The following is a 110,985-nucleotide window of genomic DNA, read 5'->3' as shown; positions in this document are numbered from 1 at the left end:
CGTGCCTGCCGGTATCATCTGCGGCCGTTTTTGCGGGCCGTGCGCGGCCCGTCCACCCATGCAGCTGCAGGACATCCTCTTTTCACAAGGCTTCGGCACGCGGCGCGTCTGCGCCGGGCTGGTTCAGCAGGGCCATGTGGCCGTGGCGGGCGCCGACGGCGTCTTCCTTCCCTGCACCGAATCGGCCGCGGACTTCGAACCCGAAGGCCTGCGCTTTCGCGTGCAGGGCCAGGACTGGGAGTACTTCGAGAAGGCCTACGTGCTGCTGCACAAGCCGGCCGGCACCGAGTGCTCGCACAAGCCCTCGTCGTACCCCAGCGTCTACACGCTGCTGCCCGCGCCGCTGCGCCAGCGCCCGCAGAAGAGTGCGCTGCAGGGCGTGCAGGCCGTCGGCCGGCTCGACCAGGACACCACCGGCATGCTGCTGCTCAGCGACGATGGCCAGTTCCTGCACCGCATGACCTCGCCCAAGAAGCTGGCGCCCAAGGTCTACGAGGTGCAGGCCAAGCACGCACTGGATGCCAAGCAAGTCGAGGCGCTGCTGCGCGGCGTGGTGCTGGACGACGACCCGCGCCCGGTGCAGGCCGCGGCGGCCGAGATCGTCGATGCCGACGGCGCCGCGCGCCACCTGCGCCTGACGCTCACCAGCGGCAAATACCACCAGGTCAAGCGCATGCTGGCCGCCGTGGGCAACCGCGTCGAAGGCCTGCACCGTTCGCGCATCGGCGCGCTGGAGCTGCCCGCCGACCTCGCGCCCGGCCAGTGGCGCTGGCTGCGTGCCGCGGACCTGGCCGCGCTGACGGCTGGCTGACAGGGCCGCAGCGCTACACTGCGCGCTCCGTGCAAAGGGTGTCGTGAAATTCTCGTTCCTGCTTCGGCTCGGCGCCGCGCTGCTCGCGCTGGCCGTGCTGTCCCCATTGGCGGCCCAGGCGCAGCGCGCCCCGGTCTTCGTGCTGAACTCCCTGGACGCTTCCGTCAGCGTGATCGACCCGGTCAGCTGGCAGGAAACGCGCCGCATCGCCACCGGCAAGGAGCCACACCACCTCTACATGACGCCGGACGAGAAATCGGTGATCGTCGCCAATGCGCTGAGCGACACGCTGACCTTCATCGACCCGCGCACGGCCGAGGTGCAGAAGGTGGTGCCGGGCATCGTCGACCCCTACCACCTGCGCTTCTCGCCCGACATGAAGTGGCTGGTCATCGCCGCCAACCGGCTCAACCATGTCGACCTGTACCGCTGGAACGGCCAGGACCTGCAGCTGGCGCGCCGGCTGCAGACGGGCAAGACGCCCAGCCACATCTGGATCGACGCGCGCAGCACCACGGCCTACGTGTCGGTGCAGGACAGCGACGAGCTGATCGCGGTGGACTTGGCCACGCAGCAGATCCGCTGGCAGGTGCCCACCGGCAAGATGCCGGCCGACGTGTTCGGCACGCCGGACGGCAAGAGCCTGCTGGTCGGCCTGACCGGCGCCGATGGCGTGCAGGTGTTCGACATCTCGGGCAAGGAACCCCGCGCCGCCAAACTGATCAAGACAGGCAACGGCGCCCATGCCTTTCGCAGTGCGGGCGACGGGCGCCATGTCTTCGTCAGCAACCGTGTCGCCAACACCATCAGCAAGATCGACCTGCACAGCCTGGAGGCCGTGGCCAGCTACGTCGCGCCCGGCGGGCCCGATTGCATGGACCTGTCGGCCGACGGCAGGCTGCTGTACTTCACCTCGCGCTGGGCGCGCAAGCTCAGCGTGCTCGACCTGCAGACCGGCAAGCTCGTGCAGCAGGTCAAGGTCGGCCGTTCGCCCCATGGCGTCTGGACCCTGGACCATGCCATGCGCTGAGCGTGGCCCCTGTTTGCGCAAGGCCATCGCGGCCGCCGTCGCGCTGGTGCTGACGGGCCAGGCCGCCGCCAACTGCACGCGGCCGGTCTACCTGACGCTGGACACCGGCCACATGGGCGTGGCCCCGCTGGTCGCCGAGGTGCTCAAGCGCCAGGATGTGCGCGTGACCTTCTTCGCCGCCAACGAGGCCACGCAGCAGGGCGACGGCAGCCTGGGCGACGATTGGGCCGCCTGGTGGCGCGCGCGTGCGCAGGAGGGCCATGCCTTCGCTTCGCACACCTACGACCATGTCTACTGGAGCGCCGACGTGCCGCCCGGCCGCGACGGCACGGCGCGCTTTCGCATCCGCGCCTCGGCCGGTCCCAACATCGGCCAGACCCGGCTGTTCACGGCCGCGCAGTACTGCGAGGAGATCGGCCGCGCCGCGCGCCGGCTGCAGGACATCACCGGCCAGCCGCCGCTGCCGCTGTTCCGCGCGCCGGGCGGGCGCACTTCGCCCACGCTGCTGTCGGTGGCGCGCGGTTGCGGCTACGCCCACGTGGGCTGGGCGCCGGCCGGCTTTCTGGGCGACGAGTTGCCCAGCGAGCGCTATCCCAACGCCGACCTGCTGGCCAAGGCGCTGCGCGACATCCGGCCCGGCCAGATCCTCGTGGCCCATCTGGGGATCTGGTCGCGCAAGGACCCCTGGGCGCCGGCCGTGCTGGAGCCGCTGATCGAGGGACTCAAGGCCAAGGGCATGTGCTTCGCCACGCTGCGCGACCACCCCGATTACCAGCGCTGGATCGCCGCGCACAGGGACGACCCGCCATGGAGTCGCTGACCGACCTGTTCGGCACGGCGCAGCAGTGGCTGTTCGAGTCGCTGGTGCAGCCGGTGGTGTTCGCCATGGGCCTGGGCGGCTGGCTGGAGGACGCCTTCACGGCCACCGGCTGGCTGCTGGTCGGCCTGCTGCAGATCGCCGCCATGCTGCTCGTGATCGGCCCGCTGCAGCGCTGGCGGCCCGTGGAGCCGGTGACCGACCGCGCCGCCATCCGCACCGACATCCTCTACACGCTGGTGCACCGGCTGGGCCTGTTCCGCTTGACGCTGTTCTTCACGCTGGAACCGTGGATGGACGATGTGTTCGGCTGGCTGCGCGTGCAGGGCCTGTCGACCTGGCACCTGGACGGGCTGTGGCCCGGCGTGACCGACGTGGCCTGGGTCAGCTTCGTGCTGTACCTCCTGGTGTTCGACTTCGCCGACTACTGCATCCACCGCGGCCAGCACCGCTTCCAGTGGTGGTGGAACCTGCACGCGCTGCACCATTCGCAGCGCCAGATGACGATGTGGAGCGACAACCGCAACCACCTGCTCGACGATGTGCTGCGCGACGCCATCCTGGTCGTGGTGGCGCAGCTGATCGGCGTGGGCCCGGGCCAGTTCGTCGCCATCGTGGCGCTGACGCAGCTGTCCGAAAACTTCCACCATGCCAACCTGCGGCTGTGGTTCGGCCGCGTCGGCGAGCGGCTGTGGGTGAGCCCGCGCTTCCACCGGCGGCACCACAGCATCGGCATCGGCCATGAGTCGCAGCAGCAGCCAAGTCGCCTGGGCGGTGTCAATTTCGGCGTGCTGCTGCCCTGGTGGGACATGCTGCTGCGCAGTGCCGACTTCACAGTGCGCTACGACCCCACCGGCATCCGCGACCAGGTCGAACCCGGCCCGGGCGGCCTGCGCGACTACGGCCACGGCTTCTGGCGCCAGCAATGGCTGGGTGTGCTGCGCCTGGTCGGGCGCGCCTGAACGCCGGGGTATCCTCAAGCCATGCGTCTGCTCATGGATTCCTTCTGGCGCGCGGCGGCGTACTGCCTGCATCCGCGCGTCATCGCCCTGTCGGTCCTGCCGCTGGTGCTGATGGCGGTGCTCTCGCTGGGCCTGGGTTACTTCTTCTGGGAGCCGGCCGTGGCCTGGATGCGGGCCTGGCTGCACGGCTGGCCGCTGTTCGGCACCGTCATGGGCTGGTTGCAGGGCCTGGGCTTCGGCGGCGTGCAGGCCGCCGTCGCACCGCTGCTGCTGGTCGCGCTGGTCACGCCGCTGGTGGTGGTGTTGTCGCTGCTGCTGGTGGCCGGGCTGGTCACGCCTTCGGTGGTGGCGCTGGTCGGCGACCGGCGCTTCCCGCAGCTGGACAAGCGCCATGGTGGCTCCTTCTTCGGCAGCCTGTTCGGCGCGCTGTGGGCAACCGTGGCCGCGCTGGTGGTGCTGGTGCTGTCGATCCCGCTGTGGCTGGTGCCGCCGCTGGTGCTGGTGCTGCCGCCGCTGATCTGGGGCTGGCTGACCTACCGCGTGATGTCCTACGACGTGCTGGCCGATCACGCCAGCAAGGCCGAGCGCACCGAGCTCATGCGCGAGCACCGCTTCACGCTGCTGACCCTTGGCGTGCTGACCGGCTACCTGGGCGCCGCGCCGGCGCTGGTCTGGGCCTGGGGTGCGCTGACCGTGGTGCTGGCTCCGGTGCTGGTGCCGGTCTCGGTCTGGCTCTACACACTGGTGTTCGCCTTCTCCGCCCTGTGGTTCACGCACTATGCGCTGGCCGCGCTGGAAGCCATGCGTGCCAAGGCCGCCAGCGTGCAGGTGGCACCGGCCGATGCCGCCTGGCCCGCCCCGAGCGCCGTGCTCGTGGAGCAGGGCGATGGCAGTTCTTCACCCTCCCGTCCCTATGCCCCCACGCCACTCCCCCCTCCCTGAGACCCTGCCGACGGCGGTCGGCCTGGTCATCGTCGGCGACGAGATCCTCTCGGGCAAGCGCGCCGACAAGCACATGGCCAAGGTCATCGAGCTGCTGTCCGCGCGCGGCATGCAGCTGGCCTATGCCGATTACGTGGGCGATGCGCCGGAGCGCATCACGGCCACGCTGGCGCGCGCCTTCGCCTCGGGCGACCTGGTGTTCTCCTGCGGCGGCATCGGCGCCACGCCGGACGACCACACGCGCCAGTGCGCCGGCGCGGCGCTGGGCCGCCCGCTGGTGCTGCACCCCGAGGCCGCGGCCCTGATCCGCGAGCGCATGCAGGACGTCGCGCGCGAGCAGGGACTGCCCTACGAGCCCGACCGGGCGGACAACCAGCACCGGCTCAACATGGGCGTGTTCCCCGAGGGCGCGGCCATCATCCCCAACCCCTACAACAAGATCGCCGGCTTCAGCCTGGGCCATGTGCACTTCGTGCCGGGTTTCCCGGTGATGGCCTGGCCGATGATCGAATGGGTGCTGGACACGCACTACGCGGCGCTGCAGCGGCGCGCGGCCTGGGTCGAGCGCTCGGTCATCGTCTATGGCGCCATGGAGTCGGCCCTGGTGCCGCTCATGGAACGCATCGAGCGCAACCATGCCGGGGTCAAGGTGTTCAGCCTGCCCAGCGTCGACCATCCCGAGCATGGCCGCCATATCGAGCTCGGCGTGAAGGGCGATCCCGCGGTCGCCACGCCAGCCTATGCCGAGCTGCTGCAGGACCTGCGTGCGCAGGCCCTGCCACTTGGGCCTGAATTGGTGCGTTCTGAGGCATCATTTTGGGGAATCCAAGAGATTGCACCAAAATAGTGCGAAAACGCCACTGTTTGCGCGCGTGCGCTGTAGGATGCAGGCCCGTCTACGCGGACCTTTCGCACATGGAACTGCGCGGATCGGCCGGTTTTGGTGCGCGCCCATTTGGCACGGAACCTGCGTCCGAATCCCCGTCTTTTCTGTAGACCCCAACCAACCCTCAGGAGCTTTTTGATGGCCAAGACCGTCGCAGACGTGATGAAAATGGTGAAGGAGAACGAAGTCAAGTTCGTCGACTTCCGCTTCACCGACACCCGTGGCAAGGAGCAGCACGTGACCGTGCCGGTGTCCCACTTCGACGAAGACAAGTTCACGTCGGGCCATGCATTCGACGGCTCCTCGGTCGCGGGTTGGAAGGGCATCGAAGCCTCGGACATGCAGCTCATGCCCGACCCGGCCACGGCCAACATCGACCCCTTCTTCGAAGAAACCACGCTGTTCCTGCAGTGCGACGTGATCGAGCCGGGCGACGGCAAGGCCTATGACCGCGACCCGCGTTCCATCGCCAAGCGCGCCGAGGCCTACCTGAAGGCCTCCGGCCTGGGCGACACGGCGTACTTCGGACCGGAACCCGAATTCTTCATCTTCGACGGCGTGCGCTGGAGCAACGAGCCCGGCCGCGTGTTCAGCGAGATCGAAGAGTACGAAGCCCCCTGGAACAGCGGTTCCAAGCTCGAAGGCGGCAACCGCGGCCACCGTCCCACCGTCAAGGGCGGCTACTTCCCGGTGCCCCCGGTCGACAGCACGCAGGACATGCGCGCCGAGATGTCGCTGATCCTCGAATCGCTGGGCATCCCGGTCGAAGTGTTCCACCACGAAGTGGCGGGCGCCGGCCAGAACGAGATCGGCACCAAGTTCTCCACGCTGGTCGAGCGTGCCGACTGGACCCAGGTCCTGAAGTACGTGGTCTGGAACGTGGCCAACAGCTATGGCAAGACGGCGACCTTCATGCCCAAGCCCTACGCCGGCGACAACGGCTCGGGCATGCACGTCCACCAGTCCATCTGGAAGGACGGCAAGAACCTGTTCGCCGGTGACGGCTACGCCGGCCTGTCGGACTTCGCGCTGTACTACATCGGCGGCATCATCAAGCACGCCCGCGCGCTGAACGCCATCACCAACCCCGGCACCAACAGCTACAAGCGCCTGGTGCCCGGCTTCGAAGCCCCGGTCAAGCTGGCCTACTCGGCCAAGAACCGCTCGGCCTCGATCCGCATCCCGTACGTGGCGAACCCCAAGGGCCGCCGCATCGAGGCGCGTTTCCCCGATCCGTCGGCCAACCCCTACCTGTGCTTCTCGGCCCTGATGATGGCCGGCCTGGACGGCGTGGAAAACAAGATCCACCCGGGCGAAGCCGCCACCAAGGACCTGTACCACCTGCCGCCGGAAGAGGACAAGCTGGTCCCCACCGTCTGCCACAGCCTGGACCAGGCCCTGGAGTACCTCGACAAGGGCCGCAGCTTCCTGACCAAGGGCGGCGTGTTCACCGACTCCATGATCGATGCCTACATCGAGCTCAAGATGACCGAAGTGACGCGCTTCCGCATGGCGCCGCACCCGGTCGAGTTCGACATGTACTACTCGCTGTAAGCCACATGCCGGTCCGCCGCAACTTGTGGCGGCTGGCGCGGTCTCAGCAAAGGACGGCTTCGGCCGTCCTTTTTTCATGGGGCACGCGGCCAGGGCCATCGGGGGCGCGCGCTACCATGCGCTGCGACCGTTCCGACAGGACCCCTCCCATTCGACGCATGAAGACTGCCATCGTTCTTGCCCTCTGTTCCGCGATGCTCGCGCCCGCTGCCTGGGCCCAGGTCTACCGCTGCGGCAACGAGTACACCAACAACATCCGCGATGCGCGCGATGCGCAGCAGCGCGGCTGCAAGCTGGTGGAAGGCGGCAACGTGACGGTCATCGAAGGCCCCAAGCCGCGCCCCGGCGCCACGAGCGGCCCGGTGCGCGCGCCGGCCGCGACCGCGCCGCGCAGCGACGACAGCGCGCAGCGCACGCGCGATGCCGAGTCGCGCCGCATCCTGGAGGCCGAGCTGAAGAAGGCCGAGGCGCGCCAGGCCGAGCTGCTCAAGGACTACAACAATGGCGAGCCCGACAAGGTGGGCGGCGAGGCGCGCAACCACCAGCGCTACCTGGACCGCGTGGCCGAGATGAAGGCCGCCATCGCCCGCAACGACAGCGACATCGCCGGCATCAAGCGCGAGATCGCACGCCTGCCGGCCGCCCCATGAGTCCGACCCGCCCGACCAACAAAACCCGGCCCGTGCGGCCCGTGTCGCCCGCCACGAGCGCGCGGTACCACACCTTCGACCTGCTGGCCACGCTGGTCACTGTGCTGCGTGCCGACGGCACGGTGCTGTTCGCCAACGCCGCGCTCGAGGACGCGCTGGGCTTCTCGCGCCGGACCATCGAAGGCTCGTCCTTCGCCGACTTCTTCACCGAGCCGCACCTGGTGCAGAACGCGCTCGACGGCGCGCAGAGCAACGAGTTCGCGGCACTGCGCTACGACGCCTTCCTCAAGCGCGCCACCTACGAGCCGCTGCCCGTGCACGTGATCGTGGCGCCGGCCGAAGAGCCCGGCGAAATCATCATCGAGCTGCTGCCGCTGGAGCAGCAGGCGCGCCAGGACCGCGAGGAGCGCCTGATCGACCAGGCCCAGGCCAACAAGGAGTTGATCCGCAACCTCGCGCACGAGATCAAGAACCCGCTGGGCGGCATCCGCGGCGCGGCGCAGCTGCTCGAGATGGAGATCGATTCGCGCGACCTGATCGAGTACACGCAGGTCATCATCCACGAGGCCGACCGGCTGCAGAGCCTGGTGGACCGGCTGCTGGCGCCGCACCGGCGTCCGCACGTGGTGGGCGACGTGAACATCCACGAGGTCTGCGAACGCGTGCGCTCGCTGATCGTGGCCGAGTTCCCGCGCGGCCTGAAAGTCGTGCGCGACTACGACACCTCCATCCCCGAGTTCCGCGGCGACCGCGAGCAGCTGATCCAGGCCCTGCTCAACATCACGCACAACGCGGCCCAGGCGCTGGCCGAACGCGTGGCTGCGGGCGATGCCGAGATCACCTTGCGCACGCGCGTGGCCCGGCAGGTTACCTTTGGTAAGCAGCGCTATCGACTGGCACTGGAATTGCATGTCATCGACAACGGACCAGGGGTCCCGGAGTCGATCAAGAGCCGCATCTTCTACCCGCTGGTGTCGGGTCGTGATGGGGGATCGGGACTGGGGCTCACGCTCGCGCAGACCTTCGTGCAACAGCACCATGGCCTGATCGAGTGTGAAAGCAGCCCTGGCCGAACCGATTTCAAGCTATTGATCCCGCTGCCCTGAGCGCGTCGCTCGTGGTATCCAAGGCGGGCCGACCCGAGGTGACGAGGACGATGAAGCCGATCTGGATAGTAGACGACGACCAATCCATCCGCTTCGTGCTGGAGAAAGCGCTGTTGCGCGAGAACCTGCCCACGCGCAGTTTCACGAATCCACGCGAAGTGCTGGCCGCCCTGGAGGGCGCCAGCGACGAGGACGGGCCGCAGATCCTGGTCAGCGACATCCGCATGCCGGGTGGCTCCGGCCTGGACCTGCTGGGCAAGGTCAAGGAGATGCACCCGGGCCTGCCGGTCATCATCATGACCGCCTTCTCCGACCTGGACAGCGCCGTCTCGGCCTTCCAGGGCGGCGCTTTCGAGTACCTGCCCAAGCCCTTCGACCTGCCCAAGGCGGTGGAGCTGATCCGCCGCGCCGTGGAGGAAAGCCAGCGCGAGGAAGTGTCCGAAGAGCGCATGGCCGCCGCGCCCGAGATGCTGGGCCAGGCCCCGGCCATGCAGGACGTGTTCCGCGCCATCGGCCGGCTCAGCCAGAGCAACGTCACGGTCATGATCACGGGCGAGTCCGGCTCGGGCAAGGAGCTCGTGGCGCGCGCGCTGCACAAGCATTCGCCGCGCGCCAACGGCCCCTTCGTGGCGATCAACACGGCCGCCATTCCCAAGGACCTGCTGGAGTCCGAGCTGTTCGGCCACGAGCGCGGCGCCTTCACGGGCGCGCAGACCATGCGGCGCGGGCGCTTCGAGCAGGCCGAGGGCGGCACGCTGTTCCTCGACGAGATCGGCGACATGCCATTCGACCTGCAGACGCGCCTGCTGCGCGTGCTGTCGGACGGCCACTTCTACCGCGTGGGCGGGCACAACGCCGTCAAGGCCCATGTGCGCGTGATCGCCGCGACGCACCAGGACCTGGAGCAGCGTGTGCGCGAAGGCGTGTTCCGCGAGGACTTGTTCCACCGCCTGAACGTGATCCGCCTGCGCCTGCCGGCGCTGCGCGAGCGCAAGGAAGACGTGCCCATGCTCACGCGGCATTTCCTGCAGCAAAGCGCCGCGCAGCTGGGCGTGGAGCCCAAGCGCATCTCGGACGCCGCGCTGGCCCAGCTGGGCCTGTTCAACTTCCCGGGCAATGTGCGCCAGCTCGAGAACGTGTGCCACTGGCTCACGGTGATGGCGCCTTCCCAGGTCATCGAGGCCAAGGACCTGCCGCCCGAGGTGCTGACGGCGGCCGCCGCGCCCGCCGCTGTGCCCGCGCAGGCACCGCGGCCCGTGGTCGGCTACGAGGCGCCGGAGCCCGTGGCGAGCAGCCCCCTGGTCGAGGCCCTGCCTGGCGAGCCGCTGTCCGTGTCCGACCCGCTGGCGCCGCCGGACGGCGCCGTCCCGACCTGGGAGCGCGGCCTGGAGGCCGAGGCCCTGGCCTTGCTGGCCGCCGACCGCCACGACGTGTGGGACGTGCTCACGCGCCGCTTCGAGTCCAAGCTGATCCTGACCGCGCTGAACAACACGCGCGGGCGCCGCATCGAGGCCGCGCAGAAGCTCGGCATCGGCCGCAACACCATCACGCGCAAGATCCAGGAACTGGGCCTGGAATAAGGCTTCGTGCAGCGCGGCAACGGCAGTCCTGGCGGACGGCCGCATGCCGCGGTGCCCAAGGCCGCGGAGCAGGCCAGGCCGCTGTCGGCGCCCCCTGGAAGGGGGTGGCGGAGCGCGAAGCGCGAAGACCGGGGGTGGTCAAATTTCCAGCACCACGGGCGCGTGGTCGCTGGGCTTCTCCCATTTGCGCGGCACGCGGTCGATCGTGCAGCTCTTCACCTGCGGCGTGACCGCCGCGCTCACGAGGATGTGGTCGATGCGCAGGCCGCGGTTCTTCTGGTAGCCCAGCATGCGGTAGTCCCACCAGCTGAAGCTCTTGGGCGGCTGCTCGAACATGCGGAAGCTGTCGGTCAGGCCCAGGTCCAGCAGTGCCTGGAAGTGGGCGCGCTCCTGCTCGCTGTGGTGGATGGTGCCGGCCAGGCCCACGGGGTCGTAGGTGTCGCGGTCGTCGGGCGTGATGTTGAAGTCGCCCAGCAGCACCAGCTGCGGGTGCGCCGCCAGTTCGGCGCGCAGGTAGGCCTGCAGGCCGGTCAGCCAGTTCATCTTGTAGACGAACTTGTCCGAGTCCAGCGCCTGGCCGTTGACGAAGTAGCCATTGACGACGCGGATCGGGCCGGTCGGTCCGTCCACCGTGCCAGCGATCACGCGCGCGTGTTCGTCGTCGAAGCCGACGATGTTCTTCACGACCTCGCGCACTGGCGTGCGCGAGAGGATGGCCACGCCGTTGTAGGTCTTCTGGCCGAAGATGGCGGATTCGTAGCCCACCTCGCGCAGCGCGTCGAGCGGGAACTTGTCGTCGGTCATCTTGAGTTCCTGCAGGCACAGCACGTCCACGGGATTGGCGGCCAGCCAGGCCAGGACATGGTTCAGGCGGGCGGTCAGGGAGTTGACGTTCCAGGTGGCAATGCGCATCGGTGTCCTCGTTCGGTGGAACACGCGATTTGAACTCCTTTTTGCGTCCTCTCCGCGGCGGCGGCGGCGCACCGCGCGCCATGCCGGCCTGCAGGCCGATGGCGGGTCGGCAAAGCGGTGCGAGTCGGGATGACGCCGGCGCTTTAGTCCGCCACGCAGCACGGCGCCCTTGTCGAGCTTGCTTCCCGGCATCCGGCCAGCTGGTGCCGCTGGCGCGGTGGTTCAGAGCTAGACCGCAGGCAGGCGCTGCGTTTCCACGGTCACGTGCGAGAGTTCGTGGATGGGCGCCAGCAACGCCTTGTAGGCCGGTGCGTCCTGTGGCGCGGCCGAGGCGATGGACACGATGGCCGCGAAGTGGCCAGGCCCGACCTGCCAGACATGCAGGTCCTCGATGCGATCGCCCGTGGATGCCAGCGCGTGGCGGATCTCCTCGCCCACCTGCGGCCCCTGCGCGGGCGCGTCCAGCAGCACGCTGCCCGCGTCGCGCACCAGCCCCCAGGACCAGCGCGCGATCACGAGCGCACCGACCACGCCCATGGCCGGATCGGCCCAGAGCCAGCCCTGGCTGCGGCCCAGCACCAGGGCCACGATGGCCAGCACCGAGGTCAGCGCGTCGGCCAGCACGTGCATGTAGGCAGCGCGCAGGTTGTTGTCGCGGGCGCCGGCCTCGTGCTCGTCGTGGTCGTGGCCGTGGTCGTGGCCGTGGTCGTGGTGGTGTCCATGCCCCTGGTGCCGGTGCCCGTGGTCCTCGCGCAGCAGCCAGGCGCAGGCCAGGTTCACGGCCAGACCGGCCGTGGCCACGGCGATGGCCTGCGTGAAATCGATTGGCACGGGCCGGGCCAGGCGCAGCAGGCTCTCCCAGCCGATCAGCAGCGCGATCAGGCCCAGCACCACGGCGCTGGCAAAGGCCGCGAGGTCGCCGAGCTTGCCCGTGCCGAACGCGAAGCGCGGGTTGCCCGCGTTGCGCCGCGCATAGCGGTAGGCCAGCGCGGTGATCAGCATGGCACCCGCGTGGGTGGACATGTGCCAGCCATCGGCCACCAGCGCCATGGAGCCGTAGACCGTGCCGGCGACGATCTCCACGCCCATCATGGCGGCCGTGAGCGCGATGACCCACCAGACCCGGCGCTCGTTGCGCCGGTGGTCGCGGCCCAGGTAGACGTGGGCGTGCGGGGCCTGGAAGGGTGTGCTCATTTCATGTAGCTCCGGATGACGTCCAGCATCTCCTGGCCGCCCGCGCGCCGGTCGGCCTCGGTCGCGGCCTCGACCACGTGTTCCTGCAGGTGGTCGGCCATCAGTTCGGCCGTGAGCCCGGCCATCGCGCCGCGGGCCGAGGCCAGTTGGCGCAGCACTTCGCCACAGGCCGAACCACCCTCCAGCGCGCGTTCGATGCCCTCCATCTGGCCCTTGATGCGGCGCACGCGGGCGAGCAGCTTGTCCTTCTGGCGCAGCGTGTGGGACATGGGTCGGTTCCAGAAAATAGTGTAGGGGACTATATTAACCAGGCGAGGCGCCCGGGGACGGCAGCCGTGCTGCGCACGCGGTCGTGGGCCGAGGGCACGGACAATCAGGCGCATGGACATGCACCCCGACGACCGCCGCCACCTGGCCCTGTTCGACCTGGATGGCACCTTGCTGCCGCTGGACACCAACCAGGCCTTCGGCCGCTTCCTGGCCCGCCTGGGCTGGGTCGATGCCGTGGCCTGGCAGGCCCGCAATGCCGCCTTCCTCGAAGACCACCACCTGGGCCGGCTCGACCTGCACCGCTTCATCGACTTCTCTACCGCCGCCTGGCGCGACCGGGCCGAGCACGAGCAGCTGGAGGTCCGGGCCGCCTTCGTGGCCGACGTCATCGTGCCTGCCATTCCCGATGCGGCGCGGCGCCTCGTGGCGCAGCACCAGGCGGCCGGCGACCTGGTGGCGCTGGTCACGGGCACGAACGAATTCCTGGCCGCCCCCATCGCGGAAGCCTTCGGCATAGCGCATGTGCTGGCCGTGCAGCTGGAGCGGGCCGACGCGGGGCGCGTCACGGGCCGCATCCTGGGCATCCCGTCCTTCCACGCGGGCAAGGTGGACCGCGTCCACGCCTGGCTGGCTGGGCAGGACCTGCGCCTGGACGATTTCGCGTCGGTCAGCTTCTACGGCGATTCGGTGAACGATCTGCCCTTGCTCGAAGCCGTGAGCCGGCCCGTGGCCGTGCGCCCCAGCGCCGCGCTGCGGCAGGTCGCCGACAGCCGGGGCTGGGCCATCATCGAATCGCTCAGCGCGTAGCGGCAACCGGTTCTGGCGCCCTGGCCGGCGCGGACATCGCCACCCGGTCCCTCACGCTGGGCCGCTGCTGCATGTCGGCCCACCACGCGCGCAGCGCCGCGCAGTCCGCGGGGATGGGCAGCTGCACCAGTTCCGCAAAGATCAGTCCGCCGATGACGGCGATGTCGGCCATCGAAAAGCGGTCGACGGCCACGAACGGCTGCTGGTGGAGCACCGTGTCGAAGTAGCGCATGCCCCGCACGGCCTTGTCGCGCTGGCGCAATCCCCATTCGGCGTTCTGGTACAGCTCGACATCGGGCCCGAGCCCTGGCGTGCCGTGGTGGAAGTACACGCTCACCGCGTCGAGCAGCTCGATCTCGGCGCGCTTGTTCATCATGTGGATGAAGCCCTGCTCGCGTGGCGTCGTGCCTGTCAGCGTGGGCGTGCCGTCCAGTGCATCCAGGTATTGCGTGATGGCGGTGCATTCGGCGATGCAGCTGCCGTCCTCGAGTTCGAGCACCGGCAGCGTGCCCGAGTAGTTCAAGGCCAGAAAGCCCGGCTGCTTGTGCTCGCCTTTCCAGAGATCGACCGAGACGAAGCGCACGCGTGACTGGAGGTTCTTTTCTGCCAGTGCGATCCGGACGCGGGCCGGATAGGGGCCGGTGTGCCAGTCGTGGACCTTCATGGTGCTTCGCGGCGCAGCATCCGCAGGGTTGGTCAAAGTGTTCATGTGTTTGCCTATCAATTGATAGGTAGATCCTAGATGGCGCACCTGGGCGCGTCAAGAACTATCTATCACTTGGTAGATAATTGAGGGAAAAGGAGTGCCGACATGGCTTCGAACGCGCGAGAGGACATCCTGGCCGCTGCCAAGCGGACGGCGCAGGCGCACGGCTACAGCGGGCTGAACTTCCGCGATCTCGCGCAGGACGTGGGCATCAAGAGTGCGAGCATCCACTACCACTTCCCGACCAAGGCCGACCTCGGCGCGGCCGTGGCCCAGCGCTACTGGGAAGACACCGCGGCCACGCTGGACGCCATGTGGGCCGATACGCCGGACCCGGCCCGGTGCCTGGCCCGCTATCCCGAGGTGTTCCGCAAGGCGCTCGAAACCGGCAACCGCATGTGCCTGTGCAGCTACATGGCCGCCGAATACGACGACCTGCCCGAGGCCGTGAGGACGCAGGTGCAGACCTTCACGGACGTCAACGTGGCGTGGCTGGCCAAGCTGCTCGTGGCCGGCGCGCTGGTCCGTCCGGAGGACGGCGAATCCCGGGCGCGCGCCATCTTCGCTGCCATCGCCGGCGCGCAGTTGGTCGCCAGGAGCCGCTCGGACCTCGCGTTGTACGACGCGCTGGTCGGCAGTTACCGCGCGGCCGGGCTGCTACCGGCGTGAGCGGCCGGTCGCGTGTGGAATGAAACCTGCATGGCCGCCGGCCCCGCGCACCAGGAGACCCGCTTGCTCATCGGTCAGATCTCGGACACGCACATCCGGCCGAAAGGCCAGCTCTACCACGGCGTCGCCGATTCCAACCGCATGCTGGCCCAGGCCATCGCCCACCTGCACGGGCTGGACCGGCGCCCCGACCTGGTCCTGCTGACCGGCGACCTCGTCGACAAAGGCCACCCCGACGAGTACGCGATGGCCCGCGAACTGCTCGCTGAGCTGACGATTCCGTACCTCGTGATTCCCGGCAACCACGACCACCGCGACGCGTTCAGGGCCGCCTTCGCAGACCATGCCTGGCTGCCCGCAGCCGGCCCGCTGCATTTCTGCGTGGACACGCATCCGGTGCGCATCGTGGCGCTCGATTCGACCGTGCCGGGCGCGCACCATGGCGCCATCGACGAGGCCGGCCTGGACTGGCTGCGCACCACGCTCGCCGCGGACCGGGCCAAGCCCACGCTGGTGGTGCTGCACCACCCACCGTTCGCCAGCGGCATTCCGTACATGGATGGCTACGCGCTGCGCGCGCCCGAGCGGCTCGCGCAGGTGATCGGCGCGGTCGACAACGTGGAGCGCGTGCTGTGCGGCCATGTGCACCGCCTGATGCTGCGGCGCTGGGCCGGCACCGTGGTCTGCAGCTGCCCCAGCACCACGACCGAGATCGCGCTGCGCCTGCGGCCCGATGCCCGGCCGGCATCGTTCATGGGGCCGCCGGCCTGCATGCTGCATCTCTGGAGCGCGGCCGAGGGCATGGCCAGCCACCTCAGCACCATCGGCGATTTCGAGGGGCCGTTCGACTTCGCGTGAGCAGGGCGCGGATCAGCTGAAGCCGAACAGCCGCCGCGGCGTTTCCCACAGCACCTGCCGGCGCGCGGCTGCGTCCGGCAGCTGGCGCTCCAGCAGCGCCAGCAGCGGCGCGTAGTCGATGCGCGCGGGCGCCCGCAGGAAGGGCCAGTCCGAGGCCCAGACCAGCTGCTGCGGCGTGAAGGCTTCGAGCAGCGCCTGCACGTAGGGCGTGCAGTCCGCATGCGGATAGGCCTGGGCCGAGACCTTGGCCAGACCCGAGAGCTTGACGGCTGCGCGCCCGCTACCGGCCAGCGCCAGCAGCGCGGCAAAGCCCGCCTGGCCGACTCCGGCCGCGGGCACGAAGCGGCCGACATGGTCGAACAGCAGTTGCGCGCCACTGCCCGTGAGCAACGGCGCCAGCGCGACCAGCTGGTCGCCCTCGACCTGCACGTCGGCCCACAGGCCCAGGTCGCGCAGGCGCTCCAGCAGCGGGCCGATGTCGCGGTAGAAGTCCACACCCAGCAGCGCGGCGTTGAAGGCCACGCCGACCACACCCTGGGCCTGCAGGTCCTGCAGCTCGCCGCGGCTGGCGTCGTTGCGCAGCACCGCGATGCCCTTGTAGCGGCCCTGGCCTTGGGCCAGCGTGTCCAGCAGCAGGCGGTTGTCCAGGCCATAGCCCGAGTTCGGGCCGACCACCAGTGCATGGCGCACGCCATGCGCGTTCAGCACATGGGCCAGCTGTGCGGGCGTGCCGGTTTCGGCCGCGGTGGGCCGGTACCAGGTGTCGGCTGCGTACGGAAAGCGCTCGGGGTCGAAGACGTGGACGTGGCAGTCCACGATCGGCAGGGCGGCGGGCTGGGACATGCCGCGATGCTACGCCGCCGCTTCAGAAGGGCCGGCTGCCCGACAGGCTGATGCGCTTGAGCAAACGCGTCTCGTCGGACGCGAAACCCGTGCGCGCGTGCAGCGTGGCCTGGTTGTCCCAATAGACGATGTCGCCCACCTGCCAACGGTGCGTGTAGGCGAAGCGCGGTTGCGCGAGGTGGGCGCGCAGGCGCTCGACCAGCGCGCGGCCGCGTGTGGCGTCCCAACCCACGACCTCGACTTCCGTGGCCGCGTCCAGGTACAAGAGGCGCAGCCCGGTGTCTGGATGCGTGCGCACCAGCGGATGCACCTCGAACGGCGACAAGGGTTCGATGTCGGGCGTGCGGTACAGCGGCCGCTCGCCCGAGGCCAACGGGTGCAGTCGGCGCAGGAAGGGGTTGTAGGTGATGAGTTGCAGGCCGTCGATCTCGGCACGCGTGGCCTCGTCCAGCGCCGCGTAGGCCGCGACCTCGTCGACCCAGGTGGTCGCGCCGCCGACCGTTGGCACCTGCAGGGCGTAGAGGAAGGAGCCCGAGGAGGGCTGCGGCGTCCAGTGGTGGTCCGAGTGCGCGGCCAACTCGTGGTTGCCGAGCACGCCGTCGTCCACGTTGCCCACCTTGACGATGGCAGGCAGGTTGCCGCCGTACGGGTCGGAGGCGAGCACCGGCACGTCGGCCGGCGCCTGGAAGACGCTGCCGAAGTAGCTGGCCAGGCGCAGGTACTGGGCGTCGTGGAGCTGCTGGCCGCGCAGCAGCACGATGCGGTGGCGCTGCAAGGCCAGGCGGATCGCGCGCACCTGGGCCGCGTCCAGCGGCTGGCGCGCGTCGATGCCCTGGGCCAGCGCGCCGAGCGCGGCGCCGGCGATGGGCTGGACCTGCCACGGCAAGGTGCCGCCGTGCTGGATGGGTGGGCGCTCGAGAACGGCGGACATCTGGAACTCCTTGTGTGGTCAAGCCTTGGCCCCATGCTAGGCAGCGCGGCCACGCATGTGAACGCAGCTTTGCGCATGTCGATATGCGCAATGCTGCGCAGGCTAAGCTCGGCCCGGTGCCGGCCTCCAAAGACCTCCTCGAAACGCGCCAACCCTGGATCTACTTCGGCGCCGTGCTGTTCGGCGCGGCACTCGCGTTCGCTGCGCCAGGCACGGCGGCCTGGCAGCCGGCCATCGAACCGGCCCTGGCGCTCATGCTGTTCCTGACCTTCCTGCAGCTGCCGCTGTCTGCGCTGGGCCCGGCGCTGCGGGCGCGGCGCTTCCTGGCCGTGCTGCTGGGCGTGAACTTCGTGGCCGTGCCGCTGCTCGTGGCGCTGTTGCTGCCGCTGCTGCCGGCCGACCCGCTGCTGCGCCTGGGCGTGCTGCTGGTGCTGCTGTGCCCCTGCATCGACTACGTGGTGACCTTTGCCCAACTGGGCCGGGCCGACGCGCGGCTGCTTCTGGCGGCCACGCCCTGGCTGCTGCTGCTCCAGATGGCGCTGCTGCCTTTGTTCCTCGCGCTGCTGCTCGGTGAGGCCGCGGCCGGCCTGGTGCGGCCCGGGCCCTTCGTGCAGGCCTTCGTCTGGCTGATCGCCGTGCCGCTGGGGCTGGCCCTGGCCTGCCAGCGCTGGGCCGGCGCGCGCGTGAACGCGGCACTCGCGCTGCTGCCGGTGCCGGCCACGGCGCTGGTGCTGCTGCTGGTCGTGGCGGCCGTGCTGCCGCAACTCGGCCAGGCCGGCACGGCCGCGCTGCGCGCCGTGCCGGTCTACGGCGTGTTCGCGCTGCTGGCGCCCCTGCTGGGCTGGTGGTTGGCGCGGCGCGCGCAGCTGCCGGCGCCGGCCGCCCGCGCCGTGGCCTTCAGCGCGGCCACGCGCAATTCGCTGGTGGTGCTGCCGCTGGCGCTGGCCGTGCCGGGCGCGCTGCCGCTGCTGCCGGCCGTGGTGGTGGCGCAGACGCTCGTGGAACTCGTGGCCGAACTGGTCTACGTCCGCTGGCTGGCGCGGCTGGGCGAGGCTTGCTAGCGGCGCGCGAACAGGGGCTGTTCGTAGTGCGCCACGCGCGTGGCGCGGCCGGCCAGGCAGACCTCGCGGAACTGGAACAGCAGCGCGGCCGTGGGTGCCGCGACCCAGCCGTCGCCGACCGGCATGCGCAGCACGGGGTGCGGGCTGTCGTCGATGGCTTCGAGCAGCGGCGCATCGGCGCGCTGCAACTCGGTCAGGCGCACGCGGTGGATGCTGGCCACCTCGGCGGGATTGGGCACGAGCGCGCTGCGTACGGCGCCGGCCCACACCACGACGGGCGTGATCGCGAAGCCCGAGCGCGTGGGGAAGTCGTCGAGCAGGCCCAGCACGGCCTCGGGGCCCAGTTCCAGGCCCACCTCTTCGTGCAGTTCGCGCAGCGCTGCGTCTGCAGCGGACTCGCCGGGCTCGACACGGCCACCAGGCAGGGCCCATTGGCCCGGGTGGTTGCGCAGGTGCATGGCGCGCCGCGTGAGCAGCACGGCGGCCTGAGCGCTCCAGTCCTCGGGACGGGGCAGGCCGGGAAACTCCGCGCCCCAGCCTTCCTCCACGAGGGCCAGCGCCACCGCGGCCCGGTGTCCGGCGGCCAGCGCGCCATGCAATTCGAAGGTGGCGAGGTGGCGGGCGATCTGGTCGCGAAGCGCTGCATCCAGCTGCATGGTGGGGCGGTGGTCCGGGTCGTGGGGCCGGGCCAGTATGCCCGCGCCTCAATGCGCCGGTGTCGCGCGCCGGACTGGGTGGCCCGGCGCGAACCAACGCAACGCGAGCGCCATGGCTGCCAGCAGGTAGCCGAGAGCGCCGAGCACCCACATCAGCAGCCCGGCCAACTGTTGGTCGTGCAGCGGCTCCATGCCCCAGGCCCGTGCGCCCGGCGCGGCGTAGAGCGGCTCGCTGGCGAAGGTCAGCAGTGCGCCCAGCAGCCCGGTGTGGGCCATCGTGGCCAACAGCGCGAGCAGGGCCGTGCCACGCCGGGGCTGGGGGGCCAGCAGCACGGCGCGCCAGAACCACCAGGCCGAGCCCAGCAGCAGCGCAATGGCGGTGACATGCAGGCTCGCATACGCCAGAACGGCCGCATACAGCGGTGGCCAGTGCCACAGCCACAGCAGCACACCGTGCACGGCTGCGGCCGGGCCGGGCTTGGGCATGTGGGCGCGCGGCAGCGAGCCCAGCGCGAGCAGCGCCATGCCCGCCAGCAGCAGCATCAGTTGCGCCATGTGGGCCGAGGCCAGGGTGGCCGCGAGGCGGCACAGAGGCGAGACCAGGGCCAGCGCGAGCAGGCCCCAGCCCGCGAATGCCAACGGCTTGCGGCGGTGCATGAGCAGCCAGGCCAGCAGCCCCAGCAGCGGCACCAGCGTGGCCGGGGCCAGGCTCCAGTGCAGCCACCAGTCCTGCGGCAGGGCCGGCGGCTTGCCGGCCAGGCACAGGGAGATCAGGTCTTCGAACATGTGGGGTCCTCCATGGTCGATGCCAGCATCTGGCCAGCGCAGGGGGGCAAGGCCAGCAGCGGCCAGCCGGTCCAGAGCGTGGCGGCTGCCGCCACGGCCGTCAGCACGCGTGCCATGTGGCGCAGCGCTCCGGTCCATGGGCCAAACCACCTCCACAGGGCGGCCAGCGCGAGCAGGTGCAAGAGCCAGGCCAGGGCCAAGGCGCCTGTCAGGAGGTTGATGCCGTAGAGCCGGCGTGCATGCCAGCCGGCTTCGCATCCCAACGTCAGACCGGCGTACAGCACGACGAAGCTGCTGGCCCAGACCAACAGGCCGGCGGTGGTGCCGAGCAACCAGCGGGCAGGGGAGCTGGCCGGCATGTTCAACGTCCCCACGCCGGAACATGCATGGCCAGCAGCAGCACGGCGCCCGTGGCAGCGGTGTAGTCCCACCACAGCCGCGCGTTGTGCAGCTCCACGCTGCGCTGGGCAGACAGATAGCCCGCCTGCCCGCGTGCCAGCGCATAGGCCACGAACACCGCGCCCAACGCGGTGTGCAGTACGGCATAGGCCAGGCAGAAGCCCAGCATCGCGCCGTAGGCGTGCTCGCGCGGCGTAGGCATGCCGGGCAGCACGCCGGCCGGCAGCAGCAGCGTGGCGGACAGCGCGGCGATCAGCGCGGCCAGCAGCGCCAGCTGCCGGCCGCGCACGTTGCCACCCGCGTTGGCCCACACGGCGTACCGCGTCGCGCCGCAGGCCAGGGCCAGCGCGGCCGCACCGGCCAGCGGCGTGACCAGGTCAGCCCGCAACCAGTGCGGCGGTGGCCAGCCCGGCGCCACGGTGGCCAGATAGGCGTGACCGAACAGCAGGGAGACGAAGAAGCTGCCGTTGGCCACCAGCGTCCACAGCAGGCCGGCGCGGCCCGGGGCGCGCTCCACCACGTCGTGCACGGGCAGGCGCAGGCCCGCGCCTGTCTCCACGGGTGCGGGGTCCTGCCGCAGGCCGATCGACCAGGCCCAACGCCAGAACAGCACCAGCGCGAGCAGCGCGGCCGGGGGCGCGAGCCAGTAGGCCTTGGTCAGCAGGCCCATGAACACGCTGCCCACGGCCAGCGCCGCCGCCAGCGGCAGCCAGCTCGGCCGCGGCAGCCGCACCACGTGCGTGGGCTCGCCGCTGACAGGATCGCAGCCCAGGCTGCGCTGCTCGTCCACCCCGGCGTCGGCCAGCAGGCCTTCGCCCGCCGCGGCACGCGCGCCCAGGTTCGGCTCCGTCCACAGCGGTTCGGGGCCCAGCACGCGCGGCTGGCTTGCGAAGTTGTAGAAGGCCGGTGGTGTCGGCATGGCCCACTCCAGCGTGGACGCGCGCCAGGGGTTCTGCGGGGCGATGCGGCCCAGATAGGCGCTCACGATCAGGTCGATCAAGAGCAGGAAGAAGCCGATCGCCATCACGAAGCTGCCGAGTGACGAGACGAGGTTGGGCAGGTCCCAGCCCAGGCCCGTCACGTAGCTGCCCACGCGCCGCGGCATGCCCAGCAGCCCGGTCAGGTGCATCACGAAGAAGGTGGTGTTGAAGCCCAGGAAGATGAGCCAGAACGCCCAGCTGCCCAGGCGCGGCAGCGTCTGGCGGCCGAACAGGTGTGGAAACCAGTAGTACACGCCCGCCAGGAACGGGAACAGGAAGCCGCCGACCAGCACATAGTGCAGGTGCGCGACGACGAAGTGCGTGTCGTGCGCCTGCCAGTTGAACGGCACCAGCGCCAGCATCACGCCCGTGAGCCCACCGCAGACGAAGACCACGAGAAAGCCCAGCAGCCACAGCAGGGGCAGCGCCAGCTTGGGCCGGCCGTGCCAGAGCGTGGCGATCCAGGCGAACAGCTGTACCGCCGTGGGGATGGCCACCAGCATGCTGGCGGCCGAGAAGAACACGAGCGCCAGGTGCGGGATGCCCACCGTGAACATGTGGTGCACCCAGAGCCCGAAGCTGATGAAGGCCATGGCCACCACGCTGGCCAGCACCCAGTTGCGACCGACCAGCGGGCGCTGTGCGAAGGTGGGGATGAGCGTGGAGACGATGCCGGCCGCGGGCAGGAAGATGATGTAGACCTCGGGGTGGCCGAACAGCCAGAACAGGTGCTGCCACAGCAGCGGATCGCCGCCGCGCGCGGCGTCGAAGAAGGGCCAGCCGGCCGCGCGTTCGAGCTCCAGGATCAGGCTGCCCAGGATCAGCGGCGGAAAGCCCACCAGCATCATGCCGGCCGTGACCAGCATGTACCAGGCGAACAGCGGCATGTCGACGAGTCGCATGCCCGGCGCGCGCATGGTCAGGATGGTGACGATGATCTCCACCGCGGCCGCCACGGCCGAGATCTCCACGAAGGTGATGCCCAGCAGCCAGACGTCGGCGTTCACCCCCGGCGTGTGCGTGGCGTTGGACAGCGGCGTGTACATGAACCAGCCGCCGTCGGGCGCGAGCCCGGCCGCCAGTGCGCCGAGCAGGATCAGCCCGCCCAGCAGGTAGCACCAGTAGCCGAACGCGCCCAGGCGCGGATAGGCCAGGTCGCGCGCGCCCAGCATCTTGGGCAGGAGGTAGATCGCGAAGCCCTCGATCAGCGGGATCGCGAACAGGAACATCATGATGGTCCCGTGCATCGTGAAGACCTGGGCGTACAGCGCATCGTCGAGGAAGGCCGATTGCGGCGTGGCCAACTGCGCGCGGATCAGCATGGCCAGCATGCCGCCGACGAAGAAGAACAGCAGCGCCGTGGCGATGAAGCGCCGGCCCACGATGTTGTGGTTGACGGCCGAGAGCGAACGCCAGCCCGCGGGGTTGTGCCAGACCTGTTGCAGCCGGCGGTGCAGGGCCACGGGGTGCGTCATGGCGTGGCCCCCTGCATGCGCGCCGCCAGCGCCGCGGGCGCATGCGCGTGCACCTCCATCGGCATGCGCGCGTGCCCCGTGCCGCAGTACTCGGCGCACACGCCGCGGTAGACGCCCGGTGCATCGGCCTGCAGCCGGACCACGTTGGTGCGGCCCGGGATCGTGTCGATCTTGCCACCCAGGCGCGGCACCCAGAAGCCGTGGATCACGTCGGCCGTGCGCACACGCACGTCCACGGGCTGTCCGGCCGGAATGTCGATGCGGTTGGGCTGCGCTGGCGCGAGCGGATGCGCGGGGTAGTGCACGTCCCACTGCCATTGGCGCGCCGTCACCTCGACCGTGAACACGGGCGCAGCGCCCGGCAGCGGCAGCAGCGCGTGGCCCGCGCGCAGGCCCCAGAACAGCAGCGCGCCGATGACCAGGCCCGGCAGCAGCAGACCGCCGGCGACCAGCCACGCCTGCCCCGCCCCGAGGTCTGCCGCAGCCTGCCGGCGGCGACGCAACACCGCCACCAGGCCCAGCGCCGTCATGCCCAGCGTGAGTGCCGTGCCGCCCCAGAACATCCACCACCAGACCTGGGCGATGGGCGCAGCGCCGGGGCCGGCCGGGTCCAGCGCGGAGAGCGGGCCGGCCGTGCTGCATCCGGCCAGCACGGCGGCGGCGCACAGGCACACGGCATGTGCGCCGGCAGCGCGCTGCGCGCGCCGCCTTCTACAGTAGCGCCCAGCATGAAGCACTACGCCGACCCCATCCCGCACGGCACGACGACCAGCGTGCACTTCTTCGGCCACCCCGCGCATGCGATGCTGGTGCCGTTCCCGATCGCCTTCCTGGTCAGCGTGTTCGCGAGCGACCTGGCCTGGTGGACATGGAGCGATCCGTTCTGGGCCCGCATGTCGCTGTGGCTGGCGGGCGGCGGCGCGCTGAGCGGCATCGTGGCCGGCGCGGTCGGCACGGCCGAGCTGCTGGCGGTGCGCGACATCCGGCGCCGCGCCGCGGCCTGGAGCCATTTCGTCGTGGCCGTGATGCTGCTGTCCGTGGGCATGGCGAACTGGGGCCTGCGGCTGGGCGATGCCGAGGCCGCCATCGTCCCCATGGGCCTGTACCTCTCGGGCCTCGGGGTGCTGCTCGTGGGGGTGGCCGGCTGGCTGGGCGGGACGCTGGTGTTCGAGCATCGGGTGGGCGTACTCAACGAAGACGAGGAAGACTGAGCGGCCCCAGCGCCGGCTGCGCCAGCACCAGCCACAGCACGCCGAGGATCAGCGCCACCGGCACCGCCGCCGTGGCCAGCAGCAGGCCCGGCGACCACACCCGCGGCCGCTCGCGCAGCACCAGGATCAGCTTGCCGCAGCCCGCGTGGAACAGCACCATCGCGGCCACCAGCGTGAGCTTGGCGAAGAACCAGGGCGCGTAGACGTTCATGAGGTGGATCAGCGCAGTGCCCGAGACCACGGCCAGCACCGCGGCCGGCGAGGCCAGCGCGATGTAGACGAAGCGCGTGGCCGCGCGCAGGCGGCGCCGGCTGACCCTGCCCTCGGTCCGCGGAAACAAGGCGAGCAGCGAGGGCAGTGCGAGCAGGCTGGCGCACCAGGCCAGCAGCGCGGCCAGGTGCACGAACTTGATCCAGGGCATCCAGGCGGCGAGCAGGTCCATGCGGCATTTCGGGGCGGTGCCGATGGTTGCTCGGCAAAGGGAGCCGGGCGCGCTTGTTGGTGTGGTTCTGGCGCGTGCCGATGGCGGGTGCTGCCAGTCTGGCCGGTGCAGGCCCACGCTGCCAGCGGCCCGTGCGCCGCTGCGGGGTCGGATGGGGCCTACGGCCCCATGGCTCAAGCCGCGGTGGCCGGAACCGCGGTGTTGCGGTAGTGCACGAAGCTGAAGGCCAGCCCCGTGGCCGAGACATGGCGCTCACGCGCGACTTCGGTCCACGCGCCGTCCAAGTGCGGCGCAAAGGCGTCGCCCTCGAACGTCGCCTCGATCTCGGTCACCACGGCCGTGCTGGCCTGCGGCAATGCCTGCGCATAGACATCGGCCCCGCCCGTGACCCAGACCTTGGCATCGGCCGGGCACAGGCCCAGGGCCTCTTCGAGCGACGCGGCGCGCAGCGCGCCATCGGCCTGCCAGTCGGGGTGACGCGTCAGCACGATGTTGATGCGGCCGGGCAGCGGCCGGAACTTGGGTGGCAGCGAATCCCAGGTCTTGCGGCCCATGACCACGGGGCAGCCCATGGTCGTGGCCTTGAAGTGCGCCATGTCCTCGGGCAAGCGCCAGGGCAGGGTGTTGTTGCGGCCGATGACGCCGTTCGCGGCCTGGGCCCAGATCAGGTGCAGCGTGGGCATCTCAATCCTTCACACCGCCACTGGCGCCTTGATGGCGGGATGCGGGTCGTAGCCTTCGATGGCGAAGTCCTCAAACTGGTAGTCGAAGATCGAGGCGGGCTTGCGCAGGATCTTCAGCAGCGGGTAGGGGCGCGGTTCACGCGAGAGCTGCAGCGCCACCTGCTCCACGTGGTTGCTGTAGATGTGGCAGTCGCCGCCGGTCCAGATGAAGTCGCCGACTTCCAGGTCGCACTGCTGCGCGAGCATGTGGGTGAGCAGCGCGTAGCTGGCGATGTTGAACGGGACGCCCAAAAAGATGTCCGCGCTGCGCTGGTACAGCTGGCAGCTGAGCTTGCCCTCGGCCACGTAGAACTGGAAGAACGCATGGCAGGGCATGAGGGCCATCTTCGAGAGGTCGGCCACGTTCCAGGCGCTCACGATGATGCGGCGCGAGTCGGGGCTGCTTTTGAGCTGCTTGACCACCTCGGCGATCTGGTCGATGTGGCCGCCCTCGGGCGTGGGCCAGGAGCGCCACTGCACGCCATAGACCGGGCCCAGGTCGCCGTCTTCCCTGGCCCACTCGTCCCAGATCGACACGCCGCGCTCCTTGAGCCAGTGGTTGTTGGACGAGCCGGTCAGGAACCACAGCAGTTCCACGATGATGGACTTCAGGTGCACCTTCTTGGTCGTCACCAGCGGAAAGCCCTCGGACAGGTCGAAGCGCATCTGGTGGCCGAACACGCTCTTGGTGCCCGTGCCCGTGCGGTCGCCCTTGGCCACGCCATGGGTGTGCACATGGCGCATGAAGTCTTCGTACTGGGAGCGGATGGGGCGCGCGTTGGTCATGGCCGGATTTTCGCAGCAGACGCGTGGGGGCGTCAGGCCTCCAGCACGCGGCCCGGGTTCATGCGGTTCTCGGGGTCCAGCGCGCCCTTGATCGCGCGCATGAGCTTCATTGCGACCGGCGATTTGTAGTGGGGCAGCTTGTGCTGCTTGAGGCTGCCCACGCCGTGCTCGGCCGAGATCGAGCCGTCGAAGGACTTGACGGAGTCGAACACCAGCGTGTTGACCTCCTCCTCGTGCGCGGCCAGGAAGGCCTTGGCGTCGCCGCCGGCCGGGGCCTGCACGTTGTAGTGCAGGTTGCCGTCGCCCAGGTGACCGAAGTCGACCATGCGCACGCCGGGGATCTTCTGCGCCAGCAGTGCATCGGTCACGCGCACGAACTCGGGGATGCGCGAGACCGGGATCGAGATGTCGTGCTTGATGTTCAGGCCCTCTTCGACCTGGGCCAGCGTGATGCTCTCGCGGACATGCCAGAGCGCGCGCGCCTGCGAGAGGTTCTCGGCGATCACGGCATCGCTGACGCAGCCGGCCTCGAAGGCCTGCTCCAGCAGCTTCTCGAAGCGGCTGCGCGCGTGCTCCTCCGATTCGTCGTCGGAGTTCTCCAGCAGCACGCACCAAGGCGTCTCTTCAGAGGATTCGGCCGCGGCGGTGACGAAGGGCACGCGCTGCTGTGGGAAGTGCTTGGCCACCAGGCTCAGCGCGAAGCGGCCCATGACCTCGAAGCCCGTGAGCCCCGCGCCCAGCGTGCGGTGCGCCAGGCCCAGCAGTTCCACGGCGTGTTCCATCGAGGGCACGGCGGCCCAGGCGGTCAGCTGCACGGCCGGCATCGGGTAGAGCTTCATGGTCGCGGCGGTGATGATGCCCAGCGTGCCCTCGGCGCCGACGAACAGGTCGCGCAGGTCGTAGCCCGTGTTGTCCTTGCGCAGGCCGGTGAGGCCGCTCCAGACCTCGCCCTCGGCCGTCACGACCTCCAGGCCCAGGCACAGCTCGCGCGTGTTGCCGTAGCGCACCACCTGCGTGCCGCCTGCGTTGGTGGAGAGGTTGCCGCCGATGGTGCAGCTGCCTTCGGCGCCCAGGCTCAGCGGGAACAGGAAGCCCTCTTTCTCGGCGATCTCCTGCAGCGATTGCAGCACGCAGCCGGCCTCCACCGTGACCGTGAGGTTGGCAGGATCGATCGCGCGCACGGCGTTCATGCGTCTGGTCGACAGCACGACCTGGCGGCCACTCGCATCGGGCGTGGAGCCGCAGACCAGGCCGGTGTTGCCGCCCTGCGGCACGATGCTGACGCCGGCCGCCGCGCAGGCCTTGACGACCGCTGCGACCTGCGCGGTGCTGGCGGGCCGGACCACGGCCAGCGCGCGGCCGCGCTCGCGCTTGCGCCAGTCCTGTTCCCAGGCCGAGAGGTCGCCGTCGGCCAGCACATGGGCGTCGCCGACGATGGCGCGCAGGGAGTCGAGCAGGGCAGCGGTCATGGGGTCGAGGTCCTCGTTCATTCGCCGGCGGCCGCAGCCAGCCGGGCATTGCGAAAGCGCAGCCGCACGTGCATCGCGCAGGCCGCGAACAGCAGCAGGCACAGCAGCAGCTGCGCGGCCGCGCACCAGCGGCCGGCCGGCAGCGGGTCGCTCCAGGCGCGCACCACGCCTTCGGTGAAGTACAGCCAGATCAGCAGGCTCAGCCAGCGGTAGGTGTACATGCGGTTCTTGAGCAGGCCGGCCAGCGGAATGCACAGCGGCAGCACCTTGAGCGCAAGCCAGCTGCCACCCGGGCGCAGCGGGGCGAGCCACAGCTCCCAGGCCAGGCCCAGGGCGATCATCGCGAGCAGGCTCGCGACGGCGATCCGGCGGGTCCAGGCGACGGTGGGTTCCAGGGGGGCGGCAGGCATGGGGCTGGCATGATAACGAGCATGTCTGCCGCACCCAGCCACATGCCCGAGCGCCTGCACGCGCTACTGGGCGATCTGGCGCACTTTCCCTGGCGCACCACCGCGCACACGCTGCGCGAGCGCTTCCGCGAAGACCAGCTCGCGCTGACCGCCAGCAGCCTGACCTTCACCACCATGCTGGCCCTGGTGCCGCTGTTCACGGTGGCGCTGGCCATCTTCACGGTGTTCCCGATGTTTGGCACGGTGCAGCAGGTGCTGCAGCGCTGGCTGGTGCAGAGCCTGGTGCCCGAGACCATCGCGCGCCAGGTGCTGGGCTACCTCACGCAGTTCGCCAGCCAGGCCAGCCGGCTCGGCAGCCTGGGACTGGCCGTGGTGCTGGTGACGGCGCTGGCGCTGGTGCTGACGATCGACCGCACGCTCAACCGCGTCTGGCGCGTGCCACGCCCGCGGCCGCTGGGCCAGCGCGTGCTCATCTACTGGGCGCTGATCACGCTGGGGCCGTTGCTGCTGGGCGCCAGCCTGGCGATGACCTCGTACGCGCTGTCGTCCTCGCGCGGCCTGGTGGACAGCCTGCCCGGCGGCGTGCGTGTGCTGCTGGACACCATCGAGTTCGGCCTGCTCGCGCTGGGCATGGCGGCGGTCTACCGCTACGTGCCCAACACCCATGTGAAGTGGGCCCACGCGCTGGCCGGTGGCATCTTCGTCTCGGTGGGCATCGAGCTGGCCAAGCGGCTGCTGTCGCTCTACATCGCTTCGGTACCGACCTATTCAGCCATGTACGGCACTTTCGCCACGGCCCCCATCCTCTTGCTGTGGATCTACCTGGCCTGGACCATCGTATTGCTGGGGGCTGTGATCGCGGCCTACCTGCCCAGCCTGCTGGCCGGCGTGGCGCGGCCCACCGCCACCTACGGCTGGCACTTCCACCTGGCCGTCGAAGTGCTGCAGCACCTGCACGGCGCGCGCAGCGGCGAGGCGCATGGCCTGTCGGCCGGCGAGCTCGGCCGCGCGCTGGGCACGACCAAGCTGCAGCTCGAGCCCGTGCTGCAGGCGCTGGTCGGGCTGGACTGGGTGGCGCGGCTGGACGAGGCCGAACATGGCGCAGGCGCCGATGCCGAGGCGCGCTACGTGCTGCTGGCCGACCCGGAGTGCACGCCGCTGGCGCCACTGTTCGAGCGGCTGCTGGTGGACCGCAGCCCACCGCTGGCCGGGCTGTGGGACAAGGGGCGCTGGGACGCGCTGCGGCTGCGCGACGCGCTGTAGCGCTCAGAGCTTGATTTTGCCCAGCCAGATGTCGCGGTACATGGCCCAGTCGCCCAGGAAGCTGTAGAGCGGGCGCTTGAAGCTCGCGGGCTTGTTCTTCTCGAAGCCGAAATGGCCGATCCAGGCGAACAGGTAGCCGCAACCCAGGCCGATCAAGAGCCAGCGCCACTGGCCGGTGAACAGCAGCATGGCCAGGCAGGCCAGCCCCAGCGTGCTGCCGACGAAATGCAGCCGCCGGCAGGTGCGGTCGCGGTGTTCGGAGAGGTAGAACGGGTAGAACTCGGCGAAGGTCTTGAAGCGGCGCGGATCGACCGGCGCCACCGACGGAAGCATGCTCATGCGCTGTCTCCTGGCCCTGTCATCGCAGGGCTCGGATTCATCGTAACGCCTGCAGCTCGGCGTCCGCCAGCCCCACGAGCAGCGCGCTGCCGTCCGGCGCGACACGGAACTCGCCGTAGCGGGCCTGTGCGAAGCGCTCGGCCTCGCCCTCGCGGAAGAACCAGGCGTCGGTGACCAGGGTCCAGCGGCCGTCCTTGGGCGTCAGCCGCAGCGCGAACTCGGGTGGTACCAGCGCTTCGCCGGGCGCAGCGAGGCGCAGCAGCGTGGCGACGCCGCGCGCATCGCGCTGCGCGACCACCATCGCCTGGCCGTCCCACGGGTCGGCGTCGTCGGCATGCGGGATGGCGAAGGCCAGCCGCATGTAGTCGCCCTGCAGCAGCGAGCGCGGATCGACGGGTGCCAGTGCCACGAAGACCGGTGCGCCGCGCGCGATCAGCTGCTCCTTGCGCCAGATGCCAAGGTTGGCGACCAGCAGCGTGGCCAGGCCGCCCAGCACCAGCGCCGCGGCGGCCCGCGGTGCGAAAGCGGCCGCGGTGCTGTGGCCGCGCTGCGCGCGCCAGGCCAGGGCCGCGAGCGCGGCACCGCAGGCCACCATCAGCACGGCCTTGTGCGCCAGCGGCCAGGCCAGCGCGTAGTAGAAGCTGCCCACGGTCCAGGCCGCGGCGAGCGCGGAGCACAGCGCCAGCCGGCGGTGGTTGCCGCTGGCGGCCAGCAGCGCGGCGAGCAGGATCCCGCCCAGCAGTGGCAGAAAGGCGCACAGCGCCGCGGCCACCAGTGCCAACCCGGCGCAGCCGGGCCGGCGCAGGGCGGGCCAATGCCTTGCGGCCAGCGCGAACGCAGCGAGCGCGAGCAGCACCGAGGCCGAGGCCATCCAGGGCGTGGACGCGATCAGGCCGCCCCCATCGCCGAACTGGCCCAGCGGCCCCAGCACGCCACCGACCAGGAAGGTCATGCCGGATGCAGCCGCGAACGCGGCCAGCGTCAGCGCGATCCAGCCCGTGGCCGTGGCGGCCAGCGGGGCACGCGGCATGGCGGCCAGGCCCAGCAGCAGCGTGCCGTGCAAGGCCAGCCAGGGCCGCAGACCGTCCGGATGCCAGTCGCTCTCGCCATGCAGCACGAAGGCGGTCGCGGCGGCCGCTGCTGCACCCAGCAGCCCCTGGAGACCGGCTTGCGCGCGGCCGGCCCACCAGGCCAGTGCCAGCAGCAGAACGGCCAGCAGGCCGGCTGCCAGTTGCAGCGGCAGGTCGCGCGCGAGGCCGTAGCCCAGCGTGCCCAGGCCGGCCAGCAGCAGCGGCAGGGCCAGTTGCTCGACGAACACCGTCGCATGGGGCCGGCGCAGCAGCGTGGCGGCCAGCGCGAGCAGCAGCGCGCCAACGGCATAGGGCCCGCTGCCGGCGTGGACCCAGTCGCCCAGCAGCAGCGCGACGGCACCCAGCAATGGCAGCGCAGCCAGCCAGGCACCCAGCGCGGTCAGCAGCACCACGGGCCAGGGGCGCTCGCCGGGTGCGGTGGCTGCGGTGCCTGCGGTCCAGGCGCCGCAGGCCTGGGCGCGGCGCTGCACCGCGCGCACGGACAGCGCGAGCAGCGCCGCGGCGGCCAGGCCCAGCAGCAACAGGTGGCCGATGGCGTCGAAGTCGCCATCGAGCAGCCAGCGTGCCGCGCCGGCCACGAGCAGCGCGTCCAGGGCCAGCGTGGCGAGGCTCAGCGCGAACAGGTCGAAGCCACGCTGGCGCGCGAAACCGGCCGTGGCCAGCGCGAGCAGCAGCACGCCGCCCGCGTACTGCGGCGCGGCAGGCTCGCGGAACAGGCCGCCCAACGCGGTCAGCGCCAGCAGCAGCGCGAACAGGGCCGCTGCCAGCCGGAACGACCAGGGGCCGGCGCCTGTGTAGCGGCGCGCCCATGGCGCCAAGCCCAGCAGCACGAGCGTGGCCATGGCGGCTGCGCTGGCGTGCACGCGCAGGTCCTGCGGCCGCACACGCCAGGCATGGCCGGTGTGGGCCTGCGCCCACAGCGACACCGCCGTCATGGCGACGAGGCACCAGGGCAGCCACAGCACATCGCTGCGCGCGGCCAGCGCGAGCGGCAGGGTGAGCAGCGCCCACAGCGCGAACAGCTGCCAGGGATCGGCGCCGGTCTGGTAGGTCTGGCCGTAGTAGGCGAACAGCGCGCCCGTGGCGAGCAGCACCGCTAAGGCGCCGGGCGCGCGCAGGGCTGGCCGCGCGGCGGCTGCGAGCGCGGCGATGGCCAGTGCGCCCTGCAGCACGGCGAAGCGGCCCATGCGGCCGAAGTCGTTCCAGTTGGCGGCGAGCCAGAGGATCAGGCCGAAGCCGATCAGCGCCGCCGCCAGCAGCGCCACCGCTTGCCACAAGCGCTGCAGGCCCGCCATCAGCGCGACAGGAAATCGCGGATCGCGAACAGCGTGTCGTCCGGCGTCTCGGTCATCTGGTGGTGGCCCACGGGCGGCTGCGCCACCTGCACATTCCTGCCGGCGGCCTTGGCTTTGGCGATGAGACCTTGCGCAGCCTTGGGCGGCGTCATCTGGTCCTGGGCGCCGAGCACGAACAGCACCGGGCAGGCGATCTGCGCGATGGCCTCTTCGCCATGGGTGTAGCGGTCGCAGGCCAGGAAGCCGCGGTGGAACACGTTGACGTCCTGGTTGCTGCGCAGCACGCGCCGGCCCAGCGCGAGGCTGGCGCCATAGACCCAGGTGCCCGGGCCCAGTGCCGAGGGCGGCGCGGCCAGCGTGGAGCGCGAGAACACGTTGACCATCTTCATCGCGGCCTCGGGGTCGTTCTGCGCGGCGTCGAGCAGGGCCTGCGAGACCTTCATCGGGAAGGCCGTGCCGACCAGCACCAGCTGCGTGACGCGTTCACCCAGCCGGGCCGCGGCTTCGAGCGCGATCAGCGAGCCCCAGCTGTGGCCGACCAGCGCGGCACGCTGCACGCCGGCCGCGTCCAGCAGCGCGGCGATGAAGTCCGCCGCCTGCTCGACGGAAGAGGGCGCTTCGCCCGCGCTGCGGCAGTGGCCGGGCAGATCCACCGCCAGCACGTTGAAGCCGTGGTGGGCGAGGTAGCGGCTCTGCAGGATCCAGACGCTGTGGTCGTTGAGCACGCCGTGGATGAAGACCACGGTGGGCTTGGCTGCATCGAAGGGCTTGCCGCCGGTGTAGCAGTAAGTGGGGGCGCCGTTGACGGTGACGATCATGCTGCTTTCTCCGCCGCCTTCAGGGCCCGCCTGAGGTCGTCGATGAGGTCGTCGGCATCCTCCAGCCCGATCGACAGCCGGATCGTGCCCTGGCCGATGCCTCCCGCCGCCAGCGCCTCGTCGCTCATGCGGAAGTGCGTGGTGCTGGCCGGATGGATGACCAGCGAGCGGCAGTCGCCCACGTTGGCCAGGTGGCTGAAGATCTTGAGCGTCTCGATGAACTTCTTGCCCTGCTCGCGGTTGCCCTTGAGGTCGAAGCTGAATACCGAGCCGGCGCCGCGCGGCAGCAGCTTGTTGGCCAGTGCGTGGCTGGGGTGGCTCTCCAGCAGCGGATGGCCGACGCGCGACACGAAGGGTTGGCCGGCCAGGAACTCGACCACCTTGCGCGTGTTGGCCATGTGGCGCTCCATGCGCAGCGGCAGCGTCTCGATGCCCTGCAGGATCAGCCAGGCCGTGTGCGGGCTCATGCAGGCGCCGAAGTCGCGCAGGCCTTCGCGGCGTGCGCGCAGCAGGAAGGCGCCGACCGTGCTCTCCTCGGTGAACACCATGTTGTGGAAGCCGTCGTACGCCTGGGCCAGTTCGGCGAAGCGGCCGCTCGTTGCGTGCGATGCGGCCCAGTCGAAGCTGCCGCCGTCGACCAGCACGCCGCCGATCACCGTGCCGTGGCCCGACAGGAACTTGGTGGCCGAGTGGTAGACGAGGTCCGCGCCAAGATCGAAAGGCTTGATGAGCCAGGGCGAGGTCAGCGTGGAGTCCACCAGCAGCGGCACGCCGGCCTCGTGCGCGATGGCCGAGACGGTGGGGATGTCCAGCACGTCCAGGCCGGGGTTGCCCACGGTCTCGCCGAACAGCAGGCGCGTCTCGGGCCGGATGGCCGCGCGCCAGCCGTCGATGTCGCCGGGCTTCACGAACGTGGTCTCGATGCCGAAGCGCCGCATCGTGTAGTGCAAGAGGTTTTGCGAGCCACCATACAGCGCGGTGCTGGCGACGATGTGGCTGCCAGCACCCATCAGCGTGGCCACGGCCAGGTGCAGCGCGGCCTGGCCGCTCGCGGTGGCGATGGCGCCGATGCCGCCTTCCAGCGCTGCCACGCGCTGCTCGAGCACCGCGTTGGTCGGGTTGCTGATGCGCGAGTAGACATGGCCGGCGCGTTCGAGGTTGAACAGCGCGGCCGCATGGTCGCTGGACTCGAACACGAAGGACGTGGACAGGTGGATGGGCACGGCACGCGCGCCCGTGGCCGGGTCGGGCGCGGCGCCGGCATGCAGCGCCAAGGTGTCGAAGCCGGGGTCCGAATAGCCGGGCATGCGCGGGTCTCCTCCAGGGGGAACAGGGTCAGTTTGGGCGCGATTGTGGGCTATATTCCCCAGGCAGTTCCGCGTCGCGGACGATCACCAGGAGGCCCCCATGAAAGTCAGCGACATTCTGCGTGTCAAAGGCAACACGCTCTTCACCGTCACGCCGGACGAAGAACTGGCGGGTGCCGTGAGCATCATGTCCGAGAAGGACATCGGCTCGCTGGTCGTCATGGACCATGGCGACCTGGTCGGCATGCTGACCTTCCGCGAAGTGATCCAGACCGTCGTGAAGAACGGTGGCGCGCTCGGCTCGACGCTGGTGCGCAGTGCCATGGACGATGCGCCCCTGACCTGCACGGCCGAGACCGAGCTCGACGAGGTGCGCCGCATGATGCTGGAGCGCCACGCGCGCTACATGCCCGTCATGGACAAGCGCATGCTGATGGGCGTGATCAGCTTCTACGACGTGGCCAAGGCCGTGGTGGACAGCCAGAACTTCGAGAACAAGATGCTCAAGGCCTACATCCGCGACTGGCCGGGTGGCGAGGACGAAGACAGCAAGGGCTGAGGCTCCCTTGGGAATCGCGCGGCAACAGCACAGACATAGCGTCGGCGCGCAAGCCACTGAACCGAAGGCCGCGGAGCAGGCCATGCCAGCGACATCCGCGGGGTCGGCTCTGCCAGACCGCTGGATGTGCCCCCCTTCGCGCAGCAGCAGGGGGAGCGGCGAAGCCGCCTGGGGGGATGTCACTCCATTGCATAGACCATGTCCCGCACGCGCGGGTAGATCTCCTGGTTCCAGCGCCGGCCGCTGAACACGCCGTAGTGGCCCACGCCGGTCTGCACGTGGTGGGTCTTGCGGTAGGGCCGCACGTTGGGGCACATGTCCTGCGCGGCCAGGGTCTGGCCGACCGAGCAGATGTCGTCGCGCTCGCCTTCCACCGTCATCAGCGCGGTGCGGCGGATGGCCTTGGTGTTGACGAGGCGACCGCGGTAGGTCAGCTTGCCCAGCGGCAGGTCGTAGGTCTGGAACACCTTCTCCACCGTCTCCAGGTAGAACTCGGCCGGCAGGTCGTTGACGGCCAGGTATTCGTCGTAGAACACGCGGATGGTCTCGGCCTTCTCGATGTCGCCTTCGAGCAGGTATTTGTACATGTCCTTGTACTGCTGCTTGTGGCGTTCGAGGTTCATGCTCATGAAGGCCGTGAGCTGCACGAAGCCCGGGTACACGCGGCGCATGAAGCCGGCATGCGGCAGCGGCACATGGCTGATCAAGTTTTGCTCGAACCATTCGATGGGTTTGCTGGTGGCCAGTTCGTTCACGCCGCTGGGGTTCACGCGGCAATCCACCGGCCCGGCCATCAGCGTCAGGCTGGCGGGCTGGGCCGGGTGGTCGTCCTCGGCCATGAGGGCCGTGGCGGCCAGCGCGGCCACGCAGGGCTGGCACACCGCCATCACATGCGTCCCCGGCCCCAGGGTGGCGATGAACTCGATCATGTAGGCGATGTAGTCGTCCAGCGCGAAGGCGCCGTGCTTGAGGCCCACATCGCGCGCGTTGTGCCAGTCGGTGATGTAGACGTCGTGGTCGCGCAGCAGCGTGCGCACGGTGTCGCGCAGCAGCGTGGCGAAGTGGCCCGACAGCGGTGCCACCAGCAGCATGCGCGGCTGGGCCGGCGTGTGCGGCTGCAGCGCGCGCTTGAAGTGCAGCAGGCTGCCGAACGGTTTCCTGAGCGTGACTTCTTCCGTGACAGGCACGGCCACGCCGTCGACGATGGCCTGGTCGATGCCGTAGGCTGGCCGGCTGTGCGTGAGCCGCATGCGCGAGAACACGGTGCCGGCGGCGGACCATGCGCGCAGCGGGCTGCGGTCGGTGTCCTCGAACCACAGCGCGTTCCCCAGCGATTGGGCCAGCAGCCGCATCGGCGACAGGAGGTCGGACTGGAGCTGGTAGGCCTGGTACAGCATGCGGTGTCTCGTGGAGTCGATCGGGTTTGTACCCAGGCAGGCAAGTTGCGGGCCATGCGCCGCCGACCGGCGCAATGCAGGGCCTGTCACATGTCTGGCACAGCGTTTGCTGAACATGCCGACACTGGAGGCGATCCCATGGCGACCAAGGCGGTATTGACGATCAGCAGCAAGAACTACGGAGCCTGGGCCTTGCGTGGCTGGCTCATGGCCCGGCTGGCGGGGCTGGAGTTCAACGAGAACGTGGTCTCGCCCGACGATCCGGCGATGAAGGCCGAGATGCTGCTGCTGTCGTCCTCCATGCGCGTGCCTGCGCTGCAGAACGGCAAGGTGCATGTGTGGGACACGCTGGCCATCGGCGAATACCTCAACGAGCTCAAGCCCAAGGCCGGCCTGCTGCCGGCCGACCAGGCCGCGCGCGCGCACTGCCGCGCGATCTGCGGCGAGATGCACTCGGGCTTCTCGGCGCTGCGCTCCTCGCTGCCGATGAACATCAAGGCGCACTTTCCTGGCTTCAAGATCTGGTCGCGTGCGCAGGCCGACGTGGACCGCATCCTGGAGATCTGGACCGAGTGCCTGCAAGCCTACGGCGGCCCGTACCTGTTCGGCGACAAGCCTTGCATCGCCGACGCCATGTACGCGCCGGTGGTCACGCGCTTCCTGACCTACGACGTGCCGCTGCCGCCAGCCTGCGTGGACTACTGCAAGCAGATGATGGCCTTGCCCGCACTCAAGGAGTGGATCGCCGAGGCCCGCAAGGAGCCCGACGAGATCGACGAACTCGACGCCGAGTTCTGACCGCAGCGGCCGTGGCCGCTGCCACGCTCACTTCCAGGGCGTGGGCGCCGGTACCTCGCACACCGGCTCCACGTCGACCGACTTGAAGTCGGCCGGCGAGACGATCTCCAGGTATTCCATGTCAGGCGAATAGTCGAACAGGTAGTGGCGGATGCCGGGGCGCTGGTGCACCACGTCGCCGGCCTCGACCAGGGTTTCCTTGTCCTCGTACATGAAGCGGGCCCAGCCCTTGACCATGATGACGATCTGGAAGTCCGCCTCATGGCGGTGCCAGCCGGTGCCCGTTTCTGGTGCCATGTTGGCCTTCACGAGGTGCGCGATCACCTTTCCGTGCGTGGCGTCGGCGATGCCGAGGTCGCGGTAGAGAAAGAAGTCGCGCAATCCGCCGCTCACGTACTGCGTATCGCCTTCCTTGACGTGGGAGAACTTGGTGCTTGTGCGGTCCAACATGGCTTGCCTTTCGCTGTGAAGGGGTTCCACACCGGCTAGGGGTGTCTTGCATGCGAAGCATGAACCGTTCCCAGGCTGTCCACCGGCCGTGGCGAGGGGCTGGTCGATAATCGCGCCATGAGCGGCAACACCTTCGGCACCCTTTTCGCAGTCACCAACTTCGGGGAATCGCACGGTCCGGCCATCGGCTGCGTGATCGACGGCTGCCCGCCCGGCATGGAACTGTCCGAGGCCGACATCCAGGTCGAGCTGGACCGCCGCCGCCCCGGCACCAGTCGCCACGTGACCCAGCGCGCCGAGCCCGACCGGGTCGAGATCCTGTCGGGCGTCTACGAAGGCCGCACCACGGGCACGCCGATCGCGCTGCTGATCCGCAACACCGACCAGCGCAGCAAGGACTACAGCGCGATCGCGCAGAGCTTTCGCCCCGGCCATGCCGACTACACCTACTGGCACAAGTTCGGCATCCGCGACCCGCGCGGCGGTGGCCGCTCCTCGGCCCGGCTCACGGCGCCCACGGTGGCGGCCGGTGCGGTGGCGCGCAAGTGGCTGCGCGAGCGCTATGGCGTGCAGTTCCGCGGCTGCATGACCCAGGTGGGCGAGATCGCGATCCCGTTCGAGAGCTGGGACCATGTGCAGAGCAATCCCTTCTTCGCACCCATTGCCGACGTGTCGCAGCTGGAGGCCTACATGGACCAGCTGCGCAAGGCTGGCGACTCCTGCGGCGCGCGCGTGCGCGTGACGGCCAGCGGCATGCCCGTGGGCCTGGGCGAGCCGCTGTTCGACAAGCTCGACGCCGACATCGCGTTCGCGATGATGGGCCTGAACGCCGTGAAGGGCGTGGAGATCGGCGCCGGCTTCGGCAGCGTGGCGCAGCGCGGCAGCACGCATGGCGATTCGCTGTCGCCGCAGGGATTCCTGTCCAACAACGCCGGCGGCGTGCTGGGCGGCATCAGCACGGGCCAGGACCTGGACGTGTCCATCGCGATCAAGCCGACCAGCTCCATCATCACACCGCGCGAATCCATCGACACCACCGGCCAGAGCGTGGAGGTGGTGACCAAGGGCCGGCACGACCCCTGCGTGGGCATCCGCGCCACGCCCATTGTCGAGGCACTGCTGGCGCTGGTGGTGATGGAGCACGCGCTGCGCCAGCGCGCCCAGTGCGGCGACGTGCGCCAGGCGGTGGGCCCCATCCCCGCAAGTGCCTGAAACTGCACCTGTCACAAGGGTTTGCACCCCTTGCGCGATAATCGCTGCCCGGCCTCATCCTCGCGTGCCGGCCTGCTATCTGTTTGGTAGCGCTTGAACCCTGGACTTGATGACCGACTCCGCAACCGCTCCCGAGGCAGGCGCAACGCCCGCCGACACCGCACCGCCGACCGCTTCCTTCTCTCAGCTGAACCTCGCCGAGCCGCTGGCGCGCGCCGTGGCCGAGATGGGCTACAGCAGCATGACGCCGATCCAGGCGCAGGCCATCCCGGTGGTGCTGACGGGCCGCGACGTGATGGGCGCCGCCCAGACCGGCACCGGCAAGACCGCGGCCTTCTCGCTGCCGCTGCTGCAACGCATGCTGCGCCACGAGAACGCCTCGACCTCGCCTGCGCGCCACCCCGTGCGCGCGCTGGTGCTGCTGCCCACGCGTGAACTGGCCGACCAGGTGGCGCAGCAGATCAAGCTGTACGCCAAGTACACGCAGCTGCGCAGCACGGTGGTGTTCGGCGGCATCGACATGAAGCCGCAGACCCTCGAACTCAAGAAGGGCGTCGAAGTTCTGGTGGCCACGCCGGGCCGTCTGCTCGACCACATCGAGGCCAAGAACGCGGTGCTCAACCAGGTCGAGTACGTGGTGCTCGACGAGGCCGACCGCATGCTGGACATCGGCTTCCTGCCCGACCTGCAGCGCATCCTGTCCTACCTGCCCAAGCAGCGCACCACGCTGTTGTTCTCGGCCACCTTCTCGCCCGAGATCAAGCGACTGGCCGGCAGCTACCTGCAGGATCCGACCACCATCGAGGTGGCGCGCTCCAATGCCACGGCGTCGACCGTGGAGCAGCATTTCTACAGCGTCACGGACGAGAACAAGCGCCGTGCGCTGCACCAGATGCTGCGCAAGCGCCAGCTGCGCCAGGCCTTCGTGTTCGTCAACAGCAAGCTGGGCTGCGCCCGGCTGGCCCGCGCGCTCGAGCGCGAAGGCCTCAAGACCAATGCGCTGCACGGCGACCGCAGCCAGGACGAGCGCCTGAAGGCACTCGATGCCTTCAAGAAGGGCGAAGTCGACCTGCTGGTCTGCACCGATGTGGCCGCGCGCGGCCTGGACATCAAGGACGTGCCGGCAGTGTTCAACTTCGACATTCCGTTCAACGCCGAGGACTACGTGCACCGCATCGGCCGCACGGGCCGCGCCGGCGCCTCGGGCCTGGCAGTCAGCTTCGCTGGCGGCGGCAACGATGCGCGCCTGGTGGCCGAGATCGAGAAGCTCATCAAGACCAAGATCGAGATCGAGGCCTTCGAGTACGACGAAGACGTGCCGCGCATCCGCGAGCAGGGCCGCTTCAACGAAGGCCGCCGCGCCTGGGGCGGCGACGATCCGCGCGACGTGATGGACGGCCCGCGTGGCCGGCCCGAACCCCGCGAACGCGCGCCGCGCCGTTCGGCCGCTCCGGCGCAGGATCCGTTCTTCAATCAGCCCTACGAGGCGAGTGCACCGGTTGCCGGCGCGCCCGGTTGGGAGAGCAAGCGCGAGACCGTGCGCAGCGGTGTCTCGGCCAACATCAAGCCCAGACGCAAGCTGGCCGCGCTGTTCAAGGCACCGGCGCCGGCACCGGCACCGGCACCGGCCGCCGCAGCGCAGCCGGAAACCTCGGTGGGCTGACCGGCCTCAGCCGGGTTGCTGTGCCTGCGGGCAGTCGACCTGCACCAATGCCTGCCGCGCGGCGCTGGCGCCCACGCGCAGCGCGCTGAGCGGGCCACCCCACACGCAGCCCGTGTCCAGGCAATAGAGGTCGTCACGGTCCAGCCAGCCCAGCGTGGACCAATGGCCGAAGGCCACCGCCACGTCGGCCGTGCGCCGGCCCGGCACCTCGAACCAGGGCATGAAGCCCTCGGGGGCCGCGCCCACCCCTTCCTTGGTCTCGAACTCCATCTGGCCCTCGGCGCTGCAAAAGCGCAGCCGCGTGAGCGCGTTGATGACCACGCGCAGGCGCGCGTTGCCGGTCAGCGCGTCGTCCCAGCGGTCGGGCTGGTTGCCGTACATCTCGTGCAGGAAGTCGCCGATGTGCGGACCGCTCAGCACGTCCTGCAGCTCGGCGGCCAGCGCGGCCGTGCGCTCGGCCGTCCATTGCGGCAGCGCGCCGGCATGCACCATGAGCAGTTCGCGGCCGGACACGTTCTCGTGGATTGCCAGCGGCTGGCAGCGCAGCCAGTCCAGCAGCGCCGCGCGGTCGGGCGCGGCCAGCAGGGCGTCCAGCGTGTCGCGCTTGTGCGGGCGGCGCACGCCCCAGGCGCAGGCCAGCAGGTGCATGTCGTGGTTGCCGAGCAGGCAGCGCGCGCTGCCCTCCAGCGCCATGAGCCGGCGCAGCACCTCGGCCGAGGCCGGGCCGCGGTTGACCAGGTCGCCCAGCACGTAGACGGTGTCGCGGCTGGGTGAGAAATCGATGGCCTGCAGCAGCCGGCCCAACGGCTCGTCGCAGCCCTGCACATCCCCGATCAGATAAGACGCCATGTGTTCTCCAACAACGACGCGCGACTCTACACGGCGCCGAATGCTGTAGATTGCGCAGCCATCAGGGAGGATTGCCATGGATTCGACTTCGGGTTTCGGAGAGCTGAGTGACATCGACCGCTCGGAGCTGCAGATGGCCTACGGCGCCTGCGTGGCCGACATCGAACTCTTCACGCGCCAACAGTGGTGGGCCGGTGCCTATGCGCTGGTGATCTACGCGCTGCTGCTGGCCGGCGTGCACCAGTTGGTCGATCCGATCACCGAAGGAGGCGTGCGGCACTGGGTGCTGGTGGTCATCACCTGGACCATCTGCCTGTACGGGCTGCTCGCGATCAAGCGCATGCAGATCTCCATCGTGGTCGGGCGGCGCCGGCTGGACCGCGTGCGCGCGCACTTCGGCCGCGCGTTCCAGGAGATCTGGTCGATCGCGCGGCCGCGCGAGGACATCCACCGCATGCTGTACGGCGTGATGGTGCTGGGTGCCGTGCTCGTGACCTGGATGGCGCTGGACAAGGCCTACGCCGTGGCCCTGCCGCTGCCCGGGTCGACGCCCCTGTCCTGATGGACTTCCTGCTGATCGCGCTGTTGACCGCGCTCAACGGCGTGTTCGCCATGTCGGAGATGGCACTGGCCACCAGCCGCAAGGCGCGCCTGGTGGCCATGGCCGAGAGTGGCGACAAGGGCGCTGCGGCGGCCCTGGCGCTGCTGGCCAACCCCACGCGCTTCCTCTCGTCGGTGCAGGTCGGCATCACCCTGATCGGCATGCTCAACGGCATTTTGGGCGAGGCCGCGTTCAGCAGCGTCGTCGCCAAGTGGCTGGAAGCACTGGGCCTGGGCCCCGGCGTGGCCGACGTCGTGGCCACGGCGCTGGTGGTCACGGCCATCACCTTCGTGACCATCGTGTTCGGCGAACTGGTGCCCAAGCGCATTGCGCAGTTGCATCCCGAAAAGGTGGCGCACCTCGTGAGCCGGCCCATGACCTGGGTGGCCATGGTGGCCAAACCCTTCGTGCGGCTGCTCTCGCTGAGCACGCAGGGTGTGTTGGCTGCGTTGCGCGTGGACACGGCCGGCAACCGCGCCGTGACCGAAGAGGAAATAGACGCCAGCCTGGAGGAGGGCGTGGACGCCGGCGTGATCGAGGCGCACGAACACCGCATGGTGCGCAACCTGTTCCGCCTGGACGAGCGCCCGCTGACTTCCATCATGGTGCCGCGCGACGAGGTGGGCTGGCTCGATGCCAGCCTGCCGGTGCTGGAGGCGCTGCGCCTGGCCGGCGGCGAGGCCGAGCACGCCGGCCACTCCTGGTATCCGGTGTGCCGCGGCTCGCTGGAGGATGTGGTCGGCATCGTCAGCGTGGCGCGCCTGCTGGCGCTGGCCGGCCAGGACCGCGAGGCGCTGATCGGCACGCACGCGCTGGCGGCCACCTTCGTGCCCGAGACGTTGTCGGGCCTGGAACTGCTGGAGCAGTTCCGCGCGCGCGCCGGGCGCATGGTCTTCGTGGTCGACGAATACGGCGTGGTGCAGGGCGTGCTGACGCCGCGCGACCTGCTGGAGGCCATCACCGGTGAGCTGCAGCCCGAGACCCAGACCGAGGCCTGGGCCACGGCGCGCGGCGATGGCTCCTGGCTGCTGGACGGGCTGATGCCGGTCGGCGAACTCAAGGCGCGCCTGGACATCGACGAATTGCCCGAGGAAGACCGCGGCCGCTACAACACCGTGGCCGGCCTGCTCATGGCGGTCTCGGGCCACATGCCGGCCACGGGCGAGCGCATCGAATGCGCGGGCTGGGTGTTCGAGGTGCTGGACCTGGACGGCCGGCGCATCGACAAGGTGCTGGCGCAGCCGCTGCGCGCGGAAGAGGGCAGCGCGGGCGGCTGATCAGCGGGTTTCCACCCCTGCGAAGCCGGCATCCGGGTAGCGCGCGCCCTGCACCGCACCCGGCGCGAACAGGGCATCGAGTTCGGCCAGCAGCGCTTCGGGCAACTGCAACGCGCAGGCCGCCAGGTTCTGGCGCAGATGGGCCTGGCGCCGCGTGCCCGGGATCGGCAGCACATGCGGCTGGCGCTGCAGCAGCCAGGCCAGGGCCAGGGCGGCCACCGGCTGGCCGACCTCGGCCGCGCGCGCGGCCAGGCGTTCGCGCAGCTGCAGGTTGGCCGCGCCGGCCGCGCCCTGCAGGCGCGGCAAGGCGCGCCTGAAGTCGTCTTCTGCCAGGCTCTGCTCCTCGGGCGGCCGGTCGGTCAGCACGGCACGGCCCAGCGGGCTGTAGGCGACGAAGGCCACGCCCAATTCGCGCGCGGTGGGCAGCACGGCCGCCTCGGCGCCGCGCTCCCAGAGCGAATACTCGCTCTGCACGGCCGCGACCGGATGCTGTGCGTGGGCCTGGCGCAAGCTGTCCGCGCTGATCTCCGAGAAGCCCAATGCGGCGACCTTGCCGGCCCGCACGAGATCGGCCATGGCGCCCACGACCTCGGCCAGCGGCACCTGCGGATCGCGCCGGTGGCAGTAGTACAGGCCGATGCGCTCCACGCCCAGGCGCTGGAGCGAGGCCTCGCAGGCTGCGCGGATGTAAGCCGGCGAGTTGTCGATCCGGCGTTCGTAGGTGCCCTTGGTGCGCACGATGCCGAACTTGGTGGCGACCACCAGACCGGCCCGCTCGGCCGGAGCCAGCGCGCGCAGGAAGCGGCCCAGCAGTTCCTCGTTGTGGCCCAGGCCGTAGGTGTCGGCCGTGTCGAAGTGCTGCACGCCCAGTTCGCGCGCGGCGCGCAGCGTGGCCAGCGACTCGGCCTCGTCGGACGGGCCGTAGAACTCGCTCATGCCCATGCAGCCCAGGCCGAGCGGGTGGATGGCGTGGCCGGCGAGCGGGCGGGGGGTGATGGGTGTGGTCATGGCAAGAAGCTTCCTGTGCGTTGAAGGCAGGATCATCCATCGCCAAGCTGCAGCGCACAATCCGCCATCGTGTTCACGCACTGTGCGGCCTGGCTGCACAATTGCCTGCCATGGCCACACCCGAACTCCTGCACTTGCGCGCGCTGGCCGCCGTGGCCGAATGGTCCAGCTACCGGCGGGCCGCCCAGGCCATGAACGTCTCGCCCTCGGCTCTGAGCCAGGCCGTGCGCACGCTCGAGCAGTCGTTGGGCGTGCCCCTGCTGCAGCGCACCACGCGCAGCGTGGCGCCCACCGAGGCCGGCCGCGCATTGCTGGCCGAGCTGCAGCCCCTGCTGGCCGGGTTGGACAGCGCGCTGGCCAACGTGGGCCAGTTCCAGGCCCTGGTGCGCGGCACGTTGCGGCTGAACCTGCCGCGCAGCGCTGCCAGCCTGTGGCTGGAACCTCTGCTGGGCGATTTCCTGCGCGCCCATCCCGGCATCCAGCTGGAGGTCAGCAGCCAGGACGCGATGGCCGACATCGTGCCGGGCGGCTTCGATGCCGGCGTGCGCTTTCCCGAAGCCCTGCCCCAGGGCATGGTGGCGGTGCCTGTGGGGCCCATGCAGCGCTTCTGCGTGGTGGCGCGGCCGGATCTGGCCCTAGCCCCGCCGCTGGTGCCAGAGGACCTGCTGGTGCGCCCCTGCGTGCGCCAGCGCTTCCCGAGCGGGGCGCTGTACCACTGGCAGTTCCGCAAGGGCGAGGTGGCGAAGGCTCTGGATGTGGCCGGCCCGCTGACCGTGGACGACCAGCGCCTGGCGCTGGGTGCCGCGCTGGGCGGCGTGGGCTGGGCCTACATCTACGAGGCCATGGCGGCGCCCGCATTGGCGGCCGGCCAGTTGGTCCAGGCGCTGGCCGACTGGTGTCCGCCCGAGCCGGGCTTTCACCTGTACTACCCGGGCCGGCGCCAGGTCAGCCCGGCGCTGCGGGCCTTCATGGACTGGGTGCAGGCCCGGCAGTCGGCCTAGTTCAGGCCACCACCACGGCAGCGCCGTCGCCGCGCGCCGCGATGGCGCCGATGGTGTGAACCGTCTCGCCGGCCGCGCGCAGCGTCGCTGCCGTGGCTTCGGCCGCGGCCGCCGGCACCACGACCACCATGCCGATGCCGTTGTTGAAGGTGCGGTTCATCTCGGTGTCGTCGATGCCGGCCGTGGCCTGCAGCCAGGCGAACAGCTCGGTCTGCGGCCAGCTGCCGGCCTTGAGGTGCGCGGCCAGGCCGTCGGGCAGCACGCGCGGGATGTTCTCCAGGAGGCCACCGCCCGTGATGTGGGCCAGCGCCTTGATCGGGTGCTGCGCCAGCGCCGCCAGCACGTTCTTGACGTACAACCGGGTTGGTTCCATCACGGCCTGCTTGAAGGGCTTGCCGTCCAGCTGGGCGGGCAAGCTGCCGGCCGCTTCTGCGCGCTCGATGCACTTGCGCACCAGGCTGAAGCCGTTGGAGTGCACGCCGGCCGAGGCCAGGCCCAGCACCACGTCGCCGGCGACCACGTCGCGGCCTGTGAGGATCTTGCTCTTCTCCACGGCGCCGACGGCGAAGCCGGCCAGGTCGTATTCGCCGGGCGGGTACATGCCGGGCATCTCGGCGGTCTCGCCGCCGATCAGCGCGCAGCCCGACAGCTCGCAGCCCTTGGCGATGCCGCCGACCACGGCCGCGGCGGTGTCCACATCCAGCTTGCCGCAGGCGAAGTAGTCCAGAAAGAACAGCGGCTCGGCGCCCTGCACCAGCACGTCGTTGACGCTCATGGCCACCAGGTCGATGCCCACGGTGTCGTGCATGTTCCATTCGAAGGCCAGGCGCAGCTTGGTGCCCACGCCATCGGTGCCCGAGACCAGCACGGGCTCCTGGTAGCGCTTGGGCACCTCGAACAGCGCGCCGAAGCCGCCGATGCCGGCCAGCACACCCTCGCGCATGGTTTTCCTGGCCAGCGGCTTGATGCGCTCGACCAGGGCGTCGCCAGCGTCGATGTCGACACCGGCATCCTTGTAGGACAGCGGGGAGGGGGAGGCGGGGGTGTTGCTCATGGGGGGCAGGGTGCCTGCGACGGCACAGGGGGCAATGGGTACGCGGAGAAGACTAAAATCCGCGCGAATTCTACGGGGGCTCCCCCCGCTACCTCGCTCCATCCCCTTGATGCAACAGTTGGCCCTCGACATCGGTCTGGCTTCCGGCCCTACGCTGGCGAACTTCTTCGCCGGACCGAACGAGGCTGCGCTGCAGCATCTGCAGCTGTGGTCCGGCAGCCCCACGCGCTCGCCGGTGCCCACCTACTTGTGGGGGCCCGAGGGCAGTGGCAAGAGCCATCTGCTGGAGGCCGTGCGCGCCGCACTGCGCGAGCAGGGCGGCAAGATCGGCTGGCTCGACCCGAGCGTGGCCGAGCCCCCGGAATTCGACGAGGACTGGGCCGCCGTGCTGCTGGACGACGTGCAGCACTACTCGGCCGTGCAGCAGCACGCGGCCTTCAACTGGTTCGTCAACGCCCAGGGTTTGCAGCGCTGGGTGCTGGGTGCCGGCACGCTGCCGCCGGCCGACCTGCCGCTGCGCGACGACCTGCGTTCGCGCCTGGGCTGGGGCCATGTGTTCCAGCTGCAGCTGCTGTCCGAGGCCGAGCGCCGCGCCGTGTTGCGCCAGCAGGCCGACGCGCGCGGCATCTTCCTGCCCGACGAGGTGATGGACTTCATGCTGCGGCGCTTCAGCCGCGACCTCGCCAGCCTGGTCCAACTGTTGGACCATCTGGACGGCTACGCGCTGCAGACGCAGCGCGCCATCACCATTCCGCTGATCAAGTCCATGCTGGAGCACACTTGAACCTGGCCTTGTTCGATCTGGACCACACGCTGCTGCAGATCGATTCCGACCACGCCTGGGGCGTCTACACCACCCGCATCGGCTGGACCGACCCTGAGGCCTTTGCCCGGCGCAACGACGCGTTCTACGCGCACTACAAAGCCGGCACGCTGGACATCCACGACTACGTGCGCTTCGCCACCGACGCCGTGCGCGAACGTGGCCCCCAGGCGGCGGCCGTCGCCCATGCCGACTTCATGCGCGAGATGGTGCTGCCGGCCCTGCTGCCGGCGGCGCGTGAACTCGTCGAGCTGCACCGCGCGCGCGGCGACACATTGCTGCTGGTCACGGCCACCAACGAGTTCGTCACCGCGCCGATCGCCCAGGCCCTGGGCATCGAGCACCTGATCGCCGTGCAACTGGAGCGTGCGCCCTTGCCCGACGGCGGCGACTGGATCACCGGTGCGATCCGCGGCGTGCCCTCGGCGCGCGAGGGCAAGGTCACGCGCATGCAGGCCTGGCTGGAGGAACGCGGCCTGACCTGGGACAGCGTGCACTGCACCTTCTACTCCGACTCCATCAACGATCTGCCGCTCCTGGAGAAGGTCCAGGTTCCGGTGGCCACCAATCCCGACGACCGCCTGCGGGCGGTCGCGCAGGCGCGCGGCTGGCGCATCCTGGACCTGTTCGAAAAACTCACATGATCAAGAAACTCATCGACAAGCTGCTGGGCAAGAGTTCCGCCGCCCCCGCCAGCCGTGCCCGCCCCAAGTTCGGCAAGCGCCAGGAGATTGCGGCCGAGGTCCACAAGATCGACCCGAACCTCGTGGACGAGCGCGCCGCCAACGTGGTCAGCACGCTGCAACAGGCCGGCTACGAGGCCTACATCGTCGGCGGCGCGGTGCGCGACCTGCTGGTGGGCCTCAAGCCCAAGGACTTCGACGTGGCCACCAACGCCACGCCCGAGCAGGTCAAGGGCCTGTTCCGCCGCGCCTTCATCATCGGCCGGCGCTTTCGCATCGTGCACGTGGTCTACGGCCGCGGGCGCGAGCACGAGGTCATCGAGGTCTCCACCTTCCGCGCCTACCTGGACAACGCCGCCGCCGAGCAGGTGGCCGGCAACGAGCGCACCAGCAAGAGCGAACTGGCCGGCATGCAGCATGCCGTGGACGCCACCGGCCGCGTGCTGCGCGACAACGTCTGGGGGCCGCAAGAAGAGGACGCCGCGCGGCGCGACTTCAGCATCAACGCGATGTACTACGACCCCAAGCGCCAGATCGTGGTGGACTACCACGATGGCCTGAAGGACGTGCAGAACCGCAGCATCCGCATGATCGGCGACGCCGCCACGCGCTACCGCGAAGACCCGGTGCGCATCATCCGTGCCGTGCGCTTCGCGGCCAAGCTCAACGCGCTGGGTTTCAAGATCGAGCCCAAGACCGCAGCACCCTTGGTCAAGTCGCAGCAGCTGCTGGCCGACGTGCCGCAAAGCCGCTTGTTCGACGAGATGCTCAAGCTGCTGCAGACCGGGCATTCCATCGCCACCGTCGACAAGCTCAAGGAATTGGGCCTGGCGACCGGCATCTACCCGCTGCTGGACCTCGTGGTCGAACGCGCCGACCAGCCCTTCGTGCGCGCCGCGCTGCAGGACACCGACCGCCGCGTTGGCGAGGGCAAGCCTGTGGCGCCCAGCTTCCTGTTGGCCTGCGTGCTGTGGGCCGATGTGCGCGACGGGTGGAAGACGCGCGTCGAGCACAAGCGCCAGCCGCCGTTCCCTGCGCTGCAGGACGCCATCGAGGACGTGTTCAGCGCGCGCATCGGCGACGTCTCGGGCCGCGGCAAGCTGGCCGGCGACATGCGCGAGACCTGGACCATGCAGCCGCGCTTTGACAAGCGCACCGGCAGCGCGCCCTGGAGCCTGGTCGAACAGCCGCGCTTCCGTGCCGCATTCGACTTCATGCGCCTGCGAGCCGACTGCGGCGAGATCGACGAGGCATTGGCCGAGTGGTGGCAGGAGTTCAGCCTGGCCAGCGACGAGCGCCGGCAGGATCTGCTGGACCAGGCGCGGGAGGAATCGGGCCGCGCGCGCGTGCGCGTCGTCAAAGGCCCCAAGCGCGAGGCCGATGCATCGGATGTTGCGGCAGCGCCCCAGGACGATGAGACCGCCGTGGCGCCCAAGAAACGGCGGCGCCGCCGCAAGCCGGCCGGCGAGCGCGTCGCGACCACACCCGCGCCGGACAACGGCGTCTGAGCTGTGGCCGCCGCCACCGCTTTCGTGGGCCTGGGCGGCAACCTGGGCGATGCGCGTGCGACCGTCTTGTGGGCGCTGGCAGAACTGGACCGGCTGCCAGGCACACGTCTCGTGCGCTCGTCGTCGCTGTACCGCAGTGCACCGGTCGATGCGGGCGGCCCGGACTACGTGAACGCCGTGGCGAGGCTGGCGACGCACCTGGCGCCGCTGGACCTGTTGGATGCCTTGCAGGCACTCGAACTGCAGGCCGGGCGGGAGCGCCCTTACGTCAACGCACCGCGAACGCTGGATCTCGATGTGCTGCTGTATGCCGACCGTGTGCTGGACCTGCCGCGGCTGAAGCTGCCGCACCCGCGCATGTGGCAGCGTGCCTTCGTGCTGCGGCCGCTGGCCGAGATCGAACCCGGCTTGGTGCCACCAGGGGCGCTGGAGGCGGTCTCTGACCAGCAGGTCACGCGATGTGAGAAATAGGCCCTCTGCGGGATGAGGGGCCGGCCAGCGGTGTGCGCTGACCGACGGGCGGGGTGGCGCTCAGTCGCGCTTGCCGGAGCGGCGCTTGATGATGACACCCATGACCAGCAAGCCTGCCAGCAGCATCGCCTGGCCGGTCTGCTCTTCGGCCTGCGGGACCGGCGCACCGGCCACCATGGTGCGGCTGCGGTTGCCGATGCTGCCTGCTTCGAAAGCCGTCTGGGTCTTCGGCGCGGCGGCCGGATTTCCCTGGACGAACTGGACCAATTGTTGCAAGCGGCTGCTGATCTGGTTCGTCACGGACGACACAGCGTCCGACTCGTTCGCTGCCTGTGCCATCCCGGCACACGAGAGGGCAAGCGCGCATGCTGCAATGGAAAAAGCTTTCCGCATGGTGGAGTCCTTATTGTGCAAAGTGGATTGGAGCCTCAGGGTTAGTATGTAGACTATTGTGCAGTGCAGCAATAGTCCAAAAGGACTAAGTGGCCTGAAAGTACTATCGAAGGCTGTGTCGAGGCCGACTGGCCCGAGAATCCCCGTCTTCAGGAGAGTCGTCGATGAGACTTGCGGAAATATTTGTGTTGCTGCGGGCCCGGTGGAGGCTGGCGGCGTTGGTATGGGTGGCTGTGGTGGCCTTGGTGGCCGCGGTGACGTTTCTCAAGGAGCCTAGGTACACGGCGTCGGCAACGGTAGTGCTCGACGTGAAGTCGCCCGATCCGATTGCCGGGATGATTTTGCCGGGAATGACCAACAGTAGCTACATGGGGACGCAACTCGGCGTAGTCCGCAGCGATCGTGTAGCACTGCGCGTGGCACAGGCGCTGGGCTGGGACAAGGACGAAGAGCGCCGCAGACGGTGGGTTGAGGCAAGCGAGGGGCGTGGTGACTACAACGCGGCCATGGCGGGCTCGCTCCTGCGCGACATGGAGGCCATACCCACGCGCGACTCGAACGTCATCACCGTCAACTACACCTCGACAGTGCCAGAGCGGGCGGCGGAGATAGCCAACGCGTGGGTCAACGCTTACGTCGAAACAACCTTGGAACTGCGCGTCGACCCGGCGAAGCAATATCGTGGCTTTTTCGACACATATGGCAAGCAACTGCGAGAGGATCTGGAGCGTGCCCAGGCCAGACTGTCTGCCTACCAGCGTCAGCATGGCCTGGTTGCGACCGATGAGCGGGTCGATGTGGAGACCCAGCGGCTGATGGAGCTGTCATCTCAACTCGTTGTGTTGCAGGGGGCAGCCAATGAGACCGGGGGACGCCAAAGTCAGGCGGCTGCCAGTCCGGACCGCATGCCGGAAGTGCTGACGAACCCCGTCATTGCCAACATGACGTCCGAACTTGCTCGCCAGGAGGCGCGTCAGAAGGAATTGGGCGAACGCCTCGGCGAACGGCATCCGGAGATGATTGAGCTCAAAGCCAAGACTGCAGAGCTGCGCGCAACGATCGCGGCAGAGACGCGGCGTGTGACCGGCAGCATTACCGTTAACAACAATGTCAATCAGACAAGGCTTGCGCAGGCCCGGGTGGCCGTGGACGAGCAGCGTGCCAAGCTGCTGGAGCTCAAGGTCCTGCGTGATGAAGCTGGCGTCTTGCAGCGCGACGTCGACAACGCGCGACGCGCCTACGACACCATCATGACGCGGGCAAGCCAGACTAATGTCGAAAGCGAGTCCACGCAGACCAACGTCAGCGTCCTGAAGCGAGCAACGCCCCCGACCAGCCCATCCGAGCCGCGTGTGGTTCTCAACCTTGCCGTCGGCGTGCTGGCCGCGACGCTGCTGGCGTTGGCTGCGGCGCTCGGAACCGAACTGCGGGACCGCCGCCTTCGGACGGAGGACGACGTGCTGCGGGGGCTGCAGCTGCCCTTGCTGGGCGTGCTGCCCGAACAGGCCGCGCAACCCAAGCGAAGCATCGGATGGACAGCGCAAATCGCTGGCGGTTCGGCGCCCCACGGCAAGCTCAACTGAACTGGAAGTTCCTACTCCAATGAATATGCAATCAGGCCGTCCGCAACGCAATGCCATGACTGTGCTGGAAGGAAGGCAGGAAACCCGCTCCGACGAGGCGTCTGCGCCAGAGGACGCCACGGGCCACGAACAAGGGCCGCCCGCGCAACTTGTGGATCGTTCGATTGGCGATCTGATCCGTGAGTTACGCAAGCTCGATGCCCGCCAAGTCGAGCTGATACTGCAGCATCAGCGGCAGCACGGCATGCGGTTCGGCGATGCGGCAATTGCGCTCAAGCTTGCCTCCCGCGACGATGTGCTCTGGGCGCTGTCGCAGCAGTTTCACTATCCCTACGCTGCAGAAGGTGGTCTTGGCGGCCTTGGAGGAGAACTGGTAACGGCCACCGACCCTTTCAGCGCGGCGGCGGAGGTGTTCCGGGATGTGCGCAGTCAACTGCTCATGGGGGTACTGGCCCCTGACCAACCCCGCCGTGCTCTTGCTGTCCTGAGTCCGAATGTGGGCGACGGGAAGAGCTACTTTGCGGCGAATCTGGCAGTCGTTTTCAGCCAATTGGGTGAAAGCACGTTACTGATCGATGGCGATATGCGCACGCCGCGCCAACACAAGATCTTTGGCGTAGAGCCTGCTAGCGGATTGAGCAACATTCTGGCCGGGCGCGCTGGGGTTGACGTCGAACAAGCCATCTCGGGCTTGCCCGGCATGCACTTGCTGACGGTCGGCACATTGCCACCTAACCCGCTCGAATTGATGCAACGTGCAAGTTTCAGCTTTCTGATGCAGGACGTCCTGAGCCGCTTCGACCACGTCATCGTCGATACGCCCGCCACTGTGCGGGGGGCTGACAGCCGCGTGCTCGCAGCCCGGTGTGGCGCTGCTCTGGTGATCGGTAGACGCAACCGGACGCGCATGGATGGATTGCACGATCTCGTGCAGCAGATCGCGCGTTCGCACGCCAAGATTGCCGGCGTGCTGCTCAACGAGCATTGAGATGGGTCTGTCGATTCTTGTCGTAGTTCCGACGCTCAACGAGCGCGCCCATATAGACGGGGTAGTTGACGCGTTGGCGATGGATTGGCCGCAGCAGCATCGCGTTCGCGTCGTTGTTGCGGATGGCGGCAGCACCGATGGCACTGTGCAGCGGGTCGCAGAGCTTGCACAGAGCCGGCCTTGGCTGAGCTTGCTTCCCAACCCTCGAAGAATTCAAAGTGCGGCCGTCAATCTTGCCGCCCGGGTCGATGGCGGATGGGCCGATGTGCTGATCCGGTGCGATGCGCATGCCGGCTACCCGGCTGGGTTTGTTCGCCGATTGATTGAGACGTTGGAACGGACGGGCGCTGACGCTGTGGTCGTCCCCATGGATTCCGGTGGCAGCAACTGTTTGCAGCGGGCCGTGGCATGGGTGTCGGACACGCCGCTGGGGTCGGGAGGCTCGGCCCACAGGGGAGGGCGCCGCAGCGGCTTCATCGACCACGGCCACCATGCAGCGTTCCGCATGGCCAGTTTCCTCCGCGCGGGCGGCTACGATGAATCCTTCACCCACAATGAAGATGCCGAACTCGATTGCCGCCAACGTGCATTGGGCAGCCGGATCTATCTGGATGCAGACATCCGCATTGGCTATAGCCCGCGCGGGACGCTTGCGGGCCTGTGGCGGCAATACTTCAACTACGGGCGGGGGCGTTCCCGCACGGTCAGGCGCCACCCATCGTCCTTGCGTGCGCGGCAGCTTGCGGTGCCGATGTATGTCGCCTCCTGTGTGGCAGCCGTCCTGCTTGCGTCGTGGTGGCCTGCGCTGCTGTTGTGGCCCGGCCTGTATGTGGCCGCTCTCGTGCTCGTTTCAGCGCAGTTGGCGCTGCGTTATCGCTCTGTCTGCGGCTTGCTGGCCGGGCCTGCCGCTGCTGCCATGCACTGGGCCTGGGCCTTGGGATTCTTCACCGGCATGATCACGACGCGCGAACAGATTTGGACGCCCGAGGCCGCCGTTCCTTTGACGATTCACGCTGTGGGCGTCGTGGAGCGCGGCTAAGCATGGACTCTTCAGCAGACGCATCCGTCGAGAAGGGCAAAGGGGGAAGGGCCGCTGACGAGCGTCTTTTGCGCTGGATCGGTGCAACGCCCATTCTAGGTGCGAGTGTTTTTTCCAAACTGTCGGTGCCGCCATTTGGTGGCATGGGCATTTCGATTGTGATTCCGCTCATCTCCGCCGCCTCTGCGTTGGGCTTGGTGGCTGGAAAGATGGTGGTCGATGTCCCGCGCTTCATCGCCTATGCCATTGCGATGTCTGTACTCTGGGGAACCCAGGCGTTGCGAGGGGAGAGCTTTTCGGTGCTCTCCTTGCTGATGTTGTCGGTGGTGCATTTCCCCTATGTCCTCCGACTCAATCCGCTGCCTGACTATGCCCGCCTGCTGGATTGGTTCGTGAAGTTGGCCTTGGTGGTCGGTATTCTTGGCCTTGTGCAGTTCTCGGCGCAATTCGTCGTCGGCCCCGGGCCTGCGTTTCCGATCGAAAGCTACATGCCGTCCCAGCTCAAGGTAGCCTTGTTCAATCCGTTCACACACTTGCAATACGGGTCTCCGTACTACAGAGCTAACGGCGTGGTCATGCTGGAGCCTTCGTTCTTCAGTCAGTTCCTGGCCGTGGCCATGGTGGTTGAGATGCTCACGCGGATGCGCTGGGCGGTTCTCGCGACATTGATTGCGGCCATCATCGTTTCTTATTCGGGGACCGGTTTGGTGCTGGTTGCTGTGGCCGTGCCGCTCATCCTCATGTCCAAGGGCCGCTGGGACGTTTTGATCGTCGGAGCGGCCGCGGTCATCCTTGTTCTCGTCGCTGCGAGCTTCGCCGATGTCGTCTTCGTTCGGGTGTTCTTTGCACGCGCTGGTGAATTCTCTGCCACCGGATCGAGCGGCTTTGCACGTTTTGTAGGTGGCTTTTATCTGTTTGAGCAGTTCTTGTGGCCAGACCCCCTGCGCACGCTGTTTGGCTTTGGAGCAGGCACTGTCGATGATTTCAAGGCGCTGGCCAATGTGCCTGTCTCTGGAACCAGCATCTTTTTCAAGATGGTGTTCGAGTTCGGACTTGTCGGTGCGACCGCTTATTTCGGCTTTCTTGCCTGTTGCTTTCACCGCAGCCGTGCCCCAGGTCTGCTCAAATTCGTTCTCGTCCTGACCTATGCTTTGGGCGGAATCTACATCCCGTTTTCGCATGCGCTGGTGTTCGGGCTTGTGCTGTGGCCGGTGTCGGCAGACCCCCGCGGCAGTGCCGCCCTTGCAGACGAGACGCCGCGGCGTCCGCCAAGCCCCGAGAAATTCGACAAGCGGTTGAGTGAGGTCAGCGCATGAGCTTGGGGACATCCACCGAGCGGGACAGCCGCATCGATTTCCTGCGAGGCTTCTTCATCCTGTCGATGTGTCTGGACCACCTGGGCTTTCTGCTGCAGGGGGTGGGCAACAATGCCTCGCTCAAGCTGTACACCTATCAGAGCCTCGGGTGGTCCAGCGCCGCGGAGTTCTTTGTGTTCTTCTCTGGCTATGTCATCGCGACCGTCTACAGCCGCTCGCTGGTGAGCAGAGGGTTCTGGAACACGCAGGTCCGGGGCCTCCACCGTGCATGGGAACTCTATGTACGCAACGGCTTCGTCTTCCTGGCCGTGCTTGCGGTGGTGCCCTGGATTTTTTCGCGCAGCAATGGGTTGATCGACATTTCGCGCCTGGATCTTGCTGCGAACTATGGTGAGCGGGTCATTCTGGCCTTCATGCGATTTGAGTACTTTCCGGCTTTTCTGGAGGTACTCCCGCTGTATATGGTCCTGATAGCGATGGCTCCTGGCTTTTTGTACCTGTATGCCCGTGTCAAATGGCTACCGATGCTGCTCTCAGCCTTCGTTTGGCTGGCTGTTCAACTGCACCCCTCGCTGAACTTCTATACGCCTGGCGGATGGCATTTCAATCCGCTGGCATGGCAGTTTGTGTTCTTTCTCGGTGTGTGGACCGCCAAGGAGTGGCCGCTCGGCGAGGTGGATCGGTCCAGTCGGGGGCGCAAGATCACAAGGGTGCTTGCAGTTCTTGCCCTGTGTACGGTGCTCAAGCTCATGGACAAGGCAGACGTTCGTCTTCCCCTGATCGGGGTGCTTGACATTCCGTGGCTGGACAAGACCAACATGCAGCCGATTCGCCTGCTGCACTTCCTGCTGGTGGTCCGACTTGTCGCCCTTCTCATGCCATCGAATGCATGGATCAAGCGCCATCTAATGATGCGTGGCGTGGCACGGGTGGGAACCCATTCACTCGACTGCTTCTCGACCAGCATTGTCTCGTGCTATGTGCTGGCGGGCCTGTTCTCCTGGAGCGAGCGCGGTTCACTTGAATATCTAAGCGTCCAGTTTGCCAACCTGCTACTCATCGTTCTGCTCGCGCTTTGGTTTCAATGGATCAAGACGCCGCCGTGGCGGGCACCTCCCGGTGGCTCCATCCGTATCCAGTTGGGGGCAGATGATCGGCAGCGAGACCGAACTTCAGCGTCCACGTTACAGGAGAGTGCACATGCATGAGATCGATGGTGGTCCTCCGGGAATGTCGCGACGGCGTGTGTTGGCGCTGCCGCTTGTGGGTGCATTGGGTGCGCACGGTGCCTCGAACGCCCGTGGCGCGACAATGACCAGACCGCCGCCGTCGGTCTCACATGCGCGGGCGACCCTGGGCACGTACCAGGGGCCGGGTTGTTCGGGAACGGCCCGGCTCGAAAAGCTTACGGGTTGGCTGGGACGGCGCCCGGAGCGGCATTCCGATTTTCTTTCTCAGGTTTCGTGGTTGGAGTTGGTCAAAGCCGCGCACCGCGGCTCGCGCTGCTGGCAGGCAGCGGGACTGCCGATGTCGATTGGCGTCCCTTTGTTGTCGCGCGAGGCTGACGTGTCCCTCGCGCGCGGAGCGCGTGGTGAGTATGACCATTATTTCGTACAGGTCGCGCAGGCCTTCGTGCAATACGGTCTGAGCAATGCCGTTGTGCGCTTGGGGTGGGAACTGAACCAGGACTGGTTTCCCTGGCGCGCTGACCGCGACCCTGCGGCCTGGGTCGACTTCTGGCGGCGTGTCGTCGTCGCCATGCGGTCAGTCGACGGCGCGGCTTTCTCCTTTGACTGGTGCACAGCCTGGAGTCGGGGCAAGGTGCCGCCGGATCAGGTCTATCCAGGTGACGAATTCGTCGACATCGTTGGCATGGACATCTACAACACCTCTTGGAATCCGACGACGCCGGAGCAGCGATGGCGTCTGAAGATGGGCGCGCCTTTCGGATTGGCTTGGCAACGCGCGTTCGCCGCGGAGCATGGCAAGCCGGTGTCTTTTCCGGAGTGGGGAACCGGCATGCGACCGGATGGGCGTGGTGGCGGTGACGACCCGTATTTCATGGAGAGAATGACCGAATGGCTGGCAACGTCGGACCTGGCGTACCACAACTATTGGGACTACAAAGCGCCGGACTTCAATGCACGCTTGTCGGACGGCACCAAACCCGAAGCGGAAGCCGTCTTCCTGCGATTCTTCGGAACGACATGAGTGATTGCAGTGTTTTCTTTGCAGAGGAATGCCGTTGATGCCGGTCCTGAGTTTGGAGCCTGTTTTGGTGTTCGGCTGCTCCAGGCTGGGCTCAGCCCTGACGCCGCTCGACCGTCAGGCAAGCATTGCCTTAGTCCGCCGCGCCTACGATCTGGGCGTACGGCATTTCGACACCGCCAGCATCTATGGACAGGGAGACAGCGAGCGGCTGCTGGGCGCTGCATTGGAGCCCGATCGCGCAAAGGTCAGCCTTGCCAGCAAGGCAGGTCAACTTTTGACCCCCAAGCAGGCGGCGCTTGCGCATTTGAAGCCGTTGGTTCGCTGGTTGGCCGCACGTCGCGGAGGCCTTCGTCAGCGCGTGGCGCAGACCCGCGCGCAAGGTGTTCCGCGCTGCTTCCAGCCGGACTTCATCGAACGCTCGTTGCGTGAGAGTCTTGCGCGTTTGCGCACCGACCACCTGGATATTTTCTATCTGCACAGTCCGTCTCCCGAGGTGCTGGGCGACGCTGCGCTGTTCACGCGCCTGGCGGCGCTGCAGCGGCAGGGCTTGTTCCTCAAGCTCGGTGTGTCCTGCGATGACTTGCAGCTCGCACAGCTGGCCGCTGCGCATGCTGCGATAGAGGTGGTGCAGTACGAATTCGATGGCAGCGCAGCAGCGGCTGATGTGATGCAGGCACTTACGCGTGAGGGCAAGTCCGGGTTGGTCCGTGGGTTCTCGCGGTTGGTGGGGCAGGCCTGGGAGGGTACATCGCACGCGTGGCCCCAGAAGTTGCGTGCACCTGCTTTCAGCGGATTGGTGATGGGAACGACCAGCATCACCCATCTGGAGCAGAACGTGGCCGCATTCCGCAGTGTGTTGAACATGGGACGTGACGTATGAAGGTTTTCGAGGTTTTTGGAGGGATGGGCATGCAGCGCAGCTCCGATGGCAGCATCGCGTCCACCGCGGGAGGCTTGGTGTGAAAGCACTTTGGATTGCCCGCGCCCAACCCTTCCCGCTGGACACCGGCGACCGCATCTACACCGCCCGTTTGCTGCGTGCCGCGGCACAGGCTGGTGCAAACATCACCTTCACCGGTTTCGCCTGTGAGCCGGCCGACGCCGTGCCCGCCGACTGGCCTGTGCAATGGCGGCTGGTTCCCGGCAAGCCGCGTGGCACGCTGCCGTCGCTGATGAGCACCATGCCACTGGTGGCCGCTTCGCATGCCACGCCGGCGTATCGGCAGCTGATCGACGAGTTGGCCCAGCAGCACTGGGACTTCGTCGTGTTCGATCAATACGGGCTGGGATGGGCCATGGCGCCATTTCTCAGGGCGCGCGGCGGCAAAGCGGCGCCGGTGTTGGTGCATGTCGCTCACGACCACGAGGCCTCCGTCTATGCCTCGCTGGTGCGCGGGTTCAAGGGCTCGGTGTTCAAGCATGCCGGCCTGTGGCAGAACTGGTTGAAAACGCGTGCCATCGAACGCCATATTGCGCGCACCGTCGATCTGGTCACTGCCATCACGCCAGAGGATGCCCAAAAGTTTCAGGTCGATGCGCCTCGCACGGCCAGCGTGGTCCTCACTCCCGGATACGATGGCATCGTCTCCGAGCGCACCCAAATGCCGGCGCAGACCCCGCGCAATGTCGTCATGGTGGGCAACTACCACTGGGTGGCCAAGTCCGAGAACTTGCGGCAGTTCGTGGAAGCTGCTGACGCGTTGTTTCAGCACAACGGCATCACACTGCATGTCATCGGCGGCATTCCCGATGAGTTGGCCGAACACCTGCGCAGAACCAGCAAGGCCACGGTGATCCATGGCTTCGTCGATGACATCGCGTCCCACTTTGCACAGGCACGTCTGGCGATCGTGCCCGAGGCCATCGGCGGTGGGTTCAAGCTGAAGTTTCTGGATTACATCTTCAACCGCGTGGCCGTGGCGACGCTGACCCACGCCGCCGCTGGGTTGCCGCCAGAAATCCGCGCCAGCATGGTGCAGGCGCAGGATCTGCAGGGTCTTGCCAGGGCGATCGTTGATGCCATCGGCGACGACGCGCGTCTGAACAGCCTGCAGGAGCGCGCATTCATCGCGGCCCAGTCGCGCTACCGTTGGATCGACCGAGGCAGCGACCTGCTTGCTGCGGTGCGCACGGCGCGCACGGCAGATGCCATAGCCTCGCAGGCGCGCGCATGACGCAGCGAGGCACCTGGCTGTTCGTCGATGCTTCCCCGTTCTTCGGGGGGCACGAGGTCATGTTGCTGCGCTGGATTGAAGAGCTGGCGCAAACCGATGATGTGCAGCCCAAGCTGCTGGCGCGCGCCGGCTCGCGGTTGTTGTCGCAGGCACCCGAGTCCACGCGCAGCCAGCCGTTCCCGCATGCAGCAGGTGGCGTGGGCCTCATTGGGGAGCTGCGCTGGCTGCGTCGCCGTGTGGCGGCCTTGCAGCCGGAATGCGTGGTCGTGGCCTCCGGCGCCATGGGGGCGCACATTCCCCATGTGCTGCTGCTGCGCGCGCTGGGTGTGCGCGTGCTGCTGTACGTGCCGATGTTGGGGACATTTGCCTCGATGGGCTACCGGCAAGGCATCTGGAAGGACCGCTTCGTGCGCTGGTTCTACGCCAAGGTGCCGCGCGGCTGGGTGGCCATCACCGAGGGCCAGGCCCGGGAGTTCCAGCACTGGGCGCGGCCCACAGGCCGGATCTTCGTGCTGCCTAACACCATCTCTGCCGAGCTGGAACATGCTCCGCGTGTGGCGATGCGCGGGCCTGCTGCGGGCCGCCCCCTGCGCGTGCTGGTGCTGGGACGGCTGGACGCACACCAGAAGGGGCTGGACATGCTGCTCGGCCATTTGATGCAGGCCGACCCGGCGCGCTTTGCCGGGCTGCATTTCTCCCTTGTCGGCGATGGCCCCTACCAGCCCGACATCGAGTCGGCGCTGGCTGCGCGCCCGGAGTTGGCCAGGCACGTGACGTTGCGGCCGTGGATGTCGGCGCAGACGGCGCTGGCAGAGAGCGATGTGCTGCTGCTGTGCTCGCGCTATGAAGGCGTGCCGCTGGTCATGCTGGAGGCCATGGCGCTGGGCGTGCCCGTGGTATGCCCGGATCTTCCGGGCACCCAGCCCTATGTACCAGCTTCGTGCCGGTTCGCCATCGGTGACATGGCGGCCGCATTGACGCTGTTGATCGCGTTGCGCCCTGCGGAGCGCCGCGCCGCGTTGGCCGATGCGGGCCGGACTGCCTTTGAACTCACGGCGTCGGGTCAAGCCTTTCGAGGCCATGTCCGGCGGTTGGTCCATGCGGTGCGCGAGCACTTTCACATCGTCGGCCAGGGAGCCGCGCAGGAGGGTCCTGCCCCGTTGCAACCCAAGCTACCCGAGAACTGAGCATGCTGGTCAGCGTCTACATTCCCACCAAGAACCGATTGGCTCTTTTGCAACGCGCCGTCGCTTCGGTGTTGGCACAGACCCACCAGGAGTTGGAAGTGATCGTGGCCGACGACGGCTCCACCGACGGCACGCTGGACTGGCTGGAAGAACTGAGCACGCGGGATGGCCGCGTGCGCTTCTTTCACCACACCCAGTCGCTCGGAGCCCCGGCCGCACGCAACAAGGCTATCCGCGCCGCAGGCGGAGAGTGGGTCACCGGGCTGGATGACGACGACAGCTTCACGCCGGAACGGCTCGCCTTGTTCCTTGAGCACGCGGCACGTTTGGATGCCGAGGGGCAGCGCTACAGTGGTCTGTACGCGACGGAGGTGATCGAAAGCGAGCACCGCAGCTACACGCTGGACAAGCCCGCTGTGACGGAGTTCCGGGACCTCTTTCGCTACAACACCATCGGCAACCAGATCTTCGCCCGGCGCCAGGCCTATCTCGATGCCGGCCTCTTCGACGAGGCCATGCCGGCATGGCAGGACCTGGATCTGTTCATGCGCATGCTCAACCGATGCGGCCCTGCGCACCTGGTTCCCAAAGCCACCTACGTGTTGGCCGACGACGACCGTTCCGACCGCATCTCCAAGAAGAAGAAGCCCAAGCTGGTCGACGCTTTCAGCCGCATCTGCGCCAAGTGGCCCGATGTGCCGTCGACCGACAAGCAGATGCTGTATCTGCAGCTGTTGGCGCCGTTCTACGGGTTCTCGGTCGAATGGGCGGATGTGCGGCGGTACTTTGGGCTGGGAGTGTCCCTCAAGGCTGCGATGCGGCTGGCGCGCAACCTGGGCAAAAGAGCGTTCGATCCGAACCGTGCTGCAACGGCCTGAGCCCGATGTTTGCCGTCGGTCCACTTGCCGTCGAGCACCCGGTGCTGTTGACTTAACCCCTTTCAAATGCCCATGAAAAGTGCTTTGCAGAAGACGCTGCGCCGCCTCGTCGCCGCCCCGCCTCCCCCCGCACCAGATTTTTCCGAAGTCGAAGTGTTCTCCTGGTCGCCGGCTTCAGGGCATCGCAACTTCGGCGACCATCTTGCGCGGGTGGTGGTCACCAAGATGCTTGCCGACCGTGGCCATGTGATCGAGGAGGCCGTGCTTCGGCCGCGGCGCCTGATGGCGATCGGCTCTGTCATTCATTTCGCGCGCACGGGTGACGTGGTCTGGGGGTCGGGCGTCAATGGCAAGGAAATGGACCCATCCGCTCACCGCTACAGTCAGCTCGACGTGCGTGCGGTCCGCGGCCCTCTCACCCGCGAATTTCTGCAGGCGCGCGGAATCAATGTGCCCGAGGTCTATGGGGACCCTGCGCTACTGTTGCCGCTGCTGTTCCCAGGGCGCTTTGTTCCGACAGCGCAACGTTCCCATGTTGTCGTTCCCAACCTGCACGACATGCAGATACTGCGGGACCAAGGCGTCGCAGACCTGGTGTCCCCTCTGGAAAGCTGGAACCGGTGCGTCGCCCGCATTCTGGAAGCCGAGCTTGTGGTCGCGAGCTCATTGCACGGCCTCATCATTGCCGAGGCGTACGGTATTCCGGCGCGGTATGTGCGCCTGTCCGACACCGAGAAATTGTTCAAGTACGACGACTACATGCGTGGAACCGGGCGGGGGGGCGTCGAGGCGGCGAGCAGCATCGCGCAGGCCTTGGAAATGGGCGGGCAATCAGCGCCCGTGTTTGACGCCCAGGCACTGCTCGATGCATTTCCGATTGACCTGTGGCGCGGAGGTGATCGCGTTGGCGACCCGGCGGCATGAGATGGTGGTGACGCGGGAGGGCTGGAAATGACTGCTTCGAAACGCAATCTGAACGTGGCGCTCATGCCGCGCACCCTGCCGCTGAACAAGTTCATTGATCTCTTTCGGACCTCGATTGAGTCGGCGGGCAATGCGACCTACGATTTCTCCTGGAGTTGGGCCAAGGTGTGGGCGGCAGATGCCATCATCCTTCATTGGCCAGACCAGTTCTTTCGCAAGAGCGATCTGCCCGGCTCGCTGAAGTTGTACGCCAAGATCACGATGTTGTGGGCTGCCAAGATCCTTGGCGGGCGGCGCGTCGTCTGGGTGGCGCACAACCTGACTCCGCACGACACGGCCGTTGTCGATGCCAAGCTGCGTGACCGATTTTTCGACACGCTGGACGGCATCATCTTTCTGTCGCGGCGGTCGCAGCAACTCGTGGAAGAGCAATACCCCCGTCTTCGAAGTAAGAGCAGCTTGGTCACGGTCCACGGCCATTACCGCGACGTGGCCTTGTCGCCGCCGCTGGTGTATCGACCGCCACAGGGCAACGTTCGTCTTGGCTACGTGGGCTTGATTCGCCCTTACAAGAATCTGGACACGCTAGTCTCTGCTGCTGCGGCGGTGCCTGCCATCCACATGCACGTCAGCGGGATGGCGCAGGATGCCAATGACTTGCTTGAGGATTTGCAGCGACGCGCGCAAGGTGCCCCGAACATCACGTTGGATGCGCGCACGACACCTTTGGACGATGCCGAGGTGGAACGCCTGATCGATGCCAGCGACGGCGTTGTGCTGCCCTACCGGAACATCTTGAACAGCGGCTCGGCCCTGCACGCCCTTTCGAGAAACCGGCCGGTCCTTGCGCCGAAGATCGGTAGTTTGCCCGAGCTGCAAGAGCATGTCGGCTCCGATTGGCTGTACTTGTACGAAGGCGACCTGACTCCCAAGGTGCTTGAAGACTTTGCCGACCGTCTGCGCAGCCGCCGGTTCGATGGAACGGCGCCGTTGGATGCCTACGATTGGCTACCCATCGGCCGTGCGATTGATGGTTTTTTACGCAAGATTCGTGGGGCCGTTGAATGATGGACACTTTTCTGCAGAGTCGGGTCAGCATGGGTGGTGAACCCTGTGTCTGTTCCTGCGGCGGTACTGTGCGCTGAAATTCCCGCAGAAAAGTTTCAAAACATTACCATTGCCCGTTATCACCTCTCTCGTTTTGGGTGAACCGAACTCATGACTCTAGACACTGCGGACGTGGCGCGCCATGAAGGCCAAAGTGTGCGGCCACCTTCGGAATCGCTGCCGGCTCCACGCAAGCCCTTGCATGTGCGTGCCTTTGGATTCCTGGGTTACCGCCTTGGAAGGGTGTGGCAGCGAATTGACCGTGTCTTGCTTCCTGCCGGTGCCGCGTGCCCTGCGTGTGCAAAGGTGTACTACCTGCTGTTCAACTCATCGTTCACCCGGGAGCAGCATGCCACCCTGGTCGGGCGTTGGCAGCACATTCGGCATGTGGCCTCGAGTGCCGTGGCCGCAGTTGTTGTCCGTCGCAACGTGCATCGCCTGGAAAAGGGGCTCTGCATGGTGCCGGCCCGGGAGCGATTCGCTCTCGACTACATCGACGAAACACTTACGGCGTTTGGTGACCTGCTCAAGTCGCCACAGGACTTTGAGTTGCCGTTGATTCGGTATGCGCACGATGTCCTTACCGCGTACTTTGCGGCGACGAAGTGGCCCGCGTCAGCACCACAGCCGGAGCGATTCCGGACATTGCGCCTGCGCGTGCCGCCGCAGGTGCACAGCAGTGCCGCTGCCGTGCCGCTGCCACAGCGATCACTGCCGCCAATGGACGTCAGCTACTCCCAGTTTCTGCGCTTGACGCAGCGCCGTGCATCGGTGCGGAATTTTCAGGCCGCCGACGTGCCGCGCGCTGCCGTCGAGCAAGCCATTGCAGCCGCGGCGCAGGCGCCGTCGGCCTGCAATCGGCAACCGTTGCGCTACATCGCCGTTGCGGACAACGCCACGAAGCTGAAGTTGGCGCGCTTGCCCATGGGGACGGCCGGTTATGCGGAAGGCATCCCTCTCATGCTGGCGGTCGTTGGCGACCTCAGCGCTTACCCGTTCGAGCGTGATCGCCACATCATCTATATCGACGCCAGCCTGGCGAACATGCAGTTCATGCTCGCGCTGGAGACCCTCGGGCTCGCATCGTGCTCCATCAACTGGCCAGATATGGAACAGCGCGAACGCAAGGCCGCTGCCCTGCTGATGTTGAAACCCTACGAGCGGATCGTGATGTTGATGGCGGTCGGGTACCCGGATCCGGCTGGGTTGGTGCCCCATTCGGAGAAGAAGAGCGTCGAGGAGATGCTGACTTGGATGTGATGCGCCGCAGACCACTTGGGGTGGAGATCCTTGGGATCTCTCCCTACAACAAGGGTGCCTTGCTGATGCTTGAGGCAATTCGGGCCAGATTCCGCGAGGAACTGCCTGCTGCACGCTTGGGGCTGCCATGGTCTTGGCCGGCCGAGCAACGGCTTGCGCTTGGCCTGTACAGCACCTATCCGCGAGAGCGAGGACGCGTCGATGTTGCCCGCCTGGCCGACCTGCTGCCGCGAACGTTTCGCGCGGGTGTGGGATTGCTGTCACCTGATGACATCGACGTGGTTCTGGACGCATCTGGCTTTGCCTACGGTGACTATTGGGGACTGGCGAAGCTTCAACGTCGGTTGGGCAGAACGGCCAGCCACTGGAAGACAGATCGAAGAACCCTGATCCTGTTGCCGCAGGCCCTGGGCCCGTTCGAAGCCGCCGGGATGGCGCACCAATGGCAGCGCGCCCAGCGTGGTGCCGACCTCGTTTTTGCGCGGGATCGCTCGTCCATGGCTTATGTCCAGGCTACCGGTGGCGGCGATCGCGCCCGTCTCAGCCCAGATTTCACCAATCTGCTGCACCCCGACCTTCCGGCGCGCCTGGCCCATGTCCGCGGTGCGCTTCTGCTCGTTCCCAACGAGAAGATGGTGATAGGTCAAAACGAGGGCCGGCGCGCGCTATACATGGAGTTCCTGCGGTTGTGCGCCGAGCGCTTTCTCGCCACCGGCCGCGACGTTCTGCTGCTGGTGCACGAAGGCCGTGGCGACCGCCAGCTTGCGGCAGAATTGAACACCCAGGTCAGCAAACCGATCACGCTCGTCGATGAGCCCTCTCCCCTGGTGACCAAAGCGGTCATCGCGGCGGCCCACGCCACGGTGTCGTCGCGGTTCCATGGACTGGTGAGCGCCTTGTCGGCTGCCGTGCCGTCGCTCGCATGCGGCTGGACGCACAAGTATGGCGAATTGATGGCCGACTATGGCTGTCCCGAGTTCAATGTTGATCTGGCGGACCGTGCGGCTTGGCCACACAAGTTGGACCACCTTGTACGAGCCGCCCAGGACGATGCCGTGCGCGCGAGCTTGCAACAGGCGGCCAGTGCGCAGCAGAAGCTGAGCGAAGAGATGTGGGCCGGCATCTTCTCGCTGGTCCGCCAGCGACACGGCGCGGTGGCGTGACGCGGCATGAGCTCCATCTCCGTCGTCATGCCGACGTACCGCGATTCGGCCCACGCCATTACAACTGCGGCGCGCCTGAGCAGGCAATTGGGCCCGCAGGATGAACTCCTCATCGTTGACAATGGCTCGGGCGGCGAGCATCTCAAGGCTTGCGAGGCGTACGCGGGTCAGCATTCGGGCGTGGCCATCAAGGTGTTGGTGTGTGGTACGCGGGGCAGTTATGCGGCCCGGAATCTCGGGGCGTCGCAGGCGCGTGGCGACATCCTCGCTTTCACCGATGCGGGCTGCGTGCCCAGCGAGGATTGGCTCGAAACCATCCGTCGACACTTTGAAGCCGGTTCGTCAGACCGCGTTGCAGGGCCGATCGTCATGACCTACACCAACTCACCTCCGTCCGTGGTGGAACTGGTCGACGCGCGCACACACCTGCACCAGGATTGGTACGTGGCCCATGGCTGGGCAGCGACCGCGAACACTGCCGTTCGGCGCGCGGTGTTCCAGATTGTGGGGGGGTTCAACCAGACGCTGCAGAGCGGTGGCGACTATGAGTTCGGCATTCGGGCGCACGCGCACGGCTATCGCATCGACTGGTGCCCAGCCATGGTGGTGGAGCATGGAGCGCGCAACACCGTGCGCGACCTGATGAAGAAGCGCCGCCGCATTCGCCTCGGGCAAGCCCAATTGGCCTCCCTCGCGGAGTTCTCCGCACTGTTGGAGCGGGCTGCGCAGGCCGGTCCCATCGACCGGCCGGCCGTGGCGCGGCGTGCCTATCCCGCGGTGGGGACGACGCGCTGGTTGTTGGTTCGGCTGGCTTGCCGACTGCTGTATCTTTATGAGCGACGATTGGCGCCCGCGAAGTGAGCTGTGTGTTCAAGTTCAGCCCCTGAAATGGCCACCAGCCCACCTGCGCGGGCAGCGTGCCCAAACCTGATGAGGCAAGCGCGATGAAGGCTGCACCGCACCCCAATCTGTCAGAGATCAAGAAACAGTCTGTCCGGGGGGCCGTCTCGACCGTGGGAGCTAGGGCGGTCATTGTGCTGTTCAGTCTGGCATCCACCGCTGTCTTGGCGCGCTTGCTGGCGCCTGGAGATTTTGGCGTGCTCGCCATGGTGATGTCCGTGGTTGGCTTTGTCGGCGTTTTCAAGGATTTCGGGCTGTCTGCTGCGGCGGTGCAGGCCGCCGGCACGTTGACGCCCGTGCAGGCGAGCAACCTCTTCTGGATGAATCTTGCAGTCGGCGCCGCATTGACCTTGGGAACCGCCGCCGCTGCGCCGTTGGTCGGCATGGTGTTCGGTGAGCCCGCACTGGTGCCGGTGACCATGTGCGTGGCCCTGTCCTTCGTGCTGATCAGTTTGGGAGGGCAGCACGCAGCAAGCCTGCAACGGGAGCTGAGGTTCAAGCGCAAAGCGTTCGCCGATGTCTCGGGCGCCCTGGTGGGCGCCGGCCTGTCGATCCTGCTTGCATGGAAGAACCTTTCGTACTGGTCTCTGGTTTGGGGGACGCTCGCATCCGCGGCAGTCACCAGCGTCCTCCTGGTCTGGCTGGCCCCTTTGCGCATTCAACGGCCCCAACGGGGCCACGGACTGCGGCGACTGATGGGCTTTGGCGGCAACGTCACCGCGTTCGAAACCATCAACTATTTCCACCGCAACTTGGACAATGTGCTCATCGGACGGGTGTGGGGCGCCGACGCTCTGGGGCTGTACAGCCGTGCATACCAGCTTCTGATGTTCCCCATCACCAACCTGCGTGCGCCGATTACTGCGGTGGCATTTCCTGCCATGAGCCGACTGCGTAACCAGCCTGAGCAATTTCGCGCCTACTACCGCAAAGTCAGTTTCCTGCTGGCGTTGGCATCCATGCCCTTGGTTGCATTTCTGGCCGTGGCAGCCGAAGAGGCCATTGGTCTGTTGCTTGGTCCGCATTGGCATGCAGCCGTGCCCATCTTCCAAGCCCTGGCCTTTGCCGCTTTCATCCAGCCGGTGGCCAGCCTGCGGGGCATTGTTACCCTTTCATCGGGCCGCTCGAGGGACTACCTGCTGCTCGGCACTGTCAACGCGGTCATTGTCTGCATTGCCTTCGTCGCCGGTTTGCGGTGGGGCCCGATCGGAGTAGCCATCGGTTACAGCGTGGCCATCTATCTTGCGTTGTATCCCACCTTCATACTTGCGTTTCGGACGACAAAAATTCGGGTCCTGGACTTCTGGGCTACGGTCGCACAGCCTGCTGTGACTTCGCTGATCGCAGCTGCGGCCGTTCAAATTGTGGTTCGTCCAGCCTTGCCTTCGGACCTCAACGCCATCGGCGCGTTGGGAGTTCTGGGCGTCTGTTTTGGAGCGATCTGGCTTTTGGGCAACGCCATCTGGCCTGGAGGATGGACGGCAATCCGCAACGTACGAGCCCTGTTCAGCACGTCACGACCCTAGAGGAGTTCCTCGCGATGCACCGCAACAGGAACATCGCCCGCGGCCCCATCCTCTAGCCCTCTCCCACTCGCGCACTCTGAGCGTGAAGGCGCCCACCTCACGCTGCTCTGTCGCAACCATATCGAGGGCTATCAATTCAGCGCGTCGGCAGCTCGCAGTTCCTCGACGGTTGGAAGGGTGATGCCATCGACATACTTCTGAATATCAATCGGCGACGTCGGCTTGGTAGAGCGCAATGCTGATTCAACCGATTCCGCTACCGCATAGGGCCTGTCAACGGACTGAAAATAGTCCTTGTACTTGTGCTCAGATTCGGCGGTCCGCGGTGCAACCAAGAGTGCAGGCCGCTTGAGTGCATGCGCCCAAATCAGGCCATGAAGCGACGAGGTGTACACGAACTCCGCCTGGCAAATTGCCTTCGCCACATCGAAAGGCGATGCATCGATCGAAATCACCTTGTACTGGCGGTTTGAGCGAAATTGAAAACGTTCTCGGTAATGTGGGATGAAGATCGTCTGTCCCGCAATGGGTCCAATATCATGCAGTTCAGGATAAATCTTTCCAATCAACAACCCGGGGTCACCCATAAACCTCAGGCTGGTCACATCATGACCGGCCCGCTTGAATGCATCGAGCGTCAAAGGGCCACGCACCCCTAGCAAATGAATGTGAGTGCCGGTCGCACTCGGCACTGAGTCATGCTTGCTTCCAATGCCGGCTACCACGTCTCCCTCGAGAACCCTGTGCGCGACCGATCCAATCAGAAGTACCCGTTTTCCGGCGTTCCCAACATTGGCAACCGCTTCATTGGGAAGTAACCAGTTCAGAACGTCGACATTGAATGAATCCCCGGCATTGCCATGGACGAAATTCCGCGGCCGCCTGATCAATGAAAAAAATCGGCTTTCCTTTGGCTGGTCGGCAATCGGATTCCAATAGAACGTCTTTACGGCCATATCTGGTCCAGCTTCAACTGTGAAAAAAAGAATTCCAGGTCATTCACACCGAAGCTTAGCGTCAGATTATCCCCCTCTGCCACCAAGCCGGAAAAATAGAATGCCCAAAGAATATTTGGGTTGTGACGTTTCCCGAAATGAAGCATCTTCAAAATCGAGTGAATCAGCCTTGTCTGTGCAACTCTGACGGAAATTCCGCCCTCTTGATCGAATTGCACCTGAGCCAATCTTCCTATGTAGCCGCGTTTGCCTAGAAACCTTGGCTTGTCGTGTACAACCATGTAAGCCATTTCCGGAGAGGCGAAAGAAAGCTGCGAGCCGATCGAGATCGACTGGGAGATTGTTCCTGAGTCGTCGACATTGCCGGCACGTTCAAAAAACAGCACGTCCTCAGATCCCAGCAGTCCGGAAGCAAGCTTCAGCTGCACGACCGGGGAGAGGGAGTAGAGGGCACACAGATTGCCATCTCTCTTGAAGAAAGCCCAGTTCTTCTCCACCGTCTGCCGGTCGGAAACTTCGCATTTTTGCGGAGAACCCATTGTGGGCCAAATTCTCATGAGGAAGATTGTATTGTTCACCTTTCCTAGGTTTCCCGTATTGAAGGTGAAGAACAATTCATCATCCAATTTGACCAACTTTGGGTCTGCGACCTGCGCCAAGCCGCGCTCGCGCAAAAAGTCAGTAAGATCGAGCGGGTCAGAAAAACGACCGTCGACAAGGTGTGTATAGAAGGCGCGGAAGGGCTTTTCTCCGGTAAACGATTCTGCCCTGAATGCCAAATGCCATGTGCCGCCCGCTAAGGAAAGGCTGGGATTAAAGACATTAGTAAACCCGTGGTCCTTCGAAAGCTGCACGAGCGCTTGCTGCAGCTGGGATTCCCCGTGTTGGGCAAGGCTGACAAACTTCATTTCGATCCACCCGTTTTAGCAGGCGCTTTGGAGAACCTGATCGTTCTGATGACGTCAAGCACCTGCACCACTTTGCTTCTCGCCATAAAGAATACGACAATGATGTACATGCCGAAGCAAAGCAGAAGTGCAGGAATAAAATAGACCGGCGACAGGGATGAGCTTTGAAACCATTCCATCGACTTCAATGCGTACGCGACTCCTAGGAAGAAAAGTGCTCCAACCGATGGAGGCATGAACTGAAGAAGATATTGGCGAATCGGCAGCGAAGCATGCTTCTTTAATGCTTGTATGCGTACGGGCCAGAAAGTGATCTGGCGAATAGATCGGGCCGCTGCCATGGCATGAATTCCGTAAGGAACAGCGATCACAAGCAAAATCGTGCCAAAGGCGAGTTGATAGCAAGCCAGTTTGATTGACGCCATGCCGCGTCCTCGTGCCAGTAGAAGATTTTTGTCGAAAACAGTTACGGACGCGAGCAGGGCCGACGGAACCATGAGCATAAGGAGTGGCACACTTTCTCTCCAGCGATCGCCAAAAAAGAGGTGCATCACTTCATTGCCAAATGCGCCAAGTGTCAAGAAGATTGGCGTCGCAACCGCACAGCCTGCAAATGTGAGGATGAGGAAATAACGCATCATTCGCGTGGGATCACCCTGAAGCCTGGAGAATGTTGTAAGTGAAACCTTAGCGAATGTCGTGGACAACATATCCATGACGATGGTCAGTATTCTTTGGGCAACAAAATAATAGCCCAGAGTTGAGGCAGAAAACTGAGCGCCGATGATAAATTTATCGAGGTTGGATTGCATGACGTTCAGAAAGTCGATCGCAATCACCTGTGCGCCAAATCCACCTAGTTTTCGTGCTGAAGAAGGGGAAAAACGAAAGCGTGGCCGCCACTTGGTGGCCCTCCATAGCACAATTGTGCCGGTGCCACTGGACACAACCGGCAGAATAACAAGTGCCCAGACGCCCGCTCCATGAAATGCGGCGGTGATTGCAACAACGGCGCCCACAATAGAACCAATAAGTTGCCGAGCCGTGAGATTGGCGAATTTCATCTCCCTTTCCAGCAAAGCCGCAGGGACGCTGGAGAGCGCAGATAGGATCAGAACGAGGCCTGAGATGGGAACGATCTTCGTAAGGCTTGGCTGTTTGAACGCCAGTGCGAGTAGCGGTGATGCTATGACAAGCAGAAAGTAGATGGTCGTTGCAACACCTATGCATGTCCAGAAGGCAGAGTGCGTATCATCTTCTTCGATGGAGTCGCGCTGCACCAGGGCTTGCGCCATTCCGTTCTCGACAAAAACAGCGAGCACAGTTGAAATCGATAAGGCAAGTGCAGCCAAACCAAAATCGGCGGGCGCCAACAAGCGCCCGAGCAGAATAAAAACAAATAGGCTGAGAAGCCTGCTCGCCCACTTTTCGAGTGCGACCCAGGCAATGCTTTTGGCGGCTTTGGTGGATAACCGGTTCTCGGAGTTCATTATGACTAGTTGGGGCTGGCCAACGTCAAGAAAGCTGCTGTGGAACCGATGTGCGTTCTTTACGGTGGCGAGTCAGTTTCTTGCCCCATTCGATGAATGGATGTTCAATCCAATGGTAGATCAGCCAAGAAAGGAGGAGACTGAGTACAAGACTTGCTCCAATGAGTGAGACGGCGTAGAGAATGTGGGAGTCGACACGAAAAACCACAAGAAGAATATAGGCGCAAAGAAATATTGCGACCATATGAACGCAATAAAACCCATACGAGATGGTTCCGAGCCAGCGTGCAAACCGGTTTTCAATAAGAAAAGCGGTCGCGCGCCCAATAACGCCGGCGCGGCCTTGCAAAGAGTAAATGGCAAGAAACCAAATCATGACGGCGCCACCTTTGAGGCCTTTGAGATATACGACGGCTGCGATTGTGATGGCGGCAGTGAGGAGAGCGAGTAATTGTTCGCTTTTATTGGCAGCTCGTCTTTGAGAGTAGAAGAGACGATGAGTGAGATAGCCGATGAAGAAGAAATAGAGGTTTGAGGGCAAAAAGGAGGGTTGAGTGAACTGCGTGGACAGTGTTAGCAGACCTGCAAGAACGAGCCACATTGGAGCAAAGTTTGAGCGAATTCGCTCCAGACCTAAGATGAGCGCGGGCGCCAGCAAGTAGAACTGCCATTCAAGGGTGAGACTCCATGCTTGACCCATGAATGCATAGGACGTGTAAGGCAAGATGCGGTCCGGAATGAGGCCATGTAAGAGGCCAGCATGCAGAATAAGGTGCGGCCAGAAGTTTTCTTGGGATGCTGTGAGATACGCCATGCGACCATCGGTGCGCGTGCCAGCCCATGGAATAGCGCGAAGTGTGTCGATGGAGAGCTGGAGAATGACGACGCTTGCGATGAGGCAAACAATGTAGGCAGGGAAAAGACGTAGCGCGCGGCGCGTAATGTACTCTGTGTATTTCACAGAGTGATCTTTAAGAACGCTCGCTGAAATGACAAAGCCGCTCAACATGATGAACACGCCGACAGCCAAGTCGCCGTTTGCCAAGACGCGGCCCCAGCCCGTTGTTTTGTATAAGGGAAGCGCTGCCATGGTGGTCACGTGGGTTATCCATACCCAGATGGCCATGTAGCCGCGCAAGCCTTCAAGGCCGTCGATCTTTCTCATGCAGAAGCGCTCGGGGATAGTTGCAGAAGGGAGCCATTGACCGGCAAAGGTGCTTGAGCCACTGGGCCACTGTGAAAAGGCTGGCGCTCATCGCCTGTGCAGCGCTTCGACAAGCCCGGCGACTGCGCGTTCGAGCAGTGCTGGCTTATACGTTTGCAGGTAATTCATCGGGCTGTTGAGAACGTCATCTAACAGCGGAACTGGGGCAAAGCTGGTGGTCGGCACCTTGGCAACGCCCTGCGCGCCGGCACGTTGGATGAGCAGCGTGAGTTCCGTCAGGTGGATCAGGAAGTCTGGGGGCAGAGGTTGAGGCCGTTGCTCACGCATGGCGCGTGCCATCTCTGCCAGCCCGAGCAATTTGTCTTGCGCGTAGATTTCGCGCCGCCGCAGCCAACTGACGAACCGATGTTTGAGTGAACTGCCGACCCCTTTTTCTGCCTCCACCGCGTGCGACTTCCAGCGGCGCACGAGGGGAACGCGGCGGCCACCGACGCCGAAAAGGCGCCCAATCACCGGTTGTGTGCGCGCCGTGTACGCCTTGCGGGCGGCCAGGGTGACTCGTGAAAAGCGTTCCAGGTGCACCGGTGACTGGTCATGAAAGACGTTGTCTGCCGTGATCTCGCCCTGGTCACCAATGATGTGCATCTGGTGGTTGCGTGGCGACACCCAGGTGCAGGTGACGCGTGCGGCCACGCCATTGGCAAACTGCAGGCATGCAACAGAGAAGTCTGGCGTGTCGGGCGGTACCAGGGGAGTCTTGGTTTTGTTGGGGATCAGGAAGTCTGAGAACGCCGTCACTGACTGCACGGGGCCGAAAAGCGCACAGAGCCAGACAAGGTGGTATGCCACGTGCTCGACTGTGCAGCCTTCCTGCAACTCTTCGGCATAGGGAAACGGTGCACCAGTAGGACTCTGCACCTTCTCCAGCTGCATCATGTGCGCCGGGTTGTCGTCGAGCTCCGCGTAGACCAGAACGGGCCTGCCGATTGCGCCATCGCGCACGGCTTTCATCAGGGTGCTGACCGCATCGCAGAAGAGGTTGCAGGGGGCACCGGTGAGGATGCGACCTCGCGCATGCGCGAGCGCGAACAGGGAGCGCGTTCGGTCGAGGTCGGTCGTGACGGGCTTTTCGGTATAGACGTCCTTGCCCGCTTCGAGGGCGCGCTGGGTGACGTCGAAGTGCGAGCCGATGCTGGTCAGGTTGACCACTGTATCGACTTCAGGATCCGACAGAAGGGCGTCCAGGCTCGGGTAGACGTGAAAGCCGTAGTGGCGAGACACCACGTTGGATCGGGCGGTGTCGATGTCGAACACGCCGCGAATGTCAAGTTCTGGGTGGGCCCACAGTGTTCGCATGTAAATGTCGAAGACGTAGCCGCACCCGACGAATGCGATCTTCATATCGCGTCCTCCCTGGGTTGCTGTTATCTATTGGTCGAGGCGAACGCATTGCGCAGGCCTTCGAGAGCGCTCTTGGGAACGCGATGTGGTCAGAACAGGCTCTCGCGGACGTAGATGACGTCGTCGGGCTGGAGCAGGTCGGTCAGTTCCGGGGCAGTCTGCTGGACGGCGCCACCTGCGTCTCGGCGGTGCAGGCGCAAGCGGTTTTCCGTGCCGCGGCTGGTGGGGCCACCACCGGTCGCGAGGCCCTGCATGACGGTCATGTTGCGCTCTATCCGATAGGCCCCGGCACGCTGCACTTCGCCGTAGACGTAGAACACGGGCGCACGCCGCACATAGATCGTGTCGCCCGCGCTGACCAACATGTTGCTGTCGTCGTTGTCGCGCATGAAGAGCGCGGGCACGTCAATCAGCTTGCGGAATGGTGCGCCATCACGCGCACCACTGACGATCACGACGTCGTCTCCGTTTGCCATGACGCCACCAGCCATGGCCAGCACATCGGTGACGCGCGTGTTGGCAATCTCCAGTGGAAAGCGGCCAGGGCGGTTGACGTGGCCGAGTACTGACACTTGGTTGCCGCGCACCTGGATCAGCACGATGTTGACTTGGGGCTTTTGCAGGAAGCCTCCGGTCTGCAGTGCGTTGGCGATCTTGCGCTCGGCATCTGCAATGCTCAGGCCACCGATGGCGACGTTGCCGATCAACGGCACATTGATAGACCCGCTTTCCGACACGCGGGCTTCGACGGTGAGGTCAGGACTCTGGAAGACCAGCACACGCACCGTGTCACCAGCCCCGAGGCGATAGTCCGGCTGAGTCTGGTTCTGGGCCAGCAGTGGCAGGGCCACGAGCACCAGCCAGCAGCCAAACAAGACACGATGCAGCCAGGCGTGCAACAGAAAAGATGGGTTCATGGTTTTGGGCATTTCAAAGGAGATCAGAATGCGAATCTTGCATCCATGCGCGCAGATCTGTTGCGGTATCCGTAACCGTCCAGATTGGACGTACGGCGCTCATGCCCTAGCGTAGCGGTCAAAGACAGCGCTTCGATGGGATTCCAGCGCATGCCGAGCGTCGCCGTGGCGGTTCGGTCTTCACGGTTGTCATCCGTGGTGCCAGGCAGCGCCCCCCCGAAAGATTGGCGCGACAGGTCGTAACCACCGTACAGCACGGTGCGGGGCCCAAGCGACCAATAGGGATAGAGCGCCAAACGGTTCGAGGTCACAAAGCTGGCCGTGTCCGTCTGGTAAGAAGAAATGTCCCGCGCGAGGGTTACCTGGATTCCCGTTTTGCCCGTGGCGTTCCAAAGCAAGCCAATGTTGCCGCGCGTGCCCGAAAAATTGCGCACCGCATAGCCCGGATGCTCCCGCTGCACATGCGCGATCGTCGCCGTCAGGGTTGTCTTGGCACTAACCGGCCACCGCGCACGCAGTTCATGTACGGTCTGGTCAAAGGCAGTGGGGCTTGCGCTCACTCCGGGAATGCGGTTTTTGTAGTCGCCGCGTCCATCGATGTAGCGGTAGCTCACGCTGCTGCCAGATGGAAACGAGCGCCGTCCACCGACCGATGCGCTGCGGAGCGAGTAGTCGCCCTGTTGCGCCGTAGGGCGCTCATTGCTGCGCTCGTCTTGGGTCATCCCGCCTAGCAGGCTCCAGTCTCTGCCGACTTCGTATTCAAAGTTCCCGGTGGTCGTCAGATCGGTGCGCAGGTTCCTGTCGAAACTGCGGTAGTAGTCGAAGGTGTTGATGTCTTCGCTACGGGTACGGCTCAGGAGGCCATGCAACCGCGGCGTCAGGCTCCAGTGCCAAGCGGCGCGATAGTTCACCGCATCGAAGTCGAGGTAGCTGTTGCTACGGTAGCGGTGGTGGTTAAAGCTGAGATCCAATTCGACGCGTTGCAACGAGTACCGCTTGTCGAACTCGACGCCGGCAGTAGTAGTGCTGAGCGTTTCCGACTGCTGGTCTGCACTGCGGCGGAACAGGTTGCTGTCGTACCGCAGGGATTGTGACGCGACCACTTTGAGTGCGTCGATGTCCACGTCCTGGCCCAAGGCGCACGCTGCAGATACCAACAGCGCTACTGCAACGCCCGGTGCGGGACGAAACCGTCGTTTCATATCGGGGCTCAATACGCCTTCGTGTCCTTGAACACCACGCCCACCGTGCGCGCGATGATGTACAGATCCAGCCGCAGAGACCAGTTGCGCAGGTAGTCCAGGTCGAACTCGATGCGGCGCTGCATGGATTCCAGATCGTCGCCGCCTCTGAAGCCGTTGACCTGCGCCCAACCGGTGATGCCGGGGCGCACCTTGTGGCGGATCATGTAGCCGGAGATGAGCTTGCGGTACTGCTCGTTCACGGCGATGGCGTGCGGCCGCGGGCCGACCACGCTCATGCGTCCCTGCAGCACGTTGATGAACTGAGGCAACTCGTCCAGCGAGGTCTTGCGGATGAAGGCGCCGATCTTGGTCACGCGCGCATCGCCCCGCTTGACCTGCGTGTAGCTCTTTTCGCCGTCTTCGGTCACTGTCATGGAGCGGAACTTGTAGACCATGATCTCCTTGCCGTCCAGGCCGTAGCGGCGCTGCTTGAAGATGATGGGGCCAGGCGAGGTCAGCTTGATGCCGATGGCCACGGCCAACATGACCGGTGCGATCAGCAGCAGGATCACGGAGGCCAGCAGGATGTCCCAGCCGCGCTTGACCAGGCCGGTCGTGCCGCGGAAAGGGGTTTCGCAGACCGAGATCACGGGCGTCCCGCACACCGACGCGCTGCGGCCCTGGATCAGATCCGTCACGAACATGTCGGGCACGAAATAGATCGAGGCCGTGGTGTCCTTCAGGCCGTCGAGCACCTGCAGGATGCGCGGCTGCGATGCCATGGGCAAGGACAGATAGATCATCTGCACGTTGTTCGCCTTGACATAGGCCGGCAAGGCGGCAAGGCGGTCGATCAGGCCAAAGCCCATCGGGGCGTTCAAGCGGTGCAGTTCGCGGTCGTCGAAGAAACCGGAGACTTCAATCTGGGAATACGGTGTCTCGCGGATGCGGCGTGCCAGCGCCACCCCTTGGGTGTTCATGCCGACGATCACGGCTTTGCGCGGCGGTCCGCGTAGGGCCAGGATGGCGGGTGCTGCCAGGCGCAGGGCGCGGTGGGCGGCGATCTGCGACACGGGCGCCAGCCACAGCCACATGAGCAGCGCGCCCACGGGGAAGTGGCGGTTGTACCCGGTGGCTACGCCCATCACCATCAGCAGCGCGGCGATGGCCGCCCAGTTGATAAGCGTCTGCGTGACCAGTTTGCGCAACGATGAGCGGATCTGCGTCGTGCCAGGGAATGTCATCGCGAACACGATGACAGACAGGATCAGGTACTCGGGCCGCAGGCTGCCCGTGTGGTACAGCCCGACGCCCCACAGCGACAGCACCAGCATGCCGGGATCGAGCAGCGATTCGATGAAGCTGAGGGGGTGGTCCTTGCCCAGGCTGCCGCCGCCGACGACTTCGGGCGCGGTCTTGACTTGTGTCAAGGGAATGGGAGAGCTATCCATGGGCGTAGTGACTGTTCTTGAGCCGGGACACAGCTTGGGCGCGGTTGTAGACGTCCAGCTTCTTGAAGATGCGTTGCAGGTGGTTTTTGACGGTGAAGGTGCTGATGTCCAGGATGGTGCCGATCTCCTGGTTGGTCTTGCCCATTTCGACCCATTGCATGATCTGCAACTCACGGCCCGTCATGCCGTTGTCGGGTGCTGCGCTGTCGGGGCCGTGGCGCGAGATGGTGATCTGCGCAGGCGCTCCGCATGCGCTGCCTTGCGTGATGATCTTGGAGGGCAGGGCGGTCTGGCGCATGGCCATGTCGATGTGGGGCAGCAGCGCGGTCATCGCAGCGGCGCAGGTCTTTTCGGAGATCGCCTCGCGGCTCAGCACGACATACAGGCAATCCTGTTCAGCGCGCAGGTCGCGCAAGCCATGCACCATGGCCGAGCGCATGGCTGGCGCCGATGAATGGATCAAGTCCTGCTGTGGCGCGAGCCCGAGAAGGCCGTTGATCCGCTCGGCAGGGGTCACGTAGGGCTGCTTGTTCGCGGCTGACCAGTTGGCAAACAGTTCTTGCAGCCGAGAGACCAGGGCGGACATGTTGGCCTGCGCGGTTCGCACGCCGCGCAGTGGAGCGACGATGTCGTGGCCGATGGCTCCGCGCTGGAAATCACCCCAGGCGGCGACCAGGATGTCGTGCGGCATGAAGTGCTGGACGCCACCGCGCAACCAATGGACCAAATCGAGATGCGTGCGGATGTGCGCGACTTCTGCCAGCACATCGAAGTAGCGCCCGCGATCTGCGATGGATAAATTGCTCAGAAATGACATTCACATCCTCGGGGAAGACCAGTCGATCGGAAACGCAACCACACTGCCGCCTTCTGCGTGCTTCGAAATGGTGCATTTTCTTGAATGTCCCCCCGGCCTTGTCCTCTGCATTAGCCAGTTTGATGCCCGTCCATGTCTGTCTGATGGCATCTCATTCATAGGCCAAATTGTCATGTTGACGACAAACATTCCGGGTCAACCCACCCGGTCAATGCCTGGTTCGCAGGCCGCCAAATTCGGGAAATTCTGCGCTGACAGATTGTCGACGCCGTGCTCGGTAGGCGGGGATGTTAGCGGCACTCTGCGGCAGAGCAACTTTCAAGCCATCAGGAAATGTAACAGTGTCCAGGGGCGCTGGCGGTTCCGGCGCGTTGGCCCGGTCTGCAGGGCTGCTCACCCGTGGATGCCCTCCCGCCATGACAACACGGCCCGCTCGACCAGGCTGTGCGTCTCCTGGTAGACCGATTCGTGCTTGAGGTAGGGATCGGCAATGGATGTCCCGAGCCAGTGCCCCAGCATGCGGGCCTTGGCCGGTGCTTGGGAATCGACCTGTGCGAGCTGGCGGATGTGGGCCTTCTCCATCACCAGAATCAGATCGGCCCACCAGAGCAGGGTGCGGTTGACCTGCTGCGCACGGTGCCGTTCCAGCTCTTGCACTAGGCGGGGCTGCTGGCGCGCGACATACAGCACGGTTTCGTCTGCGGGTTTGCCAACCAGCGCGCGTGTTCCGGCGGATTGCACCTGCGTCCCCTCTCCTCGGCCATCCGCTTGCAACTGCAGGCGCAACAGGGCCTCGGCCAGCGGGCTGCGGCAGACATTGCCGGTGCATACAACAAGGATCCGTTCGTACATGAGAGACCGCAGCTGGGGCCGTTAAGCGGCGGATCGTGCCAGAAAGTCCTGGTACGAACGGGCGATGCCTTCTTTCAGGCCGACGCGCGGTTGCCAGCCCATGGCATGGAGTTGGCTGGAGTCCATCAGCTTGCGCGGCGTGCCGTCGGGCTTGCTGTGGTCGTAGACGACGCGCCCGGAGAAGCCCACGGTCCGCATGACCATGTCGGCCAGCGCGGCAATGCTGATGTCGGCGCCGGCGCCTACGTTGATCAGCGGGCCATCGAAGCCGCGCTCCATGAGGAACACGCAGGCGTCGGCCAGATCGTCCACATAGAGGAACTCGCGCAGCGGCGTGCCCGTGCCCCAGACCACGTACTCGGCATCGCCGCGCAGCTTGGCCTCGTGGGCCTTGCGGATCAGCGCCGGCAGCACGTGGCTGTTGGCCAGGTCGTAGTGGTCGTTGGGGCCGTACAGGTTGGTCGGCATGGCGCTGGTGTACTGGCGCCCGTACTGGGCGTTGTAGGCCTCGCACATCTTGATGCCGGCGATCTTGGCGATCGCGTAGGGCTCGTTGGTGGGCTCCAGCAAGCCAGTCAGCAGATGGTCTTCCCGGATCGGTTGCGGGGCGAGCTTGGGATAGATGCAGCTGGATCCCAGGAACATCAACCGCTGCACGCCCGCCAGGTGCGCGCCGTGGATCAGGTTGTTCTGGATGCTGAGATTCTGGTAGAGGAACTCGGCCCGGTAGGTGTTGTTGGCCTGGATGCCACCGACCTTGGCGGCGGCGATGAACACATAGTCCGGCCGGTGGGCTGCGAGGTAGGCGTGCACGGCGGCCTGGTCTTGCAGATCGAGTTCGGCGCGCGCTGGCGCGAGGATCCGGCCGTAGCCGCCGGCCTGCAGGCGGCGCACGATGGCCGAGCCCACCATGCCCTTGGCGCCGGCCACCAGGATGGTGGCGCTGCGGTCGATCGGTGTGGCGGCCGTGTTCATTCGTGGTGGTCGTAGGCCGTGAAGCCAGCAAGCCGCACCAGCGCGTCGCGCTTGGCGGCGGTGTAGTCGGCCTGCACCATTTCAGCCACCAGCTCCTTGAGCGTGGTCCTGGGGCTCCAGCCGAGCTTGCGCTTGGCCTTGCCCGGGTCGCCGAGCAGGGTATCGACCTCGGTCGGGCGGAAGTAGCGCGGGTCGACCTTCACGATCACATCGCCGACCTTGCACTTGGCCTGCTTGCCGTGGACTGCGGCAACGATGCCGCGTTCATCGACCCCCGCGCCTTCCCAGCGCATGGTGACGCCGAGCTCGCTGGCCGCGAACTCCACGAACTGGCGCACGCTGTACTGCACGCCGGTGGCGATGACGAAGTCCTCCGGTTGCTCCTGTTGCAGCATCAGCCACTGCATCTCGACGTAGTCGCGCGCATGGCCCCAGTCGCGCAGCGAGTCCAGGTTGCCCAGGTACAGGCAATCCTGCAGGCCCAGTGCGATGCGCGCGGCGGCGCGCGTGATCTTGCGCGTGACGAAGGTCTCGCCGCGCAGCGGGCTTTCGTGGTTGAACAGGATGCCGTTGCAGGCGTACATCCCATAGGCCTCGCGGTAGTTCACCGTGATCCAGAAGGCGTACATCTTGGCCACGGCATAGGGGCTGCGCGGGTAGAAAGGCGTGGTCTCCTTCTGCGGCGTTTCCTGCACCAGTCCGTAGAGCTCGCTCGTGGAGGCCTGGTAGAAGCGTGTCTTTTTCTCCAGCCCCAGGATGCGGATGGCCTCGAGCAGTCGCAGCGTGCCGAGGCCGTCGGCGTTGGCCGTGTATTCGGGCATCTCGAAGCTCACGGCCACGTGGCTCATGGCGGCCAGGTTGTAGATCTCGTCGGGCTGCACCTGCTGGATGATGCGGATCAGGTTGGTGCTGTCCGTGAGGTCGCCGTAGTGCAGCACCATGTTGCGGTGCTCCACGTGCGGATCCTGGTACAGATGGTCGATCCGGTCGGTGTTGAACAGCGAGGCGCGCCGCTTGATGCCATGCACCTCGTAGCCCTTGTGCAGCAGCAGTTCGGCCAGGTAGGCGCCATCTTGGCCAGTGATGCCTGTGATGAGGGCAACTTTTTTCATGAGAGCGTCAAAGGATCCGCTGGGAGATGAGGGGCCGGCATGCGTGCCGGCGTGGTGGGCGGAAGTATCGCAGTGTGGGCCGGGGCGCCGGAACGCGCAGTTACACTCCGCCCCGTTTCACCGAATCGTCATATTTCTGACACCCCCCCCCCCCAGGATCTGCGCATGCTGTTCGGCAAGCTGATGCCACGCGATGGCAACTTTTTCGAGATGTTCAACCAGCATGCCGACCGCATCGTGGAGGCGGCCCGTGCCTTCTCGCAGCTGGTGGCCAACTACCACGATGCGCACCTGCGTGAGCAGTACAACCGCGATGTGGACAATGCCGAGCGGGCCGCCGACCGTGTGACGCAAGAGGTCAACCGCACGCTGCACAAGACCTTCATCACGCCGATCGACCGCGAGCAGATCCACTCGCTGATCAACTGCATGGACGATGTGGCCGACCTGCTGCAGGACGCGGCCGAGACCATGGCGCTGTATGACGTGCGCAGCATGACGGACGAGATCCGCCGCCTGACCGAGTTGTGCATGAAGTGCTGCGAGCGCGTGAAGGACGCGGTCAAGCTGCTCTCCAACATCGGAGACCCGGCGACCGCCGAGGCCGCGCTCAAGACCTGCGAAGAGATCGACCGGCTGGAATCCGATGCCGACCGCGTGATGCGCTCGGCCATGAGCAAGCTGTTCCGCGAAGAGCCGGACGTCCGCGAGCTGATCAAGCTCAAGGCCATCTACGAGCTGCTGGAGACGGTCACCGACAAGTGCGAGGACGTGGCCAATCTGATCGAGGGCATCGTCCTCGAGAACTCCTGATCCGGGCAGCGCGCGATGGCTTCTGTGCAGGTGGCCCTGTGGGTCGTGGTGCTGCTGGTCACCCTGGCCCTGGTATTCGACTTCATGAACGGCTTCCACGACGCGGCCAACTCGATCGCGACCGTGGTGTCCACGGGGGTGCTCAAGCCGGGGCAGGCCGTGGTCTTCGCGGCGTTCTTCAACTTCATCGCGATCTTCGTGTTCCACCTGAGTGTGGCGGCCACGGTGGGCAAGGGCATCGCCGAGCCAGGCGTGGTGGATGTGCACGTGGTGTTCGGCGCGCTGATCGGCGCCATCTCGTGGAACCTGATCACCTGGTACTACGGAATTCCCAGCAGCTCCTCGCATGCTTTGATCGGCGGTATCGTGGGCGCTGTGATGGCCAAGACCGGTGCCTCGGGTCTGGTCGGCAGCGGCATCGCCAAGACGGTGGCCTTCATCTTCGTGTCGCCCCTGCTGGGCTTCGCACTGGGCTCGCTGATGCTGGTGATCGTGGCCTGGATCTTCCGGCGCGCGACGCCCTCGCGCGTGGACCGCTGGTTTCGCCGGCTGCAGCTGGTCTCGGCCGGGGCCTACAGCCTGGGCCATGGAGGCAACGATGCGCAGAAGACCATCGGCATCATTTGGCTGCTGCTGATCGCCACGGGCTATGCCTCGGCCACGGACGCAGCGCCGCCGACCTGGACCATCATCAGCTGCTATGTGGCGATTGCGGCCGGCACCATGTTCGGCGGCTGGCGCATCGTCAAGACCATGGGCCAGAAGATCACCAAGCTCAAGCCGGTGGGCGGCTTCTGCGCCGAGACCGGCGGGGCGCTGACGCTGTTCATGGCCACGGTGCTGGGTGTGCCGGTGTCGACCACGCACACCATCACGGGCGCCATCGTCGGCGTGGGCTCCACGCGCCGCGCCAGCGCGGTGCGCTGGGGCGTAGCGGGCAACATCGTGTGGGCCTGGATCTTCACGATCCCGGCCAGCGCTTTCGTGGCAGCGATCGCCTACTGGGTCAGCTTCAGGGTGTTCTGAGCGGCTACTGCGAGATCTTGCGCGCCTCTTCGATCTGGTATTCGAAGTAGCGCTGGAAGCTGAAGGCCAGGCTGGCCATCAGCACGCCGGTGCCCAGCAGCAGCGCGGCGGCGATGCCGATGACGGTGACCCAGTTGGTGCTGCCGGCCGGCGCTTCGGGTGCGGCCGCCGTGTTGAAGGCGGCATTCCACTTCTCGGGCGTGCGCAGGCCGTAGACGATGGCGGTCAGCGCGCTGGCCGCGATCGACACGCCCAGCAACGGGATCAACATCCAGCTCCAGTGGTCGTCCTGGCCGAACTGCTGCACGCGCTCGATGCCGTACAAGCCCAGCGCCGTAGGCAATGGGTAGAGCCAACCCCACAGATCACCCAGGCCGCGCAGGTAGAAGCGGTGCAGGCCCAGCGGGCCACCCAGCAGGGCCAGCCAGGTGGCCAGGGTCTTGTTCTTGGTCTTGCGCATCGCTTCAGGCCGGCGGCTGGCTGTCGCCCGCGCCCAGGGCTTTTTCCATGAGCACGATGTCGAGCCAGCGCTCGAATTTCCAGCCGCAGGAGCGGATCACGCCGACCTGCGTGAAGCCCAGCGCGCGGTGCACGCCGACGGAGCCGGCGTTGGCCGAGTCGCCGATCACGGCGATGAGCTTGCGCACGCCGCGCGCTTCGGCCTCGCCAGCCAGTGCCGTGAGCAGTTGGCGGCCCAGGCCGCGGCCGGCGGCCTCGGGGGCGAGGTAGATCGAGTCCTCGGCTGAGAACCGGTAGGCCGGGCGTGGCTTGAACCAGGTGCAGTAGGCAAAGCCCAACACGCGGCCGTCTTCCTCGGCCACGAGGTAGGGCAGGCCCTTGGTCAGCACGTCGGCGCGGCGTGCTCCCATGTCTTGTGCAGTGGGCGGGTCGATCTCGAAGGTGCCAGTGCCATGCAGCACGTGGTGGGTATAGATCGCGGTGATGGCCGCGACGTCGGCGTCGGTGCTGGGGCGGATGCTGGGCATGTGGAAAGAAAAAGCAACAGTGCAGGCTATAATCGCGGGCTTTTCAGCGTGTCGCTGGCCGGGTGGCCACAAGCGCGTGTCTCAGCGCTGAATCTGAAAAATGAATCTGGCCCACCAGTGCTATCTAGCTGGCAGGCCGACCCCTTGAGGATAAATCATGGTTGTCATCCGGCTTTCCCGCGGCGGTGCTAAGGCCCGTCCCTTCTTCAACATCGTCGTTGCCGACAAGCGCGTGCGCCGTGACGGCCGCTTCATCGAGCGCATCGGTTTCTACAACCCGACCGCCAAGGCCAACGAAGAGAGCATCCGCATCGCCCAGGACCGCCTGAGCTACTGGCGCAGCGTCGGCGCCCAGGCGTCGCCCACGGTCGAGCGTCTGGTGGCCCAGGCCGCTGCCGCCGCGCCGGCTGCTGCTCCCGCAGCGGCTGCCTGAGTTGGCAGGCCTGCTGATGTTGCAGGCACTCGATCCGGCGCCCCTGCCGGACGATGCGGTCGAAGTGGCCCGCGTCGTCGGCGGTTGGGGCGTCAAGGGCTGGCTCAAGCTGCTGCCCCATAGCGCCCAACCCGAGGCGCTTTTTTCTTCCAAACGCTGGTATCTACAGGCGTCCGAACGTGGCCCCAAGGCCTTCGAGGGCACGCTGCTGCTGAAGGTGCGCGAGGCGCGCGAGCATTCCGGCGCTGTGGTGGCCCAGGTGCAGGACATCGGCGACAAGGATGTGGCCGATGCACTCAAGGGCGCGCGCATCTTCGTTTCGCGCTCCAGCTTCCCGAGTGCCGCGACGGACGAGTACTACTGGGTCGACCTGATCGGCCTCGACGTGGTGAACCGCGAAGGCGTGGCGCTCGGCCAGGTGCGTGAGTTGCTGTCCACCGGCCCGCAGACTGTGCTGGTTCTGGAGCAGCCGGGCGCCGAGGGCGAAAAGCCCGTCGAGCGGATGGTTCCTTTCGTCTCGGCCTTCGTCGACAAGGTCGATCTGCCCGGCCGCTGCATCACAGTGGACTGGCAGCCCGACTACTGATCGGGTCTGCTGGAGAGGCCATGCGCTTCGACGTCGTCACGCTGTTTCCTGAACTGTTTACGCCCTTCCTGGCCAGCGGCGTCACGCGGCGCGCCTACGCCTCGGGCCAGGTCGACGTGCGGCTGTGGAATCCGCGCGACCAGGCCGAGGGCAATTACAAGCGCGTGGACGACAAGGCCTTCGGCGGTGGCCCGGGCATGGTCATGCTGGCCGAGCCGCTGGCGCGCTGCCTCGACGCGATCCTGGCCGAGCGCGGCGCAGGCACGCCCGTGGTGCTGTTCGCGCCCGTGGGCGCGCCGCTCAACCACGCGGCCGTGGCCGGTTGGGCCGAAGGCGAGGGCGCTGTGCTGTTGTGTGGTCGCTACGAAGGCATCGACCAGCGCCTGGTCGACCGCTACGTGACGCACAGCATCAGCCTGGGCGATTTCGTGCTGTCCGGTGGTGAGGTTGCCGCGATGGCGCTGCTGGACGCCGTGGCGCGGCTGCAGCCCGGTGTGCTCAACGACGCCGAAAGTCACCAGTTCGACAGCTTCCACCCGGCCCTGGACGGGTTGCTCGATTGCCCGCACTACACGCGGCCGGAGGAATGGCGCGGTACGCCCGTGCCCGAGGTGCTGCTGTCGGGCCACCATGGCCGGATCGCCCGCTGGCGCCGTGATGTGCAACTGCGACTGACGGCCGAGCGCCGGCCCGATCTGCTGGCCATGGCGCGTGCGGCCGGGCGCCTGGATGCGGCCGATGAAGCCGCACTGGCGCAATCCGAAACGCGCGGGCTATAATCGTCGGCTTTTCGGATCCTCTGTCCGCTGCCTTTTGCAATGTCGCGAAGGGCCCCGTCCTTGGCCTTTGTGCTGAGCGACACCCGAGCGTGAGCAAGATCCTGTGGAAGAACCATGAACCTCATCCAGATCCTCGAGCAGGAAGAAATTGCCCGCCTGGGCAAGAAGATCCCTGAATTCGCACCCGGCGACACCGTGATCGTCAGCGTCAACGTGGTCGAAGGCACGCGCAAGCGCGTCCAGGCTTACGAAGGCGTGGTCATCGCCAAGCGCAACCGTGGCCTGAACAGCGGCTTCACCGTGCGCAAGATCTCCAGCGGCGAAGGCGTGGAACGCACGTTCCAGACCTACAGCCCGCTGATCGCCGGCATCGAAGTCAAGCGCCGCGGTGACGTGCGCCGTGCCAAGCTGTACTACCTGCGCGAGCGCAGCGGCAAGTCGGCACGCATCAAGGAAAAGCTGGTGCTCAAGGCCCCCAAGGCCGCTGCAGCAGCCCAGTAATCCGGGCGGCCATTGAGGTCCGTCAAGCCGCCACCTGCTTTGCGCGTGGCGGCTTTTTGCGTTCTGGTCTCCGTTCTCCTATTCCGCGAGCCCCTGTGTCCGACCTGCCGCTGACGCCGCTGTCCAAGATCCCCAACTTCGATCCGCGCCACGCCCCTTCGTTGGGCACGGATCTGCACCTGCCCGCGGTGCCGCGGGCGCGGCTGACCGCCGAGGCCTTGCGCGAGCGCTTCCGTTCGCCGCCGGTCTGGGAGCCCGAGGTGCGCGCCGAGCCGCGCTTCACCGACCGCGTGCCGGCCCGCGCCGCCGTGCTGGTGCCGGTGGTGTTGCGCGAGGCCGGGCCGACGCTGCTCTTGACCGAGCGTTCGCTGCAGCTGGCCAATCATTCCGGGCAGATTGCCTTTCCCGGCGGGCGCATCGATGCCACCGACGCCGATGCCGACGCGGCCGCATTGCGCGAGGCCGAAGAAGAGGTCGGACTGGACCGTGCCCATGTGGAGATCGTTGGCGCGCTCTCGAACTACGTGACGGGCACGGCCTTCGTGGTGACGCCCGTTGTGGCTCTGGTGCGCCCAGGCTTTGCCCTGGCGTTGAATGCCGGCGAAGTGGCGGCAGCCTTCGAAGTTCCGTTGGCTTTCCTGATGGATCCGGCCAACCACCACCGCCACTTGCTGGAGTGGCAGGGCGCGCGGCGCGAGTGGTTCTCGATGCCGTTTCGCGACGGTGAGACCGAACGTTTCATCTGGGGCGCGACGGCCGGCATGCTGCGCAACCTGTACCGCTTCCTGTCGGCCTGAGCCCGTGCGCCGGTCGCCTATGATGGCCGCCCCATGAGCTTCTTCGCCATCTTCTGTGCGCTGCTGCTCGAGCAGGTGCGGCCGTTGGCCCGCGACAATGCCATCCACGGTTGGTTGCGCGCCTGGGTGCGCTGGAGCAGCGACAACTTCGATGCGGGCAAGTCCCTGCACGGCTGGACCAGTTGGGCCCTGGCGGTGCTGCTGCCCACCTTGGTGTCGCTCGGCGTGTACTGGATGCTGGCGCACTGGATCGGCTGGCCCGCGGCTGTGCTGTGGAACGTGGTGGTGCTGTACGGCACGCTGGGTTTTCGGCAGTTCAGCCACCACTTCACCGAGATCCGCAATGCGCTGGAGGCCGGCGACGAGCTGCAGGCGCGCGAGCACCTCGCGGCCTGGCAACGTGTGGATGCAAGCGAGTTGCCCCGCCGCGAGATCGTGCGCCACGTGATCGAATATTCGGTGCTGGCGGCGCACCGCCACGTGTTCGGCGTGCTGGCCTGGTTCGCGGTGCTGGCGGCGCTTGGCCTGGGGCCGGCCGGCGCGGTGTTCTACCGGATGGCGGAGTTCGTCTCGCGCTACTGGCGTTACCGCGCGAGCCCGCACAACCAGCCGGCCAGTGCCGCCTTGCAGCAGGTGGCGGGCGCTGCCTGGACCGTGGTCGACTGGCTGCCCGCGCGCGCCACGGCGCTGGGCTTTGCCATCGTCGGCAGCTTCGAGGACGCCATCGACAGCTGGCGCCACCACGCCCAGCAGTTCCCCAACGACAACGACGGCGTGATCCTGGCCGCCACCTCCGGTGCGGTGAATGTGCGACTGGGCGGCGAGGCGCTCAAGGCCAAACCGGTTTCCAGCGCGCTGCAGCCATTCGAGGCGGGCCTGCAGCCGCCGCAGGACTCGGCATCCACGCCCGGCCGCGAACCGGAGCTGGCGCACCTGCGCAGCGTCGTCGGCCTGGTGTGGCGCACCGTCGTGCTGTTGCTGGGCTTGCTGGCGCTGCTGACTCTGGCGCGCCTGCTGGGATGAGCTTCGCGAGCCCGCACCTGGCTGCGCTGGCACCGTACACGCCAGGCGAGCAGCCGGCCATCGACGGCTTGGTCAAGCTCAACACCAACGAGAACCCGTATCCCCCGTCGCCGCGCGTCATTGCCGCGATCGAAGGCGCGGCACGCGCGGGGTTGCAGCTGTATCCCGACCCCGAGTCGCGCGCGTTGCGCGGCGTGATCGCGTGCCACCACGGCGTGGCGCCCGAGCAGGTGTTCGTGGGCAACGGCTCGGACGAAGTGCTGGCGCTGGCCTTCGACGCCTTCTTCCGCCACGCCGGCCAGCCGCTACTGCTGCCCGACGTGAGCTACAGCTTCTACCATTCGGTCTGCCGCTGGCTGGACGTGGCCGTGCGCCAGGTGCCGCTGGACGAAAGCCTGCGTGTGGAGCAGGCCGCCTTCGAGGCCACGCGCGGCGAGGCGGTGGCCGGCATGGTCATCGCCAATCCGAACGCGCCCACCGGCATCGCTCTGCCGCTCCACGCACTGCAACGGCTGGCGCAGGTCCATCCGCAGCGTGTGCTGCTGGTCGACGAGGCCTACGTGGACTTCGGCGCGGAATCCGCCACCGCGCTGGTGGCGCGCCATCCGAACGTGCTCGTGGTGCAGACGCTGTCCAAGTCGCGCGCGCTGGCCGGCCTGCGCGTGGGGTGGGCCATCGGCCAGGCGCCGTTGATCGATGCGCTCACGCGCGTGAAGAACAGCTTCAACGCCTACCCGCTGGACCGATTGGCGCAGGCCGGGGCCATCGCGGCCTTCGAGGACCAGGCGTATTTCGAGCGCCAGCGCGATGCAGTGGTGCATTGCCGTGAAGGCCTGTTGCTGCAGCTCGAAGACCTGGGCTTTGCGGTGCTGCCCTCGCACGCCAACTTCGTGTTCGCGCGCCATCCCGCGCACGACGCCGCGCAGCTGGCGGCGGCGCTGCGGGCGCGCAAGGTGCTGGTGCGGCATTTCGCGCAGCCGCGCATCGACCAGTACCTGCGCATCAGCGTGGGCACGCCGGGGCAGTGCGAGCAGCTGCTGCAGGCGTTGGCAGCCTGCCTGCAGGGTTGAAGGTTCAGCCGCGCAGCGCCTGCGCGTGGTGGGCGAAGTGCTCGCCCAAAAAGCTCGCGATGAAGTAGTAGCTGTGGTCGTAGCCTGGCTGCAGCCGCAGCGTGAGCGGGTGACCGGCCGCATGGCAGGCGGCCTGCAGTAAGTGGGGTTGCAGCTGGCCGGCCAGGAACTCGTCGGCATCGCCCTGGTCGATGAGCAACGGCAGCCGTTCGCTGGCGCCCTTGACCAGTTCGACCGCATCCCAGGCGGCCCAGCTGGCGCGGTCCGCGCCCAGGTAGGCCGTGAGCGCCTTCTGGCCCCAGGGCACCTGCGATGGTGCGACGATGGGTGAGAAGGCCGACACGCTTCTGTAGCGGCCAGGGTGGCGCAGCGCCGTGACCAGCGCGCCGTGGCCGCCCATGGAATGGCCGGAGATGCTGCGCGCCGCGCTGGCCGGGAAATGCTGCTCGACCAGCGCCGGCAGTTCCTGCGCCACATAGTCCTGCATGCGGAAGTGCGGTGCCCAGGGCGCCTGCGTGGCGTTGACGTAGAAGCCCGCGCCCTGGCCGAGATCGTAGGCCGGGTCATTGGCCACGGCCTCGCCGCGCGGGCTGGTGTCGGGCGCGACGACGATGAGGCCGTGCCGTGCGGCATGCTCCTGCGCGCCGGCCTTGGTGATGAAGTTCTGTTCGGTGCAGGTCAGGCCCGAGAGCCAGTACAGCACCGGGCATTTCTCGCCGGCCAGGGCCTGCGCGGGCAGGTAGATGCCAAAGCGCATCTCGGTGCCGGTGCTGGTGGAGGCATGCCTCCAGACCTCCTGTCGGCCGCCGAAGCTGGCATGGCTCTCGACGCGCTCCATCAGTAGTGCACCACCGAGCGGATCGACTTGCCTTCGTGCATGAGGTCGAAGGCTTCGTTGATGCCGGTGAGCGGCATGGTGTGCGTGACGAAGGGCGCCAACTGGATCTCACCCTTCATCGCGTCCTCGACCATGCCCGGCAATTGGCTGCGGCCTTTGACGCCGCCGAAGGCCGTGCCCAGCCACTTGCGGCCCGTGACCAGCTGGAACGGCCGCGTGGAGATCTCCTGGCCCGCGCCGGCCACGCCGATGATGACCGACTGGCCCCAGCCGCGGTGCGCGCATTCGAGTGCCGCGCGCATCACGTGGGTGTTGCCGATGCACTCGAAGGAGTGGTCCACGCCCCAGCCGGTCATCTCGACGATGACCTGCTGGATGGGCTTGTCGAAATCCTTGGGGTTCACGCAGTCGGTCGCGCCGAAGGTCCTGGCCAGGTCGAACTTGGAGGGATTGGTGTCGATGGCGATGATGCGGCCGGCCTTGGCCTTCTTCGCGCCTTGCACCACGGCCAGGCCGATGCCACCCAGGCCGAACACGGCGACCGTATCGCCCTCCTGCACCTTGGCCGTGTTCCAGACCGCGCCCAGGCCGGTCGTCACACCGCATCCCAGCAGGCAGACCTGCTCGGGGTTGGCTTGCGGATTGATCTTGGCCAGCGAGACCTCGGCAACGACGGTGTACTCGCTGAAGGTAGAGCAGCCCATGTAGTGGTAGAGCGGCTCGCCGTTGTACGAGAAACGCGTAGTCCCGTCGGGCATCACGCCCTTGCCCTGCGTTGCGCGCACGGACACGCACAGGTTGGTCTTGCCGCTCTTGCAGAACAGGCATTCGCCGCATTCGGCCGTGTACAGCGGGATCACGTGGTCGCCGGGCTGCACGCTGGTGACGCCTTCGCCGACTTCGACCACGATGCCCGTGCCTTCGTGGCCCAGCACGGCGGGGAACAGGCCTTCAGGATCGTCGCCCGACAGTGTGAACGCGTCGGTGTGGCAGACGCCGGTGTGGGTGATCCTGACCAGCACCTCGCCCTTTTTCGGCGGGGCGACGTCGATCTCGACGATCTGCAGCGGTTCTCCGGCCTTGAAGGCGACGGCGGCGCGGGATTTCATGATGGTTCTCCAGGAAGGGGGTTAGCGGAGGTAGGTGCGGACCAGGGTGGTCATGTCCTGCACGCGCTGGGCATGGCGGTCGTCGCCCGCGTCGGGCGTGCCGAACTCTTCGCGGATGTGCGATTCCAGCACCTCGGCCATGAGGCCGTTGACAGCGCCGCGGATGGCGGCCAGCTGCTGCAGCACGGGGCCGCAGTCGGCGCCCGCTTCGAGCGCGCGCTCGAGTGCATCGGCCTGGCCACGGATGCGGCGCACGCGCAGCAGGGCCTTCTTCTTCGCGGCGGGTGAGTGCGGCATGGTGGCGCACTATACCCCAGGGGAGTATTGGTGCTAGTAGCGCGGTGGCTGGCTCAACTCGTCGAACAGGTCGGCGTAGATGGCATGGCGGCGCGGCGCGATGGGGCCGTCCTCGCCCACGGCGGCCAGCACGGCGCAGCCGGGTTCGTGCAGATGCGTGCAGTTGTAGAAGCGGCACTGGTCCGCATGCGCGGCGATGTCGGGCATCAGCGTGGCGAGCTGGCGCGGCGCGATCTGGTGCAGGCCGAACTCCTGGAAGCCCGGCGAGTCGATCACGGCCGTGCTGCGCGTCGCGTCGGTCCAGTACCAGGTGGTGCTGGTCGTGGTGTGCTTGCCCGATTTGAGCGCATACGAGATCTCCTGCGTCAGCACGGCGGCGCCAGGCACGAGCTGGTTGATCAGCGTGCTCTTGCCAGCGCCCGAGGGCCCCAGCACCAGCGTGGCCTTGCCCTGCAGCAGCGGCGCGAGTTCAGCGGCTCCCTCGGCGCGCAGGCTGGCCGTGTGCACGGCGTAGCCTATGGCACGGTAGGGCGCCAGACGCTGCCAGGCGCGCGCGAAGGGTTCGGGCAGGTCGCGCTTGTTGAGAACGACCAGCGGCGTGATGTGCTCGGCCTCGGCCGCGATCAGCACGCGCGCGAGCTGGTGTTCCGAGGGCTCGGGTTCGGCTGCGATCAGCACCAGCACCTGGTCGATGTTGGCCGCGAAGGACTTGGTGCGGATCTCGTCCTGCCGGTACAACAGGTTGCGGCGTGGCTCGACGGCCTCGATGCTGCCTTCCTCGCCCTGGCCGGGTGGCGGCGCCAGCCAGCGCACACGGTCGCCGACCACGGCCTGGCTCTTCTTGCCGCGCGGATGGCAGATGCGCCGGCTGCCGTCGTCGGCCTCGACCAGGCAGTGCCGGCCATGTGCGGCGACGACCAGACCGGTGGGCAGTGCGCTCAAGCTTCAGCCTTGCAGCAGTGCATCGAAGCGCGTCGCGCAGTCGAAATCGGTTTCGGAAATGCCGTGCACGTCATGCGTGTTCAGTGCCACCACGCAATGGTCGTAGCGCACCAGCAATTCGGGGTGGTGGTCCTGTACGTGGGCGACGAAAGCCACGGCGTTCACGAAGGCCATGGTCTCGTGGTAGTTGGCGAAGCGGTAGGTCTTCTCGATCGCCACGTTCTCGCCGTCGCCGCGCAGCGTCCAGCCTTGGAGTTGGGCCAGCCGGGTCACGACGTCCGTGGGCTTGAGCGCGCGGCGCGGCGTCGTGGCCCAGTCCTTCTTTGGCAAGGTGTTCATGTGGTGCTCCTCAGGCGGCGGGCTGCAGTCGGGCCAGCCGTTCCGAGGCTGGTGGGTGGGAGTAGTAGAACTTCACGAACACGGGGTCGGGCGTCAGCGTGCTGGCGTTGTCTTCGTACAGCTTGAGCAGCGCGGCCGACAGGTCGGCGCCGCTGGTCTGTGCCACGGCGAAGGCGTCGGCCTGGAACTCATGGTGGCGCGACAGCTGGGCCGACAGCGGCGCCACGAAGAAGCTGAACACCGGCATGGCCAGCATGAACAGCAGCAGCGCCAGCGCATCGTTGGGGGGGGGGCTGCCGTCGGGCAGCAGGGCCAAGAAGGGATGCACGCCCAGGCCGGTGTAGAACCAGGTCTGGCTGGACAGCCAGCCCAGCAGCGCGAAGCCGGCCAGGCTCAGTGCGAACATCGCGCCGATGCGCTGCACGATGTGCCTGTGCTTGAAGTGGCCGAGTTCGTGCGCGAGCACGGCATCGACCTGGCGCTGCGACAGCCGGGCCAGCAGCGTGTCGTAGAAGACCACGCGCTTGGCCGCGCCGAACCCCGTGAAGTAGGCGTTCCCGTGCGCGCTTCGGCGGCTGCCGTCCATCACGTACAAGCCCTTGGCTGCAAAGCCGCAGCGCTGCATGAGCGCGGTGACGCTGGCCTTGAGGCTCTCGTCCTCGAGCGGCTTGAATTGGTTGAAGAGCGGCGCGATGAAGGTCGGGTAGACCATCAGCAGCACGAGGTTGAAGCCCATCCAGGCCGCCCAGGCCCACAGCCACCAGTGCTGGCCGGCCGTGTCCATGAGCCACAGGATCAGCGCTGCAATCGGCAGGCCGATCAGCGCGCCGACCAGCGTCGACTTGAGCAGGTCGGCCAGCCAGAGCCGGCCTGTCATCTTGTTGAAGCCGAAGCGTTGCTCGATGCCGAAGGTTTGGTGCAGCGAGAACGGCAGCTCCAGCAGGCCGCCGATCAGCGCGAAGGCGGCCAGTAGCGCCAGCTGCTGCAGCATGCCGGGGCCCAGCGCGCGCAGCAGCAGCTCGTTCAGCAGGTTCAGGCCGCCCAGCAAGGTCCAGCCCAGCAGCACGGCCGCGCCGAATGCCATCTCCAGCAGGCCGAAGCGGGCCTTGGCGATGGTGTAGTCGGCGGCCTTGCGGTGCGCCTCGGGCGTGATGGTGCCGGCGAACGCGGCGGGCACTGCGTCGCGGTGCCGCGCCACATGGCGGATCTGACGGCTGGCCAGCCAGAACTTGACCAGCAGGCCAAGCACGAGGGCCACGGCGAATGCCGCGGTGAAAAGGTCCGCAGCGGACAGATCGGGGGGCATAGCCCGCCAGTGTAGGCCATCGGCGAGAATGACCGCATGGACCCGACGAACACCATTTCCACCCCCGTCCCGCTGGGAAAATCCGACAAGAACCTGGTCTGGCTGGACTGCGAGATGACCGGTCTGGATCCCGAGGTCGAGCGCCTGATCGAGATCGCCGTGGTGGTGACGGGCCCGGATCTGCAGCCGCGCGTGGAAGGTCCGGTGTTGGTGATCCACCAGTCGGATGAGCAGTTGGACAAGATGGATGCCTGGAACAAGGGCACGCACGGCCGCAGCGGCCTGATCGACAAGGTGCGGGCATCCACCGTGACCGAAGCCCAGGCCGAGGCGGAACTGCTGGCTTTCCTCGCGCGCTACGTGCCGAAGAACGTGGTGCCCATGTGTGGCAACAGCATCGGGCAGGACCGGCGCTTCCTGGTCAAGTACATGCCCAAGCTGGAAGCGTTCTTCCACTACCGCAACCTGGATGTGAGCACGCTCAAGGAGCTGGCCAAGCGCTGGAAGCCAGCGGTCTACAGCAGCTTCAAGAAGGCGCAAAAGCACACGGCGCTGGCCGACGTGCACGAGTCCATCGACGAATTGGTGCATTACCGCACGCACTTTTTGCGCATGGATTGACGACGCATGTCATAATGGCGGGCTGCGGAGAAGTCGTGCGACTTCTTCGTTCCTTTGCATCTCCCCTCACACTCTTGGCTCTGGATTCTCGAATCCGCAATGGGCCGCCAACGCGCAGCGTTGTTTCGTTTGAAGGTGGATGTTTGTTCCACCGATGACGAGCTTTGCACCGCCAAGCAGCGCGGGGCATTGCACGTGTGAGAAATCCATGACCGACTCTTTTGAAGACCGGGCAGCTTTGCCCATGGCCGCCCACGACAACGCTTTCGTCGACAGCGCTGTTTCCCCCGTTGGCGAGGCTGCGCCTGCCGATGTCTCGGCCTTTGCCGCCCTGGGCCTGGCAGAGCCGCTGCTGCGCGCCGTCGCCGACCTGGGCTTCACCCAGCCCACGGCCGTGCAACAGCAGGCCGTGCCCATGGCCATGGGCGATATCTCAGGCTTCAACGACCTGATGGTCTCCAGCCAGACCGGCAGTGGCAAGACGGCAGCCTTCCTGCTGCCCGTGCTGCACACGCTGATCCGCCAGCAGGAAGCCAACGAGGCCGCCGAGCGTGCCGAGCGCGAACGCCTGGCGGCCGAAGCCATTGCGCGTGGCGAACCCGCTCCGAAGAAGGCGCGCCGCAAGGATCCGACCAATCCGCGCCACTTCAAGCCGGCCGAGCCGGGTGCACTGGTGCTGTGCCCCACGCGCGAACTGGCGCAGCAGGTCGCACATGACGCGATCGAGCTGGTCAAGCATTGCCGCGGTCTGCGCGTCGCCAACGTCGTGGGTGGCATGCCCTACGCGCTGCAACTCGCCAAGCTGCAGAACGCCAACCTGGTCGTGGCCACGCCAGGCCGCCTGCTGGATTTGCAGCGCTCCATGCAACTGAAGCTGGACAAGGTGCGCTTCCTGGTCGTCGATGAAGCCGACCGCATGCTCGACCTGGGCTTCGCCGACGATCTGGCCGACATCCATGGCCTGACAGCCCAGCGCCAGCAGACCATGATGTTCAGCGCCACCTTCGCGCCGCGCATCCAGCAACTGGCCCTGCGCGTGATGCGCGAGCCCAAGCGCATCCAGATCGCCACGCCGCATGAGAAGCATCAGAACATCCGTCAGGTGCTGTTCTGGGCCGACAACGCGCAGCACAAGCGCGCGCTGCTGGACCACTGGCTGCGCGACGCCAGCATCGAGCAAGCCATCGTGTTCGCCAGCACTCAGATCGAGTGCGACGGCTTGGCCAACGATCTGCAGCAGGCCGGCTTTTCGGCCGTGGCATTGCATGGCGCTCTGAGCCAGGGACTGCGCAACCGCCGCCTGATGGCATTGCGCCAGGGCCAGGTGCAGATCCTGGTGGCCACCGATGTGGCGGCACGCGGCATCGACGTGCCCGCCATCACGCACGTGTTCAATTTCGGTCTGCCGATGAAGGCAGAGGACTACACGCACCGCATCGGCCGCACCGGCCGCGCAGGGCGTGACGGCCTGGCCGTGACCTTTGCCGAGTTCCGCGACCGCCGCCGCATCCAGGACATCGAGCACTTCACGCGCCAGCCGTTCAATGCCGAGGTCATTCCCGGCATGGAACCGCGCGAGCGCTTGCCCGAGCCGCGCAAGCCGGCCTTTGGCCGCGGTGCTCCGCGTGGCGGCGAGCCGCGCAACCGGGGTTTTGGCGGGCCACGCGGCGGTCAACACGACCGCGCCGGGTTCGGCGCCTGGCAAGGCGGTGACCACGGCGGTTTCGGCAGCCAGGCGCGGCCTGCGCCGCGTGCTGACGGCGCCCGCGCAGGCGGCGCGCGCCCTGCTGGCGGCGGCAAGGTGTTCGTGCCCTTCGACGCCAAGAGGCGTCCGCACAAAGCGTCGCGCTAGGCCGACGCGGACGAGGCAGGCCGCGTGTGATGCCATGCAGGCCTTCTACAATCGTCCGGAGATTTGTGGGTTTTTGCGCAGATTTCGCTCAAATGGAGGAGCGATCGTGGCGCCCGTGGCTGGATCGGGGCTGCCCTGCATCTGTTGGCACGTACAGTTGCGGTTGGCGGGCTCTGTCTTTTACCGGGAACGGCATCGGATGATTCGACTTCGACGTAACAACACAAAGGGGGGCTGCTCCCTGATTGCATCTGGCGCTTGGGCCGAGGGTCGCGGCGCATGATCAAGTTGTTCAACCACTACCTGCATCGGCGTACGGTGTTGCAGGTGGTTCTCGATTTCGTGCTGATCCTGGCCGCGGTGTTCGCCGAATTGCTGTGGCGCCGCGCGGAGTGGCCAACCATGGTGCCGGTGCTGGGCTACACCGCGCTACTTGCCACTGGCATGCTGGTCATCAATGGCAGCATGGGTTTTTACCAGCGTGTACACGGTCGTTCGCTGAACCAATCGCGCGCGCGCGCGGCGCTGGCGCTGCTGCTGGCGGTGCCCGTGACCTATGCTGTTTTCGGCTCGGTGCCCTTGGGCATCGAGGGGCGCCAGTCGCTGGCCCTGGCCGCCATGGTCGGCCTGCTGGTGGTGCTGGCGCACCGCGTCGATGCAGCCCATTCCGGCGCGCAGTCTGCTCTGCGGCACCGCGTGCTGGTGTTCGGTACCGGTCCCCGTGCCGCGTTGGTGGGCCGGGCGCTCAAGAAGGACGACCCGCATGTCGACGTGGTGGGTTACTACGCCAGTCCCAACGAATCCGAGGCCGAGGTCTCGGCCTGGGGCATCCTCTCCAAGAACAAGTCGCTGACCGACACGGCGCTGGAGCTCGAGGTCGACGAGATCGTCGTGGCGCTGGTCGAACGCCGTGGCGGCAGCATGCCCTTGCGCGAACTGCTGGACTGCAAGCTGCACGGCGTGCGGGTGACCGACATGGCCACGCATTTCGAGAAGACCAAGGGCCAGATCCGGCTCGATTCGGTGTCGGCCGGCTGGTTGGTCTTTGGCGATGGTTTCAGCCAGGGCGGGCTGCGCACGGTGGTCAAGCGCATCTTCGACATCGCCTGCGCGCTGCTCTTGATCGGCATCACTGCGCCCGTGATGCTGGTCACTGCGCTCATCATCAAGCTGGAAAGCCGCGGCCCGGTGTTCTACCGCCAGGAGCGCGTCGGTTTCAACGGCCGGCTGTTCAACGTCGTCAAGTTCCGCAGCATGCGCACCGACGCGGAAAAGGATGGGCCGCAGTTCGCCGCCGCGAAGGACAGCCGCGTGACGCGCGTGGGGGGCTTCATCCGCAAGGTGCGCATCGACGAGTTGCCGCAGCTGTTCTCCGTCCTGAATGGCGACATGAGCCTGGTGGGGCCCCGCCCCGAACGGCCGTTCTTCGTCGACCAATTGACCCGCGAGATTCCCTACTATGCCGTGCGCCAGAGCGTCAAGCCGGGCGTGACCGGCTGGGCCCAGGTGCGCTACCACTACGGCGCCTCGCTGGAAGACTCGGCGGAGAAGCTGCAGTACGACCTGTACTATGTCAAAAACCACTCCTTGTTCCTGGATCTCGTGATCCTGTTCGAGACCGTCGGGGTGGTGTTGATGGCCAAGGGCGCGCGCTGAGCATGCCGGCGCCTGGTGTGGCGCAGAACTGCCCGCGCCCGGAGTAGGGAGGCGCATGGACAGTCCCAACATCCTGCTGAGCGTCTGGGGGTATGCCTTCACCGGGCTGGCCTTCACCGCATTCGCCGTGGCGCTGGCACGGCAGCGCGCCCTGTGGTCGGCGCGCGAGGTTTCTCCTGGACTGCTGTTCGGGGCGGTCATCGCCTCGACGGTGTGGGCCTTTCTTGTGCTGGCTGCCTTGCTGAGCGCGTCCTCCTGGCTGGTCGACCTCAGCCTGCTTGCCGATTGCCTGCGCTACGCATGCTGGATCGGGTTCCTGCTGCTGCTGTGGCGGCCCGAGCGCCCTGGTTGGCTGGTCCAACGCTTCGGCTGGGCAGGCGTGGTCGCGGCGCTGTTGATCGGCGGCACGGTGGTGGTGCGGGTGAGCAATCTGCTGGACAGCAACGCAGCGGCCGCGGTGGGCCAATGGCAGTTGCTGAACGCGATGGCTCTGCCGGTCTTCGCGCTGTTCTTGCTGGAGCAGGTGTATCGCAACCTGGCCGATGACGTGCGCTGGAGCCTCAAGCCCCTGTGCCTGGGTCTGGCAGGCACCTTCCTGTTCGACCTGTACGTGTTCTCTCAGGCAGTTTTGTTCAACCGGCCGGACCTGGACGCGATGAGCGTACGTGGCCTGTTGCACGCGTTGTTGGTGCCACTCATGTGGTTGTCGATGAGCGGGCGCAGCGATTGGGTCGGCAAGGTGCGCGTCTCGCGCACGGCCATCTTCCATTCGGCCACGCTGGTGTTGGCCGGTGCCTACCTGATCTTCATCTCCGCCGTCGGCTACTACGTGCGCTACTTCGGCGGCGACTGGGGCCGGGCGCTGCAATTGGCGCTCGTGTCCGTGGCTTCGGTGGGCATGATGGTGCTGCTGATGTCGGGCACCGTGCGCTCGCGTCTGCGCGTCACGCTGGGCAAGCACTTCTTTCGCTACCGCTACGACTACCGTGAGGAGTGGCTGCGCTTCACGCAAACCCTGTCGAACGACCGCTCGCCGCTGGCTGTGGGCCAGCGCGTGATCCGCGGGCTGGCCGACATGCTGGAAAGTCCAGCCGGCTTGCTGTGGCTGCGCAGTCCGGGCGAAGACTCGCTGCGCTGCGCGTCAACCTGGAACATGCCTGCGTCCAAGGACAAGGAGGAGGCTGACTCCGCGTTCTGCCGCTTCCTGCTGCAAAGCGGCTGGGTCATCAACCTGCAGGAGTACCGCTCGTTCCCGCAGCGCTATGGCGATCTGGCGCTGCCGGTCTGGCTGCACGAGGTGCGGCAGGCCTGGCTCATCGTGCCGCTGACCGTGGGCGAGGAACTGACGGGCTTTGTCGTGCTGGCCAGCGCGCGTGCCGATGTGGACGTCAACTGGGAAGTCAATGACCTGCTGAAGACGGCAGGCCGGCAGGCCGCCAGCTTCCTGGCCCAGATGCAGGCCACCGAAGCCTTGCTGGAAGTGCGCAAGTTCGATGCCTTCAACAAGATGTCGGCCTTCGTGGTGCACGACCTCAAGAACATCGTGACCCAGCTGTCTTTGATGATGAAGAACGCCAAGCGCTTGCAGGGCAACCCGGAGTTTCAGCAGGACATGCTCATGACTGTTGAAAATTCCTTGGACAAGATGCGACAGCTGATGCTTCAATTGCGCGAGGGTGCCAAGCCGACCGGTACCGTGCACGGCGTCGCCCTGGCCGGCATTGCCCAGCGCATTGCCCGCGTGGCCGATGGCCGCGGCCGGCAACTGGAGCTTGACCTGGACGACGAGCCGGTGGCGCGGGGCCAGGATGAGCGGCTGGAACGCATCATCGGCCACATGGTTCAGAACGCCTTCGATGCCACGGACCCCCCGGGCCGCGTCTGGCTTCGGCTTGGCCGTGAGGCCGGGATGGCGCTGGTCGAGGTCGGGGATACCGGGCGCGGCATGTCCGAGGAGTTCGTTCGCGAGCGCCTCTTCAAGCCCTTCCAGACCACGAAGCAGGCGGGCATGGGCATCGGCGCCTACGAGAGTTATCAATATGTGCAGGAGTTGGGCGGGAAAATCCGGGTGCACAGCGAACTTGGCCGCGGAACGGTGATCAAGATGCTGTTGCCGCTGTTCGACGCCCATTCGACATCCGTCCTGCAGCCCTTGGAGAACGCATGAGCTCGGAAAAAATGCGCGCGCTGTTGATCGTCGAAGACGACCCGGCGCTGCAAAAACAGATCAAGTGGTCGCTGGACCGCTTCGAGTCGGTGACGGCGCTGGACCGTGAATCCGCGCTGGTGCAGATGCGCCGCCACACGCCGGCGGTCGTCACCATGGACCTGGGGCTACCGCCGGACGCGGACTCGGTCAGCGAGGGCTTCAAGCTGCTCGAGCAGATCCTGGCTGTCGAGCCCGACACCAAGGTCATCGTCCTGACGGGTCAGAACGACCAGGCCAATGCCTTGCGCGCCGTGGCCATGGGCGCCTACGACTTCATGCCCAAGCCGTTCGATCCGGACGTGCTGAACCTGACGGTGGATCGGGCTTTTCGCCTGTTCGAGCTGCAGAAGGAGAACCGCCGGCTGCGCTCCATGCAGCAGCCCGATGCGCTCGGTGGCCTGATCACGCGCGACCCGGAGATGCTGCGCATCTGCCGTACCATCGAGAAGGTGGCCAACAGCACGGCGACCGTCATGCTGCTCGGTGAGAGCGGCACCGGCAAGGAGGTCCTGGCCAGGGGCGTGCACCAGGCGTCGCCCCGTCGCAACGGCAAGTTCGTCGCCATCAATTGCGCCGCGATTCCCGAGAACCTGCTCGAAAGCGAACTTTTCGGCTACGAGAAGGGCGCCTTCACCGGAGCGGCCAAGACCACGGTCGGCAAGATCGAGACCGCCAATGGCGGCACGTTGATGCTCGACGAGATCGGCGACCTGCCGTTCAGCCTGCAGGCCAAGCTGCTGCGCTTCCTGCAGGAGAGGACGATCGAGCGCGTGGGTGGACGCCAGGAGATTCCTGTCGATGTGCGCATCGTCTGCGCCACCCACCAGGACCTCAAGGCGCTGAGCAAGGAAAGCCGCTTTCGCGAAGATCTGTACTACCGGCTCGCGGAGATCGTGGTCAACATACCGCCGCTGCGCGCCCGTGTCGGCGACGCCGCGCTGCTGGCCCATGCCTTCGTGCGCCGCTTCGCGCAGGAGCAGAACCGCGGCACGGTGAGCCTTGGCGAGGAGGCCATCCGGGCCATCGAGGCACATGCCTGGCCCGGCAACATCCGCGAACTCGAAAATTGCATCAAGCGCGCCGTCATCATGGCCGATGGCAACCAGATCGTGCGCGAGGACATCGGCTTGGCCGCACCAGATGCGCCGGATGGCCTGGATCCTGCGCTGGACCTGCGCGCCGTGCGCGATGCCGCCGAGCGCACCGCCATCATCGCGGCGCTGGGCCGAGTCAACGGCAACATCGTCAAGGCCGCGGAGCTCCTGGGTGTCAGCCGGCCCACGCTGTACGACCTCATGCACCGCCTGGGCTTGAAGTAAGCCTGCCGCCCCCGTCAAGACACCTCAGAGAGCCGTCCCATGCCGCACCACAAAACCTCCTTCGCCACGATCGCCGTTGCAGCGGCCCTGCTGCTTGCGGGCTGCGGCGACAGTCCCGAGGCCTTGCTGTCCTCCGCCAAGGACTACATGGCCAAGAACGACTACAAGGCGGCCACCATCCAGATCAAGAACGTGCTGCAGAAGCAGCCCGATTCGGGTGAGGCCCGCCGCCTGCTCGGTCTGGCGCTGCTGGCCAGTGGTGATGCGTCGGCCGCGGAAATCGAGCTGAGCAAGGCGCGCGATCTCAAGCAACCGCCCGACCAGGTCCTGCCCAAGCTGGCGCAGGCGCTGCTGATGCAGGGCAAGAACAAGAAGGTGATCGAGGATTTCGCCAATACGCAGCTCTCGTCTCCCGACGCCATCTCGGAGCTGCAGACCGCGCTGGCGAGCGCCTATTCGGCCGAGCGCAACCAGGCCGCGTCCGCGCAGGCACTGGAGAAGGCGCTGGCCGCCGATCCGCAGAATCAGGGCGCGCTGCTGTTGCAGGCCCGCAGCAAGCTGGCCGCACGCGACACGGAGGGGGCGATCGCGGTGCTGGACGGTGTGTTGCAGCGCAACGCCAAGAACGCGGATGCCTGGCGCATCAAGGGTGACATCCAGCAGTATGTGCTGCGGGTGCCTGACGAGGCTGCGGCGTCCTACCGCAAGTCCATCGAAGCCCAGCCCGGCGATGTGCGTGGCTATTTTGGTCTGGTGGGCATGCTGACCCGGCAGGCCAAGCTGGACGACGCCGAGAAGGAGATGGCCGCCCTGCGCAAGCTGGCGCCCAAGCATCCCGAGGCCATCTACCTGGATGCGCAGCTGGCCTATGCGAAGAAGGACTTTCCCAAGGCCCGGCAGCTGGCGCAGGATCTGCTGCGGGTTGTCCCCACCAATGCCCGGGCGCTGGAACTCGCCGGCGGCATCGACCTGCAACGCAATGCGCTGGTCACGGCCGAGGAGTACCTCGCCAAGGCCGTGCAAGGCGATGGCTCCCTGGAGATGGCGCGCCGCTGGCTGGCCATGACCTACCTGCGCTCCGGCCAGGCCGCCAAGGCGCAGGCCACGCTGGCGCCCGTGGTCAATGACAGCACCAACGATGCAACGCTGCTGTCGCTGGCGGGCGAAATCCAGCTGATGAGCGGCGACGCCCGCAAGGCCGAGGAGTATTTCGCGCGGGCCAGCAAGCTCGATCCGAGCGACGGCCGCAAACGCACGGCGCTGGCCATGACGCAGATGGCCAGCGGCAAGCTGGAAGCCGGCCTGGAGCAACTGCAGGACATCGCGGCCACGGACCAGGGCACGTCCGCCGACATGGCGCTGATCAGCACCCTGGTGCGCCGCAACGAGCTCGACAAGGCACTGGCCGCGATCGACCGGCTGGAGAAGAAGACCCCTAACGTCCCGCTGACCGGGCAGCTACGCGCCGGCGTGCTGATGGCCAAGAACGATCTGGCGGGCGCGCGCAAGAGCTACGAGGCATCGCTGGCGATCAACCCCAACTTCTTCCCTTCCGTGGCCGGCCTCGCCGTGCTGGACCTGGCCGACAAGAAGCCCGAGCAGGCGCGCAAGCGCTTCGAAGACCTGCTGGCGCGCGAGCCCAAGAACTCGCGCGCCATGCTGGCGCTGGCCGAGGCCTATGCCCGGCAGCCGGGCGACCACACCAAGCAGATCGGAGACCTGCTGGCGCGCGCGGTGCAGGCGGATCCGACCGAGGTGGCGCCACGTGTGATGCTGGTGGACCACCTGCTGCGGCAGCAGGACATGAAGCAGGCGGTCTCCGTGGCCCAGGCCGGCGTGGCCGCGCTGCCGGACAACGCAGCCATGCTCGATGCGGCGGGCCGCGCCCAGATGGCGGCCGGCGACACGAACCAGGGCCTCACGACGCTGGCGCGCGTCGTGGCGCTGCAGCCCCAGTCCACGGTGCCGCTGGTGCGCCTGGCCGATGCCCAGATGGTGACCAAGGACGCGGTGGCGGCCGAGCAGACGCTGCGCAAGGCGCTCGACCTGCAGCCCAACCTCATCGAGGCGCAGCGACGGATCATCGCCTTGCGCAACGAGCAAGGGCGCATGGCCGACGCCGTCGCGCTCGCGCGCACGGTTCAGAAGCAGCGTCCCACCGAGCCCATCGGCTTCCTGCTGGAAGGCGACGCGCGGATGGCCGGCAAGGATCCCGCCAATGCGCTGACGGCCTACCAGGCCGGGCTCAAGATCGCTCCCGCGCCGGAGCTGATGGTGCGCGTGCTGAGCAACCTGCGCAGCACTGGCCGCAACGCCGATGCCGAGCGCCAGGCCAATTCCTGGCGCCAGAGCCAGCCCAAGGACATGGTGGTGCCCATGTTCCTGGCCGAGACGGCGATGTCCGACAAGCGGCTGGCCGATGCCGAAAAGCTGTACAAGGACGTGATCAAGGCGCAGCCCAGCAACGCCGTGGCCTACAACAACCTGGCCTGGGTGTCTTCCGAACTCAAGCGCGACAACGCCATCGCGTATGCGGAGAAGGCCAACGAACTGGCGCCCGACCAGCCGGCCTTCATCGACACGCTGGCGATGCTGCTGGCGGACAAGCAGGACTACAAGAAGGCCATCGAGCTGCAGACCAAGGCAATGGGCCTGCAGGCCAACAACCTGCTGTTCAAGCTCAACATGGCCAAGATCTACGCCAAGGCCGGGCAGAAGACCGAGGCGCGCCAACTGCTGGATGAACTCGCCAAGCAGGGCGACAAGTTCGCCGGTCAGGCCGAGGTCGAGAAGCTGCGCGCCACGCTCTGATGGCCAGCACGCGCCGCCGCTGGCTCGCGGGCTGCGGGGCCGCAGCCTGGTGTCTGGCCGCTGCGCCCGCGTGGGCGCAGTTCGTCGAATTGATCGAGAGGACCAAGCCCTCGATCCTGATCGTGGGGACCTACAAAGCCACCAACAGTCCGCGCTTCAACCTGCGCGGAACGGGTTTCGTGGTGGGCGACGGCAACCTGGCGATCACCAATGCCCATGTGCTGCCCACGTCGGGCGAGCCCTCCGATGGGTCCGATCTGGTGGTGCAGGTGCGCCAGGGCCGCGAACTGCAGATGCGCACGGTCACCGTGCTGGAGATCGACCGGCTGCGTGACCTGGCCCTGCTGCGCTTCTCCGGTGAGCCGGCGCCGGCCTTGGCGCTGGCCGACTCCGATGCGGTGAAGGAGGGCCAGACCATCGCCTACACCGGCTTTCCGATCGGTGGCGCACTGGGCTTCTCGCCGGTGACGCACCGCGGCATGGTGTCGTCGATCACGCCCATCGTGCTGCCGGCAGCGAATGACCAGCGCCTCTCGGCACGCTCCATCCGCAGTGCGCGCGACGGCAGCTTCGACATCTTCCAGCTCGACGGCACCGCCTATCCGGGCAACAGCGGCGGGCCGGTGTTCGATCCCGCGAGCGGCGCCGTCGTCGCCGTGATCAACATGGTCTACGTACGCGGCACGCGCGAAAGCGCGCTCTCGCAGCCATCCGGCATCACCTACGCGATTCCGGCCAACTTCATCGTGCCGCTGCTGCAGCGCCACCAGGGCCAGCCGCGCTGACCCTGGCGGGGCGCTGCCTCAGGTGGCAGCGGCGGAGTTGCGCAGACGGATGTGCAGTTCGCGCAGCTGCTTCTCGTCGACAGGGGCGGGAGCCTGGGTCAGCAGGTCCTGGGCGCGTTGCGTCTTGGGGAAGGCGATCACGTCGCGGATCGACTCGGCACCCGTCATCAGCGTGACGATGCGGTCCAGGCCGAAGGCCAGGCCGCCGTGCGGGGGCGCGCCGTACTGCAGCGCGTCCAGCAGGAAGCCGAACTTCTGCTGGGCCTCCTCGGCGCTGATCTTGAGCGCGTCGAAGACCTTCTGCTGCACGTCGGCGCGGTGGATACGGACCGAGCCGCCACCCATTTCCCAGCCGTTGAGCACCATGTCGTAGCCCTTGGAAATGCACTTCTCGGGCGCGCTGACCATCCAGTCCTCGTGCCCGTCCTTGGGGGCCGTGAAGGGGTGGTGCACGGCGGTGTAGCGCTGGGCTTCCTCGTCGAACTCGAACATCGGGAAGTCCACCACCCACAGCGGGGCCCAGCGGCTCTCGAACAGGCCGCTCTTCTTGCCGAACTCGCTGTGGCCGATCTTGATGCGCAGCGCACCGATCGCGTCGTTGACGATCTTCTCCTTGTCGGCACCGAAGAACAGCAGGTCACCGTCCTGCGCGCCGGTGCGGGTCAGCACCTCCTGCAGGGCCTTGTCGTGGATGTTCTTCACGATGGGCGACTGCAGACCGTCGCGGCCCTTCGCCAGCTCGTTGACCTTGATGTAGGCCAGGCCCTTGGCGCCGTAGATCTTGACGAACTCGGTATAGCCGTCGATCTCGCCGCGCGACAGGCCGCTGCCTTCCCTGGCGCCGCCCGGCACGCGCAGCGCGACCACGCGGCCGCCCTTGGCGTTGGCCGCGGCCGAGAAGACCTTGAAGTCCACGTCGCCCATCACGTCGGTCAGTTCGGTGAACTCCAGCTTCACGCGCAGGTCCGGCTTGTCCGAGCCGAAGCGGCGCGCCGCTTCCTGGTAGGTCATGACCGGGAACTCGCCCAGGTCCACGCCCAGCGTGTTCTTGAACACCGTCACGATCATGTCCTGGAACATGGCGCGGATGTCCTCTTCCGTGAGGAACGAGGTCTCGATGTCGATCTGCGTGAACTCGGGCTGGCGGTCGGCGCGCAGGTCCTCGTCGCGGAAGCACTTGGTGATCTGGTAGTAACGGTCGTAGCCCGCCACCATCAGCAATTGCTTGAACAGCTGGGGCGACTGGGGCAGCGCGAAGAAGTGGCCGTCGTGTACGCGGCTGGGCACCAGGTAGTCGCGCGCGCCTTCGGGCGTGGACTTGCCCAGCATGGGCGTCTCGATGTCGATGAAGCCCTGGGCGTCCAGGAACTTGCGCACCTCCATGGCCACGCGGTAGCGCAGCATGAGGTTCTTCTGCATGTAGGGGCGGCGCAGGTCCAGCACGCGGTGCGTGAGGCGCGTGGTCTCGCTGAGGTTCTCGTCGTCGAGCTGGAACGGCGGCGTGACGGAGGGGTTCAACACCGTCAGTTCCTGGCACAGGATTTCGATCTTGCCGCTCTGGATCGTGTCGTTGGTCGTGCCAGCCGGCCGGGCGCGCACCAGGCCCTTGATCTGGATGCAGAACTCGTTGCGCAGGCTTTCGGCGGCCTTGAACATCTCGGGGCGGTCCGGGTCGCACACCACCTGCACATAGCCCTCGCGGTCGCGCAGGTCCACGAAGATCACGCCGCCGTGGTCGCGGCGACGGTTGACCCAGCCGCACAGGGTCACGGTCTGGCCCATCAGCGCTTCGCTGACGAGGCCGCAGTAGGTGGTACGCATTTGAGATTCCATATCCAGCTCGGAGGTCTTGGCGCCTGTGCCGGCGCCGGTGAAGGAGAAAGCGCCGGCCCCGCAGGCTCAGCGCAAGGTCGGATTCGGGTTGGGCGGCATCCCCGGCGCCACCACACCCATCGAAACAATGTACTTGAGCGCCTCATCGACGCTCATGCGCAACTCGACGCAATCGCTGGCCTTGACCAGCACGAAGTAGCCGCCGGTCGGGTTCGGCGTGGTCGGCACGTAGACGCTCAGGTAGTCCTGCGGCGGCAGGTGGTTGGCCGTGTCGCCGCGCGGCGTGCCGGTCACGAAGGCGATGGTCCACATGCCGGCGTGCGGCCACTGCACCAGCACCGCGGTGCGAAAGGCGTTGCCGTTCTCGGAGAACACCGTGTCCGACACCTGCTTCACACCCGAGTAGATCGAACGCACGATCGGAATGCGGTGCAGCAGGTTGTTCCACCAGTCGACCAGCTTGCGGCCCAGGAAGTTGCTGGCCACGGCGCCGACCGACAGCAGGATCGCCAGCGCCAGCAACACGCCGAAGCCGGGCACGTGAAAGCCCAGCAGGCGGTCCGGATGCCATGCGGACGGCAGGATCAGCAGCGTCTGGTCGAGCGCGCTGATGACCCACTCGAGCACCCAGGCGGTGATCACCGCGGGCACCACGACGAGCAGGCCTGTGGCCAGCCATTTGCGCAAGGCGTTCATCGGTGGGCGCTCAGGTGCCGCCGGTCGACGACGTGGGCGGGGCGGGGCTGACGGCGGGCGCTGCGGCCGGGGCAGGTGCTGGCGCGGGGCTGGCCGCCGCGTCGCTGGCGGGCGCAGGTGCGGGCGCGCTCTCGCCGGGCTTGGCCGCCGGGGCGCTGGCGGGCGCGCTGCCGTTGTTGCGGAAGTCGGTCACGTACCAGCCCGAGCCCTTGAGCTGAAAGCCCGCCGCCGTCACCTGCTTGCGGAACGCATCGGCGCCGCACTGCGGGCATTGGGTCAGCGGTGCGTCGGAGATCTTCTGCAGAACATCCTTGGCATGGCCGCAGGACTCGCAACGGTAGGCGTAGATAGGCATGGCGTGGGCGGACTGAGGGCTCAAAAAAACCCTCGATTATAGGCTGCGCCCCCGCCTGCTGCGCCCCTCAGGTGCTGCGCACCAGCGGGTGGTGGCTGGCGTGCCGGTTGGCGATCCACTGCGGCGCCAACGAGCCGAGCAGCATGCCGGCCATGGACGCGAGCACGCCGGCCAGCTGCGCCGGGAACACCTCGGCCCAGGGCGTGTACATGACCGCCAGCCAGGTGCCAATGCCGGCGATCACGGCCGCAATGGCGCCCTGGGTGCTGGCGCGCTTCCAGTACAGGCCGAACACCAGCGGCACGAAGGCGCCGACCAGGGGCACCTGGTAGGCGCCCGACACGAGTTCGTAGATCGACGTGCCTTCCATCGCGATGGAGTAGGCCAGCACGCAGGCGCTGAACACCAACACCGTGATGCGCATGGTCAGCAGTTCCTGGCGGTCGCTGGTGCGCGGCACGAACTGGCGCCAGATGTTCTCGGTGAAGGTGACCGAGGGCGCCAGCAGCGTGGCCGAGGCGGTGGACTTGATGGCCGACAGCAGCGCGCCGAAGAACAGCACCTGCATCGCGAAGGGCATCTTCTCCATGACCAGCGTGGGCAGGATCTTCTGCGGGTCGTCGGCCAGCAGGGCCTGGGTCTGCTCGGGCATGATGATCAGCGCGCTGGCCACCAGGAACATGGGCACGAAGGCGAACAGGATGTACATAGTGCCGCCGATCACCGGGCCCTTGGTGGCGGCCGAGACGCTGTTGGCCGACATCACGCGCTGGAACACGTCCTGCTGCGGGATCGAGCCCAGCATCATGGTGATGGCCGCGGCGAAGAAGAACAGCATGTCGTGCAGGCTGGGCTCGGGCCAGAACTTGAACAGGTCGCGGCTCACGGCGAAGTCGATCACCTTGTCGGCGCCGCCGGCCATCTGGCCGGCGAAGACCGCGAGGATGGCCAGCCCGGCCACCAGGATGATCATCTGGATGAAGTCGGTCACGGCCACCGACCACATGCCGCCGAACAGCGTGTAGGCCAGGATGGACACCACGCCGATGACCATGCCCATGGCCACGCTGATGGCGCCGCCCGACAGCAGGTGGAACACCAGGCCCAGCGCCGTGACCTGGGCCGAGACCCAGCCCAGGTAGCTCAGCATGATGATCAGCGAGCAGCCGACCTCGACCACGCGGCCGTAGCGCTCGCGGTAGTAGTCGCTGATGGTCAGCAGATCCATCTTGTACAGCTTGGCGGCGAAGAACACACCGACCAGGATCAGGCAGAAGCCGGCGCCGAACGGGTCTTCCACCACGCCATTCAAGCCGCCCTGGACGAACTTGGCCGGGATGCCCATCACGGTTTCCGAACCAAACCAGGTCGCGAACGTGGTCGTCACGATCATGATCAGCGGCAGGTTCTTGCCGGCGACCGCGAAGTCGGCCGTGGTTTTCACCCTGCGCGCGGCCCACAGGCCGACGCCAACGGTGGCGAGCAGGTAGACGAACACCAGTGTCAGCAGCACGATCCCAGTTCTCCCATCATTCGTTGTTTAGAACAGCTGCACGCGCACCCACAGCTGCATGGCCAGCAGACCCAAGGCGAAACCGATGCCGCCGTAGATGATGGCCTGCAGCAGCCGGTTGGTGCGGCGCTGCTCGGCCAGCAACTGCTGCAGCTGGCGTTCGTGCTGCACGGACGCGCCGCCGCGGCGCAGGTAGTCCACCAGCAGGCGCGGCATCTCGGGCAGCAGCTTGGCGTAGCGCGGGGCCTCGTCGCGCAGCTGGCGCAGCAGGGCCTGCGGGCCGATCTGCTGCATCATCCACTTCTCCAGGAAGGGCTTGGCGGTGGCCCAGAGGTCCAGGTCGGGGTCGAGCTCACGGCCCAGGCCCTCGATGTTGAGCAGCGTCTTTTGCAGCAGCACCAGCTGGGGCTGGATCTCCACATGGAAGCGGCGCGAGGTCTGGAACAGCCGCATCAGTACCATGCCCAGCGAGATTTCCTTGAGCGGGCGGTCGAAGTAGGGCTCGCAGACCGCGCGGATGGCGGCCTCCAGCTCGTCCACGCGCGTGTTGGCAGGCACCCAGCCCGATTCGATGTGCAGCTCGGCCACGCGCTTGTAGTCGCGCCGGAAGAAGGCCGTGAAGTTCTGCGCCAGGTACTCCTTGTCGAACTCCGTCAGCGTGCCGACGATGCCGAAGTCCAGCGAGATGTAGCGCCCGAAGGTGGCTGGCTCCAGGCTGACCTGGATGTTGCCGGGGTGCATGTCGGCGTGGAAGAAGCCGTCGCGGAACACCTGCGTGAAGAAGATGGTCACGCCGTCGCGCGCCAGCCGGTGCATGTCCACACCGGCCTCGCGCAGGCGCGCGGTCTGGCCGATCGGTACGCCGTTCATGCGCTCCATGACGATCACGTCCGGCGCGCAATAGTCCCAGAACATCTCGGGGATCAGCACCAGGTCCAGGTCGGCCATGTTGCGGCGCAGCTGGGCTGCGCTGGAGGCTTCGCGCAGCAGGTCCAGCTCATCGTGCAGGTACTTGTCGAACTCGCCCACCACCTCCAGCGGCTTGAGCCGCCTGGCCTCGTTGGAGGCACGCTGCACCCAGCCGGCCAGCATGCGCATGAGCGCCAGGTCGTTCTCGATGGTGGCCAGCATGCCGGGGCGCAGCACCTTGACGGCCACCTCGCGCTGCTCGCCCTTGCGCGTGCTCAGCACGGCAAAGTGCACCTGCGCGATGGAGGCGCT

General features: G+C 66.7%; 110 protein-coding genes (1 of these 110 running past the window's edge). 59 read left to right on the top strand and 51 right to left on the bottom strand.

The features are described from left to right. Window positions 1-58: 58 nt before the first annotated feature. The 10 genes from ASF45_RS03405 to ntrC all read left to right on the top strand — a co-directional run bounded on the left by ASF45_RS03405 (window position 59) and on the right by ntrC (window position 10,338). On the top strand, window positions 59-811 hold the full coding sequence (locus ASF45_RS03405) for a 16S rRNA pseudouridine(516) synthase (protein ID WP_056656833.1): 753 nt from the start codon (window positions 59-61) through the stop codon (window positions 809-811). A 43-nt stretch (window positions 812-854) separates the two neighbouring features. Then, complete coding sequence (locus ASF45_RS03400; RefSeq protein ID WP_369802095.1) at window positions 855-1,841, top strand: YncE family protein; 987 nt, start codon at window positions 855-857, stop codon at window positions 1,839-1,841. Continuing rightward, window positions 1,828-2,661, top strand: a complete 834-nt coding sequence (locus tag ASF45_RS03395) for a polysaccharide deacetylase family protein (RefSeq protein ID WP_063887562.1) — start codon at window positions 1,828-1,830, stop codon at window positions 2,659-2,661. The genes ASF45_RS03400 and ASF45_RS03395 overlap by 14 nt, the downstream gene beginning before the upstream one ends. Then, window positions 2,649-3,620 (top strand): sterol desaturase family protein, encoded by a 972-nt coding sequence (locus tag ASF45_RS03390; RefSeq protein WP_056656827.1) that lies wholly within the window; start codon window positions 2,649-2,651, stop codon window positions 3,618-3,620. Before ASF45_RS03395 ends, ASF45_RS03390 begins: the two co-directional genes overlap by 13 nt. A 21-nt stretch (window positions 3,621-3,641) precedes the next feature. Then, window positions 3,642-4,562, top strand: coding sequence for an EI24 domain-containing protein (locus ASF45_RS03385; RefSeq protein WP_056656824.1), 921 nt, complete (start codon window positions 3,642-3,644; stop codon window positions 4,560-4,562). Beyond that, complete coding sequence (locus ASF45_RS03380) at window positions 4,534-5,409, top strand: molybdopterin-binding protein (RefSeq protein ID WP_056656821.1); 876 nt, start codon at window positions 4,534-4,536, stop codon at window positions 5,407-5,409. The genes ASF45_RS03385 and ASF45_RS03380 overlap by 29 nt, the downstream gene beginning before the upstream one ends. 177 nt (window positions 5,410-5,586) lie before the next feature. Beyond that, window positions 5,587-7,002 (top strand): type I glutamate--ammonia ligase, encoded by a 1,416-nt coding sequence (gene glnA, locus ASF45_RS03375; protein ID WP_056656818.1) that lies wholly within the window; start codon window positions 5,587-5,589, stop codon window positions 7,000-7,002. A gap of 158 nt (window positions 7,003-7,160) precedes the next feature. Beyond that, window positions 7,161-7,652 carry a hypothetical protein gene (locus ASF45_RS03370; RefSeq protein WP_056656814.1) on the top strand — a complete coding sequence of 164 codons (492 nt, stop codon included), beginning with the start codon at window positions 7,161-7,163 and terminating at the stop codon, window positions 7,650-7,652. An 83-nt stretch (window positions 7,653-7,735) separates the two neighbouring features. Next, entirely contained in the window at window positions 7,736-8,758 is a 1,023-nt protein-coding gene (glnL, locus tag ASF45_RS03365) for a nitrogen regulation protein NR(II) (protein ID WP_056657477.1), read from the top strand. Window positions 8,759-8,808: 50 nt separating this feature from the next. After that, on the top strand, window positions 8,809-10,338 hold the full coding sequence (gene ntrC, locus ASF45_RS03360; RefSeq protein WP_056656812.1) for a nitrogen regulation protein NR(I): 1,530 nt from the start codon (window positions 8,809-8,811) through the stop codon (window positions 10,336-10,338). A 138-nt stretch (window positions 10,339-10,476) separates the two neighbouring features. On the opposite strand, the gene xth is transcribed toward ntrC, so the two are convergent. From xth to ASF45_RS03345, 3 genes are all read right to left on the bottom strand, one after another. Next, window positions 10,477-11,250, bottom strand: coding sequence for an exodeoxyribonuclease III (gene xth / locus ASF45_RS03355; protein WP_056656809.1), 774 nt, complete (start codon window positions 11,248-11,250; stop codon window positions 10,477-10,479). Between the two features lie 228 nt (window positions 11,251-11,478). Continuing rightward, a complete protein-coding gene (gene dmeF, locus ASF45_RS03350; protein ID WP_056656806.1) occupies window positions 11,479-12,444 on the bottom strand; it encodes a CDF family Co(II)/Ni(II) efflux transporter DmeF in 966 nt (321 codons plus the stop codon). Further along, complete coding sequence (locus ASF45_RS03345) at window positions 12,441-12,713, bottom strand: metal/formaldehyde-sensitive transcriptional repressor (RefSeq protein ID WP_056656803.1); 273 nt, start codon at window positions 12,711-12,713, stop codon at window positions 12,441-12,443. Before ASF45_RS03345 ends, dmeF begins: the two co-directional genes overlap by 4 nt. A 118-nt stretch (window positions 12,714-12,831) precedes the next feature. On the opposite strand from ASF45_RS03345, the gene ASF45_RS03340 reads away from it, so the two are divergent. Continuing rightward, window positions 12,832-13,521, top strand: a complete 690-nt coding sequence (locus ASF45_RS03340) for an HAD family phosphatase (protein ID WP_056657474.1) — start codon at window positions 12,832-12,834, stop codon at window positions 13,519-13,521. Here ASF45_RS03340 and ASF45_RS03335 read toward each other — a convergent pair. Next, a complete protein-coding gene (locus ASF45_RS03335; protein WP_056657471.1) occupies window positions 13,511-14,185 on the bottom strand; it encodes a glutathione S-transferase in 675 nt (224 codons plus the stop codon). The two genes, ASF45_RS03340 and ASF45_RS03335, sit on opposite strands and share 11 nt — an antisense overlap. A 147-nt stretch (window positions 14,186-14,332) precedes the next feature. On the opposite strand from ASF45_RS03335, the gene ASF45_RS03330 reads away from it, so the two are divergent. Both ASF45_RS03330 and ASF45_RS03325 read left to right on the top strand, forming a co-directional pair. Next, the gene (locus tag ASF45_RS03330) at window positions 14,333-14,896 is read left to right on the top strand and encodes a TetR/AcrR family transcriptional regulator (RefSeq protein WP_056656800.1); all 564 of its coding nucleotides are present in this window, start codon (window positions 14,333-14,335) and stop codon (window positions 14,894-14,896) included. A 30-nt stretch (window positions 14,897-14,926) separates the two neighbouring features. Continuing rightward, complete coding sequence (locus ASF45_RS03325; RefSeq protein WP_063887561.1) at window positions 14,927-15,754, top strand: phosphodiesterase; 828 nt, start codon at window positions 14,927-14,929, stop codon at window positions 15,752-15,754. A 12-nt stretch (window positions 15,755-15,766) separates the two neighbouring features. Here the strand turns inward: ASF45_RS03325 and ASF45_RS03320 are convergent, their stop codons facing one another. Both ASF45_RS03320 and ASF45_RS03315 read right to left on the bottom strand, forming a co-directional pair. Beyond that, entirely contained in the window at window positions 15,767-16,597 is an 831-nt protein-coding gene (locus tag ASF45_RS03320) for an amidohydrolase (RefSeq protein WP_056656797.1), read from the bottom strand. A 22-nt stretch (window positions 16,598-16,619) separates the two neighbouring features. Further along, on the bottom strand, window positions 16,620-17,528 hold the full coding sequence (locus ASF45_RS03315; protein WP_056656794.1) for a TauD/TfdA family dioxygenase: 909 nt from the start codon (window positions 17,526-17,528) through the stop codon (window positions 16,620-16,622). A gap of 116 nt (window positions 17,529-17,644) precedes the next feature. On the opposite strand from ASF45_RS03315, the gene ASF45_RS03310 reads away from it, so the two are divergent. Beyond that, entirely contained in the window at window positions 17,645-18,589 is a 945-nt protein-coding gene (locus ASF45_RS03310; RefSeq protein ID WP_156472809.1) for an arsenic resistance protein, read from the top strand. On the opposite strand, the gene ASF45_RS03305 is transcribed toward ASF45_RS03310, so the two are convergent. The 5 genes from ASF45_RS03305 to coxB are packed head-to-tail and all read right to left on the bottom strand — an operon-like array spanning window position 18,586 to window position 23,559. Continuing rightward, window positions 18,586-19,245: a CoA pyrophosphatase gene (locus tag ASF45_RS03305; RefSeq protein ID WP_056656788.1), complete on the bottom strand. Its 660-nt coding sequence runs from the start codon at window positions 19,243-19,245 to the stop codon at window positions 18,586-18,588. The genes ASF45_RS03310 and ASF45_RS03305 overlap by 4 nt on opposite strands. Before the next feature lie 48 nt (window positions 19,246-19,293). Beyond that, entirely contained in the window at window positions 19,294-20,031 is a 738-nt protein-coding gene (locus ASF45_RS03300; protein ID WP_056656785.1) for a cytochrome c oxidase assembly protein, read from the bottom strand. Further along, window positions 20,016-20,390, bottom strand: a complete 375-nt coding sequence (locus ASF45_RS03295; RefSeq protein WP_056656781.1) for a hypothetical protein — start codon at window positions 20,388-20,390, stop codon at window positions 20,016-20,018. The genes ASF45_RS03300 and ASF45_RS03295 overlap by 16 nt, the downstream gene beginning before the upstream one ends. Window positions 20,391-20,392: 2 nt before the next feature. Continuing rightward, a complete protein-coding gene (ctaD, locus tag ASF45_RS03290) occupies window positions 20,393-22,885 on the bottom strand; it encodes a cytochrome c oxidase subunit I (RefSeq protein WP_056656778.1) in 2,493 nt (830 codons plus the stop codon). Further along, window positions 22,882-23,559, bottom strand: a complete 678-nt coding sequence (coxB, locus tag ASF45_RS03285) for a cytochrome c oxidase subunit II (protein ID WP_056656774.1) — start codon at window positions 23,557-23,559, stop codon at window positions 22,882-22,884. The genes ctaD and coxB overlap by 4 nt, the downstream gene beginning before the upstream one ends. A gap of 54 nt (window positions 23,560-23,613) precedes the next feature. Between coxB and ASF45_RS03280 the strand changes: the two genes are divergently transcribed. Then, window positions 23,614-24,096, top strand: a complete 483-nt coding sequence (locus tag ASF45_RS03280; RefSeq protein WP_056656771.1) for a DUF2231 domain-containing protein — start codon at window positions 23,614-23,616, stop codon at window positions 24,094-24,096. On the opposite strand, the gene ASF45_RS03275 is transcribed toward ASF45_RS03280, so the two are convergent. The 5 genes from ASF45_RS03275 to ASF45_RS03255 form a co-directional block, all read right to left on the bottom strand. Next, complete coding sequence (locus ASF45_RS03275) at window positions 24,074-24,538, bottom strand: CopD family protein (RefSeq protein WP_056656769.1); 465 nt, start codon at window positions 24,536-24,538, stop codon at window positions 24,074-24,076. The two genes, ASF45_RS03280 and ASF45_RS03275, sit on opposite strands and share 23 nt — an antisense overlap. A 173-nt stretch (window positions 24,539-24,711) precedes the next feature. Continuing rightward, entirely contained in the window at window positions 24,712-25,221 is a 510-nt protein-coding gene (locus tag ASF45_RS03270) for a dihydrofolate reductase (RefSeq protein WP_056656766.1), read from the bottom strand. Between the two features lie 9 nt (window positions 25,222-25,230). Next, window positions 25,231-26,046: a thymidylate synthase gene (locus ASF45_RS03265; RefSeq protein ID WP_056656763.1), complete on the bottom strand. Its 816-nt coding sequence runs from the start codon at window positions 26,044-26,046 to the stop codon at window positions 25,231-25,233. A 32-nt stretch (window positions 26,047-26,078) separates the two neighbouring features. Continuing rightward, the gene (locus tag ASF45_RS03260; protein ID WP_056657465.1) at window positions 26,079-27,515 is read right to left on the bottom strand and encodes an FAD-binding oxidoreductase; all 1,437 of its coding nucleotides are present in this window, start codon (window positions 27,513-27,515) and stop codon (window positions 26,079-26,081) included. A 17-nt stretch (window positions 27,516-27,532) separates the two neighbouring features. Continuing rightward, complete coding sequence (locus ASF45_RS03255) at window positions 27,533-27,925, bottom strand: DUF2069 domain-containing protein (protein WP_056656760.1); 393 nt, start codon at window positions 27,923-27,925, stop codon at window positions 27,533-27,535. A gap of 21 nt (window positions 27,926-27,946) precedes the next feature. On the opposite strand from ASF45_RS03255, the gene ASF45_RS03250 reads away from it, so the two are divergent. Beyond that, complete coding sequence (locus ASF45_RS03250; RefSeq protein WP_056656757.1) at window positions 27,947-29,188, top strand: YihY family inner membrane protein; 1,242 nt, start codon at window positions 27,947-27,949, stop codon at window positions 29,186-29,188. Window positions 29,189-29,191: 3 nt separating this feature from the next. Here ASF45_RS03250 and ASF45_RS03245 read toward each other — a convergent pair whose 3' ends face one another. From ASF45_RS03245 to ASF45_RS03230, 4 genes are read right to left on the bottom strand one after another with little or no spacing between them, the layout of a single operon-like run. Then, entirely contained in the window at window positions 29,192-29,521 is a 330-nt protein-coding gene (locus ASF45_RS03245) for an Mpo1-like protein (protein ID WP_056657462.1), read from the bottom strand. Window positions 29,522-29,564: 43 nt separating this feature from the next. After that, window positions 29,565-31,913 (bottom strand): GDYXXLXY domain-containing protein, encoded by a 2,349-nt coding sequence (locus tag ASF45_RS03240; protein WP_056656753.1) that lies wholly within the window; start codon window positions 31,911-31,913, stop codon window positions 29,565-29,567. Beyond that, entirely contained in the window at window positions 31,913-32,731 is an 819-nt protein-coding gene (locus ASF45_RS03235) for an alpha/beta fold hydrolase (protein ID WP_056656750.1), read from the bottom strand. The genes ASF45_RS03240 and ASF45_RS03235 overlap by 1 nt, the downstream gene beginning before the upstream one ends. Then, window positions 32,728-34,038 carry an O-acetylhomoserine aminocarboxypropyltransferase gene (locus ASF45_RS03230; protein WP_056656747.1) on the bottom strand — a complete coding sequence of 437 codons (1,311 nt, stop codon included), beginning with the start codon at window positions 34,036-34,038 and terminating at the stop codon, window positions 32,728-32,730. Before ASF45_RS03230 ends, ASF45_RS03235 begins: the two co-directional genes overlap by 4 nt. 100 nt (window positions 34,039-34,138) lie before the next feature. Between ASF45_RS03230 and ASF45_RS03225 the strand changes: the two genes are divergently transcribed. Then, entirely contained in the window at window positions 34,139-34,597 is a 459-nt protein-coding gene (locus tag ASF45_RS03225) for a CBS domain-containing protein (RefSeq protein ID WP_056656744.1), read from the top strand. 179 nt (window positions 34,598-34,776) lie between these two features. On the opposite strand, the gene ASF45_RS03220 is transcribed toward ASF45_RS03225, so the two are convergent. Further along, the gene (locus ASF45_RS03220) at window positions 34,777-35,994 is read right to left on the bottom strand and encodes a polyhydroxyalkanoate depolymerase (protein WP_056656741.1); all 1,218 of its coding nucleotides are present in this window, start codon (window positions 35,992-35,994) and stop codon (window positions 34,777-34,779) included. 138 nt (window positions 35,995-36,132) lie between these two features. On the opposite strand from ASF45_RS03220, the gene ASF45_RS03215 reads away from it, so the two are divergent. Further along, on the top strand, window positions 36,133-36,792 hold the full coding sequence (locus ASF45_RS03215) for a glutathione S-transferase (RefSeq protein WP_056656738.1): 660 nt from the start codon (window positions 36,133-36,135) through the stop codon (window positions 36,790-36,792). 27 nt (window positions 36,793-36,819) lie between these two features. Here ASF45_RS03215 and ASF45_RS03210 read toward each other — a convergent pair whose 3' ends face one another. Continuing rightward, window positions 36,820-37,242, bottom strand: a complete 423-nt coding sequence (locus ASF45_RS03210) for a cupin domain-containing protein (protein ID WP_056656735.1) — start codon at window positions 37,240-37,242, stop codon at window positions 36,820-36,822. Between the two features lie 117 nt (window positions 37,243-37,359). Between ASF45_RS03210 and aroC the strand changes: the two genes are divergently transcribed. After that, window positions 37,360-38,454, top strand: coding sequence for a chorismate synthase (gene aroC, locus ASF45_RS03205; protein ID WP_056656732.1), 1,095 nt, complete (start codon window positions 37,360-37,362; stop codon window positions 38,452-38,454). 109 nt (window positions 38,455-38,563) lie between these two features. Further along, window positions 38,564-40,117, top strand: coding sequence for a DEAD/DEAH box helicase (locus ASF45_RS03200; protein ID WP_056656729.1), 1,554 nt, complete (start codon window positions 38,564-38,566; stop codon window positions 40,115-40,117). 6 nt (window positions 40,118-40,123) lie between these two features. Here the strand turns inward: ASF45_RS03200 and ASF45_RS03195 are convergent, their stop codons facing one another. Next, entirely contained in the window at window positions 40,124-40,966 is an 843-nt protein-coding gene (locus ASF45_RS03195; RefSeq protein WP_056656726.1) for a symmetrical bis(5'-nucleosyl)-tetraphosphatase, read from the bottom strand. 76 nt (window positions 40,967-41,042) lie between these two features. Here ASF45_RS03195 and ASF45_RS03190 point away from each other — a divergent pair, with 76 nt between their 5' ends. Further along, on the top strand, window positions 41,043-41,528 hold the full coding sequence (locus ASF45_RS03190) for a hypothetical protein (RefSeq protein WP_056656723.1): 486 nt from the start codon (window positions 41,043-41,045) through the stop codon (window positions 41,526-41,528). Then, the gene (locus ASF45_RS03185) at window positions 41,528-42,844 is read left to right on the top strand and encodes a hemolysin family protein (protein WP_056656720.1); all 1,317 of its coding nucleotides are present in this window, start codon (window positions 41,528-41,530) and stop codon (window positions 42,842-42,844) included. Before ASF45_RS03190 ends, ASF45_RS03185 begins: the two co-directional genes overlap by 1 nt. On the opposite strand, the gene ASF45_RS03180 is transcribed toward ASF45_RS03185, so the two are convergent. Continuing rightward, window positions 42,845-43,852, bottom strand: coding sequence for an aldo/keto reductase (locus ASF45_RS03180; protein WP_056656717.1), 1,008 nt, complete (start codon window positions 43,850-43,852; stop codon window positions 42,845-42,847). A 110-nt stretch (window positions 43,853-43,962) separates the two neighbouring features. On the opposite strand from ASF45_RS03180, the gene ASF45_RS03175 reads away from it, so the two are divergent. Continuing rightward, window positions 43,963-44,853 carry a LysR family transcriptional regulator gene (locus ASF45_RS03175; protein WP_056656714.1) on the top strand — a complete coding sequence of 297 codons (891 nt, stop codon included), beginning with the start codon at window positions 43,963-43,965 and terminating at the stop codon, window positions 44,851-44,853. Between the two features lies 1 nt (window position 44,854). Here ASF45_RS03175 and purM read toward each other — a convergent pair whose 3' ends face one another. Then, window positions 44,855-45,907 (bottom strand): phosphoribosylformylglycinamidine cyclo-ligase, encoded by a 1,053-nt coding sequence (purM, locus tag ASF45_RS03170; protein ID WP_056656711.1) that lies wholly within the window; start codon window positions 45,905-45,907, stop codon window positions 44,855-44,857. 109 nt (window positions 45,908-46,016) lie between these two features. On the opposite strand from purM, the gene hda reads away from it, so the two are divergent. The 4 genes from hda to folK are packed head-to-tail and all read left to right on the top strand — an operon-like array spanning window position 46,017 to window position 49,392. Continuing rightward, window positions 46,017-46,691 carry a DnaA regulatory inactivator Hda gene (hda, locus tag ASF45_RS03165; protein ID WP_056656708.1) on the top strand — a complete coding sequence of 225 codons (675 nt, stop codon included), beginning with the start codon at window positions 46,017-46,019 and terminating at the stop codon, window positions 46,689-46,691. Beyond that, window positions 46,688-47,374, top strand: a complete 687-nt coding sequence (locus ASF45_RS03160; RefSeq protein ID WP_056656705.1) for an HAD family phosphatase — start codon at window positions 46,688-46,690, stop codon at window positions 47,372-47,374. Before hda ends, ASF45_RS03160 begins: the two co-directional genes overlap by 4 nt. After that, a complete protein-coding gene (gene pcnB, locus ASF45_RS03155) occupies window positions 47,371-48,921 on the top strand; it encodes a polynucleotide adenylyltransferase PcnB (protein ID WP_056656702.1) in 1,551 nt (516 codons plus the stop codon). Before ASF45_RS03160 ends, pcnB begins: the two co-directional genes overlap by 4 nt. Window positions 48,922-48,924: 3 nt before the next feature. After that, window positions 48,925-49,392: a 2-amino-4-hydroxy-6-hydroxymethyldihydropteridine diphosphokinase gene (gene folK, locus ASF45_RS03150; protein WP_056656699.1), complete on the top strand. Its 468-nt coding sequence runs from the start codon at window positions 48,925-48,927 to the stop codon at window positions 49,390-49,392. A gap of 60 nt (window positions 49,393-49,452) precedes the next feature. Here folK and ASF45_RS03145 read toward each other — a convergent pair whose 3' ends face one another. Then, the gene (locus ASF45_RS03145) at window positions 49,453-49,785 is read right to left on the bottom strand and encodes a hypothetical protein (RefSeq protein ID WP_156472806.1); all 333 of its coding nucleotides are present in this window, start codon (window positions 49,783-49,785) and stop codon (window positions 49,453-49,455) included. Window positions 49,786-49,949: 164 nt separating this feature from the next. On the opposite strand from ASF45_RS03145, the gene epsF reads away from it, so the two are divergent. From epsF to ASF45_RS03065, 16 genes are all read left to right on the top strand, one after another. Further along, window positions 49,950-51,368, top strand: a complete 1,419-nt coding sequence (gene epsF / locus ASF45_RS03140) for a chain length determinant protein EpsF (RefSeq protein ID WP_056656692.1) — start codon at window positions 49,950-49,952, stop codon at window positions 51,366-51,368. A gap of 55 nt (window positions 51,369-51,423) precedes the next feature. Beyond that, entirely contained in the window at window positions 51,424-52,356 is a 933-nt protein-coding gene (locus ASF45_RS03135) for a polysaccharide biosynthesis tyrosine autokinase (RefSeq protein ID WP_056656688.1), read from the top strand. Window position 52,357: 1 nt separating this feature from the next. Further along, complete coding sequence (locus ASF45_RS03130; protein ID WP_056656685.1) at window positions 52,358-53,395, top strand: glycosyltransferase family 2 protein; 1,038 nt, start codon at window positions 52,358-52,360, stop codon at window positions 53,393-53,395. A 2-nt stretch (window positions 53,396-53,397) separates the two neighbouring features. Further along, window positions 53,398-54,711, top strand: a complete 1,314-nt coding sequence (locus ASF45_RS03125) for a hypothetical protein (RefSeq protein WP_156472802.1) — start codon at window positions 53,398-53,400, stop codon at window positions 54,709-54,711. After that, window positions 54,708-55,919 carry an OpgC domain-containing protein gene (opgC, locus tag ASF45_RS03120; RefSeq protein ID WP_056656679.1) on the top strand — a complete coding sequence of 404 codons (1,212 nt, stop codon included), beginning with the start codon at window positions 54,708-54,710 and terminating at the stop codon, window positions 55,917-55,919. The genes ASF45_RS03125 and opgC overlap by 4 nt, the downstream gene beginning before the upstream one ends. Beyond that, window positions 55,912-56,922, top strand: coding sequence for a glycoside hydrolase family 26 protein (locus ASF45_RS34975; protein WP_162243952.1), 1,011 nt, complete (start codon window positions 55,912-55,914; stop codon window positions 56,920-56,922). The genes opgC and ASF45_RS34975 overlap by 8 nt, the downstream gene beginning before the upstream one ends. Window positions 56,923-56,959: 37 nt before the next feature. Continuing rightward, window positions 56,960-57,802, top strand: coding sequence for an aldo/keto reductase (locus tag ASF45_RS03110; protein ID WP_162243951.1), 843 nt, complete (start codon window positions 56,960-56,962; stop codon window positions 57,800-57,802). A 79-nt stretch (window positions 57,803-57,881) separates the two neighbouring features. Further along, complete coding sequence (locus tag ASF45_RS03105) at window positions 57,882-59,096, top strand: glycosyltransferase family 4 protein (RefSeq protein ID WP_056656670.1); 1,215 nt, start codon at window positions 57,882-57,884, stop codon at window positions 59,094-59,096. Continuing rightward, window positions 59,093-60,283: a glycosyltransferase gene (locus tag ASF45_RS03100; protein ID WP_056656667.1), complete on the top strand. Its 1,191-nt coding sequence runs from the start codon at window positions 59,093-59,095 to the stop codon at window positions 60,281-60,283. Before ASF45_RS03105 ends, ASF45_RS03100 begins: the two co-directional genes overlap by 4 nt. Window positions 60,284-60,285: 2 nt before the next feature. After that, entirely contained in the window at window positions 60,286-61,161 is an 876-nt protein-coding gene (locus ASF45_RS03095) for a glycosyltransferase (protein WP_056656664.1), read from the top strand. An 84-nt stretch (window positions 61,162-61,245) separates the two neighbouring features. Then, on the top strand, window positions 61,246-62,085 hold the full coding sequence (locus tag ASF45_RS03090) for a polysaccharide pyruvyl transferase family protein (RefSeq protein ID WP_056656661.1): 840 nt from the start codon (window positions 61,246-61,248) through the stop codon (window positions 62,083-62,085). Between the two features lie 27 nt (window positions 62,086-62,112). Next, window positions 62,113-63,153, top strand: coding sequence for a glycosyltransferase (locus ASF45_RS03085; RefSeq protein ID WP_156472798.1), 1,041 nt, complete (start codon window positions 62,113-62,115; stop codon window positions 63,151-63,153). A 345-nt stretch (window positions 63,154-63,498) separates the two neighbouring features. Beyond that, a complete protein-coding gene (locus ASF45_RS03080) occupies window positions 63,499-64,452 on the top strand; it encodes a nitroreductase family protein (protein ID WP_056656656.1) in 954 nt (317 codons plus the stop codon). Continuing rightward, window positions 64,452-65,615 (top strand): polysaccharide pyruvyl transferase family protein, encoded by a 1,164-nt coding sequence (locus tag ASF45_RS03075; RefSeq protein WP_056656653.1) that lies wholly within the window; start codon window positions 64,452-64,454, stop codon window positions 65,613-65,615. The genes ASF45_RS03080 and ASF45_RS03075 overlap by 1 nt, the downstream gene beginning before the upstream one ends. 6 nt (window positions 65,616-65,621) lie before the next feature. Further along, complete coding sequence (locus ASF45_RS03070) at window positions 65,622-66,476, top strand: glycosyltransferase family 2 protein (RefSeq protein ID WP_056656650.1); 855 nt, start codon at window positions 65,622-65,624, stop codon at window positions 66,474-66,476. Between the two features lie 83 nt (window positions 66,477-66,559). Continuing rightward, entirely contained in the window at window positions 66,560-68,041 is a 1,482-nt protein-coding gene (locus ASF45_RS03065; protein WP_056656647.1) for a lipopolysaccharide biosynthesis protein, read from the top strand. A gap of 131 nt (window positions 68,042-68,172) precedes the next feature. Here the strand turns inward: ASF45_RS03065 and ASF45_RS34220 are convergent, their stop codons facing one another. The 12 genes from ASF45_RS34220 to gmd form a co-directional block, all read right to left on the bottom strand. Beyond that, complete coding sequence (locus ASF45_RS34220) at window positions 68,173-68,997, bottom strand: polysaccharide pyruvyl transferase family protein (RefSeq protein WP_082550768.1); 825 nt, start codon at window positions 68,995-68,997, stop codon at window positions 68,173-68,175. Further along, the gene (locus tag ASF45_RS03060) at window positions 68,988-69,905 is read right to left on the bottom strand and encodes a hypothetical protein (RefSeq protein ID WP_056656644.1); all 918 of its coding nucleotides are present in this window, start codon (window positions 69,903-69,905) and stop codon (window positions 68,988-68,990) included. Before ASF45_RS03060 ends, ASF45_RS34220 begins: the two co-directional genes overlap by 10 nt. Beyond that, the gene (locus ASF45_RS34215) at window positions 69,902-71,395 is read right to left on the bottom strand and encodes a lipopolysaccharide biosynthesis protein (protein WP_082550767.1); all 1,494 of its coding nucleotides are present in this window, start codon (window positions 71,393-71,395) and stop codon (window positions 69,902-69,904) included. Before ASF45_RS34215 ends, ASF45_RS03060 begins: the two co-directional genes overlap by 4 nt. Before the next feature lie 25 nt (window positions 71,396-71,420). Next, complete coding sequence (locus tag ASF45_RS34210; protein ID WP_082550766.1) at window positions 71,421-72,560, bottom strand: acyltransferase; 1,140 nt, start codon at window positions 72,558-72,560, stop codon at window positions 71,421-71,423. A gap of 87 nt (window positions 72,561-72,647) precedes the next feature. After that, complete coding sequence (locus ASF45_RS03055) at window positions 72,648-73,961, bottom strand: Gfo/Idh/MocA family protein (RefSeq protein WP_056656641.1); 1,314 nt, start codon at window positions 73,959-73,961, stop codon at window positions 72,648-72,650. 89 nt (window positions 73,962-74,050) lie between these two features. Continuing rightward, on the bottom strand, window positions 74,051-74,878 hold the full coding sequence (epsE, locus tag ASF45_RS03050; protein WP_056656638.1) for a polysaccharide export protein EpsE: 828 nt from the start codon (window positions 74,876-74,878) through the stop codon (window positions 74,051-74,053). Window positions 74,879-74,901: 23 nt separating this feature from the next. Next, window positions 74,902-76,080, bottom strand: coding sequence for an XrtB/PEP-CTERM-associated polysaccharide biosynthesis outer membrane protein EpsL (gene epsL / locus ASF45_RS03045; protein WP_082550765.1), 1,179 nt, complete (start codon window positions 76,078-76,080; stop codon window positions 74,902-74,904). An 8-nt stretch (window positions 76,081-76,088) separates the two neighbouring features. After that, window positions 76,089-77,513: an undecaprenyl-phosphate glucose phosphotransferase gene (locus tag ASF45_RS03040; protein WP_056656632.1), complete on the bottom strand. Its 1,425-nt coding sequence runs from the start codon at window positions 77,511-77,513 to the stop codon at window positions 76,089-76,091. After that, window positions 77,506-78,330 (bottom strand): XrtB/PEP-CTERM-associated transcriptional regulator EpsA, encoded by an 825-nt coding sequence (gene epsA, locus ASF45_RS03035; protein WP_063887560.1) that lies wholly within the window; start codon window positions 78,328-78,330, stop codon window positions 77,506-77,508. The genes ASF45_RS03040 and epsA overlap by 8 nt, the downstream gene beginning before the upstream one ends. 393 nt (window positions 78,331-78,723) lie before the next feature. Further along, a complete protein-coding gene (locus ASF45_RS03030) occupies window positions 78,724-79,182 on the bottom strand; it encodes a low molecular weight protein-tyrosine-phosphatase (protein WP_056656626.1) in 459 nt (152 codons plus the stop codon). A gap of 21 nt (window positions 79,183-79,203) precedes the next feature. Beyond that, window positions 79,204-80,157, bottom strand: coding sequence for a GDP-L-fucose synthase (locus ASF45_RS03025; RefSeq protein WP_200932096.1), 954 nt, complete (start codon window positions 80,155-80,157; stop codon window positions 79,204-79,206). After that, window positions 80,154-81,269 carry a GDP-mannose 4,6-dehydratase gene (gene gmd / locus ASF45_RS03020; RefSeq protein ID WP_056656624.1) on the bottom strand — a complete coding sequence of 372 codons (1,116 nt, stop codon included), beginning with the start codon at window positions 81,267-81,269 and terminating at the stop codon, window positions 80,154-80,156. The genes ASF45_RS03025 and gmd overlap by 4 nt, the downstream gene beginning before the upstream one ends. 165 nt (window positions 81,270-81,434) lie before the next feature. On the opposite strand from gmd, the gene ASF45_RS03015 reads away from it, so the two are divergent. Further along, window positions 81,435-82,082, top strand: coding sequence for a DUF47 domain-containing protein (locus tag ASF45_RS03015; RefSeq protein ID WP_056656621.1), 648 nt, complete (start codon window positions 81,435-81,437; stop codon window positions 82,080-82,082). 15 nt (window positions 82,083-82,097) lie between these two features. Then, on the top strand, window positions 82,098-83,108 hold the full coding sequence (locus tag ASF45_RS03010; protein WP_056656618.1) for an inorganic phosphate transporter: 1,011 nt from the start codon (window positions 82,098-82,100) through the stop codon (window positions 83,106-83,108). A gap of 4 nt (window positions 83,109-83,112) precedes the next feature. Here the strand turns inward: ASF45_RS03010 and ASF45_RS03005 are convergent, their stop codons facing one another. Both ASF45_RS03005 and ASF45_RS03000 read right to left on the bottom strand, forming a co-directional pair. Then, complete coding sequence (locus ASF45_RS03005) at window positions 83,113-83,568, bottom strand: hypothetical protein (RefSeq protein ID WP_056656615.1); 456 nt, start codon at window positions 83,566-83,568, stop codon at window positions 83,113-83,115. Window positions 83,569-83,572: 4 nt separating this feature from the next. Next, window positions 83,573-84,094, bottom strand: a complete 522-nt coding sequence (locus ASF45_RS03000) for a GNAT family N-acetyltransferase (protein ID WP_056656612.1) — start codon at window positions 84,092-84,094, stop codon at window positions 83,573-83,575. Between the two features lie 157 nt (window positions 84,095-84,251). Between ASF45_RS03000 and rpsP the strand changes: the two genes are divergently transcribed. From rpsP to hisC, 7 genes are all read left to right on the top strand, one after another. Next, window positions 84,252-84,527: a 30S ribosomal protein S16 gene (rpsP, locus tag ASF45_RS02995; RefSeq protein WP_056656609.1), complete on the top strand. Its 276-nt coding sequence runs from the start codon at window positions 84,252-84,254 to the stop codon at window positions 84,525-84,527. Window positions 84,528-84,543: 16 nt separating this feature from the next. Beyond that, on the top strand, window positions 84,544-85,113 hold the full coding sequence (gene rimM / locus ASF45_RS02990; protein ID WP_056657456.1) for a ribosome maturation factor RimM: 570 nt from the start codon (window positions 84,544-84,546) through the stop codon (window positions 85,111-85,113). Window positions 85,114-85,133: 20 nt separating this feature from the next. Then, a complete protein-coding gene (gene trmD / locus ASF45_RS02985; protein ID WP_056656606.1) occupies window positions 85,134-85,892 on the top strand; it encodes a tRNA (guanosine(37)-N1)-methyltransferase TrmD in 759 nt (252 codons plus the stop codon). A 114-nt stretch (window positions 85,893-86,006) separates the two neighbouring features. Next, a complete protein-coding gene (gene rplS, locus ASF45_RS02980) occupies window positions 86,007-86,393 on the top strand; it encodes a 50S ribosomal protein L19 (RefSeq protein WP_056656603.1) in 387 nt (128 codons plus the stop codon). A gap of 95 nt (window positions 86,394-86,488) precedes the next feature. Next, window positions 86,489-87,190 (top strand): CoA pyrophosphatase, encoded by a 702-nt coding sequence (locus ASF45_RS02975; RefSeq protein ID WP_235580788.1) that lies wholly within the window; start codon window positions 86,489-86,491, stop codon window positions 87,188-87,190. 33 nt (window positions 87,191-87,223) lie between these two features. After that, window positions 87,224-88,213, top strand: coding sequence for a CobD/CbiB family protein (locus ASF45_RS02970; protein WP_056656600.1), 990 nt, complete (start codon window positions 87,224-87,226; stop codon window positions 88,211-88,213). Further along, window positions 88,210-89,283, top strand: coding sequence for a histidinol-phosphate transaminase (gene hisC, locus ASF45_RS02965; RefSeq protein ID WP_056656597.1), 1,074 nt, complete (start codon window positions 88,210-88,212; stop codon window positions 89,281-89,283). The genes ASF45_RS02970 and hisC overlap by 4 nt, the downstream gene beginning before the upstream one ends. A 4-nt stretch (window positions 89,284-89,287) precedes the next feature. Here hisC and fghA read toward each other — a convergent pair whose 3' ends face one another. Genes fghA through ASF45_RS02935 form a run of 6 tightly spaced genes read right to left on the bottom strand, consistent with a single transcriptional unit; the run spans window position 89,288 to window position 94,114 of the window. Next, window positions 89,288-90,121: an S-formylglutathione hydrolase gene (gene fghA, locus ASF45_RS02960; protein ID WP_056656593.1), complete on the bottom strand. Its 834-nt coding sequence runs from the start codon at window positions 90,119-90,121 to the stop codon at window positions 89,288-89,290. Next, window positions 90,121-91,230: an S-(hydroxymethyl)glutathione dehydrogenase/class III alcohol dehydrogenase gene (locus tag ASF45_RS02955; protein ID WP_056656592.1), complete on the bottom strand. Its 1,110-nt coding sequence runs from the start codon at window positions 91,228-91,230 to the stop codon at window positions 90,121-90,123. The genes fghA and ASF45_RS02955 overlap by 1 nt, the downstream gene beginning before the upstream one ends. Before the next feature lie 21 nt (window positions 91,231-91,251). After that, complete coding sequence (frmR, locus tag ASF45_RS02950; RefSeq protein ID WP_056656589.1) at window positions 91,252-91,527, bottom strand: formaldehyde-responsive transcriptional repressor FrmR; 276 nt, start codon at window positions 91,525-91,527, stop codon at window positions 91,252-91,254. A gap of 33 nt (window positions 91,528-91,560) precedes the next feature. Then, window positions 91,561-92,469 carry a ribosome small subunit-dependent GTPase A gene (gene rsgA / locus ASF45_RS02945; protein WP_056656586.1) on the bottom strand — a complete coding sequence of 303 codons (909 nt, stop codon included), beginning with the start codon at window positions 92,467-92,469 and terminating at the stop codon, window positions 91,561-91,563. Between the two features lie 3 nt (window positions 92,470-92,472). Further along, window positions 92,473-92,808, bottom strand: coding sequence for a 4a-hydroxytetrahydrobiopterin dehydratase (locus ASF45_RS02940; protein WP_056656583.1), 336 nt, complete (start codon window positions 92,806-92,808; stop codon window positions 92,473-92,475). Window positions 92,809-92,818: 10 nt separating this feature from the next. Then, on the bottom strand, window positions 92,819-94,114 hold the full coding sequence (locus ASF45_RS02935; RefSeq protein WP_200932095.1) for a M48 family metallopeptidase: 1,296 nt from the start codon (window positions 94,112-94,114) through the stop codon (window positions 92,819-92,821). Between the two features lie 36 nt (window positions 94,115-94,150). On the opposite strand from ASF45_RS02935, the gene orn reads away from it, so the two are divergent. The 7 genes from orn to ASF45_RS02900 all read left to right on the top strand — a co-directional run bounded on the left by orn (window position 94,151) and on the right by ASF45_RS02900 (window position 105,367). Then, window positions 94,151-94,735: an oligoribonuclease gene (gene orn, locus ASF45_RS02930; RefSeq protein ID WP_056656580.1), complete on the top strand. Its 585-nt coding sequence runs from the start codon at window positions 94,151-94,153 to the stop codon at window positions 94,733-94,735. A 208-nt stretch (window positions 94,736-94,943) separates the two neighbouring features. Next, complete coding sequence (locus tag ASF45_RS02925; protein ID WP_056656577.1) at window positions 94,944-96,587, top strand: DEAD/DEAH box helicase; 1,644 nt, start codon at window positions 94,944-94,946, stop codon at window positions 96,585-96,587. Window positions 96,588-96,866: 279 nt separating this feature from the next. Next, entirely contained in the window at window positions 96,867-98,243 is a 1,377-nt protein-coding gene (locus ASF45_RS02920; RefSeq protein ID WP_056656575.1) for a TIGR03013 family XrtA/PEP-CTERM system glycosyltransferase, read from the top strand. Window positions 98,244-98,298: 55 nt separating this feature from the next. Next, window positions 98,299-100,410: an XrtA/PEP-CTERM system histidine kinase PrsK gene (gene prsK / locus ASF45_RS02915; protein WP_056656572.1), complete on the top strand. Its 2,112-nt coding sequence runs from the start codon at window positions 98,299-98,301 to the stop codon at window positions 100,408-100,410. Then, complete coding sequence (prsR, locus tag ASF45_RS02910; protein ID WP_056656569.1) at window positions 100,407-101,771, top strand: PEP-CTERM-box response regulator transcription factor; 1,365 nt, start codon at window positions 100,407-100,409, stop codon at window positions 101,769-101,771. The genes prsK and prsR overlap by 4 nt, the downstream gene beginning before the upstream one ends. 39 nt (window positions 101,772-101,810) lie before the next feature. Further along, window positions 101,811-104,582: an XrtA/PEP-CTERM system TPR-repeat protein PrsT gene (prsT, locus tag ASF45_RS02905; RefSeq protein WP_056656566.1), complete on the top strand. Its 2,772-nt coding sequence runs from the start codon at window positions 101,811-101,813 to the stop codon at window positions 104,580-104,582. Further along, on the top strand, window positions 104,582-105,367 hold the full coding sequence (locus ASF45_RS02900; RefSeq protein ID WP_056656563.1) for a S1C family serine protease: 786 nt from the start codon (window positions 104,582-104,584) through the stop codon (window positions 105,365-105,367). Before prsT ends, ASF45_RS02900 begins: the two co-directional genes overlap by 1 nt. An 18-nt stretch (window positions 105,368-105,385) precedes the next feature. On the opposite strand, the gene aspS is transcribed toward ASF45_RS02900, so the two are convergent. The 5 genes from aspS to ubiB all read right to left on the bottom strand — a co-directional run. Beyond that, window positions 105,386-107,188, bottom strand: a complete 1,803-nt coding sequence (aspS, locus tag ASF45_RS02895) for an aspartate--tRNA ligase (protein WP_056656560.1) — start codon at window positions 107,186-107,188, stop codon at window positions 105,386-105,388. Window positions 107,189-107,266: 78 nt separating this feature from the next. Then, window positions 107,267-107,896 (bottom strand): DUF502 domain-containing protein, encoded by a 630-nt coding sequence (locus ASF45_RS02890; protein ID WP_056656557.1) that lies wholly within the window; start codon window positions 107,894-107,896, stop codon window positions 107,267-107,269. 10 nt (window positions 107,897-107,906) lie between these two features. Further along, window positions 107,907-108,251, bottom strand: coding sequence for an FmdB family zinc ribbon protein (locus tag ASF45_RS02885; RefSeq protein ID WP_056656554.1), 345 nt, complete (start codon window positions 108,249-108,251; stop codon window positions 107,907-107,909). 67 nt (window positions 108,252-108,318) lie between these two features. Next, complete coding sequence (locus tag ASF45_RS02880; RefSeq protein WP_056656551.1) at window positions 108,319-109,764, bottom strand: sodium:solute symporter family protein; 1,446 nt, start codon at window positions 109,762-109,764, stop codon at window positions 108,319-108,321. Window positions 109,765-109,791: 27 nt separating this feature from the next. Beyond that, window positions 109,792-110,985, bottom strand: the 3' portion of a protein-coding gene (gene ubiB / locus ASF45_RS02875; protein ID WP_056656548.1) for a ubiquinone biosynthesis regulatory protein kinase UbiB. Its footprint extends 378 nt past the window's final position; the window shows 1,194 of its 1,572 coding nt (coding positions 379-1,572); its start codon lies off the right edge, out of view; its stop codon occupies window positions 109,792-109,794.

Origin of the sequence: Pseudorhodoferax sp. Leaf265, assembly GCF_001422365.1 — a bacterium.
In the GTDB taxonomy this organism is placed as follows: Bacteria; Pseudomonadota; Gammaproteobacteria; order Burkholderiales; family Burkholderiaceae_C; genus Pseudorhodoferax.
Note: the sequence above shows the minus strand (reverse complement) of the source record. Positions and strands in the feature narration are given on the sequence as shown.

Bases quoted from the DNA above. Each gene is read 5' to 3' on its own strand.
- ASF45_RS03405 (WP_056656833.1), top strand. From the start codon at position 59: ATGCAGCTGCAGGACATCCTCTTTTCACAAGGCTTCGGCACGCGGCGC.
- ASF45_RS03395 (WP_063887562.1), top strand. From the start codon at position 1,828: ATGCCATGCGCTGAGCGTGGCCCCTGTTTGCGCAAGGCCATCGCGGCC.
- ASF45_RS03390 (WP_056656827.1), top strand. From the start codon at position 2,649: ATGGAGTCGCTGACCGACCTGTTCGGCACGGCGCAGCAGTGGCTGTTC.
- ASF45_RS03385 (WP_056656824.1), top strand. From the start codon at position 3,642: ATGCGTCTGCTCATGGATTCCTTCTGGCGCGCGGCGGCGTACTGCCTG.
- ASF45_RS03380 (WP_056656821.1), top strand. From the start codon at position 4,534: ATGCCCCCACGCCACTCCCCCCTCCCTGAGACCCTGCCGACGGCGGTC.
- glnA (WP_056656818.1), top strand. From the start codon at position 5,587: ATGGCCAAGACCGTCGCAGACGTGATGAAAATGGTGAAGGAGAACGAA.
- ASF45_RS03370 (WP_056656814.1), top strand. From the start codon at position 7,161: ATGAAGACTGCCATCGTTCTTGCCCTCTGTTCCGCGATGCTCGCGCCC.
- ntrC (WP_056656812.1), top strand. From the start codon at position 8,809: ATGAAGCCGATCTGGATAGTAGACGACGACCAATCCATCCGCTTCGTG.
- xth (WP_056656809.1), bottom strand. From the start codon at position 11,250: ATGCGCATTGCCACCTGGAACGTCAACTCCCTGACCGCCCGCCTGAAC.
- dmeF (WP_056656806.1), bottom strand. From the start codon at position 12,444: ATGAGCACACCCTTCCAGGCCCCGCACGCCCACGTCTACCTGGGCCGC.
- ASF45_RS03345 (WP_056656803.1), bottom strand. From the start codon at position 12,713: ATGTCCCACACGCTGCGCCAGAAGGACAAGCTGCTCGCCCGCGTGCGC.
- ASF45_RS03340 (WP_056657474.1), top strand. From the start codon at position 12,832: ATGCACCCCGACGACCGCCGCCACCTGGCCCTGTTCGACCTGGATGGC.
- ASF45_RS03335 (WP_056657471.1), bottom strand. From the start codon at position 14,185: ATGAAGGTCCACGACTGGCACACCGGCCCCTATCCGGCCCGCGTCCGG.
- ASF45_RS03330 (WP_056656800.1), top strand. From the start codon at position 14,333: ATGGCTTCGAACGCGCGAGAGGACATCCTGGCCGCTGCCAAGCGGACG.
- ASF45_RS03325 (WP_063887561.1), top strand. From the start codon at position 14,927: ATGGCCGCCGGCCCCGCGCACCAGGAGACCCGCTTGCTCATCGGTCAG.
- ASF45_RS03320 (WP_056656797.1), bottom strand. From the start codon at position 16,597: ATGTCCCAGCCCGCCGCCCTGCCGATCGTGGACTGCCACGTCCACGTC.
- ASF45_RS03315 (WP_056656794.1), bottom strand. From the start codon at position 17,528: ATGTCCGCCGTTCTCGAGCGCCCACCCATCCAGCACGGCGGCACCTTG.
- ASF45_RS03305 (WP_056656788.1), bottom strand. From the start codon at position 19,245: ATGCAGCTGGATGCAGCGCTTCGCGACCAGATCGCCCGCCACCTCGCC.
- ASF45_RS03300 (WP_056656785.1), bottom strand. From the start codon at position 20,031: ATGTTCGAAGACCTGATCTCCCTGTGCCTGGCCGGCAAGCCGCCGGCC.
- ASF45_RS03295 (WP_056656781.1), bottom strand. From the start codon at position 20,390: ATGCCGGCCAGCTCCCCTGCCCGCTGGTTGCTCGGCACCACCGCCGGC.
- ctaD (WP_056656778.1), bottom strand. From the start codon at position 22,885: ATGACGCACCCCGTGGCCCTGCACCGCCGGCTGCAACAGGTCTGGCAC.
- ASF45_RS03280 (WP_056656771.1), top strand. From the start codon at position 23,614: ATGAAGCACTACGCCGACCCCATCCCGCACGGCACGACGACCAGCGTG.
- ASF45_RS03275 (WP_056656769.1), bottom strand. From the start codon at position 24,538: ATGGACCTGCTCGCCGCCTGGATGCCCTGGATCAAGTTCGTGCACCTG.
- ASF45_RS03270 (WP_056656766.1), bottom strand. From the start codon at position 25,221: ATGCCCACGCTGCACCTGATCTGGGCCCAGGCCGCGAACGGCGTCATC.
- ASF45_RS03265 (WP_056656763.1), bottom strand. From the start codon at position 26,046: ATGACCAACGCGCGCCCCATCCGCTCCCAGTACGAAGACTTCATGCGC.
- ASF45_RS03260 (WP_056657465.1), bottom strand. From the start codon at position 27,515: ATGACCGCTGCCCTGCTCGACTCCCTGCGCGCCATCGTCGGCGACGCC.
- ASF45_RS03255 (WP_056656760.1), bottom strand. From the start codon at position 27,925: ATGCCTGCCGCCCCCCTGGAACCCACCGTCGCCTGGACCCGCCGGATC.
- ASF45_RS03250 (WP_056656757.1), top strand. From the start codon at position 27,947: ATGTCTGCCGCACCCAGCCACATGCCCGAGCGCCTGCACGCGCTACTG.
- ASF45_RS03245 (WP_056657462.1), bottom strand. From the start codon at position 29,521: ATGCTTCCGTCGGTGGCGCCGGTCGATCCGCGCCGCTTCAAGACCTTC.
- ASF45_RS03240 (WP_056656753.1), bottom strand. From the start codon at position 31,913: ATGGCGGGCCTGCAGCGCTTGTGGCAAGCGGTGGCGCTGCTGGCGGCG.
- ASF45_RS03235 (WP_056656750.1), bottom strand. From the start codon at position 32,731: ATGATCGTCACCGTCAACGGCGCCCCCACTTACTGCTACACCGGCGGC.
- ASF45_RS03230 (WP_056656747.1), bottom strand. From the start codon at position 34,038: ATGCCCGGCTATTCGGACCCCGGCTTCGACACCTTGGCGCTGCATGCC.
- ASF45_RS03225 (WP_056656744.1), top strand. From the start codon at position 34,139: ATGAAAGTCAGCGACATTCTGCGTGTCAAAGGCAACACGCTCTTCACC.
- ASF45_RS03220 (WP_056656741.1), bottom strand. From the start codon at position 35,994: ATGCTGTACCAGGCCTACCAGCTCCAGTCCGACCTCCTGTCGCCGATG.
- ASF45_RS03215 (WP_056656738.1), top strand. From the start codon at position 36,133: ATGGCGACCAAGGCGGTATTGACGATCAGCAGCAAGAACTACGGAGCC.
- ASF45_RS03210 (WP_056656735.1), bottom strand. From the start codon at position 37,242: ATGTTGGACCGCACAAGCACCAAGTTCTCCCACGTCAAGGAAGGCGAT.
- aroC (WP_056656732.1), top strand. From the start codon at position 37,360: ATGAGCGGCAACACCTTCGGCACCCTTTTCGCAGTCACCAACTTCGGG.
- ASF45_RS03200 (WP_056656729.1), top strand. From the start codon at position 38,564: ATGACCGACTCCGCAACCGCTCCCGAGGCAGGCGCAACGCCCGCCGAC.
- ASF45_RS03195 (WP_056656726.1), bottom strand. From the start codon at position 40,966: ATGGCGTCTTATCTGATCGGGGATGTGCAGGGCTGCGACGAGCCGTTG.
- ASF45_RS03190 (WP_056656723.1), top strand. From the start codon at position 41,043: ATGGATTCGACTTCGGGTTTCGGAGAGCTGAGTGACATCGACCGCTCG.
- ASF45_RS03185 (WP_056656720.1), top strand. From the start codon at position 41,528: ATGGACTTCCTGCTGATCGCGCTGTTGACCGCGCTCAACGGCGTGTTC.
- ASF45_RS03180 (WP_056656717.1), bottom strand. From the start codon at position 43,852: ATGACCACACCCATCACCCCCCGCCCGCTCGCCGGCCACGCCATCCAC.
- ASF45_RS03175 (WP_056656714.1), top strand. From the start codon at position 43,963: ATGGCCACACCCGAACTCCTGCACTTGCGCGCGCTGGCCGCCGTGGCC.
- purM (WP_056656711.1), bottom strand. From the start codon at position 45,907: ATGAGCAACACCCCCGCCTCCCCCTCCCCGCTGTCCTACAAGGATGCC.
- hda (WP_056656708.1), top strand. From the start codon at position 46,017: ATGCAACAGTTGGCCCTCGACATCGGTCTGGCTTCCGGCCCTACGCTG.
- pcnB (WP_056656702.1), top strand. From the start codon at position 47,371: ATGATCAAGAAACTCATCGACAAGCTGCTGGGCAAGAGTTCCGCCGCC.
- ASF45_RS03145 (WP_156472806.1), bottom strand. From the start codon at position 49,785: ATGCGGAAAGCTTTTTCCATTGCAGCATGCGCGCTTGCCCTCTCGTGT.
- epsF (WP_056656692.1), top strand. From the start codon at position 49,950: ATGAGACTTGCGGAAATATTTGTGTTGCTGCGGGCCCGGTGGAGGCTG.
- ASF45_RS03135 (WP_056656688.1), top strand. From the start codon at position 51,424: ATGACTGTGCTGGAAGGAAGGCAGGAAACCCGCTCCGACGAGGCGTCT.
- ASF45_RS03130 (WP_056656685.1), top strand. From the start codon at position 52,358: ATGGGTCTGTCGATTCTTGTCGTAGTTCCGACGCTCAACGAGCGCGCC.
- ASF45_RS03125 (WP_156472802.1), top strand. From the start codon at position 53,398: ATGGACTCTTCAGCAGACGCATCCGTCGAGAAGGGCAAAGGGGGAAGG.
- opgC (WP_056656679.1), top strand. From the start codon at position 54,708: ATGAGCTTGGGGACATCCACCGAGCGGGACAGCCGCATCGATTTCCTG.
- ASF45_RS34975 (WP_162243952.1), top strand. From the start codon at position 55,912: ATGCATGAGATCGATGGTGGTCCTCCGGGAATGTCGCGACGGCGTGTG.
- ASF45_RS03110 (WP_162243951.1), top strand. From the start codon at position 56,960: ATGCCGGTCCTGAGTTTGGAGCCTGTTTTGGTGTTCGGCTGCTCCAGG.
- ASF45_RS03100 (WP_056656667.1), top strand. From the start codon at position 59,093: ATGACGCAGCGAGGCACCTGGCTGTTCGTCGATGCTTCCCCGTTCTTC.
- ASF45_RS03095 (WP_056656664.1), top strand. From the start codon at position 60,286: ATGCTGGTCAGCGTCTACATTCCCACCAAGAACCGATTGGCTCTTTTG.
- ASF45_RS03085 (WP_156472798.1), top strand. From the start codon at position 62,113: ATGACTGCTTCGAAACGCAATCTGAACGTGGCGCTCATGCCGCGCACC.
- ASF45_RS03075 (WP_056656653.1), top strand. From the start codon at position 64,452: ATGCGCCGCAGACCACTTGGGGTGGAGATCCTTGGGATCTCTCCCTAC.
- ASF45_RS03070 (WP_056656650.1), top strand. From the start codon at position 65,622: ATGAGCTCCATCTCCGTCGTCATGCCGACGTACCGCGATTCGGCCCAC.
- ASF45_RS03065 (WP_056656647.1), top strand. From the start codon at position 66,560: ATGAAGGCTGCACCGCACCCCAATCTGTCAGAGATCAAGAAACAGTCT.
- ASF45_RS34220 (WP_082550768.1), bottom strand. From the start codon at position 68,997: ATGGCCGTAAAGACGTTCTATTGGAATCCGATTGCCGACCAGCCAAAG.
- ASF45_RS03060 (WP_056656644.1), bottom strand. From the start codon at position 69,905: ATGAAGTTTGTCAGCCTTGCCCAACACGGGGAATCCCAGCTGCAGCAA.
- ASF45_RS34215 (WP_082550767.1), bottom strand. From the start codon at position 71,395: ATGAACTCCGAGAACCGGTTATCCACCAAAGCCGCCAAAAGCATTGCC.
- ASF45_RS34210 (WP_082550766.1), bottom strand. From the start codon at position 72,560: ATGAGAAAGATCGACGGCCTTGAAGGCTTGCGCGGCTACATGGCCATC.
- ASF45_RS03055 (WP_056656641.1), bottom strand. From the start codon at position 73,961: ATGAAGATCGCATTCGTCGGGTGCGGCTACGTCTTCGACATTTACATG.
- epsE (WP_056656638.1), bottom strand. From the start codon at position 74,878: ATGAACCCATCTTTTCTGTTGCACGCCTGGCTGCATCGTGTCTTGTTT.
- epsL (WP_082550765.1), bottom strand. From the start codon at position 76,080: ATGAAACGACGGTTTCGTCCCGCACCGGGCGTTGCAGTAGCGCTGTTG.
- ASF45_RS03040 (WP_056656632.1), bottom strand. From the start codon at position 77,513: ATGGATAGCTCTCCCATTCCCTTGACACAAGTCAAGACCGCGCCCGAA.
- epsA (WP_063887560.1), bottom strand. From the start codon at position 78,330: ATGTCATTTCTGAGCAATTTATCCATCGCAGATCGCGGGCGCTACTTC.
- ASF45_RS03030 (WP_056656626.1), bottom strand. From the start codon at position 79,182: ATGTACGAACGGATCCTTGTTGTATGCACCGGCAATGTCTGCCGCAGC.
- ASF45_RS03025 (WP_200932096.1), bottom strand. From the start codon at position 80,157: ATGAACACGGCCGCCACACCGATCGACCGCAGCGCCACCATCCTGGTG.
- gmd (WP_056656624.1), bottom strand. From the start codon at position 81,269: ATGAAAAAAGTTGCCCTCATCACAGGCATCACTGGCCAAGATGGCGCC.
- ASF45_RS03015 (WP_056656621.1), top strand. From the start codon at position 81,435: ATGCTGTTCGGCAAGCTGATGCCACGCGATGGCAACTTTTTCGAGATG.
- ASF45_RS03010 (WP_056656618.1), top strand. From the start codon at position 82,098: ATGGCTTCTGTGCAGGTGGCCCTGTGGGTCGTGGTGCTGCTGGTCACC.
- ASF45_RS03005 (WP_056656615.1), bottom strand. From the start codon at position 83,568: ATGCGCAAGACCAAGAACAAGACCCTGGCCACCTGGCTGGCCCTGCTG.
- ASF45_RS03000 (WP_056656612.1), bottom strand. From the start codon at position 84,094: ATGCCCAGCATCCGCCCCAGCACCGACGCCGACGTCGCGGCCATCACC.
- rpsP (WP_056656609.1), top strand. From the start codon at position 84,252: ATGGTTGTCATCCGGCTTTCCCGCGGCGGTGCTAAGGCCCGTCCCTTC.
- rimM (WP_056657456.1), top strand. From the start codon at position 84,544: ATGTTGCAGGCACTCGATCCGGCGCCCCTGCCGGACGATGCGGTCGAA.
- trmD (WP_056656606.1), top strand. From the start codon at position 85,134: ATGCGCTTCGACGTCGTCACGCTGTTTCCTGAACTGTTTACGCCCTTC.
- rplS (WP_056656603.1), top strand. From the start codon at position 86,007: ATGAACCTCATCCAGATCCTCGAGCAGGAAGAAATTGCCCGCCTGGGC.
- ASF45_RS02970 (WP_056656600.1), top strand. From the start codon at position 87,224: ATGAGCTTCTTCGCCATCTTCTGTGCGCTGCTGCTCGAGCAGGTGCGG.
- hisC (WP_056656597.1), top strand. From the start codon at position 88,210: ATGAGCTTCGCGAGCCCGCACCTGGCTGCGCTGGCACCGTACACGCCA.
- fghA (WP_056656593.1), bottom strand. From the start codon at position 90,121: ATGGAGCGCGTCGAGAGCCATGCCAGCTTCGGCGGCCGACAGGAGGTC.
- ASF45_RS02955 (WP_056656592.1), bottom strand. From the start codon at position 91,230: ATGAAATCCCGCGCCGCCGTCGCCTTCAAGGCCGGAGAACCGCTGCAG.
- frmR (WP_056656589.1), bottom strand. From the start codon at position 91,527: ATGCCGCACTCACCCGCCGCGAAGAAGAAGGCCCTGCTGCGCGTGCGC.
- ASF45_RS02940 (WP_056656583.1), bottom strand. From the start codon at position 92,808: ATGAACACCTTGCCAAAGAAGGACTGGGCCACGACGCCGCGCCGCGCG.
- ASF45_RS02935 (WP_200932095.1), bottom strand. From the start codon at position 94,114: ATGCCCCCCGATCTGTCCGCTGCGGACCTTTTCACCGCGGCATTCGCC.
- orn (WP_056656580.1), top strand. From the start codon at position 94,151: ATGGACCCGACGAACACCATTTCCACCCCCGTCCCGCTGGGAAAATCC.
- ASF45_RS02925 (WP_056656577.1), top strand. From the start codon at position 94,944: ATGACCGACTCTTTTGAAGACCGGGCAGCTTTGCCCATGGCCGCCCAC.
- ASF45_RS02920 (WP_056656575.1), top strand. From the start codon at position 96,867: ATGATCAAGTTGTTCAACCACTACCTGCATCGGCGTACGGTGTTGCAG.
- prsK (WP_056656572.1), top strand. From the start codon at position 98,299: ATGGACAGTCCCAACATCCTGCTGAGCGTCTGGGGGTATGCCTTCACC.
- prsR (WP_056656569.1), top strand. From the start codon at position 100,407: ATGAGCTCGGAAAAAATGCGCGCGCTGTTGATCGTCGAAGACGACCCG.
- prsT (WP_056656566.1), top strand. From the start codon at position 101,811: ATGCCGCACCACAAAACCTCCTTCGCCACGATCGCCGTTGCAGCGGCC.
- ASF45_RS02900 (WP_056656563.1), top strand. From the start codon at position 104,582: ATGGCCAGCACGCGCCGCCGCTGGCTCGCGGGCTGCGGGGCCGCAGCC.
- aspS (WP_056656560.1), bottom strand. From the start codon at position 107,188: ATGCGTACCACCTACTGCGGCCTCGTCAGCGAAGCGCTGATGGGCCAG.
- ASF45_RS02890 (WP_056656557.1), bottom strand. From the start codon at position 107,896: ATGAACGCCTTGCGCAAATGGCTGGCCACAGGCCTGCTCGTCGTGGTG.
- ASF45_RS02885 (WP_056656554.1), bottom strand. From the start codon at position 108,251: ATGCCTATCTACGCCTACCGTTGCGAGTCCTGCGGCCATGCCAAGGAT.